Annotated in this window: 105 protein-coding genes (2 of these 105 only partly in view); 42 read left to right on the forward strand and 63 right to left on the reverse strand. The window is 60.7% G+C overall.

Going from position 1 to position 112,926, the window contains the following annotated elements:
- A protein-coding gene (flgK, locus tag BUC24_RS02530; protein ID WP_073212503.1) for a flagellar hook-associated protein FlgK crosses the window boundary here: on the forward strand, positions 1 to 898 show its final stretch. Its footprint begins 1,064 nt before the window's first position; only the last 898 of its 1,962 coding nucleotides appear in the window; the start codon falls outside the window, past its left edge; it ends in the stop codon at positions 896 to 898.
- Between the two features lie 21 nt (positions 899 to 919).
- Positions 920 to 2,146, forward strand: coding sequence for a flagellar hook-associated protein FlgL (flgL, locus tag BUC24_RS02535; RefSeq protein ID WP_073212504.1), 1,227 nt, complete (start codon positions 920 to 922; stop codon positions 2,144 to 2,146).
- Positions 2,147 to 2,449: 303 nt separating this feature from the next.
- Here flgL and BUC24_RS02540 read toward each other — a convergent pair whose 3' ends face one another.
- The 15 genes from BUC24_RS02540 to fliF form a co-directional block, all read right to left on the reverse strand.
- Complete coding sequence (locus tag BUC24_RS02540) at positions 2,450 to 2,737, reverse strand: hypothetical protein (protein WP_073212505.1); 288 nt, start codon at positions 2,735 to 2,737, stop codon at positions 2,450 to 2,452.
- A 1-nt stretch (position 2,738) separates the two neighbouring features.
- Positions 2,739 to 7,403 carry an RHS repeat-associated core domain-containing protein gene (locus BUC24_RS26260; protein WP_083598653.1) on the reverse strand — a complete coding sequence of 1,555 codons (4,665 nt, stop codon included), beginning with the start codon at positions 7,401 to 7,403 and terminating at the stop codon, positions 2,739 to 2,741.
- A gap of 196 nt (positions 7,404 to 7,599) precedes the next feature.
- Complete coding sequence (fliR, locus tag BUC24_RS02550) at positions 7,600 to 8,430, reverse strand: flagellar biosynthetic protein FliR (protein WP_073212507.1); 831 nt, start codon at positions 8,428 to 8,430, stop codon at positions 7,600 to 7,602.
- An 18-nt stretch (positions 8,431 to 8,448) separates the two neighbouring features.
- On the reverse strand, positions 8,449 to 8,718 hold the full coding sequence (gene fliQ, locus BUC24_RS02555; protein WP_073212508.1) for a flagellar biosynthesis protein FliQ: 270 nt from the start codon (positions 8,716 to 8,718) through the stop codon (positions 8,449 to 8,451).
- 9 nt (positions 8,719 to 8,727) lie between these two features.
- Positions 8,728 to 9,492 carry a flagellar type III secretion system pore protein FliP gene (gene fliP, locus BUC24_RS02560; protein ID WP_073212509.1) on the reverse strand — a complete coding sequence of 255 codons (765 nt, stop codon included), beginning with the start codon at positions 9,490 to 9,492 and terminating at the stop codon, positions 8,728 to 8,730.
- A complete protein-coding gene (gene fliO, locus BUC24_RS27165; protein ID WP_073212510.1) occupies positions 9,482 to 10,069 on the reverse strand; it encodes a flagellar biosynthetic protein FliO in 588 nt (195 codons plus the stop codon). Before fliO ends, fliP begins: the two co-directional genes overlap by 11 nt.
- Positions 10,066 to 10,482 (reverse strand): flagellar motor switch protein FliN, encoded by a 417-nt coding sequence (fliN, locus tag BUC24_RS02570; protein ID WP_073214673.1) that lies wholly within the window; start codon positions 10,480 to 10,482, stop codon positions 10,066 to 10,068. The genes fliO and fliN overlap by 4 nt, the downstream gene beginning before the upstream one ends.
- 11 nt (positions 10,483 to 10,493) lie before the next feature.
- Positions 10,494 to 11,471, reverse strand: a complete 978-nt coding sequence (gene fliM, locus BUC24_RS02575) for a flagellar motor switch protein FliM (protein ID WP_073212511.1) — start codon at positions 11,469 to 11,471, stop codon at positions 10,494 to 10,496.
- A gap of 6 nt (positions 11,472 to 11,477) precedes the next feature.
- Positions 11,478 to 11,969: a flagellar basal body-associated protein FliL gene (gene fliL / locus BUC24_RS02580; RefSeq protein WP_073212512.1), complete on the reverse strand. Its 492-nt coding sequence runs from the start codon at positions 11,967 to 11,969 to the stop codon at positions 11,478 to 11,480.
- A gap of 189 nt (positions 11,970 to 12,158) precedes the next feature.
- The gene (locus BUC24_RS02585) at positions 12,159 to 13,412 is read right to left on the reverse strand and encodes a flagellar hook-length control protein FliK (RefSeq protein WP_229447974.1); all 1,254 of its coding nucleotides are present in this window, start codon (positions 13,410 to 13,412) and stop codon (positions 12,159 to 12,161) included.
- Between the two features lie 19 nt (positions 13,413 to 13,431).
- Positions 13,432 to 13,872 carry a flagellar export protein FliJ gene (fliJ, locus tag BUC24_RS02590; RefSeq protein WP_073212514.1) on the reverse strand — a complete coding sequence of 147 codons (441 nt, stop codon included), beginning with the start codon at positions 13,870 to 13,872 and terminating at the stop codon, positions 13,432 to 13,434.
- A gap of 32 nt (positions 13,873 to 13,904) precedes the next feature.
- Positions 13,905 to 15,302: a flagellar protein export ATPase FliI gene (fliI, locus tag BUC24_RS02595; RefSeq protein WP_073212515.1), complete on the reverse strand. Its 1,398-nt coding sequence runs from the start codon at positions 15,300 to 15,302 to the stop codon at positions 13,905 to 13,907.
- 1 nt (position 15,303) lies between these two features.
- A complete protein-coding gene (locus BUC24_RS02600; RefSeq protein WP_073214676.1) occupies positions 15,304 to 15,903 on the reverse strand; it encodes a flagellar assembly protein FliH in 600 nt (199 codons plus the stop codon).
- A gap of 40 nt (positions 15,904 to 15,943) precedes the next feature.
- Complete coding sequence (gene fliG / locus BUC24_RS02605) at positions 15,944 to 16,939, reverse strand: flagellar motor switch protein FliG (RefSeq protein WP_073212516.1); 996 nt, start codon at positions 16,937 to 16,939, stop codon at positions 15,944 to 15,946.
- Positions 16,932 to 18,605: a flagellar basal-body MS-ring/collar protein FliF gene (gene fliF, locus BUC24_RS02610; protein WP_073212517.1), complete on the reverse strand. Its 1,674-nt coding sequence runs from the start codon at positions 18,603 to 18,605 to the stop codon at positions 16,932 to 16,934. Before fliF ends, fliG begins: the two co-directional genes overlap by 8 nt.
- A gap of 236 nt (positions 18,606 to 18,841) precedes the next feature.
- Here fliF and fliE point away from each other — a divergent pair, with 236 nt between their 5' ends.
- Positions 18,842 to 19,192, forward strand: a complete 351-nt coding sequence (fliE, locus tag BUC24_RS02615) for a flagellar hook-basal body complex protein FliE (RefSeq protein ID WP_073212518.1) — start codon at positions 18,842 to 18,844, stop codon at positions 19,190 to 19,192.
- Between the two features lie 10 nt (positions 19,193 to 19,202).
- Here fliE and BUC24_RS02620 read toward each other — a convergent pair whose 3' ends face one another.
- The 9 genes from BUC24_RS02620 to BUC24_RS02660 all read right to left on the reverse strand — a co-directional run bounded on the left by BUC24_RS02620 (position 19,203) and on the right by BUC24_RS02660 (position 30,250).
- Positions 19,203 to 19,937 carry a flagellar brake protein gene (locus tag BUC24_RS02620; RefSeq protein ID WP_073212519.1) on the reverse strand — a complete coding sequence of 245 codons (735 nt, stop codon included), beginning with the start codon at positions 19,935 to 19,937 and terminating at the stop codon, positions 19,203 to 19,205.
- 35 nt (positions 19,938 to 19,972) lie between these two features.
- Positions 19,973 to 20,302, reverse strand: a complete 330-nt coding sequence (locus tag BUC24_RS02625) for an EscU/YscU/HrcU family type III secretion system export apparatus switch protein (RefSeq protein ID WP_073212520.1) — start codon at positions 20,300 to 20,302, stop codon at positions 19,973 to 19,975.
- A complete protein-coding gene (locus BUC24_RS02630; protein WP_073212521.1) occupies positions 20,295 to 21,449 on the reverse strand; it encodes a flagellar hook-length control protein FliK in 1,155 nt (384 codons plus the stop codon). Before BUC24_RS02630 ends, BUC24_RS02625 begins: the two co-directional genes overlap by 8 nt.
- Positions 21,450 to 21,458: 9 nt before the next feature.
- Positions 21,459 to 21,785, reverse strand: coding sequence for a flagellar protein FliT (locus BUC24_RS02635; RefSeq protein WP_073212522.1), 327 nt, complete (start codon positions 21,783 to 21,785; stop codon positions 21,459 to 21,461).
- Positions 21,786 to 22,247, reverse strand: a complete 462-nt coding sequence (gene fliS / locus BUC24_RS02640; protein WP_073212523.1) for a flagellar export chaperone FliS — start codon at positions 22,245 to 22,247, stop codon at positions 21,786 to 21,788. It abuts the gene before it with no gap.
- Positions 22,248 to 22,264: 17 nt separating this feature from the next.
- Complete coding sequence (gene fliD, locus BUC24_RS27440) at positions 22,265 to 24,901, reverse strand: flagellar filament capping protein FliD (RefSeq protein WP_073212524.1); 2,637 nt, start codon at positions 24,899 to 24,901, stop codon at positions 22,265 to 22,267.
- A 170-nt stretch (positions 24,902 to 25,071) separates the two neighbouring features.
- A complete protein-coding gene (locus BUC24_RS02650) occupies positions 25,072 to 26,586 on the reverse strand; it encodes a flagellin N-terminal helical domain-containing protein (RefSeq protein WP_073212525.1) in 1,515 nt (504 codons plus the stop codon).
- A gap of 319 nt (positions 26,587 to 26,905) precedes the next feature.
- Positions 26,906 to 28,423, reverse strand: coding sequence for a flagellin N-terminal helical domain-containing protein (locus BUC24_RS02655; RefSeq protein WP_073214679.1), 1,518 nt, complete (start codon positions 28,421 to 28,423; stop codon positions 26,906 to 26,908).
- 309 nt (positions 28,424 to 28,732) lie between these two features.
- The gene (locus BUC24_RS02660) at positions 28,733 to 30,250 is read right to left on the reverse strand and encodes a flagellin N-terminal helical domain-containing protein (protein ID WP_073212526.1); all 1,518 of its coding nucleotides are present in this window, start codon (positions 30,248 to 30,250) and stop codon (positions 28,733 to 28,735) included.
- Positions 30,251 to 30,805: 555 nt separating this feature from the next.
- Here BUC24_RS02660 and BUC24_RS02665 point away from each other — a divergent pair.
- On the forward strand, positions 30,806 to 31,210 hold the full coding sequence (locus BUC24_RS02665) for a hypothetical protein (protein ID WP_143167363.1): 405 nt from the start codon (positions 30,806 to 30,808) through the stop codon (positions 31,208 to 31,210).
- 7 nt (positions 31,211 to 31,217) lie between these two features.
- On the opposite strand, the gene BUC24_RS02670 is transcribed toward BUC24_RS02665, so the two are convergent.
- Positions 31,218 to 31,595: a YajD family HNH nuclease gene (locus BUC24_RS02670; protein ID WP_073212528.1), complete on the reverse strand. Its 378-nt coding sequence runs from the start codon at positions 31,593 to 31,595 to the stop codon at positions 31,218 to 31,220.
- Between the two features lie 254 nt (positions 31,596 to 31,849).
- Here BUC24_RS02670 and BUC24_RS02675 point away from each other — a divergent pair, with 254 nt between their 5' ends.
- The 5 genes from BUC24_RS02675 (at position 31,850) to BUC24_RS02695 (ending at position 35,058) form a co-directional block, all read left to right on the forward strand.
- On the forward strand, positions 31,850 to 32,344 hold the full coding sequence (locus BUC24_RS02675; protein ID WP_073212529.1) for a hypothetical protein: 495 nt from the start codon (positions 31,850 to 31,852) through the stop codon (positions 32,342 to 32,344).
- Positions 32,316 to 33,185 (forward strand): hypothetical protein, encoded by an 870-nt coding sequence (locus BUC24_RS02680; RefSeq protein WP_073212530.1) that lies wholly within the window; start codon positions 32,316 to 32,318, stop codon positions 33,183 to 33,185. Before BUC24_RS02675 ends, BUC24_RS02680 begins: the two co-directional genes overlap by 29 nt.
- Before the next feature lie 133 nt (positions 33,186 to 33,318).
- Positions 33,319 to 33,699 (forward strand): hypothetical protein, encoded by a 381-nt coding sequence (locus BUC24_RS26525; RefSeq protein WP_143167364.1) that lies wholly within the window; start codon positions 33,319 to 33,321, stop codon positions 33,697 to 33,699.
- Between the two features lie 349 nt (positions 33,700 to 34,048).
- Positions 34,049 to 34,468: a hypothetical protein gene (locus BUC24_RS02690; RefSeq protein ID WP_073212532.1), complete on the forward strand. Its 420-nt coding sequence runs from the start codon at positions 34,049 to 34,051 to the stop codon at positions 34,466 to 34,468.
- Positions 34,469 to 34,482: 14 nt separating this feature from the next.
- Entirely contained in the window at positions 34,483 to 35,058 is a 576-nt protein-coding gene (locus BUC24_RS02695) for a TMEM175 family protein (RefSeq protein ID WP_073214682.1), read from the forward strand.
- Positions 35,059 to 35,162: 104 nt separating this feature from the next.
- On the opposite strand, the gene BUC24_RS02700 is transcribed toward BUC24_RS02695, so the two are convergent.
- From BUC24_RS02700 to BUC24_RS02710, 3 genes are all read right to left on the reverse strand, one after another.
- Positions 35,163 to 36,764 (reverse strand): GGDEF domain-containing protein, encoded by a 1,602-nt coding sequence (locus tag BUC24_RS02700; protein ID WP_073212533.1) that lies wholly within the window; start codon positions 36,762 to 36,764, stop codon positions 35,163 to 35,165.
- A 131-nt stretch (positions 36,765 to 36,895) separates the two neighbouring features.
- The gene (locus BUC24_RS02705) at positions 36,896 to 37,543 is read right to left on the reverse strand and encodes a response regulator (protein WP_073212534.1); all 648 of its coding nucleotides are present in this window, start codon (positions 37,541 to 37,543) and stop codon (positions 36,896 to 36,898) included.
- A complete protein-coding gene (locus tag BUC24_RS02710; RefSeq protein ID WP_073212535.1) occupies positions 37,540 to 38,667 on the reverse strand; it encodes a sensor histidine kinase in 1,128 nt (375 codons plus the stop codon). Before BUC24_RS02710 ends, BUC24_RS02705 begins: the two co-directional genes overlap by 4 nt.
- 95 nt (positions 38,668 to 38,762) lie before the next feature.
- On the opposite strand from BUC24_RS02710, the gene BUC24_RS02715 reads away from it, so the two are divergent.
- The 6 genes from BUC24_RS02715 to BUC24_RS02740 all read left to right on the forward strand — a co-directional run bounded on the left by BUC24_RS02715 (position 38,763) and on the right by BUC24_RS02740 (position 45,945).
- On the forward strand, positions 38,763 to 39,476 hold the full coding sequence (locus BUC24_RS02715; protein ID WP_073212536.1) for a phosphodiester glycosidase family protein: 714 nt from the start codon (positions 38,763 to 38,765) through the stop codon (positions 39,474 to 39,476).
- A gap of 73 nt (positions 39,477 to 39,549) precedes the next feature.
- Positions 39,550 to 40,116: a transcription elongation factor GreB gene (gene greB / locus BUC24_RS02720; RefSeq protein WP_073212537.1), complete on the forward strand. Its 567-nt coding sequence runs from the start codon at positions 39,550 to 39,552 to the stop codon at positions 40,114 to 40,116.
- A 24-nt stretch (positions 40,117 to 40,140) separates the two neighbouring features.
- Positions 40,141 to 41,463 carry a DUF3422 family protein gene (locus BUC24_RS02725; protein ID WP_073212538.1) on the forward strand — a complete coding sequence of 441 codons (1,323 nt, stop codon included), beginning with the start codon at positions 40,141 to 40,143 and terminating at the stop codon, positions 41,461 to 41,463.
- 73 nt (positions 41,464 to 41,536) lie between these two features.
- On the forward strand, positions 41,537 to 43,546 hold the full coding sequence (locus BUC24_RS02730) for a TonB-dependent receptor (RefSeq protein ID WP_083598659.1): 2,010 nt from the start codon (positions 41,537 to 41,539) through the stop codon (positions 43,544 to 43,546).
- A gap of 185 nt (positions 43,547 to 43,731) precedes the next feature.
- Positions 43,732 to 44,307, forward strand: coding sequence for a biliverdin-producing heme oxygenase (locus tag BUC24_RS02735; protein ID WP_229447975.1), 576 nt, complete (start codon positions 43,732 to 43,734; stop codon positions 44,305 to 44,307).
- Between the two features lie 165 nt (positions 44,308 to 44,472).
- Positions 44,473 to 45,945, forward strand: a complete 1,473-nt coding sequence (locus BUC24_RS02740) for a GGDEF domain-containing protein (RefSeq protein ID WP_143167365.1) — start codon at positions 44,473 to 44,475, stop codon at positions 45,943 to 45,945.
- Between the two features lie 26 nt (positions 45,946 to 45,971).
- Here BUC24_RS02740 and BUC24_RS02745 read toward each other — a convergent pair whose 3' ends face one another.
- The 4 genes from BUC24_RS02745 to BUC24_RS02760 form a co-directional block, all read right to left on the reverse strand.
- Positions 45,972 to 48,209, reverse strand: a complete 2,238-nt coding sequence (locus BUC24_RS02745; protein WP_073212540.1) for a RelA/SpoT family protein — start codon at positions 48,207 to 48,209, stop codon at positions 45,972 to 45,974.
- 51 nt (positions 48,210 to 48,260) lie between these two features.
- Complete coding sequence (gene rpoZ, locus BUC24_RS02750) at positions 48,261 to 48,464, reverse strand: DNA-directed RNA polymerase subunit omega (protein ID WP_026172382.1); 204 nt, start codon at positions 48,462 to 48,464, stop codon at positions 48,261 to 48,263.
- Between the two features lie 32 nt (positions 48,465 to 48,496).
- Positions 48,497 to 49,141: a guanylate kinase gene (gene gmk / locus BUC24_RS02755; protein ID WP_018059866.1), complete on the reverse strand. Its 645-nt coding sequence runs from the start codon at positions 49,139 to 49,141 to the stop codon at positions 48,497 to 48,499.
- Positions 49,142 to 49,285: 144 nt separating this feature from the next.
- Positions 49,286 to 50,173 carry a YicC/YloC family endoribonuclease gene (locus tag BUC24_RS02760; RefSeq protein WP_073212541.1) on the reverse strand — a complete coding sequence of 296 codons (888 nt, stop codon included), beginning with the start codon at positions 50,171 to 50,173 and terminating at the stop codon, positions 49,286 to 49,288.
- 93 nt (positions 50,174 to 50,266) lie between these two features.
- Here BUC24_RS02760 and BUC24_RS02765 point away from each other — a divergent pair, with 93 nt between their 5' ends.
- The 4 genes from BUC24_RS02765 (at position 50,267) to BUC24_RS02780 (ending at position 53,475) form a co-directional block, all read left to right on the forward strand.
- Complete coding sequence (locus BUC24_RS02765; protein WP_073212542.1) at positions 50,267 to 51,253, forward strand: serine/threonine protein kinase; 987 nt, start codon at positions 50,267 to 50,269, stop codon at positions 51,251 to 51,253.
- Positions 51,254 to 51,277: 24 nt separating this feature from the next.
- The gene (locus BUC24_RS02770) at positions 51,278 to 52,228 is read left to right on the forward strand and encodes a PP2C family protein-serine/threonine phosphatase (RefSeq protein ID WP_073212543.1); all 951 of its coding nucleotides are present in this window, start codon (positions 51,278 to 51,280) and stop codon (positions 52,226 to 52,228) included.
- 8 nt (positions 52,229 to 52,236) lie between these two features.
- Complete coding sequence (gene rph, locus BUC24_RS02775) at positions 52,237 to 52,965, forward strand: ribonuclease PH (protein WP_018059870.1); 729 nt, start codon at positions 52,237 to 52,239, stop codon at positions 52,963 to 52,965.
- 117 nt (positions 52,966 to 53,082) lie between these two features.
- On the forward strand, positions 53,083 to 53,475 hold the full coding sequence (locus BUC24_RS02780; protein WP_073212544.1) for an SMI1/KNR4 family protein: 393 nt from the start codon (positions 53,083 to 53,085) through the stop codon (positions 53,473 to 53,475).
- A gap of 21 nt (positions 53,476 to 53,496) precedes the next feature.
- Here BUC24_RS02780 and BUC24_RS02785 read toward each other — a convergent pair whose 3' ends face one another.
- A complete protein-coding gene (locus BUC24_RS02785) occupies positions 53,497 to 53,727 on the reverse strand; it encodes a hypothetical protein (protein ID WP_143167366.1) in 231 nt (76 codons plus the stop codon).
- 345 nt (positions 53,728 to 54,072) lie between these two features.
- Between BUC24_RS02785 and BUC24_RS02790 the strand changes: the two genes are divergently transcribed.
- The gene (locus BUC24_RS02790; RefSeq protein WP_083598661.1) at positions 54,073 to 54,954 is read left to right on the forward strand and encodes a toll/interleukin-1 receptor domain-containing protein; all 882 of its coding nucleotides are present in this window, start codon (positions 54,073 to 54,075) and stop codon (positions 54,952 to 54,954) included.
- Positions 54,955 to 55,453: 499 nt separating this feature from the next.
- On the opposite strand, the gene BUC24_RS02795 is transcribed toward BUC24_RS02790, so the two are convergent.
- Both BUC24_RS02795 and BUC24_RS02800 read right to left on the reverse strand, forming a co-directional pair.
- The gene (locus BUC24_RS02795; protein WP_073212547.1) at positions 55,454 to 55,681 is read right to left on the reverse strand and encodes a CopG family ribbon-helix-helix protein; all 228 of its coding nucleotides are present in this window, start codon (positions 55,679 to 55,681) and stop codon (positions 55,454 to 55,456) included.
- Between the two features lie 107 nt (positions 55,682 to 55,788).
- Entirely contained in the window at positions 55,789 to 56,262 is a 474-nt protein-coding gene (locus BUC24_RS02800) for a hypothetical protein (protein WP_073212548.1), read from the reverse strand.
- Between the two features lie 113 nt (positions 56,263 to 56,375).
- Between BUC24_RS02800 and rdgB the strand changes: the two genes are divergently transcribed.
- The 5 genes from rdgB (at position 56,376) to BUC24_RS02825 (ending at position 60,242) form a co-directional block, all read left to right on the forward strand.
- The gene (gene rdgB / locus BUC24_RS02805) at positions 56,376 to 56,960 is read left to right on the forward strand and encodes an RdgB/HAM1 family non-canonical purine NTP pyrophosphatase (protein WP_073212549.1); all 585 of its coding nucleotides are present in this window, start codon (positions 56,376 to 56,378) and stop codon (positions 56,958 to 56,960) included.
- Entirely contained in the window at positions 56,957 to 58,195 is a 1,239-nt protein-coding gene (gene hemW / locus BUC24_RS02810) for a radical SAM family heme chaperone HemW (RefSeq protein ID WP_073212550.1), read from the forward strand. The genes rdgB and hemW overlap by 4 nt, the downstream gene beginning before the upstream one ends.
- 146 nt (positions 58,196 to 58,341) lie before the next feature.
- Positions 58,342 to 59,205 (forward strand): DUF3034 family protein, encoded by an 864-nt coding sequence (locus BUC24_RS02815; protein WP_073214692.1) that lies wholly within the window; start codon positions 58,342 to 58,344, stop codon positions 59,203 to 59,205.
- Between the two features lie 26 nt (positions 59,206 to 59,231).
- Positions 59,232 to 59,666 (forward strand): group I truncated hemoglobin, encoded by a 435-nt coding sequence (locus BUC24_RS02820; protein ID WP_073212551.1) that lies wholly within the window; start codon positions 59,232 to 59,234, stop codon positions 59,664 to 59,666.
- A 24-nt stretch (positions 59,667 to 59,690) separates the two neighbouring features.
- Entirely contained in the window at positions 59,691 to 60,242 is a 552-nt protein-coding gene (locus tag BUC24_RS02825; protein ID WP_073212552.1) for a peroxiredoxin family protein, read from the forward strand.
- Between the two features lie 61 nt (positions 60,243 to 60,303).
- Here BUC24_RS02825 and BUC24_RS02830 read toward each other — a convergent pair whose 3' ends face one another.
- The 3 genes from BUC24_RS02830 to BUC24_RS02840 are packed head-to-tail and all read right to left on the reverse strand — an operon-like array spanning position 60,304 to position 66,070.
- Positions 60,304 to 61,698, reverse strand: a complete 1,395-nt coding sequence (locus BUC24_RS02830) for an efflux transporter outer membrane subunit (RefSeq protein ID WP_073212553.1) — start codon at positions 61,696 to 61,698, stop codon at positions 60,304 to 60,306.
- Positions 61,691 to 64,852 (reverse strand): efflux RND transporter permease subunit, encoded by a 3,162-nt coding sequence (locus BUC24_RS02835; protein ID WP_073212554.1) that lies wholly within the window; start codon positions 64,850 to 64,852, stop codon positions 61,691 to 61,693. Before BUC24_RS02835 ends, BUC24_RS02830 begins: the two co-directional genes overlap by 8 nt.
- A 21-nt stretch (positions 64,853 to 64,873) precedes the next feature.
- Entirely contained in the window at positions 64,874 to 66,070 is a 1,197-nt protein-coding gene (locus BUC24_RS02840; RefSeq protein ID WP_073212555.1) for an efflux RND transporter periplasmic adaptor subunit, read from the reverse strand.
- Between the two features lie 157 nt (positions 66,071 to 66,227).
- On the opposite strand from BUC24_RS02840, the gene BUC24_RS02845 reads away from it, so the two are divergent.
- A complete protein-coding gene (locus BUC24_RS02845; RefSeq protein WP_073212556.1) occupies positions 66,228 to 66,839 on the forward strand; it encodes a TetR family transcriptional regulator in 612 nt (203 codons plus the stop codon).
- A 91-nt stretch (positions 66,840 to 66,930) separates the two neighbouring features.
- Complete coding sequence (locus BUC24_RS02850; protein WP_143167367.1) at positions 66,931 to 68,034, forward strand: NHL repeat-containing protein; 1,104 nt, start codon at positions 66,931 to 66,933, stop codon at positions 68,032 to 68,034.
- 72 nt (positions 68,035 to 68,106) lie between these two features.
- On the opposite strand, the gene tal is transcribed toward BUC24_RS02850, so the two are convergent.
- The 7 genes from tal to BUC24_RS02890 all read right to left on the reverse strand — a co-directional run bounded on the left by tal (position 68,107) and on the right by BUC24_RS02890 (position 77,358).
- The gene (gene tal / locus BUC24_RS02855) at positions 68,107 to 69,039 is read right to left on the reverse strand and encodes a transaldolase (protein WP_073212558.1); all 933 of its coding nucleotides are present in this window, start codon (positions 69,037 to 69,039) and stop codon (positions 68,107 to 68,109) included.
- A gap of 48 nt (positions 69,040 to 69,087) precedes the next feature.
- Positions 69,088 to 69,942 (reverse strand): SIS domain-containing protein, encoded by an 855-nt coding sequence (locus tag BUC24_RS02860; protein ID WP_073212559.1) that lies wholly within the window; start codon positions 69,940 to 69,942, stop codon positions 69,088 to 69,090.
- A gap of 215 nt (positions 69,943 to 70,157) precedes the next feature.
- Positions 70,158 to 70,511, reverse strand: coding sequence for a hypothetical protein (locus BUC24_RS02870; RefSeq protein ID WP_073212561.1), 354 nt, complete (start codon positions 70,509 to 70,511; stop codon positions 70,158 to 70,160).
- A 184-nt stretch (positions 70,512 to 70,695) separates the two neighbouring features.
- Positions 70,696 to 72,162, reverse strand: a complete 1,467-nt coding sequence (zwf, locus tag BUC24_RS02875) for a glucose-6-phosphate dehydrogenase (protein ID WP_073212562.1) — start codon at positions 72,160 to 72,162, stop codon at positions 70,696 to 70,698.
- Between the two features lie 227 nt (positions 72,163 to 72,389).
- Positions 72,390 to 73,613 (reverse strand): sensor histidine kinase, encoded by a 1,224-nt coding sequence (locus tag BUC24_RS02880; RefSeq protein WP_073212564.1) that lies wholly within the window; start codon positions 73,611 to 73,613, stop codon positions 72,390 to 72,392.
- Complete coding sequence (locus BUC24_RS02885) at positions 73,610 to 75,172, reverse strand: ATPase domain-containing protein (RefSeq protein WP_073212566.1); 1,563 nt, start codon at positions 75,170 to 75,172, stop codon at positions 73,610 to 73,612. The genes BUC24_RS02880 and BUC24_RS02885 overlap by 4 nt, the downstream gene beginning before the upstream one ends.
- Positions 75,173 to 75,267: 95 nt before the next feature.
- Positions 75,268 to 77,358: a putative bifunctional diguanylate cyclase/phosphodiesterase gene (locus BUC24_RS02890; protein ID WP_073212568.1), complete on the reverse strand. Its 2,091-nt coding sequence runs from the start codon at positions 77,356 to 77,358 to the stop codon at positions 75,268 to 75,270.
- 126 nt (positions 77,359 to 77,484) lie between these two features.
- Here BUC24_RS02890 and BUC24_RS02895 point away from each other — a divergent pair, with 126 nt between their 5' ends.
- The gene (locus BUC24_RS02895) at positions 77,485 to 78,240 is read left to right on the forward strand and encodes an AAA family ATPase (protein ID WP_073212570.1); all 756 of its coding nucleotides are present in this window, start codon (positions 77,485 to 77,487) and stop codon (positions 78,238 to 78,240) included.
- Between the two features lie 3 nt (positions 78,241 to 78,243).
- Positions 78,244 to 78,678 (forward strand): hypothetical protein, encoded by a 435-nt coding sequence (locus BUC24_RS02900; RefSeq protein WP_143167368.1) that lies wholly within the window; start codon positions 78,244 to 78,246, stop codon positions 78,676 to 78,678.
- Between the two features lie 14 nt (positions 78,679 to 78,692).
- Here BUC24_RS02900 and BUC24_RS02905 read toward each other — a convergent pair whose 3' ends face one another.
- Together BUC24_RS02905 and pgi are read right to left on the reverse strand one after the other, a co-directional pair.
- On the reverse strand, positions 78,693 to 79,589 hold the full coding sequence (locus tag BUC24_RS02905; RefSeq protein WP_073212573.1) for an SMP-30/gluconolactonase/LRE family protein: 897 nt from the start codon (positions 79,587 to 79,589) through the stop codon (positions 78,693 to 78,695).
- 3 nt (positions 79,590 to 79,592) lie between these two features.
- Positions 79,593 to 81,236 (reverse strand): glucose-6-phosphate isomerase, encoded by a 1,644-nt coding sequence (gene pgi, locus BUC24_RS02910; protein WP_073212575.1) that lies wholly within the window; start codon positions 81,234 to 81,236, stop codon positions 79,593 to 79,595.
- Positions 81,237 to 81,478: 242 nt separating this feature from the next.
- Here pgi and edd point away from each other — a divergent pair, with 242 nt between their 5' ends.
- From edd to BUC24_RS02925, 3 genes are read left to right on the forward strand one after another with little or no spacing between them, the layout of a single operon-like run.
- The gene (edd, locus tag BUC24_RS02915; RefSeq protein WP_073212577.1) at positions 81,479 to 83,395 is read left to right on the forward strand and encodes a phosphogluconate dehydratase; all 1,917 of its coding nucleotides are present in this window, start codon (positions 81,479 to 81,481) and stop codon (positions 83,393 to 83,395) included.
- Positions 83,392 to 84,018: a bifunctional 4-hydroxy-2-oxoglutarate aldolase/2-dehydro-3-deoxy-phosphogluconate aldolase gene (eda, locus tag BUC24_RS02920; RefSeq protein ID WP_073212579.1), complete on the forward strand. Its 627-nt coding sequence runs from the start codon at positions 83,392 to 83,394 to the stop codon at positions 84,016 to 84,018. Before edd ends, eda begins: the two co-directional genes overlap by 4 nt.
- The gene (locus tag BUC24_RS02925) at positions 83,954 to 84,583 is read left to right on the forward strand and encodes a Rhs element Vgr protein (protein ID WP_229447976.1); all 630 of its coding nucleotides are present in this window, start codon (positions 83,954 to 83,956) and stop codon (positions 84,581 to 84,583) included. The genes eda and BUC24_RS02925 overlap by 65 nt, the downstream gene beginning before the upstream one ends.
- Before the next feature lie 45 nt (positions 84,584 to 84,628).
- Here the strand turns inward: BUC24_RS02925 and BUC24_RS02930 are convergent, their stop codons facing one another.
- Positions 84,629 to 85,237, reverse strand: coding sequence for a hypothetical protein (locus BUC24_RS02930; RefSeq protein WP_073212581.1), 609 nt, complete (start codon positions 85,235 to 85,237; stop codon positions 84,629 to 84,631).
- A gap of 112 nt (positions 85,238 to 85,349) precedes the next feature.
- Here BUC24_RS02930 and BUC24_RS02935 point away from each other — a divergent pair, with 112 nt between their 5' ends.
- A complete protein-coding gene (locus BUC24_RS02935) occupies positions 85,350 to 85,898 on the forward strand; it encodes an HD domain-containing protein (protein ID WP_073212583.1) in 549 nt (182 codons plus the stop codon).
- Between the two features lie 85 nt (positions 85,899 to 85,983).
- Here the strand turns inward: BUC24_RS02935 and BUC24_RS02940 are convergent, their stop codons facing one another.
- From BUC24_RS02940 to BUC24_RS02950, 3 genes are all read right to left on the reverse strand, one after another.
- Positions 85,984 to 86,880 (reverse strand): tetratricopeptide repeat protein, encoded by an 897-nt coding sequence (locus tag BUC24_RS02940; RefSeq protein WP_073212584.1) that lies wholly within the window; start codon positions 86,878 to 86,880, stop codon positions 85,984 to 85,986.
- 243 nt (positions 86,881 to 87,123) lie between these two features.
- Positions 87,124 to 87,735 (reverse strand): PEP-CTERM sorting domain-containing protein, encoded by a 612-nt coding sequence (locus BUC24_RS27180; protein ID WP_229448000.1) that lies wholly within the window; start codon positions 87,733 to 87,735, stop codon positions 87,124 to 87,126.
- 82 nt (positions 87,736 to 87,817) lie between these two features.
- Positions 87,818 to 88,090 carry a hypothetical protein gene (locus tag BUC24_RS02950; RefSeq protein ID WP_073212588.1) on the reverse strand — a complete coding sequence of 91 codons (273 nt, stop codon included), beginning with the start codon at positions 88,088 to 88,090 and terminating at the stop codon, positions 87,818 to 87,820.
- Between the two features lie 127 nt (positions 88,091 to 88,217).
- On the opposite strand from BUC24_RS02950, the gene BUC24_RS02955 reads away from it, so the two are divergent.
- Positions 88,218 to 88,685 carry an Lrp/AsnC family transcriptional regulator gene (locus BUC24_RS02955; RefSeq protein ID WP_073214697.1) on the forward strand — a complete coding sequence of 156 codons (468 nt, stop codon included), beginning with the start codon at positions 88,218 to 88,220 and terminating at the stop codon, positions 88,683 to 88,685.
- Between the two features lie 133 nt (positions 88,686 to 88,818).
- Here BUC24_RS02955 and BUC24_RS02960 read toward each other — a convergent pair whose 3' ends face one another.
- Genes BUC24_RS02960 through BUC24_RS02970 form a run of 3 tightly spaced genes read right to left on the reverse strand, consistent with a single transcriptional unit; the run spans position 88,819 to position 90,776 of the window.
- Complete coding sequence (locus BUC24_RS02960) at positions 88,819 to 89,781, reverse strand: sensor domain-containing diguanylate cyclase (RefSeq protein WP_073212589.1); 963 nt, start codon at positions 89,779 to 89,781, stop codon at positions 88,819 to 88,821.
- A 1-nt stretch (position 89,782) separates the two neighbouring features.
- Positions 89,783 to 90,403 carry a chemotaxis protein CheC gene (locus BUC24_RS02965; RefSeq protein ID WP_073212591.1) on the reverse strand — a complete coding sequence of 207 codons (621 nt, stop codon included), beginning with the start codon at positions 90,401 to 90,403 and terminating at the stop codon, positions 89,783 to 89,785.
- Position 90,404: 1 nt separating this feature from the next.
- Positions 90,405 to 90,776 (reverse strand): response regulator, encoded by a 372-nt coding sequence (locus tag BUC24_RS02970; protein WP_073212592.1) that lies wholly within the window; start codon positions 90,774 to 90,776, stop codon positions 90,405 to 90,407.
- 151 nt (positions 90,777 to 90,927) lie between these two features.
- Between BUC24_RS02970 and rpiA the strand changes: the two genes are divergently transcribed.
- Both rpiA and BUC24_RS26840 read left to right on the forward strand, forming a co-directional pair.
- The gene (gene rpiA / locus BUC24_RS02975; RefSeq protein ID WP_073214700.1) at positions 90,928 to 91,608 is read left to right on the forward strand and encodes a ribose-5-phosphate isomerase RpiA; all 681 of its coding nucleotides are present in this window, start codon (positions 90,928 to 90,930) and stop codon (positions 91,606 to 91,608) included.
- A 34-nt stretch (positions 91,609 to 91,642) separates the two neighbouring features.
- Positions 91,643 to 92,482, forward strand: a complete 840-nt coding sequence (locus BUC24_RS26840) for a hypothetical protein (protein WP_073212593.1) — start codon at positions 91,643 to 91,645, stop codon at positions 92,480 to 92,482.
- 99 nt (positions 92,483 to 92,581) lie between these two features.
- Here the strand turns inward: BUC24_RS26840 and BUC24_RS02985 are convergent, their stop codons facing one another.
- Positions 92,582 to 92,854: an oxidative damage protection protein gene (locus tag BUC24_RS02985; RefSeq protein WP_073212595.1), complete on the reverse strand. Its 273-nt coding sequence runs from the start codon at positions 92,852 to 92,854 to the stop codon at positions 92,582 to 92,584.
- Between the two features lie 35 nt (positions 92,855 to 92,889).
- Complete coding sequence (gene argA, locus BUC24_RS02990; RefSeq protein WP_073212597.1) at positions 92,890 to 94,200, reverse strand: amino-acid N-acetyltransferase; 1,311 nt, start codon at positions 94,198 to 94,200, stop codon at positions 92,890 to 92,892.
- Positions 94,201 to 94,254: 54 nt separating this feature from the next.
- Between argA and hrpA the strand changes: the two genes are divergently transcribed.
- The gene (hrpA, locus tag BUC24_RS02995; protein ID WP_178372469.1) at positions 94,255 to 98,481 is read left to right on the forward strand and encodes an ATP-dependent RNA helicase HrpA; all 4,227 of its coding nucleotides are present in this window, start codon (positions 94,255 to 94,257) and stop codon (positions 98,479 to 98,481) included.
- 7 nt (positions 98,482 to 98,488) lie between these two features.
- Here the strand turns inward: hrpA and BUC24_RS03000 are convergent, their stop codons facing one another.
- Positions 98,489 to 98,971 (reverse strand): PRC-barrel domain-containing protein, encoded by a 483-nt coding sequence (locus BUC24_RS03000; protein WP_073212599.1) that lies wholly within the window; start codon positions 98,969 to 98,971, stop codon positions 98,489 to 98,491.
- Positions 98,972 to 99,301: 330 nt separating this feature from the next.
- Here BUC24_RS03000 and BUC24_RS03005 point away from each other — a divergent pair, with 330 nt between their 5' ends.
- The 3 genes from BUC24_RS03005 (at position 99,302) to BUC24_RS03015 (ending at position 103,476) form a co-directional block, all read left to right on the forward strand.
- Positions 99,302 to 100,429: an extracellular catalytic domain type 1 short-chain-length polyhydroxyalkanoate depolymerase gene (locus BUC24_RS03005; RefSeq protein WP_073212601.1), complete on the forward strand. Its 1,128-nt coding sequence runs from the start codon at positions 99,302 to 99,304 to the stop codon at positions 100,427 to 100,429.
- 80 nt (positions 100,430 to 100,509) lie between these two features.
- Positions 100,510 to 101,175 (forward strand): carboxypeptidase-like regulatory domain-containing protein, encoded by a 666-nt coding sequence (locus BUC24_RS03010; RefSeq protein WP_073212603.1) that lies wholly within the window; start codon positions 100,510 to 100,512, stop codon positions 101,173 to 101,175.
- Between the two features lie 105 nt (positions 101,176 to 101,280).
- Entirely contained in the window at positions 101,281 to 103,476 is a 2,196-nt protein-coding gene (locus tag BUC24_RS03015; RefSeq protein ID WP_083598671.1) for a hypothetical protein, read from the forward strand.
- Between the two features lie 5 nt (positions 103,477 to 103,481).
- Here the strand turns inward: BUC24_RS03015 and BUC24_RS03020 are convergent, their stop codons facing one another.
- Positions 103,482 to 103,874, reverse strand: coding sequence for a hypothetical protein (locus BUC24_RS03020; protein ID WP_083598674.1), 393 nt, complete (start codon positions 103,872 to 103,874; stop codon positions 103,482 to 103,484).
- A gap of 216 nt (positions 103,875 to 104,090) precedes the next feature.
- Here BUC24_RS03020 and BUC24_RS03025 point away from each other — a divergent pair, with 216 nt between their 5' ends.
- On the forward strand, positions 104,091 to 106,223 hold the full coding sequence (locus BUC24_RS03025) for a hypothetical protein (protein ID WP_073212604.1): 2,133 nt from the start codon (positions 104,091 to 104,093) through the stop codon (positions 106,221 to 106,223).
- Positions 106,224 to 106,516: 293 nt separating this feature from the next.
- Positions 106,517 to 106,927 carry a hypothetical protein gene (locus tag BUC24_RS03030; RefSeq protein ID WP_143167369.1) on the forward strand — a complete coding sequence of 137 codons (411 nt, stop codon included), beginning with the start codon at positions 106,517 to 106,519 and terminating at the stop codon, positions 106,925 to 106,927.
- Between the two features lie 12 nt (positions 106,928 to 106,939).
- Here the strand turns inward: BUC24_RS03030 and BUC24_RS03035 are convergent, their stop codons facing one another.
- A complete protein-coding gene (locus tag BUC24_RS03035; RefSeq protein WP_073212608.1) occupies positions 106,940 to 108,088 on the reverse strand; it encodes a VWA domain-containing protein in 1,149 nt (382 codons plus the stop codon).
- The gene (locus tag BUC24_RS03040; protein WP_073212610.1) at positions 108,085 to 110,322 is read right to left on the reverse strand and encodes a DUF5682 family protein; all 2,238 of its coding nucleotides are present in this window, start codon (positions 110,320 to 110,322) and stop codon (positions 108,085 to 108,087) included. Before BUC24_RS03040 ends, BUC24_RS03035 begins: the two co-directional genes overlap by 4 nt.
- A gap of 4 nt (positions 110,323 to 110,326) precedes the next feature.
- The gene (locus BUC24_RS03045) at positions 110,327 to 111,415 is read right to left on the reverse strand and encodes an ATP-binding protein (protein WP_073212612.1); all 1,089 of its coding nucleotides are present in this window, start codon (positions 111,413 to 111,415) and stop codon (positions 110,327 to 110,329) included.
- Complete coding sequence (locus tag BUC24_RS03050) at positions 111,412 to 112,926, reverse strand: DUF5691 domain-containing protein (RefSeq protein ID WP_073212613.1); 1,515 nt, start codon at positions 112,924 to 112,926, stop codon at positions 111,412 to 111,414. Before BUC24_RS03050 ends, BUC24_RS03045 begins: the two co-directional genes overlap by 4 nt.
- Positions 112,923 to 112,926, reverse strand: the end of a protein-coding gene (locus BUC24_RS03055; protein WP_073212614.1) for a hypothetical protein. Its footprint extends 1,349 nt past the window's final position; only the last 4 of its 1,353 coding nucleotides appear in the window; its start codon lies beyond the right edge, outside the window; the stop codon is at positions 112,923 to 112,925. Before BUC24_RS03055 ends, BUC24_RS03050 begins: the two co-directional genes overlap by 4 nt.

Genomic DNA, 112,926 nt, shown 5'->3' on the forward strand with positions numbered 1-112,926 from the left:
CAAGCTGACCACCAGCGACTACAAGATTAATTTCAACGGCACGAACTATACCGTGACGCGCCAGTCGGACAATCAGCAGACCATCATCAACCCGTATCCGCAGACGGTGCCGCAAACCATCGACGGCGTCGACTTCGCCATCAATGGCGTGTCCACCACCAACGACAATTTCCTGGTGCGCCCGACCATCAATGGTGCTGGCCAATTCGGCGTCGCGCTGAATGACCGTTCCAAGATTGCAGCTGCCTCCCCGATCGTGACGGCCACGCCCATCACCAACAAGGGTAGCGCCAAGCTGAGCGAGGGCAGTGTCGACGCGGCTTACCTGGCGCCAGGCAACGCCTTGGCCGCACCCGTGACGCTGACCTACACGTCGCCTGGCGGCTTGTCGGGCTTCCCGGCAGGGCAGGCCGTTACGGTGACGAACAATGGCGCCAGTACCGTGTATCCCGCTGGCACCACACCAATTCCGTTTACCGCGGGCGCAACTTACAACTTTGGCGGCGTGAACCTCAGCTTTACCGGCGCGCCTGCCACGACAGATACGTTCACTGTGGGCCCCAACACCAATGGTGTGGGCGACAACCGCAACGCGCGCCTGCTGGGCCTGCTGCAAACGACCAATACCATGGACGGCGGCAAGGCCACCTACCAATCGTCGTACGCCGAGATGGTCAGTTTTGTCGGCAACAAGACGCGCGAAGTGCAAGTCAATGGCGCGGCCGGCGGCAAGTTGCTGGACCAAGCGCGCAGTGCCCAGCAAAGCGTGTCCGGCGTGAATCTGGATGAAGAAGCGAGCAATCTGCTGCGCTATCAGCAAGCCTACCAGGCGGCCGGCAAAGTGATGCAAGTGGCCAGTACCCTGTTCGACACCCTGCTCACGCTGGGCGGCCGCTAAAAGTTATTGGAAGGTTTTATCATGCGTATCAGCACCAACATGATTTTCGAGCAGGGCACCACGCAGTTGGGCACCCTGAACAGCAACATCGCCAAGACGCAGATGCAGCTGTCGACCAACCGCCGCGTGCTGACCGCCGCCGACGATCCAATCGCTGCGGCGCGAGCGCTGGAAGTGACGCAGTCGCAATCGGTCAACACGCAATATGGCGTGAACCGCCAGAATGCGCGCGGTTCGCTGTCGCTGGAAGAGCAGACCCTGGCTGGTACCACCTCGCTGATTCAGGACGTGCAAACGCTGGTCGTCAACGCCGGTAACGGCACCTTGTCGGACACTGACCGGAAATCGCTGGCCATCGAACTGCAAGGGCGTCTGGACGATTTGTTCGGGCTGGCCAATACGGCTGACGGTGTGGGCGGTTATCTGTTCTCGGGCTTTAAATCGAGCACGCTGCCATTTACCAAAACCGCCACTGGCGCCCAGTACAACGGCGACCAGGGTTCGCGCACGCTGCAAATCAGCTCGGCGCGCCAGGTTGGCATCAGTGATTCCGGCAGCGAGATTTTTGAAAACAACGTGACTGGCAATGGCAAGTTCGTGACTGCTGCCAGCGCTGCCAACACCGGCGCGGGGATTGTTTCGAGCGGCTCGGTGGTGAATGCCGCTGCGGCGACTGGCCACAATTATCAGATCAGCTTTGCCGTATCAGGAACGCCGGCTGTGACCACGTATTCGGTACTGGACCAGACCACCGGCTTGCCGCCACCAACCTTGCCAGCACCAGTGCCTTACGTGAGCGGCGAGCAGATTGCCTTTGATGGCGTGGCATTCGATATCAAGGGAATTCCCGCGAATGGCGATACATTCAGCGTGGCGCCGAGCCAGAAGCAATCGATTTTCCAGACCCTGACCAATTTGATTGGCGTGCTCAATTCGGCCGGCAGCGGTCCGGTGGGACAGGCCTCGCTGACCAACGGCTTGAACAAGGCACATGAGAATCTGGCGTCTTCGCTCGATAATGTGCTCAGCGTGCGGGCTTCAGTTGGCGCGCGCATGAAGGAGCTGGATACGCTGGACAGCGCTGGTGACGATTTGAATTTGCAGTACGCAGCAACGCTGTCGGATCTGGTGGACCTGGATCAGGTGGCGGCCATTTCCCAGTTCACGCAGCAGCAGTTTGCGCTGGAAGCGGCGCAGAAGTCGTTTAAGACTTTGTCGGGGCTGTCGCTGTTTAATTTTATTAGTTAAGCATCGGTAACTGCGCGTTTTGACTTGGCGCATACTAACGGGGATCCCAGTTACGCCGGTTGTCAATTCGCGATCTTTGCGTGCAGGAATAGTGCTTGGTTTTTGTGGATCAATATGACCACGCCGCCTTGCGTTAACTCGGTCAACACCTATTTCATCCCTGCGACCGCTGTTGGTCTACCAGCACTGCCTCAAGCGTTCTGAGTACAGGAAACAGTTAGCAGCGGCTCATGTATCCACCTGCCAGTGCCTCCTCAGTGGGTACCTCAACCTGTCTGTGTGCTTTGCGCCGTTGCTTTGCTTTTAAAAATCATCGTATGCGACGCAGAATAGCCCGACTTCATCCTCCAATCGTTTTCCCATATGTTCTGCCGCATGTCGAGAGAAGCAAACAACATCTTCAAGCCCGACCAAAAGTTGGCCTTCAACCCCGTCCACACTCAACACAGAGGTGACTTTCAGGGTCAAATTATCAAGCAGCCTTATCTTCGCGCCAAGTTCAGGAGAGTCAGCAAATTCCAAGTCGCCAGTAACATTGCCATATGCGTGGGTAGGTGCATCAAAAATCGAAAAATCTATTGTGTATTTCATACTATCCTCTAGGAGCGCCAGGTGTATGAACAGTCAGCGCAGCGACCGTCTCGGCAGACATGTCACATCCCATTTTTCTTCCTAACGTTATCATGGCCCAAATGTTACTTGTTCGACCGTTTAGGTCATCACTGTGACCCGTCCATGTTGTATTGGTTCCCGTCACATCGGGGTTTGGCGTTGAGTAAGCGTTTGTGAAAAGCGTGTTGTCGTTGTACATGTTCTCCATTTTCTCGCGGGCCCCTGCAATTGCGGTCATAACTGCTTTCTTGATAGCGCGGCATGGGTCATCCGAGTTAGCACAATTGCGGTCGAAGTGTCTTTCCTCCATTCTAGTCATGTCGCTGGGGCGTGAGGGTCTACTAGTAGCAGGCATTGCTGCGGCTGCATCCGCGTTGCCTGAATTGGCGATCGGCTGATGGGTGATGCCCCACCAAACACTCCCGATAGTCGCAACGCCAGCAGCACCTGCCCAATAGATGAGTGGGATGGCCATGAAGAATTGGCCAGATGGATCTACTCGACTGATTGGATTGCCGCCGACGTAACCATAGGTGTTGATGCCACCTTTCAGTCCAATCGGATCGCTTTGGATATATCGTCCCGATTGCGGATCATAGTCGCGATAGTAGTTGTAGTGATTATTAGTCTCTTTGTCAAACCACTGGCCGGGAAAACGTCCGTTGTATTCAAACCGCGCAAGTCCCTCCGGTCTTTCGTCTGGATTTTGAATTCCGAAAGGGTCTGCATCTATCCAACGCCATACCATTCGGTTGTCGCTGAACCTAGCGATAGCTCTTGGTGTGCGGAGATGATCCACGTAAACGTAGGAAATTTCATTTGTCTGTAGCGTTGCCTTGTGAAGAGTTTTCTCACTCGGCTTGACGATAGCTATCGGAGCTCCGGCTAGGTATACCGTTTCCTGAATTGGCGCACCACTACTGTCATATTCGCCCAGCATTTGGCCATCATTGTCGTAGAAATAGTATGTCGTATAGCCACTGTCCTCAATTTTCGCAACGCGTTCACCTTGCCCGTTGTGCAGGTAATTTGTTGTGCTCGTTCCCTTTCTTGCGGTGCGAAGCCGCCCCAAAACGTTGTACTCGTAATCAAAGATTCCGTCGCTGATAAGATGGCCTGCGTTGTCATAAACATTTTTCTTTGATGGGCTAGGGCCAGTTGTCGAGTTAAGCCGGTTGGCGCTAGTACTAAAAAAATTGTCGAAAGTTGTTCCTCCAAATCCTGCCCTCGTTCGGTTTCCGTTTAGGTCGTACTCGAATCGTTGGCTCATGGATCCGCCTTCAACTTTAGTGAGGCGGTCGGATCCGTCGTAAGTAAATTGTTGGTCAAGGCGGTTCGCGTTAGCGATCCCAGTGTGGGTGTACGAGATAATCCGGTCAGCACCGTCGTACTGGAGTTGGCGCATGACACCTTGATGCGCGTGATGTCCAAGTGGATAGCTCTTTATTCGTCCTAATGGATCAAAAGTTTTTTCATACCAATTCGGTTCATCTGCGTTACTGTTTCCCCACTTCCACTTATAGGCGGCTGCGAACGGTGTATAGCTAAGTTCCGAGAGCAGTGTGGTAGCTACTCCGTTATTCCCATGCAAAGTCATTTCCGCCGGTCGGCCCGCGATGTCGTAACTAATTTCAATGCGATTCCCGCTAGGGTACGTTATCGACCTCAAAAGCCCTTTGCTCGTGCCACGATCGCCATACTCGTACGCGAGCGAGAGTTCATGTTTTGCTTTTCCAATGGCAACCGTTTGGTTTTTTTTGCTCATACGACCAAACGTGTCGTAGGAATATGTAGTGCTCCCGGACTCGTCGCTCATTGTCACGACTTGGCCGGATTCGCCGGTACCGTTCGTACCATATCTAAAACGGGCGCCACCGAAATGTATGAGTCGTCCCGCTCCATCATACTCTTGCAGCACCGTTGCCCCCCGAGCATCCCGAGTACTCATCAGCGCACCGGCGCTATCGTAAAAATACTTCGTGGTTCCGCTGTCGGGACTGCTCAGTTCGATTCGCTGTCCGTGCCCATCGACTTCGTATTCCGTCTTGAGCTTGCGGGGGTCAGTAACGCTTAAGAGCGAGTCTTTGAGATCGTAGCGATACTCGAATTCCGGTGGCGGTGTCCCCGGAGCAGCACTCGGTAGAAGTTCAGACGAAAGGCGATTAAATTTGTCGTAATTCATTAAAGTACGTCTACCGAGCAAGTCACTTAGCCGCTTCAAATTTCCGCTTTTGTCATATTCGTAGCTTGCATCAGTTGTCTGCGCACCGCGATTCGCACTCTGAAGTCGCCCAAGAGCGTCGTAAGAATTAGTGACCTCAAATACACGTTCGCCAGCCGCATTGAATACTTCAGACTTAGTTACGTTACCGATTTGATCGAGCGTCAGGCGTTGCTCGTTTCCTGCTGAGTCGACAAAACCTAATAACCGATGGGCAGGGTCGTACTTGAACTCGGTTGTAGTTCCGTTGGGGGCGGTCATCTTCAGAATCTGGCCCGCCGTATCGTACTGGTAAGTTATCGTTTCAGCGCGGCCGTTACCGTCGGTCAAGATAGACTTGATGAGTTTCCCGCGGGGAGCATAGTTCAGTGTCTGGGTGAGTCCATTCGACTGAAGAATGCGTGTTGGAACTCCGCTCTTCGCGTATTCGTGGAACTCACTGACTTGACCCGAACTATCTTTAACCGAAGCGAGATCACCCTTTGAATGGGTTGATGTTGAGTCTGCATAGTATTCATACTCGGTCGAAAACTGATCTGCGGAATCGTCTGTAGGTTCCGACGTGCGCGTCACTTGCCCGTGCTGGTTATAGAAATAACGCCAAGTTCGAGGCTGTAATATCGGTTTGGCACCGAAACCTTTAACGCCGCTGCTGTCATTTGTTGGCTGAACTGTCTTTTCACATACGACTGCTATGGGTTTTCCGTTAGGTAGTAAAGTATCGTTTTCGACGCAACGTACAATGGCCCCGTCGAACCGAGGTTGGCCGTTATAAACGTAAGTAGTGGTTTGATCAGGTCCTGCGAGTGCAACCGCAACGTTAAAGTCAGAATGCCACTTTGTGCTGATGCGTCGGCTCCCGATTGGAATGGCAGCCGACGACGAGGCCGGGCAGGAAAACGTTGCCGTTACGCCTTCCACCCGGCTGGTCTCCAAACCTCGTGATGCATCGTTGAGATAGCAGGTCTTCGTTTCGCTAAAATCTGTACTCGAGTTCAACGATCCTAGTGAATCGTAGGTCGTTTTGCTTACGGACGCGTCGCATCCGGAACCTGCGGGCTGACTTTGGCTTTTTACCCGCCCAGGAAAATTGCGTCCCGTGTAGACGATCTCGAAGTCGCGCTGTGTTTTCAGCGGGTCTGTAACGATCCGCTTCCCCTCGGCGGGATAAGCGAAAGTGTAGCGGTTTGCGCCGCCTGCGTGTTCAGAAAGAATGGCTTGTCCCGCGTCGTTGTATGCGTAGGTCGCGAACCGTACCCCGTTTTCATCTGTCACTCCCGTCAAGAGATGACGTTGACCATCGTGCTCGTAGTGATAGCGTCGCGTTCCGACAGTTATGCCATCGCGGTCGAGAAAAGTGACTTTGATAAGTCGGGATGATCCGGAAAACTCGGTGCCGTCTCTGTTCTGCAATCTGTCGTACTGGTAGCTCACCCCTTCTTCTCCGCTATGAATCGATGCCACAACGTCGCCATTCCATTGAACGCTAAAGGCGCGGCCGAAGTCGTCGGTGATTGAGATCACGCGATTGTTGCTGTCATATTCGAGATAAACTGCGGTCCCCTCCTTACTGTGTGTGCTTACCAATAGGAAGTTGCCCGAAACGCTTTTGAAGCGATCGATTTCGCCGTCTGCGGTAGTGAAAGCCCAATCTGAAAAATCTGCGTTCAGACTCTGCAGAGTCTCGCGTCGTTCGTATTTCGAAACATAGTTCTTGTGGTCCTGTCGATTGGAGAATTCAGAATAGCTACCGTCGCCACGGACGATTTTTACTTCAGTAGGCGCCGCAACGCTATCCTTTACGTTGACGGAAAATGCGCGGTCAAAGGAAAAGGACCAGCCAGATCCTGCCGATTGGGCTAACCCGGTGTCACGCAGCGATCGATATGTTCGCCAGACAGTAAGAGCGCCCTTAAGGCCACTTTGCAAATCCGTCTCACTCTGAACTTTCGCTCCGCTCGAAATGACGACGGGGTTTGCCTTAACATAGGCCGGATCTGTAGAACGACATGAAATCGGTCGCGAAACCTCTGGTTTTTTTACGCACACACCGGGCCACCGCGGCTCATATGGATAGGCGCATGCTAGATACGTATGTCCATAGTCCAAAATCCTTCCACCGATCGGGTTCTGGTAAATGCAGTGGTACTTTGGGCTCTGCGAGTTCACGGGTGTCATCGAAAGCAGCCCAACACTCCAATGATTCTGAGCGGTTTGACTACATGCTACGCCTGGGTCATCGACATATCCGGTTGGCTCCAACAAGTCGCCCGTGTAATAGCTCCATCCAATCATTCCCCCGCTCTTCCCCGTCGAACTTTTAGTGTCATTGGCGACCGATGGGATTGCTAAAGCAGCCAAAAGTAGGACGATCGTCGTGCGGATGATGCCTGTGCATACCAATTTCCGAGTCCGAGACATCATTTCCCCTTTGTTGAGCGCGTGACTTGAGGATACGGGTGCGGAAAGGAATATTATTGCGCTGCTTCAAACAGTTGCTTATAAGAAGGAAATATCCACCCGGGCCAGACTTTCATCCGGCGGCATCGTGAAATTGGGCGCGAGGCGTCCCCCGCGTTGGATTTGAGGGATGTATAGTCGATGTGCGCTAGTAGGCGGTTCAGCCTGGCGGCGCTGGCACTGGCGTGGGGGCCGTCGGCGCACTGCGCTCGCCAGCACTGCGCGGCACCTTGCGCGCCGCTTCAATGCCCTGATTGAACAAGTTCTGCAAAGGCACACTCAGGTAGGGTAGTGCCATGCTGATTACCAGAATGCCCACTCCCAGCGAAATTGGGAACCCAATGCCGAAGATGTTCAGTTGCGGCGCCGCGCGCGTCAGAATCCCCAGCGCGACGTTGGTGATCAGCAGTGCGGCTACGATCGGCAAGCACAGCTGCAAGCCGACATTGAAAATCACGGCAGCCCATTTCACCAGTTCGTAAGGGGCGGCGGCCGATACCGGCGTTGCAGACACCGGCAGCGTAATGAAGCTTTCAGCCAGCACCTCCAGCAGCACCAGGTGTCCGTTCACGGAGAGAAACGCCATGGTCGCCACCAGCGCCAGAAACTGGCTCACCGCCGACGAGCGGCCCCGCGTTTGCGGATCGAACACACTGGCGAAACCCAGGCCCATGGTCAGGCTGGCGACCTCGCCCGCCATTTCGACGGCAGCAAACACGATGCGCACCGAAAAGCCGATGGCTGCGCCAATCAACAGTTCCTGAATCAGAATCAACAAGCCTGCCAGCGACATGGGGTCCGCCGCCGGTAGTGCGGGAATTGCCGGCGCAATGATCAGCGCCAGCAACACGCCGAGGATGATCTTGCTGCTCATGGGCACGCTGTTGTTGCCGTAAAGAGGGGCGGCGGCGATCATGCCGAGAATCCGGGTCAGCGGCCACAACAGGGCCGCGATCCAGGTATTCATTTCGATACTGGTTAGTGTCAGCATGACGCGGGCCGCAGGGCCTTAGCCGATCAGGCCTGGAATGCCGGTGAACACCTGGCGCATGTAGTCAAGCATCACCGCCAGCATCCAGGGGCCGGCGACGACCAGGGCGACGAAGATGCCAACCAGTTTCGGGATAAAGGAGAGGGTTGCTTCGTTAATCTGGGTGGCGGCCTGGAAGATCGAGACGATCAGGCCCACAATCAGGGCCACCAGCAACAGCGGCGCCGATACCATGAGAGTGACCTCCATGGCATTGCGGCCGATTGTCATAACGGTTTCCGGAGTCATTCAGCGCCCCTAATAGAAACTTTGCGACAGCGAGCCCAGAATCAGCTGCCAGCCGTCCACCAGCACAAACAGCATCAGCTTGAAGGGCAGCGAAATCACGGCGGGCGACATCATCATCATCCCCATGGACATGAGCACACTGGCCACTACCATGTCGATGATCAGGAAGGGAATGAAGATGGCAAAACCGATCTGGAACGCGGTCTTCAATTCGCTGGTGATAAAGGCGGGAATGAGCACCCGCAGTGGAATATCGTCCGGCCCTTGCAGGGCAGGCGAGCGCGAAATCTTGACGAACAGGGCCAGGTCGGCCTGGCGCGTCTGGCGCGTCATGAAGTCCTTGAGCGGCTTGACCCCGCGGTCCATCGCTTCGCCCATCTGAATCTTGTTTTCCTGCAGCGGCTGGTAAGCGTCCACGTAAATCTTGTCAAACACCGGTCCCATCACGAACAGTGTGAGGAACAGCGCCAGTCCCACCAGCACCTGGTTGGGCGGCGACGATTGCGCACCCAGCGCCTGGCGCAGCAGCGACAGCACGATGATGATGCGGGTAAAACTGGTCATCATGAGCAGCGCCGCCGGCAGGAAGCTCAGCGACGTCATCAAGAGCAGGGTCTGGACCGGCAGCGAGTAGGCAGTGCCGCCGCCTGGTGCAGGCTGGCTGGTGAAAGCCGGGATGCCGTCGGCGGCGCCCGCCAGCACTGGCAGCAGCAAGGCCCCGGCCACCAGTGCCAGGCGGCCCGCGCGCGCGCTCATGAAGAACTTATTTTGCATTGCGTTGGTCTATCGTTTGTTTGAGCCAGGCGGCAAAGCTGCTGGCTGGCACTTGCGTGTCGCCCGACAGTGGCGCGGGCACGGTTTCCTGGCGCGGCATCGTAGCCAGGGCATTGACGCGGCCAGGCGAAGCGCCGACGACGATCCATTGGTCGCCCACTTCCACCAGCACGATGCGTTCACGTCCGCCCAGGTTCAGGCCGCCAACGATGCGCAAGCCACCAGCGCCAGCCTGGGCCTTGGGACCGAAGCGTTTCATGCCCCAGGCAAACAAGGCCAGCGCGCCCAGCACCAGTAGCAGGCCAGTGATGGTCTGGACCAGGTTGCCGGCCGAGGTGGCCACAGGCGGCTGCGCAGGCTGTGGCAGCGCGGGCGCGGTTTGCAGGGCAGGGCGGGCAGGGAGAGTGGCGTTCGTGGCAGCAGGCGCGGTCGTCGTGGCAGGTACGGACGCGACAGCAGATGGTGCAGCAGGTGCGGGCGGTACGGTACTGGATGGAACAGCAGGCTCAACTGCGCCCGCCTGGGCGCTGGCGAGCAGGGCGCCCAGCAAGATTGCGCGCAGGCGGCCCCGGGTCATTTGTTGAGTTTTCGAATCCGTTCGGACGGGGTAATGATGTCCGTCAGGCGAATACCGAATTTATCGTTCACCACCACCACTTCGCCCTGGGCGATCAGGCAGCCGTTGACCAGCACGTCCATCGGTTCGCCGGCCATGCCGTCCAGTTCCACCACGGAGCCTTGCGCCAGTTGCAGCAGGTTCTTGATGGCGATCTTGGTGCGGCCCAGTTCAACCGTCAGCTGGACCGGGATGTCGAGGATGAAGTCGATATCGTTGGGCGTGTCGGGCTTGCTGCCCTTGTTGGAAAAATCCTTGAACACGGCGGCACTGGCGGCCTGGCTTTGCAGCGCGTCGGCTTCCGCCTTGGCCTGCTCGGCAATGGCGGCGCCCCAGTCGTCGTCCATGCTCGTGTCTTCTTGATTATCGGACATCATGCACTCCCTTATTTAACTTCCGCATTCGCGAGTAATTTTTCCACTTTTAGCGCATATTGGCCGTTCAGTACGCCATATGTGCAATCCATGACCGGCACGCCATCCACCGTGGCCTGGATCTGCTCGGGTACGGCGAGGGGAATCACGTCGCCGACTTTCATGTTCAGGATTTCGTCGAAGGTGGCGCGGCCCGTTCCCAGGGTGGCAACCAGCTCGACTTCGGCAATCTGGATCTGCTGCGTCATCAGGCGGATCCAGCGTTTGTCCACTTCCAGTGCCTCGCCTTGCAGGCTGGAGGTAAGCGTGTCGCGGATCGGCTCGATCATCGAATACGGCAGGCAGAAGTGAATCTGGCCCGATACCGCGCCCAGCTCCACCGTAAACGTGGACGACACCACCACTTCATTCGGGGTGGCGATGTTGGCAAACTGGGTGTTCATTTCGGAACGGATGTACTCGAACTCCACCGGGTACACCGGCTCCCACGACTTGGTGTAGGCCTCAAACACGATGTCCAGAATGCGCAAAATGATGCGCTGCTCGGTCTGGGTAAAGTCGCGCCCTTCGACGCGGGTATGGAAGCGCCCGTCGCCACCAAACAGGTTATCCACCAGCAGGAACACCAGGCCCGGATCAAACACCATCAGGGCGGTGCCGCGCAGCGGCTTCATGTGCACCAGATTCAGGTTGGTCGGCACCACCAGGTTGCGGATGAATTCGCTGTACTTGGAAACGCGCACCGAGCCGACCGAGACTTCGGCACTGCGCCGGATAAAGTTAAACAGGCCCACGCGCAGCAGGCGCGCAAAACGTTCGTTGATGATTTCCAGCGTCGGCATGCGGCCGCGCACGATCCGTTCCTGGGTGGCCAGGTTGTAGGTGCGTACGCCCGACGTATCCTCAGGCGCGGCGGCGTCGTCCTGATCGCCGTTGACGCCCTTGAGCAGGGCATCAACTTCTTCCTGGGATAGAAAATTATCGGCCATGACAGGTCACTGGATAATGAAATTGGTAAACAACACGTCGGTCACTTCCTGCGGTTGCCCTTTTTCGGCAAACGGTTGGTTGATGGCCGTAATAATTTCTTTGGACAGCGCGCCCTTGCCTTCGGTGGTGTTCAGTTCGGACGACTTCTTGGCCGACAGCAGCAGCAAGACGCGGCTGCGCACGCGCGCCATGTTGGTCTTGACCAGCTCGGCCTGTTCCGGCCCGGCCACCTGCAGCGTAAATTGAATCTGCAGATATTGGTCCTGCAAGCCTTCTTCGGGGGCCAGATTGACCGTGAACGGTTCGATCACAACAAACTCGGGCTTGGCCGCTGGCTTCACCTCTGCCTTGTGTTCTTTCTTGTCGCCACTGCCCTTGGTAAAGAACCAGGCTGCGCCACCGCCAACGGCGAGCATCACCACTGCCAGGATGATGATCAGCATTTTCTTCGATTTTGCCGGTGCCGCTTCTGGCGTTGCCTTCGGGTCAGCCTTCATGGATGGTTTCGCTTTCAAGTTTCCTCAGTACGGCAATAGGTGGAACGTGCACATCATTATGTCATTATCGGGAATTTCGGGGCGATTGGATGTGTTGAAAAGAGGGAAGAACCCCAGCCAACTCGTGGCTTGGGGAACACATTCATTTCAAACATGCATGGACCCGGCTTGGCCGGAGGCAAAAAGCGCTCAGGCAAAGGTGTCAACCAGACCCTGCTGACCGCCGCCACGGCGTGGTGCCGGGGCCACCGTGGTTTCGCCGCTGCTGCTCACCCCACCGGTGCCGCCATTGCGGCCACCGCTGCGGCCTGCCTCACGGGCATCGGCCTGGGCTTGTTGCTGCGCTGCGCCATCGTTGACGCTGGCGTTGCCCAGCGCGATGCCGCTTTCGCTCATCATTTCACGCAGCTTGGGCAGGGCATCTTCCAGGGCTTGACGGACCTCCGGCTGGGCGGCGGAGAAGGTGACCGTGGCCTGGTCATTGTTCACGCTCAGCACCACTTGCATTGGGCCCATGTCGGGCGGGTTCAGCGTCAGTGAGGCGCTTTGTTCCTTGCCTGCGACCATCCAGATGACCTTTTGCCCGACTTGCTGGTCCCAGCCGTCGCTGCCCACGCGGGCGGCGATCTTGTCGGTGGCCACGCCTATAGCAGCTTGCGCCAGGGCCAGCGAGGCTTGCTGGACCGGTGCAGCCGCAGGGCCGGTGACGGCCAGATCCTTGATGCCGGCCGCCTCGGGCGCTGCTTCGCGGTTGCGCAGAATCGCCGAGAATTGGGCAGCGTCGGCCAGGCCCTTGGGCTGACCAGTGGCTGCTTCGATTTTGGCTGCAACTGGTTTTGCGTCGGACACCAGACGCTCAACCGGCTGACCGAGCGGGTTGCCTTCGTCGCTCACTTGCGGCTTGACGCCGTCGAGCGCACTGCCGTCAAGCTTGGCCATCATGTTCTTGCCCGCGCCCGCGCCCGGTGCCAGCACGGCAGCGCCGGTCAGGGCCGGGTTGGTTTCCACGGCCGAGGCGGCGCTGGCGCCGGGCAACACGGTCGCGGCGACAGGCGCCGGCGTGGCGGCGCCAGGCAGATTCAGGCTGGCCATCAGCGCGGCCATGTCGAGCGCACTGTTGCCGTCGGCCGCTACCTCGGGCTGCGACTCGACGCTTTCAGCTGCTGCGTCTTTCGGGCCGGCGCTGCTGGGTGTCGTACTGTCCGCTTCGGCCGGTTTGGCCGCTGCCGGCTTGTCTGCCTGTTGGGCCTGGGCCGGCTTGGCGGGGCCGTTGGGTTTGGTCGGTGCGGTTTGCGGTGCGGCGCCTTGCTGGCGCTGGCTTACTTCGCGCGACAGGGCCGCGCTGAACTGGGCATCGCCGCCGCTGTTCTGGTTGGGGCGCGGGCCATTCTTGGCCGGGGCCGGATTGGCGTTGATCTGGATCGGAAGGTTCGGAGTTTGCATGGTCGCGGTCAATCGTGGTTCAGCGTTTGTAATAAGCCTGGCGGGCGGCGTGTTCGTCCATCTGCTTCTGGTCGCGCTTGTTTTCCTTGTGCAGCGCTTCGGCGGCGGCGCGCTCGTTGAGCGTGCGGTAGGACAGGCGCTTGCGCTCGCTTGCCTGCCACGTCGCTTTCTCTACACCGGCCTTGTACTGCGCATGCTTGATGACGTCGCGCTGGCCGTTGATGGCAATGTCAAGCTTGTCCATGAAGGCGACAAAGTTGCGGTACGCCATCGGGGTGATGCCCGCCACCTGGGCCGCGTCCAGACGCAATGCGTAGTCTTCGCGGTAACCCAGCAGCATGGCCAGCTTCTGTTCACTCTCGTCGACCGCCTTCAGGGCGGCGCCCAGCCGCTTGGCAGCGTCGTCGGTTTCGCGCTGCGCCAGCTCGATCAAGGTGTCCAGGGCGGATTGTTTGGCCATGATTCATTATAGGACTGGCCAGTTGCTTCCAATCAGGAGAATAAGGAGGTCAATTGCCCCAAACTCTCGAGCATGGGCACTTTGTCGGTAATTTCCTGGCGCAGGAATTGCTCAATTCTTTCATGTTTGGCAATTGCTTCATCCAGCACCGGGTCGCTGCCCGGGGCGTAGGCGCCCACGCTGATCAGGTCGCGCGAGCGTTCGTAGCGGGAATACAACTGTTTCAGGCGCCGGGCCGCATGCTGGTGGGCCGTGCTGGTAATTGAATGCATGGCGCGCGAAATCGATTGTTCGATGTCGATGGCCGGGTAGTGGCCCGCTTCGGCCAGGCGCCGGTTCAGCACGATGTGCCCGTCCAGAATCGCGCGCGCCGAGTCGGCAATCGGATCCTGCTGGTCGTCGCCCTCGGTCAGCACGGTATAGAAGGCGGTAATCGAGCCGCCGCCTTCCAGGCCGTTGCCGGCCCGTTCTACTAGAATTGGCAATTTGGCAAATACCGACGGCGGATAGCCCTTGGTGGCGGGCGGTTCGCCAATGGCCAGCGCAATTTCGCGCTGCGCCATGGCATAACGTGTCAGCGAATCCATGATCATCAGGACATTCTTGCCCTGGTCGCGGAAGTGTTCGGCAATGGTGGTGGTGTAGGCGGCGCCCTGCAGACGCATCAGGGGCGGGGTGTCGGCCGGGGCTGCCACCACGACCGAGCGCGCCAGGCCTTCCGGCCCCAGAATTTGTTCGATGAATTCCTTGACCTCGCGGCCCCGTTCGCCGATCAGGCCGACCACAATCACGTCGGCCGTGGTGTAGCGCGCCATCATGCCCAGCAGCACCGATTTACCGACGCCGGAACCTGCGAACAGGCCCAGGCGCTGGCCGCGGCCCACGGTCAGCATGGCGTTGATGGCGCGAATGCCCACGTCCAGTGTTTCCACAATCGGTGCGCGGTCCAGCGGGTTGGCGGGGCGCACGTTGATGGGGGCGCTGTCGTCGGTGTCCAGCGGGCCCAGGCCGTCGAGCGGGCGGCCAGCGCCGTCCAGCACGCGTCCCAGCAGGCCAAAGCCAACCGGCAAATGGCGGGCGCGGTCGCTGGGGCGGCGGCGCGGGTGCATCACGGAGCCGGGGCGCGGCACTTGCGCTTCCACGGGGAATACACGGGTGCCAGGCACAATGCCTTCCACGTCCGATTGCGGCATCAGGAACAGGCGGTCGCCGTCGAAGCCGACGACTTCGGCTTCGACCCGGGCGCCATTGGGCATGGGGATGGTGCAGGCGCTGCCGACCGCAAGGCGCAGGCCGACGCATTCCATGACCAGGCCGGCCACGCGGGTGACCCGGCCCGACACTTGCATCGGTTCGACAAAGCTGGTCAGTGCGGTGCAGTCGCGCAGATACGAGGTCCAACGCGTGGTGTGGCGGTCGGGGGCGCCCATGTCAGGCCAGCCATTCCACGTTGTTCTTGCCCAGGGCAGCGGCCAGGCGCTGCCAGCGCGAGGAAGCCTGGGCATCAATCTGGTTGCTGGCAGTTTCGATGCGGCAGCCGCCACGCTCGATCTGGGCGTCTTCCGAGACGCGCCAGCCGCCCTTGCTTAATTCTTCGCCGATGCTTTCGCGCACGATGGTTGCGTCGGCAGGATTGAGCAGCAAAATGGCGGGCTGCTGCAGTACCGGCAGGTAGCCGACAGCTTCGCGCACCAGGGGAATGATCAGTTCGGGTTTGACTTCCAGTGCAGCGCGCAGCATGCCTTTGGCCAGTTGCAACGCCAGCTCCAGCACTTCGTTGGCAATGTTTTCGTCAGCGCCGGACAGGGCGTTGCCAAAGGTGACGGCGATGGTTTGCAGGTGTTCAAGTTCTTTGGCGGCTTCGGTGCGGCCAATGGCCAGACCGTCGGCGTACCCGGCCGCGTGGCCTTCGTCGTAGCCGATCAGGCGCGCTTCGTCGCGAATGGCGTTGAGTTCGTCTTCGGACGGCAGCACCGGCTCGGGCGGGCGCTGGACGACCGCGCTCGGGCGCTCGTCGCCAAACGAGTTCATCTCCCAGCGCTGGTATGCGGACTGCAATTCTTTTGGGGTATCAGACAAACGAATCTTCTCCTTTTCCGCCTAGCACGATCTGGCCTTCGTCCGAGAGGCGGCGCACGATCTGCAAAATCTGCTTTTGCTGCGCTTCGACTTCGGACAGGCGTACCGGGCCCTTGGAATCGAGGTCTTCGCGCATCATTTCGGCCGCGCGCTGCGACATGTTCTTGAAGATCTTTTCGCGCAAGTCCTGCGAGGCGCCTTTCAGCGCAATGATCAGCATTTCCGATTGTACTTCGCGCAGCAGCAACTGGATGCCACGATCGTCGATATCGATCACATTGTCGAACACGAACATTTCGTCCATGATCTTTTGGGCCATGTCGTTGTCGTAGTTCTTGATGTTGTCCATCACCGAACCTTCTTGCTCGCCACTCATGAAGTTCAAAATCTCGGCAGCGGCGCGCACGCCGCCCAGCGACGATTTCTTGATGTTTTCATTGCCCGACAAAAGCTTGGTCAGCACATCGTTCAGTTCGCGCAGCGCGGCTGGCTGCACCCCGTCCAGGGTGGCGATGCGCAGCACCACGTCGTTGCGCAGGCGGTCAGTAAAGTTGGCCAGAATCTCGCAGGCCTGGTCGCGTTCCAGGTGAACCAGAATGGTGGCAATGATCTGCGGGTGTTCGTTGCGGATCAGCTCGGAAACCGAGGATGCATCCATCCACTTCAAGCTTTCGATGCCCGAGGCGTCCTTTCCACCCAGAATGCGCGACAGCAGCACCGATGCCTTGTCGTCGCCCAGCGCCTTGGTCAGCACCTGGCGGATGTATTCGTCCGAATCCAGACCCACGGTCGAGTTCATTTCGGTCTGGTGGCGGAACGCTTCGAGCACCGATACCACCTGCTCGTGCTGGACCGCCTTCATGGTGGCCATCGCTGCGCCCAGTTTCAACACCTCGCGCGGACCCAGGAAGCGCATCACTTCCGCCGCCTCTGCTTCGCCCAGCGCCAGCATCAGGATCGCTGCTTTTTGGATACCGTTATCATTCATTTGCGCCTACCCATGCCTTAACCACGTTTGCCACGACCCGCGGGTCATCCTTCGCCAGTGCCTTGGCCATCTGCAAGTTCTCGCGGTAGCCCTGGTTCTGGGTCGATTCCAGTTCCTGCAAGGCGGTGCGCGGCTCGCCATCTGCACCTTCGCCTGCGGCCGCTTCAGGCGGCGCCGGCAGGGGCGGCACTTCGGTAATTTCGTCGAGCTTGCGCATGACCGGGCGCAGCATCGGGCGCAGCACGCGGAAGAACAGGAAAGCCAGAATCGCAAAGAAGAACAGGCCGCGCGCTGCCGTCCACAGCATGCGCTGAATTTCGGCATCTTTCCACCATGGCAGCGTTTCGGGTGGCGCGGCCGGCTTGTCGACGCCATCGAAGGGCGCGTTCTTGACGGTCATGGTGTCGCCGCGGTCTTTCGAGTAGCCCATGGCTTCACGCACCAGTTCTTCAATCTGCGCCACTTCGGCCGCGGTCAACGCTTTTACCGTGACCTTGCCAGTCTTTTCGTCAACGATGCGGCGGTAGTTGACCAGCACGCCCACGGTCAGGCGCTTGATGCCGCCCATCGGTTTTTGCTCGTAGCGAATGGTCTTGTCGACTTCGTAATTGGTGGTGGCATCCTTGCGCATGTTGCCGCCCCCGGCTGGGGCGCCAGCCACAGGCGTGCCGCCGGCGATCGGTGCGGTGGCGGCGCCAGGCGGCTGGTTCGACAAGGCGCCCGGCACGCCAGCGGCCGGTGCCGGCGGGCTGCCTGCTTCCGAGGTGGTCTGGCTGCGGATGGACGACGGTTCCGGTGGCGAATTTGGCTTGTACTGTTCGGCAGCGGTGTCGACCTGGGCAAAATCAATGTCGGCCGACGCCTCGGCGCGCACATTGCCACGACCGACCAGCGGCGTGATTAGCGATTCCACCTGGCGGATGATGCCTTCCTGGATCTGAGCCACATACTTGAGCTGATTCGGATCGAGCTGTTTCGGTCCGCCTTGCTTGCTGGTATCCGACAGTAGATTGCCGTTCTGGTCCACCACCGTCACGTTCGAGGCTGGCAGTTCCGGCACGCTGGAAGCGACCAGGTGCACGATGGCGCTGACCTGGCCCTGGTCCAGGGTACGACCGGTTTGCAGGTTCAGCAGGACAGAGGCGGTGGGTTTTTGCTGTTCGCGCACGAACACCGAAGGCTTGGGCAAGGCCAGGTGCACACGTGCCGTACCAACGGCGGCGAGGGACTGGATCGAGCGCGCCAGCTCGCCTTCAAGCGAGCGCTGGTAATTGACCTGTTCGTGGAACTGGGACACGCCCAGCTTCTGGTTTTCCATCAGTTCGAAGCCGACGTTGCCGCCCTTGGGCAAGCCCTGGGCCGCCAGCTTCAGGCGCGCGTCGTGCACGCGGTCGGCTGCAACCATGATGGCGCCGCCGCCTTCGGAGAATTTGTAGGGTATGGCCATCTGGTCCAGCTGGGCCGTGATGGCACCGCCATCCTGGTCGCTGACGTTGGCAAACAGAACACGGTATTCCGGTTTCTGGCTCCACATGAAGACCCCGGCCATGATGGCCAGCACCACGGCAATGCCCACGCCCAGCACGATATTCTTGCCGAACTGGGTTTCCAGGAACGAGGGCCTGGCGTTGATGTCGACGAGGTCTTCAGCGGTAGCTGCTGCCATGATTGGTCTTCCGGAGGCGATGCGCCCAACGAGTCATTCTTCCTGCATCTGCCAAACAACACGGACGGACGCAGGGCTCAAGACGCCATTATGGGTGCGGGCACAACAGTGCAATCCCCTGAATAGCGACGCCTTTTGCCCCTTGCTTCAACGAAATTGTGGCGTGCGCGCTGGTATTCTGGGAGCCTGACTCAAGGTGTGTACAGATTGTACCCGCCAGCAACGGGAGAATGCAGATGAACGTAGGAGCGATCGACAGCGGCCGGATCGAAGCGATGATGGCGCAGCTGAAGGCGGCGGCAGCCAAGCCGACCGGCCCCACCCTGGCGCCGGGTGCGGTGGCGCCGGAAAAAGGCGCGGCCAAGGTGGACTTTGCCGATGCCTTGAAGAACAGTATTGCCGAAGTAAGCGACGCGCAGAACAAGGCCGGCGAGCTGGGCAAGGCGTTTACGATGGGGGACGACCGGGTCAGCCTGTCGGACGTGATGGTATCAATGCAAAAAGCCAGTATTGGCTTCCAGGCGACCGTGCAAGTACGCAACAAGATGGTGTCGGCGTATCACGAAATCATGAACATGCAGGTGTAAGGCGGCGCTGTCAGCCCAGGCCGGCAGCGCGGGCATTGCGCTCGCGCTCAAGATGGGTGATGTAACGTTGCACGCTGGACAAGCCGGCGCGCGACATGCTGGCAAACTGGCAACCGAGGCGGCGGTTGGTCTTGCTGTTGAGCAGGGTCAGGTCGATCGAGTTGCGGATCTGCAGAGTGCAGGTCACCACGCCCACGTCCGGCAAATCGAGCCGGCAATTCGGGTATTCCACACCAATCGTGTTACCAAGCTGCAGCTTGTTATCAAGAATCGAAATGCCCCCCACGCTAATGTCCGCAATCGGGAAGCTGGCGCTGCCGCCACCTTGCTCAAGCGGCAAGGGAATGCTGACCTTGACGGGGTTGCTGACCGGGGTGGCCATGCGGTAATACTCGCGCCGCTGCAGGCGAATCAGCGATTCGGGCAGGGCAGCCAGGAAAGCCGGGCCGCCTTCAAAGTCCACTTCTTCCAGACCTTCGGTATTGAACAGGATGCGAATCTTGTCGAGCGTGGTCTCGTAGCCCAGCTTGGGGGCGGTGAGAGCGCGCCGGTTTTGCGCAGGGTCGGGCGAGCGGTCCAGCACGATGGTGCCGTTGTCGGCGTCGACATCGAGCAGGGTGGTCACGCAGACATCGGCTTCGCCTTTGACCAGCATGCGGATCAATTGTTTTTTGGCTTGGATCTGACGCAGGAGGACAACGATTTCGCGACGCGACTCAACCCGGTAGTCATGCCAGTTGTCCATACTCGCATCGCTCGCTTGCATTGAATGCCGTTGTCTTAGGGGGCAATTAGCAGGGCCGAGTCCGGCGGGGCTGGCAGCGCTTGCCCTGAACGTTGCGCTGCTTCAATATGATATAGCCAGGCCAGCAGTTCCGCAATGGCCCGGTACAGGGCGGGCGGGATCTGCTGGTCCAGGTCCACATCCATGAGCATGGCGACCAGTTCCTTGGACTCGTGCACGAACACGCCAGCCTCTTTGGCGCGTTCAATAATTTGATCGGCAACCAGACCCTTGCCCTTGGCCACCACCTTGGGCGCGGCTTCGCCGCTGCGGTAGGCCAGGGCCACGGCCGACTGACGCCGGCCCGGTGGCGCGGGGTTACTCATGGCTGTCCGCCGCGCTGCGGGGCGTGCCAATGGTCAATGAGGACAGCGGCGTGCCGGCGGCCTGCATGGCCGCTTCCAGGCGCGCCGCGTGGGTGCGCAGCAAGGGGCCGGCGTCGCCCGCCGCGTCAAGCTGCAGCTGGAGCTGGTCGCCGCGCAACACGAGGCGCGCGCCGATTTCGCCCAGCATGGGAAAGCGTAGCTTGAGTGCGCTGTGCCAGCCCGGCTCGGGCGCTTCCTCGCCACCGTGTTTATTGCCGCCTTCGGATTCGTCACGCTGGATTTCCCAGTGCATGTCCTGCCCTGGCCAGACCTGGCCTTGCCATGCGACACGGGCGTGCTCCTGGGTTTGCAACTGCAGATTGATGAGCTGGGCCGAGGCCGGATCGGTGGCGGCGCCCGGGCGCTGCATTTGCGGCTCCTGGCCCAGGTCGGCCAGCGAACGTTGCCCGTTGGACCATTCCGCTACATGCGATTCATAGAACAGGCCGCTTTTGCCGACCGCATCCTGCAGGGCCGCAGCCAGCTGGGCGGGCGGGGCGCCTGCATGGGTGCTGAGCGCGGTTTTGGCCACGATGGTGTCGCCTTGCGACTGCGCCATGGCCAGGCTCAGCACGTTCGACAGCACGCGCGCGGTTTCGCTCAGGGTGACGGGGGCAGCGGCAGCGCCAGGCACTTGCGGGGCGGCTGCAGCCAGCTCGGCGCTGGACGGGGCCACGGCGCGGGTCTGGGCAAGCCCTGCGCCGCCCTGGGTGCGGGCCGCGAGTGCGCCTTCATCGGCGCCATCGAGATAGGGGGCGGCCGCGCCGGCAGGCGGGGCTTCGGCTTCGAACTGGGCCATCTGGCCCGGCTGGCCTTGTACTTCAACTTGAAAAGTGGGGCGCGGCGTCAGGGTCAGCAGCGTCATGGGGACGCTTTTGCCCGCTTCAGCGCCAGGCGGCAGCTGCATGCGGGCAGCTGTGTCGCCCACCTTGACCAGGAAACTGCCATCTTTCAGGCGCGCAAGAATGGCACCCTGTAATTGGGTGCCGACCATGCTGGAGAGGGAGCGGGCAAAGGCTTCCTGGCGCGGATCGGCTACCGGCGCCAGGCGCGCCGCACCGTCGAGCCGTCCGACCGGCGTGACGCTGATGTCGGACCGGGGCAACATCAGGCGACCTTAACCGCCGTAGGCGTGCGAGACGCGGCGCTGGTTGCCGCTGTTGCTGATGAGGGCAGACAACTGGGCCATCCACGGCATGGTGAGGTCGCGAATGCGGCGGTCATCGTCGAGCATTTGACGAATCGCGCGCACTTTGCGTTCGCGGTTGTCGCCAGCCAGCGCCAGCGTCGGTTCACTTGCCTTCAGTTGCCGGGTGTACGCGGCGCACGCTTGCTCGAGCTCGACCAGGCGATCCCAGTCGCTGCTTTCGGCGGCCTGCACCATTTGTTCGGTAATGCCCACCATCGCTTCGTATACCGTTACCACTTCCTGACTAGTCATCATTCAAGCGCTCGCGTAAGTAAGAGGGGAGGAAACTGCCGCGCCGCGCGCAGCCTGGGCCGGCTGCACGGCCGGCGAGGTACCAATCGCATTCCAGGCGCTGCGCAGGTCGCCCAACAGGCGCTGCACTTCTTCCAGAATGGTGACATCGTTTTTCAGGTTCGCTTCCAGCAGGCGCGTTCCCATGTATTCGTAGAGCGAATCCAGGCTTTCGGCGATGCTGCCGCCAGCGTTTTTATCGAGCGAGGCGCGCAGGCCGCTGTCGATGATCAGGATGGCCTTGGAAATCGCTTCGCCCTTGGCGGCAATATTGTTGGCTTTCATGTTGACGATGGCCGCGCCCAGCGCCTTCATGGCGCCGTCGAACAGCATCACGATCAACTGGTGCGGACTGGCCGAACTGACCCCGGTCTCGACGCCCACTTTGGCGTAGGCGTTGACGCCGAATTGCTTGGATCCGAACATAGTGAGGTGCTCCTTGTTTATTTCGTTTGCGCCGACAGGGCCGCCAGCTGCTGGGTCAGGAAAGATGAGGTCTGGCTCATGCTCGAGATCGAGACGTCCAGTGCTGTGTATTGTGCGCGGTAACGTTTTTCAATGTCGCCCAGGCGCAAGCCGAAGTCTTCCTTCTGCTTGGTGATCGCCTTCACGCTGGCGGCAATGCCATCGGTGCGGCCGGCAATCAGGCCTTTGGCGCCGAGGAAGCCATTGGTCAGATTGGTCAGCTGGTAAGCATAGCCTTGCGAGAAGCCGACGGTGCCGCGTGCGCCCAGGGCGCCGCCGGTGATTTCCACTTTCAGGCCCGAGGCGTCGGAACCGGAACCGGTCAGAATCTGGCCCGAACCGGCGGCAGCCTGGCCGCCAATGGTGCCGGCCACGTCCACACCCTTGGTCGGGGTGGCGCTGCCAAAGATATCGGCAAAGCTGGTGCCCGAGCTGGAACTGAGCTTGATGTTCGAGATCGAACCGTATTTGGCCGACACGACCTGCAGCTTGCCATCGTCGCCAATGCTGGCGTTGACGGCCAGTTCGTTGCCGGCAAAGCTGCCTGCGCCATTAATGGCCGACTGGAACAGCGTGGCCAGCTGGGCCGGCGTGTAGGTACCGGCGGCCAGGGTAAAGCTGGCGGTGCGGTTGGCCGTAACAGGGTCGGTTTCGTTGAGCGTCACGCTCCAGGTGGTGTTGGCGGCAATGGTGGTCGTTGCCGGCGGCACGCTGTCAGCCACGATCTTGCCCTGGCTGGCCAGCGCGGTAATGTTGATGCCGTATTCGCCCGGCTTGGTGGCCGCGGTCGAACTCTGGAACTGCACCAGGCTGTCGGACGCTTTGCCGACGGCCGCAAACACGCCTGCCACATCCTTGAAATTGGTCTTGATTGCCTTGTCGAGCTTGGCATTGTCCAGCGCCAGCGTGCCATCTTTCTGGAAGCTGATGCCCACTTGCGAGAGCGACTTGAAGTCGCCCGTCAAGCCCGTGATGCCTTGCGTCAGTTGCTTGCGCAACTGGGTCTGCAGGGTCTGCACGGTGGAGTCGCCCAGAAGCGCGCCGCCTTTTTTGGTCTCGGCGTTGTAGCTGGTGACGTCCTTGATCGATTTATTCAGGTCGTTGTAGGCCTTGACGAACGCCGCTACGCCGGATTTGACCGAGGCAGTATCCTGCGACACCACCAGGTTGGCCTTGCCGACGGTGCCAATGGTCAGGGTGATGCCCTCGATGGCGTCAGGCACATTGGTTGTTTCGCTGGTGATGGCAATGCCATTCACGTTCAGCTTGGTGCTTTGCGCGGCCGCGCTCTGGGTCAGGCTCTGGGTGCCGCCCGGGTCGTGGCTGAGCAGGGCAGCAATGTCGGCTTCGGCCACGCCGCCATTGGTGCCGCTGACGCTGATCTTCATGCTCGACGCTTCGCCCGTCTTGGTCGAGGTCAGCACCAGGTGGTTCGGGGTGGCACTGCCGTCCGAGACGATCGTGGCGGTCACGCCCACGTTGGCCTTGTTGATGGCGTCGCGAATGCCCTGCAGCGAATTGTTGCTGCTGTCGATGACGACGGTGCCGCTGATCTGGCTGGCGTTCTGGGTAAATGTGGCGCCCATATAACTGCCGCCAGTGCCGGCGGTCAAGCCTGCGCTGGCGGCATTGCTGCCGGCGACGGTGATCGGGGCGGCCGTTGCCGACAGCAGGCGAATGTTGCTGGTGGCCGTCAGGCTGGAGCCGCCGTTGGCGGTGAGGGCGGGCTTGCCAATGCCGCCGGTGACGGTGCCGGTCACGGCTTCGGCAATGACGATGTTGGAACCATCGGCAGCGGTAAATTTCAGGTCGCCTGCGGCCGCGGTGCCGGTAAAGGTAATGCCGGCGGCAGCCAGGGCGGTGGTGGTCGGGGTCGAGCCGGACAGGGCAGCGTCAATCGAGGCTGCCGTCACGTCGCCGGAACCAAGTTCCACGCCGCCGGCCGACAGCGCATAGGTGCCGTTGGTGGCGCTCACATTGCCAAAGCCGGCAAACAGGGTGGCGCTGGTGCTGGTCGGCTGGGCGCTGGCAGTCACGCCGGTGGTGGCGCTTTTGGCATTGATGGCCTCGGCCAGGGCCTTGGCGCTGCGGGTGGCGGAATCGGTGGCAATCGCAGTGCCGTTGATCGACAGGGAGCCGTTGGCAATCCCGCCGCTGGCCACGCCTGCGCCCAAATTACTGCCGGCAACGCCAAAGCTGCCGCCGGTGGTGGTGCCGAGCTGGAAGGAAATGGTGGTGCTGGAGCCGGCGCCGATGGCTGCGGTGGTACTGGTGCGCCCTGCGGACGACAACGTTTGAGCGGAGGCAATCTGGGTCACGTCGACCTTGTAAGTACCGGCCACGGCTTTGCTGGTGGCGGCGCCCACCATCACGTCGGTATTGGTCGACACCGCGGTATTGGACAGGAAGCTGGAAATGGACGTCAGGCTCGACAGGGAGCCCTGGAAGCCGCTGACGGCACCCGTGATCGAGCCCAGCGCGGTCAGCTTGGCATTGAATGCTGCGACTTTCTTGTCAAAGCTGGCAAGCGGCGCTGCTTCGACGGCCATCAACTTCGAGATGATGCCCTCGACGTCGATCAGGCCGGAGCCAATGCCAAGTGATGAGATGCCCACGTTTTTCTCCAGTAGAAAGCAACAGTATGTGCTGTTAACGGCAGTTTCGAAGCCGACTTGAGAGCCCGTTTTACCCCGTACTTCGAGAAATGATGGATGAAAAGAAACGAAAAAACCCTGGCTGGAAGGCTCCAGCCAGGGTTTCGATACTACACCTAATCAGGAATCGATTAGCCGCGCAGCAGAGCCAGCACGCCGTTTGGCAGCGAGTTGGCCTGGGCCAGCATCGCGGTACCAGCTTGTTGCAGGATCTGGCCGCGGGTCAGGTTGGCCGTTTCCGAAGCGAAGTCGGTGTCCTGGATGCGGCTACGAGCTGCCGACAGGTTTTCCGAGGTCGTTTGCAGGTTGCTGATGGTCGAAGCGAAACGGTTCTGGATCGCACCGAGCGACGCACGGCTGTTGTTGATCGCGGTCAGAGCGGCATCGACCACGGCCAGCGCGTTGTTGGCGCCTTCGGTGGTGCTGATGTCGATGTTCGAGACCGACGACAGTGCCGATGCCTGTGGCGTGGCAGCTGCAGCGAACAGATCAGTACCAGCGCTGGTCGAGGCGGTGTAGCCACTGGCCGAACCGAACTTGATCTGACCGCCAACCGTCGAACTGGAGGTGGCGGCAGCCGCGCCAATGACAACAGCAGCGCCGTTCGCTGGCGAGGTTGAAGCGGTCGAGAACGCATCGGCACCGGTCAGCGTGATGGTTCCGGTTGCACCAGCCGTGTTGGCAAAGTCGGCGATCTTGATATCTTCGCCTTCTTCGTTGCGCAGCGTGATGCTGGCGCCGCTGCCTACTGCCGTGATACCGGTCGCTGCCGTTTGGGCATTGATCGCGGTGGTCAGGGCCGACAGGTCGGAGGTCGAAGCAATGGTCGCACCAATGCTGACGGCGCTCGAGTTCGAACCCTTGAGGTTGAACGTCACGGTGCCGGCAGCGCCCAGTGCGCTCAGGGTCGCTTCGGTCGCGCCCTGGGCGGTCACACCCGTGGTCGACGAGGTGGCGTTGACCGCTGCTGCGATCTTCTTGGCCGAGTCACCGGCAGTAACGTTCGCCGTGGCGCTGGTGCCGTTACCGGAGATGGTCAGGACTTGGGTGGTAACACGGTTGTTGGCAAAAGCGGCCGCGGCGGTGGTGGCTGCGCCGCTGGTGGCGTTGCCGGTAACGCTTTGCAGCGTGTTGTTACCGATGTCCGAACCCTTGGCGCTGGCAACACCGACCGTGATGGTCTGGTTGGCATTGGCGCCGACCTGGAACTGGGCTGCCGACAGGCTGCCGTCGAGCACGTTCTGGCCGTTGAACTGGGTCGTGTTAGCAACGCGGCTCAGTTCTTGTTTCAGTTGCGATACTTCGTTGTTCAGTGCAGCGCGGTCCGACGACGAGTTGGTGCCGTTTGCCGATTGTACCGACAGTTCACGTACACGTTGCAGCAAGTCGCCTGCGGTCTGCAAGCCACCTTCAGCCGTTTGCGCCAGGGAGATACCATCACTGGCGTTACGAACTGCCTGGTTCAAACCTTTGATCTGCGACGTGAAACGCTCGGAAATTGCCAGACCTGCGGCGTCATCTTTTGCGCTGTTGATACGCAGGCCGGACGACAGGCGCTGCAGGGAAGTTGCCAAAGCGCCTTGCGACGAATTCAGGTTGCGCTGGGAATTGAGCGATGCGACGTTGGTATTGATGCTTGCAGCCATTTTGATTCTCCTAACATATTTACTACTTGGGTGGACGACTTGTCCTTGTTCACTTTGGTCTGTCTCTGTGTTCTGAAACAATCACACCGCAGTTGAATCTGGTAACGGAGGACATGCACAAAAGTTGATGGTGAGAATCAAGAATAAAACGTGAAAAAACCCCTCATCTCCAAAGATCAAACGCCGTCTGACGACGGCGTTTTTGTTTTCTTTAGCCCAAAATAATTTTTATTTTCAAAAAATTGCCTTGGCAGGAAGTCAATAACGGCGGGCTGAAACCTTGCCAGAGCGGCTAGTAGTTGTCAGTCCGCCAGCGTTTTTACTGACGCAGCAGGGCCAGCACGCCGTTTGGCAACTGGTTGGCCTGGGCCAACATGGCGGTCCCGGCTTGCTGCAGGATCTGGCCGCGGGTCAGGTTGGCCGTTTCCGCAGCAAAGTCGGTGTCCTGGATACGGCTGCGCGCAGCTGACAGGTTTTCCGAGGTCGTGTTCAGGTTGTTGATGGTGGCAGCGAAGCGATTCTGCAAAGCACCGAGCGAGGCGCGGCTGTTATTAATGGTGGTCAGCGCAGCGTCGACAACGGCCAGGGCGTTGTTGGCGCCTTCGGTGGTGCTGACGTCAATCGTCGACACGGCCGACAGTTGCGATGCGTTTGGCGTGGTGGCGGCGAACAGGCTGCCGGCCACGCTGGTGCTGACGGTGTAGCCGCTGCTGCTGCCGAACTTGACCTGGCCTCCGACGGTCGAGCTGTCATTGCCGGCCGGGACCAGGGTGGCTGCCGCACCCACCGCTGGCGTGGTGCTCAGCGAGGAGAAAGCGTCACGTCCGGTCAGGTCGATGGTGCCGGTGGCGCCGGCGGTATTGTTGAAGTTGGCGATCTGGATGTCTTCACCTTGCTCATTGCGCAAGGTGATGCTGGCGCCGCTGCCGATGGCGAAGATGCCGGTGTTGGCGGACTGCGCATTGATCGCGGTGGTGATCGCCGACAAGTCAGTCACGCTGGACACCGTGGCGCCGATGGCGACCGGGGTGCCGTTGGAACCCTTCAATTCGAAGGTGATGGTGCCGGCAGCAGCCAGGCCCGACAAGGTTGCCTCGGTAGCGCCCTGGGCGGTCACGCCTGTGGTGGACGAGGTAGCGTTGATGGCCGTGGCGACCTTCAGGGCGGAATCACCGTTGCCGATGGTGGCGGTGGCGCTGGTGCCGTTGCCAGCCACCGTAATGACCTGGGCCACCACGCGGTTGACGGCAAAGCCGGTTCCTGCGCCCGTGGCGACGCCACTCGAGGTGGTGTCTGCAAGTGCTGCCTGCGATTGCAGGTTGTTGCTGCCGATGTCAGAGCCCTTGGCGCTGGCAATGCTGATGGTGATGGTCTGGTTGGCATTTGCGCCGACCTGGAACTGGGCTGCTGCCAGCGTGCCGTCGAGCACATTCTGGCCGTTGAACTGGGTGGTATTGGCAACGCGGCTCAGTTCCTGTTTGAGCTGGGCAACTTCGTTTTGCAGCGAAGCGCGGTCGGATGCGGAATTGGTGCCGTTGGCAGCTTGTACGGCCAGCTCGCGGACACGCTGCAACAGGTCGCCGGACGTCTGCAGGCCGCCTTCTGCGGTCTGGGCCAGCGAGATACCGTCGTTGGCGTTGCGTGATGCCTGGTTCAGACCGCGGATCTGCGACGTGAAACGCTCCGAAATTGCCAGTCCTGCGGCGTCGTCTTTCGCGCTGTTGATGCGCAGGCCGGACGAGAGGCGTTGCAGGGAAGTCGACAAGGCGCCTTGCGACTGGTTCAGATTGCGCTGGGAATTGAGGGAAGCGATGTTGGTGTTGATCGATGCGGCCATGATGAATTCTCCTTGGGTACTGCGGGTCTTGCTGGGTGGGCTGCTTTGCCCCTTGTTCACCTTGGTCTGCCTCTTGCGTTCCGAGACAATCAAACCGTAGTTGAATCTGGTTACGGAGCTTCAGCGCGAAGCTTGACACTGCCTTTCTGACATCAAATGACAAAAAAGCATCGCTAAAACTGCCTGGCGGGCAGCTCTAGACGACGCTTTTTTCTGCTTCTTGAATGAGAATAGAGGGGTATATACCCCTCTGTTCTTGGTTTAAAAACAAGAAAATAATGACGCCACCGGCAAGGCGCCGCCGGCTTTTTAGCCGCGCAGCAGGGCCAGCACGCCGTTTGGCAACTGGTTGGCCTGGGCCAGCATGGCAGTGCCAGCCTGCTGCAGGATCTGGCCGCGCGTCAGATTCGCCGTTTCCGTCGCAAAGTCGGTGTCCTGGATACGGCTGCGCGCAGCTGACAGGTTTTCCGAGGTCGTGTTCAGGTTGTTGATGGTGGCAGCGAAGCGATTCTGCAAAGCACCGAGCGAGGCGCGGCTGTTATTAATGGTGGTCAGCGCAGCGTCGACAACGGCCAGGGCGTTGTTGGCGCCTTCGGTGGTGCTGACGTCAATCGTCGACACGGCCGACAGTTGCGATGCGTTTGGCGTGGTGGCGGCGAACAGGCTGCCGGCCACGCTGGTGCTGACGGTGTAGCCGCTGCTGCTGCCGAACTTGACCTGGCCCCCGACGGTCGAGCTGTCATTGCCGGCCGGGACCAGGGTGGCTGCCGCACCCACTGCTGGCGTGGTGCTCAGCGAGGAGAAAGCGTCACGTCCGGTCAGGTCGATGGTGCCGGTGGCGCCGGCGGTATTGTTGAAGTTGGCGATCTGGATGTCTTCACCTTGCTCATTGCGCAAGGTGATGCTGGCGCCGCTGCCGATGGCGAAGATGCCGGTGTTGGCGGACTGCGCATTGATCGCGGTGGTGATCGCCGACAAGTCAGTCACGCTGGACACCGTGGCGCCGATGGCGACCGGGGTGCCGTTGGAACCCTTCAATTCGAAGGTGATGGTGCCGGCAGCAGCCAGGCCCGACAAGGTTGCCTCGGTAGCGCCCTGGGCGGTCACGCCTGTGGTGGACGAGGTAGCGTTGATGGCCGTGGCGACCTTCAGGGCGGAATCACCGTTGCCGATGGTGGCGGTGGCGCTGGTGCCGTTGCCAGCCACCGTAATGACCTGGGCCACCACGCGGTTGACGGCAAAGCCGGTTCCTGCGCCCGTGGCGACGCCACTCGAGGTGGTGTCTGCAAGTGCTGCCTGCGATTGCAGGTTGTTGCTGCCGATGTCAGAGCCCTTGGCGCTGGCAATGCTGATGGTGATGGTCTGGTTGGCATTTGCGCCGACCTGGAACTGGGCTGCTGCCAGCGTGCCGTCGAGCACATTCTGGCCGTTGAACTGGGTGGTATTGGCAACGCGGCTCAGTTCCTGTTTGAGCTGGGCAACTTCGTTTTGCAGCGAAGCGCGGTCGGATGCGGAATTGGTGCCGTTGGCAGCTTGTACGGCCAGCTCGCGGACACGCTGCAACAGGTCGCCGGACGTCTGCAGGCCGCCTTCTGCGGTCTGGGCCAGCGAGATACCGTCGTTGGCGTTGCGTGATGCCTGGTTCAGACCGCGGATCTGCGACGTGAAACGCTCCGAAATTGCCAGTCCTGCGGCGTCGTCTTTCGCGCTGTTGATGCGCAGGCCGGACGAGAGGCGTTGCAGGGAAGTCGACAAGGCGCCTTGCGACTGGTTCAGATTGCGCTGGGAATTGAGGGAAGCGATGTTGGTGTTGATCGATGCGGCCATTTTAAATCTCCTGACGGGGTATTACCGGGTGGGCTACCTTGCCCTTGCTGACCTTGGTCTGCCTCTTGCGTTCCGAGACAATCAAACCGTGGTTGTTTCTGGTAACGGAGGCACGTCGGAAAAAATGAGCGCACAAAATCAGGCGAAATGGGCGGAGTAGCCATTTCGGCATGCCGAAAACGCGGTCCTTGACGACCGATCTTCAGCTTTCATTACCGAGAATAGAGGGGTAATTGCCCCTCTGTTCTTCGTTTAAATAGTTGGGGCCGAGCGCTGCCGCAGCCCAAAAAAGGCCTCCATCGCCCTCGCACAGGGCCGAAGCCTAGACAAAAGCACATCGCGTGCATTTGCCTGCCCATGCGGCAGCCACGCCCATCCGGGCGTGCATTTTTCGCAGCGCAGCAAGCTGCGGCTGCGGGGATTGCCGCATTCGATTTCATAACGGCGTAAATGGCAAAGCGCTGAAGGGAAGGCTGCACTTATTTTTGCCATGCAACTTCCACGCGCTGCCGACTGCTATGATCCGTCGCTGCGGACGATTGATCAGGAGATGCAATGAGTTGTGTAATGCGGGTGTGGGGTGTGGACCTGGATGTGCATGCGATGCTGACAGAGATCACTTTGCCCGTTGATCGCGTGTGGACCAAAGGCGAGCTACGGTTTGGTACGAAGCTGCATGACGATGCCGGCGCGACCGTGATTGTCAGTGATGCTGAATTCGAGGAGTTCGACTTGCAGGCAGAAGATGCACAGGCATTCCTGCATGCGAATCATGCTGCGCTGGTGAAGCTGGCTATGTATTCAGGCGTTGAAGGCGTCGTGTTCGATTTTGGCGTTACCACTCCAGAGGGAAAAATGACGCAATCTTCTTACCTGTCGCCCACGTTGATGCAGCTGGCATCCAGTGCGGGAGTCGGCATCACGATTTCTCATTATCCGTGCAGCGACGACGAAGATTAATGCCCTGTTAGGCGCCGTCCTTCTTTTTGATCAGGCCAGCCAGCGCGGCGAACGGATTATGGGTTGCGGCTTGCACCGGTGCCGATTGCAGCCCCTGGCCACGGTCTGCTTCCAAGTAACGAGAATGCTCGTTATCGTGGCAATACAGGCATAGCAACTCCCAGTTGCTGCCGTCGGGCGGATTGTTGTTATGGTTGTGGTCGCGATGATGCACGGTGAGTTGCGAGACATTGGCATGCGTGAACTCGCGCATGCAGCGCCCGCAAATCCAGGGGTACATTTTGAGCGAGCGCTCACGGTAGCCTTGTTCACGCGTGTCGGCGGCGCGGCGTGCGTCGGCCACGATTTTGTCAAGTCGGGCGGCGTCCGGTTTTTTTGTCTGCATGGGGTCGGGCAATTCTGCTATGTTATCTCGTGGAAGATTTCAGGCGATTCGCCCTGTTTGCATCATAGCAGAGGCACACGCGGTGCAATCCGGCGCACTTCGCGCCGGAGGCGCCAATTTCTACGGATCGAGCCATTTTGAAGACCTTACGCTTGCACGTATTCTGGTGCTTGACCGCCAGCCTGTCTTGCCTTGCCCAGGCTGAACCGAGGCATACGTGCTTTCTGGAATAGAAGCCCCTTATGAACTCTGGCATGCCAAAACTGACTCCTGATGCGTTTCGTATAGCGCTACGGCAAGGCCGCGGTTCAGCTCTGATGCACGTCATGGACCATGGACTGGAGGGCGTTGAAGAACTCGTCCTTAAGGCATGCCTTGAAGAACAAGCGTATGACGCGCAATGTGAGGGTCACAGGGCACAGTGGCTTTACCGAATGTTCAAGAGTGCGTCGGAATTCGAATTTTTGCGCCGGCGGATCATCACCGAATTGGGCAACATGTCAGAGGACAGTAGTGCGGAGCAGTTGTGTGAGTTAGCGTGTTTGATGGCACAGGACGGAGATCATGAGGCTGGGGTGGCTTTACGTTCGTTTGTGTGGGCACAAGACTTCAAAGGCGAAGGCTTGGGCTCCCCAGTATTCGGCTGTCATGCAGTCGTGTCGATTGACGGGGTTGCTGCGCTGAGCGAGATAGCGCGCCGATATGGGCGGGTTCTGCTCAATGAACCAAGCGCATTCCTGTTCACTTGACGAGCTCACTGACGATGTGGACGCATACAAGCTGGCATTCAGCCACCTGACGCGCCTGGCCGCAACCGATTCTGCGATTGCTGCGTATGTTCAGCGCGAACAGCAGGATATCGACCAGCGCCTTGCAATTGCTCAGGAAGGCGCTGCCGAAAAGGCGGCGCGTCAGGACCGGACCCGTGCAGAGATTCAAGCCCAGTTTTCAGTTGATCAGGTGCTCGCTGCAGCAAAAAGGCGTGAAGGGTCGAAAGGAATATACGTTCGGTTCGGACGGTGGTGTAGCGATGAGTCGCTCGCCATTGTGCTTGAACAGTTGACGATCGAAGTAGATATCGAAGCATGCCTCCGGCTGCTCTGGGTTTTTCGTCGTGCGGCGCTCCCGACTGTTCCAGAACGTCTTTGGGTTTTGGCTACGGACGATGATGCACGAATACGCGATGCCGCTCTGACGGCATTGGCGCAAGCGGACGATCCCGTGGTGGGGGAGTTCGGTCGAACTTATTTAGCAAAACGCACGTTCGTTGTTGACGACGCAGCGGCAATCGAATTGTTTTCCAAGCATTACAAGGCTGGTGACGAGCGGCTGATCATGGATGCCCTGAACAGCCTGTCCCCGGATGAAGCAGAAGCCCACGACGTTGGCATGAGTATCCGTGCTTTCGCTAAACACAATAAGTCGACATCGGTCGCAGGTATCCTGGATTGGCTTTACCGCACTAACCCATGTACGATTTGCAGGGCTGATGCCGTTCGAATACTGCTCGAGATGAATAGCCTTTCTGCGGCCGCGGCACTGGAATGCCGATTTGACGCCAGCAGTGAGACCCAGGCCCTGGTGGAGTAGGCGACCGAATCATGCGCAGCGGCCAGGTGCGCTGTTGAATGGCAGCTGGGCAGAGGCAGTTGGCTTTTATTTAAATTAACGCCAGAATGCTACTTTTACTTCCTCTTCGGTTCTGCGACCAAGCGCCCGATCCATGAATCGCACCAATATGAACCGATATTTTTTTGCATGCGCCCTAATTGTCCTGAGTTCCAATGCATGGGCCGACCAACCGCCGTCCTGGCAGCCTTTCTCGGTCAAGTCGGAAAACGCGAAGTTTGTGGCAACGGTGGCGCCTCAAGACGAGGAAAAGCCAGCGCTGCCATGGGAAAGCGCATACCGGATCGAAGTGCGTTCGGTCGAAGGTGATCAGCCCGGCCCCGCGGTCTGGAACCGCCGCTACGCCTTCAGTGGCTATGAAGGCGGCCTTCTTTCGAACGACGGCGTTTTTTGTGTATGTCGATTATTGGTATCGTCACAGCGCTGCGGCGGTCGTCATTTACTCAAAGGCCGGGTCTTGTTACCTGACCGGTGAGCAGCTCGGGCTGAAAGAGCGCAGTCTCCAAAAAACGGCGTCGCATCGCTTGTGGCTAAATGGCGAATCCAAGTTCGTCGAATTACAAGGCAAGACTGTGGCGTTGCTCGTGCCGACGGTTCAAGGCGAAAAAACGATTACGCTTGCACCAACAGTCTCATTTAACGGGGCAGCGTGCGTTGCCACCCGTGGTTCTAAATGAAAAGGCATAAATCGAGGAATAGATCTTTGTGAACAAACAGGGGCTGTCTGCTGGAGGATGTGAAGTACCTGACATCGCGGGCACTGCTGTCAAAGACACGTGCTCCACCGAGTCAGTAAGCACACTGCGTCCGATGAGGCAAAGTTGATGAAGGGCCCAAAAGCTGGCGAAGAAGCGTTCTTGTCCCGGCCGCCCCTGGCGGCTACTTTGTTCTGTCTGCTCGCTTTGGCGATGGCGGTGACAGTCTTCGCTTTCGGGAATTTTTCAAGCCTCGCCGTGTTACCCAACTCTGAAATTCGCATCCTCAACAATACGAACTCCGCTCTTTACAAAATCGTCGTCAATGGTCAAGCCTACGGTGATCTTCAGCCAGGAAAGGCAAGTGGGTATCATAATATTCAGCCAGCCTATCGGTTTGCCAATATTAGTCTGATTGCGGGCGCCAGAAAAATCCAGCTAACGCCCGACGACTATGTCGGAGAGGCGCCTCTTGGACATGGGAAGTTTAGTTATGTGATCAAGGCTGTCGGCGAAGACCACATTGACGTTATACTTGCGATCGACTAAGACAGAGGGTAATGATGGGCAAAAGCCGATTGGAAGCATTCAGCGATGGCGTTATCGCGATCATCATCACCATCATGGTCCTCGAGCTCAAGGTGCCGCATGGCGACACGTTCGACACTCTATGGCCACTGGCGCCGGTGCTGCTCAGCTATGTGCTCAGCTTCATCTATGTCGGGATCTATTGGAATAACCACCACCACCTGATGCACGCTGTGAATCACATCAGCGGCGGCGTCCTGTGGGCTAATCTGCACTTGCTGTTCTGGCTATCGCTAATTCCCTTTGTCACGGGCTGGATGGGGGAAAACCATTTTGCGACCATGCCGGTGGCGGCCTATGGCGTGGTGCTGTTCATGTGCGCGGTGGCGTACTGGCTGCTGGTGCACTGTCTGACCGGTGCGGGCAGCGGCAACAAGGCACTGGCGCAGGCCATTGGCGGAGATAGAAAAGGGGTGCTGTCGCTGCTGTTTTATCCGACCGGGGTGGGGCTGGCTTTTGTACATCCGTGGCTGGGGTTTGCGGTTTATATTCTGGTGGCGGTGATCTGGTTTATTCCGGACCGGCGCATTGAAAGTAGCCTGTCTAAATAAGCGCTGCCGGCTGACGGCAAGCGTTTGGCTGCGCAGCCGTGGGATGGCCCCCCGCCTGCGCGAGGGCGATGTGGGGGCTGCTCAGAGGGCGATGTGGGGGCTGCTCAGCTCGCCACGACGACCCGGTTTTTGCCCGTCTTCTTGGCCTCATACATCGCCTTGTCCGCGCGTTTGACCAGCGCCCCCTGATCCTCGTTCGGCTGGCGTAGCGCCACCCCGGCGGAGAAGGTGATCAGCACTTTCTCGTTATCATGCAAGAAGAAGTGCTTGGTCAGTTCACGCTGCAAGCGCGTCATCGTCTGCGAGGCTGCGTCCACGGTGGTTTCCGGCAGCAGGATCAGGAATTCCTCGCCGCCGTAGCGGGCAATCACATCCATCGAGCGCAGTGTTTCCTTGACGATTTTGACCAGGTGCTTGAGTGCCGCGTCACCCGCCTGGTGGCCATACGTATCGTTCAGGCGCTTGAAGTCGTCCAGGTCAAGCAGGGCGATGCACAGAGGCGTGCCGCGCCGGTCCGAGCGCGCGGTTTCGCGTTCGAACACATCGTCCAGACCACGGCGGTTGAGGCTGCCCGTCAACTGGTCTTCGCGCACCAGTTCGCTCATGTGCTGCAGCTTCGCTTCCAGCGCGTGAATGCGCTGTTCGGCTTCCTGCACTTCCTGGCGCGCCAGGATCATGCGGTCGCGCGACTGCAAGGCTTCAGTCTGAATGTTGCGCGTTTCGCGCAGCAATTCATCCATAATTTCGTTGAGCTCGGTAATGTCCTTGGCGTGACCAATGCGCTCGGACAGGCCGCCAATCTTCTCGTGGTAGTCGCCCGTGGAGGTAGCCACCGAACCGAGCCGGTCGATGAAGGTCATCATCATGTTCTTGACCGTGACCTTCACGTCCGACAGGCTGTGCTTGAGCTGGCCCTGCTTGTAGATCACTTCCTTCAGGCTGCGCGTGGCTTCTTCCAGCGCGCGCGGATCGATCGGGCCGGAGATCAGTTCTTGCACAACGTCGACCTGGCCGCGCAGCCAGCTGTCTTCATCGAGCAGTTCCGAGACGTTTTCAAGCAGGAGCTTGAACAGGCGCATCAGCAGCTCCTGTTGCTCTGCCAGGTCGCCCGTTTTGATTTCAATCCGGTAGCACAATTGTTTGAGACGTGCCGACACATCGGCCAGCGACGCTTCGTCCTGGATGACTTTGAGTTCGGAGCCAAGCGCCTCGGCCTCGGCCACCAGTTCCGGTGAACCTTCGAGCAGGGAGGCCACCGCAAAGTTCAGGCTGCGCGCCAGCATTTCACGCAGTTGCTTGGTGTCGGGCGCTTCGGCTGGCGCCGCCAGTTCAATCGTGTTCGTCTTGCGGAAATGCTTCTCGACGAACTGGTTGAGATTGCGGGCGTAGCCTTCCCAGTCGGCAGCCTTGGCGGCGCGCTGGAAGCGGCGGCCATATTCGGCCAGTTCGCCCGGTTGTTCGATGAGCTTGGCGGCGAAGTCGGCGAGCAAGGTTGTGGCGCCATCATCGACCGGAGCGGACGCTTCGGCCGGCTCGGCAGCGACCGGCGCAGGCACAGGCTCCTCGATGCCAGCGATCTGGTTGTAGATGATGGTGTAGTTTTGCGGCGTCGGTGCGATCCGCTGGACGGCCAGGCGCTTGAATGCCTCGCGTGCGATCTCTGCCGGATTTTCCGGCGGCGAACCGGGCGCTTTGGTGGTGGACATGGGGACCGATAACCTTGTTCAAATTACGCTAGTGCCACCATCATAAGCCAACATTCAGCGCAGCATTCATTGAATAAAAGCATTAAAAAAGACTTACCTTTAAGCATTAACTAACATGCTGCGCCTTGTGGTCATTCAATCAACTGGTTCTTGATGGCGTAGTGAGTCAATTCGGCACTGTTTTTCAGTTTCATCTTCACCAGCAAGCGGGCGCGGTACTCGCTGATTGTCTTTACCGAGAGTGATAACTCTTCGGCAATAGCGCTCACGGTCTTGCCGGAGGCGATCATGGTGAGGGTCTGGTATTCGCGGTCGGACAGGCTGTCGTGCAGCGGCTTTTCGCGGTCGTCGCCCAGGGCGCTGGCCAGTTCCTGCGCCAATGCTGCGCTCACATATTTTTGTCCGGTGGCCACCTGGCGGATCGCGGTCACCAGTTCGCGCGGTGCGCTCTGCTTAGTCAGGTAGCCGGATGCGCCTGCTTTGAGCGAGCGGATGGCATATTGGTCTTCACGATGCATGGACAACATCAAGACAGCAATCTCCGGATGTTCCTTCTTCACTTGCTTGAGCACGTCAATACCGCTGCGGTCAGGCATCGAAATATCGAGCAGCATCACGTGGCACTTGGACTTCGGGAACAACTTGATCGCATCGAGCCCGTTTTCCGCCTCGCCGGCGACGATGATGTCGCGCGATTCGGCCAGGATCTGTTTCAAGCCCTCGCGCACGATCGCGTGGTCGTCGGCGATGAATACTCGGATGGTTGCTTTTTCGCTCATTGGTGCTGCTTGCTCGGTTCGGTTACGGCATCCATTATCGTCCCTCTTGGTGCCGCCAGCCTAATTTTGATGGTGACCCGTGTGCCGCCGTGGGCACCGTCGGACAGCACCATGGTCCCGCCCAAGGCCCGCGCGCGTTCGTTCATGCCGCGCAGCCCAAATGATTGCGGCTTGGTGCGGTCGCTTTGAATGATGCCAACGCCATTGTCTTCAATCGTCAGCGTCACGTGCTGGCCCGAGCGGGTCAATCCCACCTGCACCGCGCTCGCGTGCGCGTGCTTGGCGATATTCGTCAGCGCTTCCTGGAAGATACGGAACAGCGCAGTCGCGTGATCCAGACTGAGTTCGATTTCCTTTTCGCTGGAAAGGAAGGTGCAGCTGATGCCGTTCTGCTTTTCAAATTCGCGGCTCTGCCACTCCAGTGCTGCAACCAAGCCCAGGTCCAGCATGGACGGACGCAGGTCGAGCGAGATGCGGTGAATGGCCTCAATGGTGCGGTCGACCAGCGCGTCAACATAGTCGGCCCGTTCGCGCAGCTGGGGCTGGTCTGGCGGCAAGCGCTTGGTCAGCATCATCAGGGCCATCTTGATGGCAGTCAGGTTGCCGCCCAGATCGTCGTGAATCTCACGCGCGATGCGGGTGCGTTCCTGTTCCTTGACTTGTTCGATGTGGGCCGTCAGTTCGGCCAGGCGGGCGCGCGAGCGGATCGTTTCCAGCTGCTCGAGTTTGCTCGCGGTGATATTCGACATGATCCCTTCCCAGTACACCGTGCCCGGTGGTTCGGGCAGGGCGCGCGGGGTCGAGCGCAGGTTGATCCATTTCTGGTCGTTGTATTCCTCGCTCCAGATGCGGCCTTCCCAGTTCCAGCTGCTCAGCGCGGCGGCGGAGGCGCGCATGGAATCGAGATAGCCTTTGCGGTCGTCCGGCATGATCAGTTCGAGGAAGCGGTGCGGGTGGCGCTGCAGTTCACGCGCCGTCAAGCCCAGCAGGGCAGAGCAGCCTTCGCTCAGGTAGGGAAAGTCGACGCTGCCGTCCGCGTACATGATGAACTGGTACACCAGTCCCGGCGTGTTGCTGACAATGGCCTGGGGAACGTCGGCGAAAGAGGAGGGCGCAGTGCTCATCGGATGTCGGCAAGGGGACGATGTTTTGAATCATACGGGAAAAACGTGCCGCTCGGCAGCGCTGTTGCGCGCACTCGACAAGGTACACTGGCGGGATGAAAAAACTGTTCCTTTCCTTTTTGCTCCTGCTGGCGCTGCCCATGGCTGGCCGCGCTGCCGATCCACGCTTTACCGTCGTTACAGTCGATCCGGCGCAGCAGCAATTACAACTGTTTCTCAATGACGAGGCTGGCGCGCCATTCAAGGGTTTTGCGCGCCTGGACGCATGGCTGCAGGGGCGCGGCCAGCAGCTGGAGATTGCGTTCAATGCCGGCATGTACCACGCGGACTTCACGCCCGTGGGCTTGCTCGTGCAGGACGGAAAACAAATGGCGCCGCTCAATCAGGACGACGGCAAAGGCAATTTCTTCCTCAAGCCCAACGGGGTATTCCTGCTGGATGCGAAAGGCGCGCAAGTGATGACCACGGCTGCTTATGCGCGCGGGGTGAAAAATGTGCGCCTGGCAACGCAGTCCGGGCCGATGCTGGTTATTGACGGCGAAATCCACCCTGCATTCAATCCAGAGTCTATTTCGCGCTATGTGCGCAATGGCGTTGGCGTGGCGGACGGCAAGGTGATGTTTGTGATCAGCAACCACCCGGTCACGTTCTACGAGCTGGCCGCCTACTTCCGCGATACGCTGCATTGCAAGAATGCCCTGTATTTTGATGGCTCGATTTCCAGCATGTATTCACGGACACTGAATCGGGCTGACGCCGGGGCACCGCTGGGGCCTATCATCGGCGTGGTTCGCGATCAGGGGAAATGATACGCGCCCGTGCGTATCGAAGTCACAACGGTATCGCCCGGACAGGACGCCTGCGCGCCGTTACAATGAAGGCATGAATAAAGCATTTGTCAAAGAGTCGGACAACGATGACGACGAGGAAGCCACCGCCCTCGCGCAGGCGATTCCTGCCGGCGCGAAAAATTACATCACCCCGGCCGGCTACCAGCGCATCAAGGACGAGCTGCTGCACCTGATCGATGTCGAGCGGCCCGAAATCGTCAAGGTCGTGCACTGGGCCGCCTCAAATGGCGACCGCTCCGAAAACGGCGACTACATCTATGGCAAGCGCCGCCTGCGCCAGATCGACGGACGCATCCGCTTTCTGACCAAGCGCATGGATTCGGCCGCTGTGGTCGATCCCAGCGTTCACTTTGGCAATGACCAGATTTTCTTTGGGGCGACTGTAAGTTACAGCAACGCGGCAGGCGAAGAGCATACCGTGACCATTGTCGGCATCGACGAACTCGATCCCCTCAAGGGCAAGATCAGCTGGGTTTCGCCCGTGGCGCGCGCGCTCACCAAGGCGCGCGAAGGTGATCTGATCACGCTGCAAACGCCGCTCGGGCCCGAAGAACTGGAAGTGTTGAGCGTGAGCTATCCGCCGCCGTCCGGGGACTGATTTCAAACTTCAAGCGAGTTGCCGATGTCGATTGCCCATAGCAGTCTGAATCACTTCCTGCGCGTTCCCCTTGCTGCCGAGGTACATTCGCGCCCGTCGCTGCGTCTGCACAGCGCAGAAACCCTGACCCATCTTGCCGTGTATCAGCGCAGCGATCTGGGCGTGCAGGGCGCCCACGCGCCATTCCAGCACGTACTGCTGACCGCGTTGTGCCAGCACTTTGGTGTGGCCGGTCCCCATCTTGACGCCAAATATTTTTTCCATGACTTCGGCGCCTTCCGCCTGCAATGGGAAGCGCACACCGAGTTTGCCACCTACACGTTTGCCGAGCAACGCAGCGTGGCGCCGCCCCTGGCGCGCGCCTTCGACCAGGTGCCGCTGCGCCACATCCCGGAAAAGTGGCTGCATGGCTTGAACGGCACCGTGATGGCGGCCACCCATCTGACCTTGCTGCAAGACGAGGCGCCGCTGGAAGACATGCGCGAACTGTTTGGCGGCAATTTGCTGGTGGGCACGGACAGCCAGAGTTTTGCCCGCGTCTGGACCGATTTTGCGATTGCGCCCGACGGTTTCGGGCGCGTGGTGGTGCAGGATCTGGGCATGCTGTACCAGCAGGCCGGCCGCCTGGTTCAACGCGTGCTGGAAATTGAAACGTACCGCATGATGGCGCTGCTGGGCCTGCCGCACGCGCAGCAGGCGGCGCCCGTGCTGAACGCCATCGAAACCGAACTTGCGCGTCTATCGCTTGGCATGAACGACACCAAGGCGGCTGGCATGCCCGACGGCCCGGACGATGAAAGCGCGCTGCTGCAGGAAATTACCTCGCTGGCCGCGCGCATGGAGAAGCTGGCGCTGGAGAACAGTTACCGCTTCGCGGCCTCGAAAGCGTATTACGCGCTGGTGCAGGCGCGCATCGACGAGCTGCGTGAAACGCGCATCCCCGGGGTGCCGACCATTCGTGAATTCATGGACCGGCGCCTGGCCCCGGCCATGAACACCTGCGAATCGATGGTACGGCGCCAGCAGGCGCTGGCCGAACGGATCGGGCGCACCAATGACTTGCTGCGCACCCGTGTGGGCATCGTGCAGGAGCAGCAGAACCGGCGCATTCTGGAGTCGCTCAACACGCGCGCAGCGCAGCAGCTGCGCCTGCAGCAGGCGGTGGAAGGCTTGTCGGTGGTGGCAATCTCGTATTATTCTATTGGGCTGGTCAGCTATGCCGGCAAGGCGCTCAAGGCAGCCGGCGTGCCACTCAATCCCGATGTACTCACGGGGGTGATGATTCCCGTGCTGGTGGTGGCAGTGTGGCTTGGGCTGCGGCGCATGCACCGGCAGGTACACAGCTGACCGAAACATGACTTGAATCCGTCAGGCGCAGGGCGCCGTATACAGGTCGAGACCACTAATTTACCGAGACCTTATGCCGCGCCTGTTGCCCATTGTGCTGTGCCTCGTACTGCCCCTGGCGTGTGCCGAAGGCGGCGAACGGCTGCCATCGGTGGTCGTCAGCGCGTCGCGCACCAGCGGCATTGGCGTGAGCGACTCGGCCAGTGCCGGTGTGGTCACGCTGCAGCAGCTTGAAGCGCGCACCGTCTACCGGCCGGCCGAACTGCTGGAAGTGACGCCCGGTCTGATCGTCAGTCAGCATAGCGGCGAGGGCAAGGCCAATCAATTCTATCTGCGTGGTTTCAATCTTGATCATGGTACCGACTTGCGCACCACGGTTGATGGCATGCTGGTCAACCAGCGCAGCCACGGGCATGGCCAGGGCTGGACCGACCTGAATTTCATGATCCCCGAACTGGCCGAGCGGCTCGACTATCGCAAGGGACCATACCGTGCCGACCAGGGTGACTTTGCCGCCGCAGGCGCGGTGGCGGTGCAGTATGCCGATGAACTGGGCGAGGGTCTGGCCAGTGTTGGCGTGGGCCAGAACGGTTTTCGACGCGCGCTGCTGGCCAATTCACCGCACATGGGCGCGGGCCACCTGCTGTACGCGCTTGAGCTGTTTCACAATGATGGCCCCTACACCCGGGGCGACGATTTCAACAAGGTCAACGGCGTGCTGCGCTACAGCCAGGGCGATGCCGTCAATGGTTTCAACATCACGGGCATGGCTTACAAGGCCAGCTGGAATGCGACCGATCAGATTCCGTTACGGGCCGTGGGCGATGGGCGTCTGGGCCGCTTCGACGGGGTCGATGGCACCGATGGCGGCAAGTCGAGCCGCTACAGCGTGTCCGGCGGCTGGCACGGCAAGAGTGCCGCAGGCGCGTCGAAGGTGGAAGCGTCGCTGGTGGCGAGCCGGCTCGACCTTTATTCCAACTTTACCTACTTCCTGGATGATCCGGTCAATGGTGACCAATTCAGCCAGCCCGACCGGCGCGTGACGGCTGCCCTCAATGCTGAACACCGCTGGGGCGAGCAGCGCATCGGCCTGCAGGTTCAGAACGACGATATTCACAATGGCCTTTACAACACGGTGGCGCGGCGGCGCTTGTCGACCACGCGCGAGGATCATATTGTCGAAACCAGCGCTGCCCTGTTTTACGAACGCGAGTCACGCTGGACACCGTATTTGCGTTCGGTGGCCGGCGTGCGCGCCGATGCTTACCGCTTTGATGTAGACAGCAACCTGGCGGCAAATTCAGGTACCCGCAACGCGAGCCGGGTCAGTCCGACGCTAAGCGTGATTCTGGGGCCGTGGCAAAAGACCGAGCTGTATCTGAATGCCGGGCGCGGCTTTCACAGCAACGATGCGCGTGGCACGACCTTGCGCATCGATCCGAAAAGCGGCGAGGCGGCCGATACCGTCACGCCGCTGGCGCGGGCCACCGGCCTGGAACTGGGCATGCGCACCGAAGCGCTGCGTGGGCTGCAAAGCACACTCTCTCTGTATCGCCTGGACGTCGATTCGGAGCTGGTCTTCGTGGGTGACGCCGGTACTACCGAAGCGGGGCGGCCGAGCCGTCGTACTGGTGTCGAGTTTTCCAACTACTACAAGCCTAACCGCTGGATGACCATCGACGCCGACCTGGCGTTCGCGCGCGCGCGTTTTCGCGACAGCGATCTGGCCGGCAATCGGATTCCGGGGGCGGTCGAGGGCGTCGGTTCAGTGGCGCTGGCCGTTGACCATATTGGCCCCTGGTTTGGCGCGCTGCAGTGGCGCTATTTTGGTCCGCGACCGCTGATTGAGGACAACGCGGTCCGTTCTGGGGCCACTTCGACCATCAATGGGCGTATTGGTTACCGGCTCAGCGGGACGCTGCGGCTGGAACTGGAGGGCTTCAACCTGGCCAACCGGCGTGCTGCCGCCATCGACTACTTCTACACTTCGCGCCTGGCTGGCGAGGCCGCTCCGGTGGAAGACATCCATTTCCACCCCATCGAATCACGCTCGTTCCGTCTGACGCTCAGCTCCACCTTCTAACGCGCCCCCACATCGTCCTCGCGAAGGCGGGGACCCATTCCACGCTACCGAAGTTGTTCAGTGTGCTATAGGTCCCCGCCTGCGCGAGGACGATGAATCGTGCGCCCGGTCACTGCTGCTAAACTATTGGCAACTTTTATCGGAGCACGACCATCCTTTCCCCGTCCGAACCCGCCCATGCCGATGTGCTGGCCGCCCTGCGTCAGGCCACGGCCGAACGCCATGCCTTGCTCGACAGCAGTCTGGCGATTGGTAGCGAGGGCGCCACGCTGGCACATTACCGCGAACATCTATGCATGCTGCATGCCTGGCTGCTGCCGCTTGAGCGTTGGCAGGGCGCCTTTGCCGATGGCCCGCAAGGTGCGCGAACGCTGCCATCCCGCCGCTTGAGCGAACGCATCGAAGCCGACCTGACAGACCCCGCCATGCCGTCCGGGAGCCTTTGCGAGGGGCGCCAGAATCCGTGGCCAGCAAACGCCAGCCCGGCCTACCGCTGGGGCGTAAGCTACGTCATCGAAGGATCGCAGCTGGGCGGCGCCGTGCTATACCAACGCCTGGCGGCCAGACTGGCACCGCACCCCTTGCGTTATTTGCGCGGTGAAGTGCAGGGGCCAGGGCCGCGCTGGCGCAGTTTCATGCAGGAATTGCGCGGCGCTGTACATACGCCGGGGGAGATTGCACAAGCATGCGCGGGGGCCTGCGATGCCTTCGATCGCATTCTTGCCCTGCGCGAACAAGCTGCAACGCCCGCGCCTGATTGAATGAATAGTGTTTGACAGTGAAATGGCGCTTGGGGATACTGCTTCTGCGCTGTTCAATAACTTTTGTGCACTATCTCCCCAGGGACTCATGCCGACCACGTCGCCACCGCCGTCTTGCGCCCACCAGACTCGGTCTGGGGCTGCGCGCGCGCCCAAGGTGGACCGATGACCAACGCATCCGCGCCAAACCTGCTCGCGCGGATGCGTGCTTCAGCGCTGGTGCATGCGATCGAGCGCTCGGCCGTGCTGCGCAATGGCGCACTGGTGGCCTTGTGGGTACTGGTCTGGCAACTGGGGCGTCTGGTTGAATACACTGAACATGCCAGTGTCTGGTTTCCCGTCGCCGGGCTGACCTTTTCCGTGATCCTTCTCGATGGCTGGCGCAGCGCGCCTGGCCCTGCCATCGGCTGCGTGCTGGTGACGCTGTGGGTCTGCGAACGGTACGCGGTGCCGCTCAGTCAGGGGCAGCGGCTGGTAGCGGGGCTGCTGTTTGCAGCTGCCCATGTGGGCACCTACGCACTGGGCGCATTTCTGCTGCGCGCGATTGCCCGGCGCGGCAATGACGGCTTGCCCAGCCTGGTGCTGGCCTTCCTGCTGATCGCTGCACTGACCTCGCTCATCTCCATGGGGCTGGGCATGTGGGTGCTGGTCTCGACCGGCATGATGGCTGCCCACGATGTCGAACGCGCATGGCTGGCCTACTGGATTGGCGACATGGCTGGCGTGATGGTGATGGCGCCGTTTTTTGCGGCGATTCTGGGCGCGCTGTTCCCGCGCGCCGCAGCGCGTTTCAGCAGCAACTACAATCTGCGCTACCAGAACGCGACCTCCCGCTTCAAATACAAGCTGCTGCTGAACGTGGTGCTGCTGTCAGCCTCGATGCTGCTGGCCTATTCCACGCGCTCGTACAACAGCGCCTTTGCGATCTTCTTCCTGGTGCTGCCGTATATGTGGATCGCCTGCACCGAGCCGGCCTTTTACAATGTGCTGGCGGTGGCGCTGGGCAGCTTTGTGATTGCCTTGCTGGTGCACCTGCTCGGACTGAAAGACGTGGTGATGGTGTACCAGTTTGCGATCAACGTGATTGCTGCCAACGCCCTGTTCGGGCTTGCCTTGCCCAGCCTGATCGCAGACAACGACAAGCTGCGCCGCGTGGCCGAAACCGACAGCCTGACCGGCGCCGCATCGCGCGCCGCGCTGGAACGCCAGGCACGCCATGAAATCGAGCGCTGCCGCCGCGTGCGCGAGCCGCTGGCGCTGGTGGTATTCGATATCGACTACTTCAAGAAGATAAATGACCTGTTCGGCCACGCCATGGGCGACCGCGCACTGCGCCAGGTGTGCGCCATCGCGCAGCGCAATCTGCGTCCGTCGGACATGCTGGGCCGAGTTGGCGGCGACGAATTCGTCGCGCTACTGCCGGGCATAGGCGCGGAAGCGGCGCTGGCGATTGCCGAGCGCATCCGAGCCCAGGTGCATACGAATGAACTGGAAAGCGCGCTCTTGATGACCGCCAGTTTCGGCGTGGCGGAGCTGCGCGACGATGACCACTACCAGGATATTTTTGAACGGGCCGACCGCGCCTTGTACGTGGCCAAGCAGCAGGGACGCAACCGGGCGGCGATGCTGGCAGCTTAAGTCGTGGGCGACGCCGCTAGCGGTTTCTAGTTCCGTTCGCGTTCGACGCGGGTGACACCAGCCACGCCACGCAGATTGCGGATCAGGTGGGCCAGATGCACGCGGTCCTTGACCTGAATGGTAAAGCGCAGCTGCGTCATGACGTGTTCGTCGTCCTCGTCCATGCCCACGTACGAGATGTTGGCATCGGACTCGCCTATTTCGGCGGCCACGCGCGCCAGAATGCCTTTTTCGTTGTTGATCAGAAGACGAATGCGGCAATCGAAGCGGCGGTTGACTTCCTGGCCCCACTGCACCGGGATCCAGCGGTCCGGTTCCTTGGCGCGGGTGCGTTTGGCAGCCACGCAATCGTGGGTGTGCACGATCAGACCCTGGTCGCGGCGCAGCTGGCCAATGACCTGGTCGCCCGGAATCGGCAGGCAGCATGGCGCCAGTTGCACGGCCACGCCTTCTGCGCCATAGATAGTGACCGGATCGAGTTCGCCGGGACTGGCGTGCTGGGTCGACGGTACTGACACCAGCTCGTCGTCGATCAGCCCGAAAATGTGGCGCGCCACCAGCGCTGCCATGCGCTTGCCGATACCGATGTCCGCATACAGTTCGTCCATGGTGTTGGCGGACGATTCGTTGAGCAGCTTTTCGATGGTCGGCGCGGGCAAATCGGGGCGGATGTTGAGCGCCGTGAGTGCCTGCGCCAGCAGTTCCTGGCCCAGTTCAACCGACTCGTTCAGGTTGATGGTGCGCAGATGATGGCGGATCGCCGAACGGGCCTTCCCGGTGCGGACAAATGCCAGCCAGGTCGGGCTGGGGCGCGAATTCGGATCGGTGACGATTTCAATGATGTCGCCGTTGCGCAGTTCGGTGCGTAACGTCGCCGCCTCGTGGTTGATCTTGACCGCCACAGTATGGTCGCCAATGCCGGTGTGGATTGTGTACGCAAAGTCGAGCGCCGTGGCGCCGCGCGGCAGCGCGATGATCTTGGACTTGGGCGTGAACACGTACACCGAGTCGGGGAACAGGTCGACCTTGACGTGTTCGAGGAATTCGGCCGAGTCGCCCGTCTGCTGCTGAATGTCGAGCAGCGACTGCAGCCAGGCGTGGGTACGCTGCTGCAGGTCGGACAGATTGGAGTCGCCGTTTTTATACAGCCAGTGCGCGGCCACGCCCGATTCGGCCGTGCGGTGCATTTCCTGGGTGCGGATCTGGAATTCAACCGGGGTGCCGTACGGGCCAATCAGCGTGGTATGCAGCGACTGGTAACCATTGAGCTTGCGGATGGCGATGTAATCCTTGAATTTGCCCGGCATCGGTTTGTACAGACCGTGCAGGGTGCCCAAGGCCACATAGCAGTTGGCGAAATTGTCGACGACAACGCGAAAACCGTACACGTCCAGCACCTGCGAGAACGACAGGCGCTTGCTGCGCATTTTTTTGTAGATGCCGTACAAGGTCTTTTCGCGGCCATACACCTCGGCTTCGAGGCCGGCGTTGGCCAGCGTGCCCTTGACCGATTCAAGAATTTTTTTCACCACTTCGCGGCGGTTGCCGCGCGCCGCCTTGACGGCCTTGGCCAGCGTGCGATAGCGCACCGGGTACAGGTGCGAGAAGGCCAGGTCCTGCAGTTCGCGATAAATATTGTTCAGGCCGAGACGGTGCGCGATCGGCACGTACACTTCCATGGTCTCGGAGGCGATGCGGCGCTTTTTGGCGTCCGTCATGTGCTCGAGCGTGCGCATATTGTGCAGACGGTCGGCTAGCTTGATCAGGATGACGCGCACGTCCGAGGCCATGGCCAGCAGCATTTTGCGGAAGTTTTCCGCCTGCGCCTCGATCAGGCTTTGGAATTCGATTTTTTCCAGCTTGGACAGGCCGTCAACCAGGGTGGCGACCTGGGCGCCGAAGCGCTCGATCAGCTCGTCCTTTTTGACGTCCTGGTCTTCCATCACATCGTGCAGCAGCGCGGCCATGATGGCCTGGGCGTCCAGCTTCCAGTCGGCGCAGATTTCAGCGACGGCGATGGGATGGGAAATGTAGGGTTCACCCGACTTGCGGACCTGGCCCAGATGCATCTCGTCCGAAAAACGATATGCTTCCTTGACCTTTTTCAGTTCCGTGGGGCTGAGGTATTCGGCCAGTTTGGCCGTGAGCTGCGTGACCGACGCCACGCCGGGTGCAATGGCGGGCGTGGCATCCGGCTTGGACGCGCGGGGAGTGCGCGTCTTGGGCGTGCCTGGGAGTGTCGTATCCGGAGTGGTCAGGTTCATACTTTAAGGCTACCAGAAATACGGCGAAACACTCATAGGCGCAACAACAACTTACATCGGGACCTTTTTGAGCATCTCGATACCGACCTTGCCAGCGGCGATTTCACGCAGGGCGACGACGGTTGGCTTGTCCTTGGCTTCGACTTTAGGAGTGTGGCCTTGGAGCAACTGACGTGCGCGATAGGTGGCCGCCAGGGTCAGTTGGAAGCGGTTAGGGATACTTTTCAAGCAATCTTCAATAGTGATGCGGGCCATTCTGACTCCTAAATAGACAATAGTGTGAGACGTTACGATTGTTGCGCATGGATACCCAACTGGGCAAAAAGCGAGGCGTTGCGCGCAGCCTGCTGTGCAAATCGGCTGCGTGTCGCTCTGACAATCGCGCTCATCTCGGACAAGGCGACGTTGAACTCTTCATTGATAATAACATAGTCGAACTCCGGAGCGTGAGAGATCTCACCCCCGGCAGCCAGCAGGCGGCGCTCGATAATGTGCGGTTCGTCCTGGCCGCGCTTGTGCAAACGTTCCGAAAGAGCCGCAATCGAGGGTGGCAAAATAAAGATGCCAGCCGCAGCCGGGAACTGCTTTTTTACCTGGCGCGCGCCTTGCCAGTCGATTTCCAGCAGGATGTCGGTACCTGCTTTCATTTCCTTTTCGACCATCAAACGCGAAGTGCCGTAGTAATTGCCATGGACTTCAGCCCACTCGATGAATTCGCCGCGGCCAGCGCGGGCGACGAAGTCTTCGGCGGTGGTGAAATGGTATTCCTTGCCATCGGTTTCACCCGGCCGCGGTGCCCGCGTGGTGGTCGAGATCGACAGCTTGATGGCCGGTTCCTGGGCCAGCAAGGCATTGACCAGGGTCGACTTGCCAGCGCCGGACGGGGCGGCGACGATGAACAGGCTGCCGGAAAAGCCGGGAGTAGTGGGCATGGTGGTTCCTTGATAGCTTTATATTAAGTGCGAGAATAACTGCATCGCCCTCGCGAAGGCGGGGGCCTATATCACTTCTGAGCAGAGGTGCTATGGGCCCCCGCCTGCGCGAGGGCGACGGGGGTAACGTTCAGTGTAGCGGTTTTATTCCAGGTTTTGCACCTGTTCGCGCATCTGTTCGATCAGCAGTTTCAGTTCCATCGAGGCGTCGGCCAATTCCTTGACCGAGGCTTTGGCGCCCAGCGTGTTCGCTTCGCGGTTCAACTCCTGCATCATGAAGTCGAGCCGCTTGCCGACCTGGCCGCCTTTTTTCAGGATGTGGCGCGTTTCGGTCAGGTGCGCGGTCAGGCGCGACAGCTCTTCGGAGACGTCAATACGAATCCCGTACAGCGTCACTTCCTGGCGAATCCGCTCAAATGCTTCCTGGCGCGTGAGGGTGGACGGCGTACCGTGACCGGCCAGGCCTAATGCATCTTGCATACGTTCGACCGCTTTTTGCTGGAACTGGGCGATCACCTGGGGAATCAGCGGCGTGATGCGCTTGACGATGACGTCCATCGCATCGATGCGCGACACCAGCATGGCTTCGAGGGCAGCGCCTTCGCGGCGGCGGCTGTCGACAAAGGCAGCCACGGTCTTGGCGGTGAGGGCCGCCACGTCCGCCTGGAGCGACTCCTGGCCGACCTGCGCTTCTTCAATCACACCGGGCCAGCGCAGCAGTTCTGCCACCGTCATGAGGGGTGCGGAGACGAAGTGCTTGGTCACTTCGGTTTGCAAACGGGCGAGGTCGGCCAGCAGCGATTCGTTCAGTGCCTGCGAGCCGCCAGCGACTTTGCGGCCGAAACTCAACCTTGCCTCTACCTTACCGCGCGTGATTGCGGCCATAATAGCGGCTCGCAAATCGGGCTCCAGTGCGCGCAGTTCGTCATTGATACGAAACTGCAGATCCAGAAAACGTGAGTTGACACTCTTGATTTCGATTGTAAGGGTGCCTGCAGCGCCTTCGCTGGTAGCAACCGCGTAACCTGTCATGCTAGAAATGCTCAATGGAGTCCCCGGTTTTTATCTTTTCTTTACAAAGCACAGATTTATCCACACAATCGCCGTGTTAAGCAAGGAACCCTCATGGCTGCACAAAATAACGCTCCCTTGCCCGATGGGCTTGAAATTGCCGGATATCGCATTGTAAAGAAAATTGCGTCCGGTGGGTTCAGTATTGTATATCTGGCGTACGACGCCGATGGCATTGCGGTAGCGATCAAAGAATACCTCCCAAGCGCGCTGGCTTTACGCCAGCCGGGCGAGCTCGTCCCTGTTATCTCCAAGCCCAATCTGGCGGTGTTCCGGATTGGCTTGAAATGCTTCTTCGAAGAAGGCAGGGCACTTGCCAAAATTTCGCATCCGAACGTTGTCCGGGTATTAAATTTCTTCCGTGGCAACGAAACCGTGTACATGGTGATGGCATATGAATCAGGCCACTCATTGCAGGAACAGATTGCGCGGCTCGGCCAAAAAGGCAGCCGGCTGAACGAAGCGTTCATCCGACAGATATTTATTGGCGTTTGCGCGGGTTTGCGCGAGGTCCATACGAGCAAGTTGTTGCATCTTGACCTCAAACCAGCAAATATTTATTTGCGTACAGACGGCACCCCGATCGTGCTGGACTTCGGCGCGGCCCGTCAGACCTTCAATGCCGACGTGCCAAAACTGACGCCTATGTATACACCGGGCTTTGCACCGCCGGACCTGTATTCAAAAACGGCAGCGCTGGGACCGTGGTCGGATATTTACAGCCTGGGCGCCTCGATGTTTGCCTGCATGGCCGCCTCGCCACCGCAGGCTGCTGACCAGCGCAAGATCGAAGACAAGATGCCGCTCTATTACAGCAAGCTGGAAGCGAACTATTCGCCCGAGCTGATCAAGCTGGTGCAATGGTGCCTGGAGATGGATCCGCTGGCCCGTCCGCAAAGCCTGTTCACGCTGCAGAAGGAACTGGCTTCCACGCGCAAGAAGACCAAGGCAGCGCCCGTCGGTACCGAAAAGCTGACCGGACGCTGGCGCGAGCTGGCCGACAAGATCGGCATCGGGCGCAAAAAAGCTGTCAATAAATAAAAACACCTGATCAGAAAGTACATCATGCAATTCTCCGTTTATCAGGAAAGCCAGATCGGTGGCCGCAAGGTCAACCAGGACCGCATGGGCTACAGCTTTACGCGTGATGCACTGCTGCTGGTGCTGGCCGACGGCATGGGTGGCCACTTGCGCGGCGAGGTCGCGGCCTCGATCTTCATGCAGACCATGTCGACCCTGTTCCAGCAAAACGCGCAGCCATACGTGAAAAAGCCCGAGCGCTTCCTGGAAGAGGCCTTCATGCAGGCCCACGAAGAAATTCACCGCTACCGCGCGACCAATAACTTGCCGGACACGCCGCGGACCACCGCCGTGGCCTGCCTGATTCAACACAATATCGCCACCTGGGCCCATTGCGGCGATTCGCGCCTGTACTGGATGCGCCGGGGGCAGATTTTGGGCCGCACGCGCGACCACTCGCACATTGAACACCTGATCGACAAAGGCCTCGCCGATCCGTCGGAGCGCGCCACCCACCCGGACCGCAACAAGCTGTATAACTGCATTGGCGCCTCGTCGCTGCCGCGCGTGGACGTAGCGCGGCCTGCCGGCCTGCAGTCGGGTGACATTCTGATGTTGTGTTCGGACGGCCTGTGGTCGATGCTGTCGGACGAAGACCTGGTGCACCGCCTGACGACCCAGACCATCGTGCGCGCGATCCCTGAAATGATCAGCACCGCCACCGCCATTGCCGGCGAAAAGGGCGACAACGCCACCGCGCTGGCCATCATGTGGCAAGGTTCGCCGGACGTCGAAGCCCCGTCCGCCGAAGGCGTGGACATGGCCACCGTGATCTCGACCATGATGCTGCCCGATAACCTGGTCAGCACCACCATCACCGCTAACACCGAGCCGGAAAACCCGAGCGAAGTGGACGCATTCAACGACGATGAAATTGAAAAAGCGATTGCGGAGATCCGCGGCGCCATCGAAAAATCGTCCCAGATCATCAAATAAGGCAGCACATGACTTTTGAAGCACGCCCGAGCGGCCGCGCCGTTGACCAGTTGCGCGATATTCGCTTGACCCGCCAGTACACCAAGCATGCCGAGGGATCGGTCCTGATCGAGTGCGGCGACACCAAGGTCATTTGCACCGCCAGTATTGAAGACAAGGTGCCGGGCTTCCTGAAAGGGAAGGGGCAGGGCTGGATGACGGCGGAATATGGCATGCTGCCGCGTTCGACGCATACGCGCATGGACCGGGAAGCGGCGCGCGGCAAACAGTCTGGCCGCACCCAGGAGATTCAGCGTCTGATTGGCCGTTCGCTGCGTGCGGCGTTTGATCTGAATGCTTTTGGCGAGCGCACCTTGCAGATCGATTGCGACGTGCTGCAGGCCGACGGCGGCACGCGTACCGCATCGATTACCGGCGCCATGGTGGCCGCGTATGACGCGTTCAATCAGCTGGTGGCCAAGGGCGCCATTGGCGCGGTGCCGGTGAAGAGTTTTGTGGCGGCCATTTCGGTGGGCGTGTATCAAGGCATGCCGGTGCTCGATCTCGATTACATCGAGGACTCAGGCTGCGATACCGACATGAACGTGGTGATGACCGATGCTGGCCACTTCATCGAAGTGCAGGGCACCGCAGAGGGCGCGGCCTTCGACCGCGCTGGTATGAACCGCCTGCTCGATCTGGCGCAGGGCGGCATCGCCGACCTGATCAAAATGCAGAAGCAAGCACTCGGCATCTAACTACCACATAGGGCTGGCGCATGCGCCAGCCCTACACCATCTCAGAGCAACTTCCTGGTTCTTTTTCCGGCCAAGGTCCGACTCTGCCTTTATCCGTATTCCGGTACGCGCCAGCTAATGAAAATCAATCATCTCACTGCACTTGAGCAGATAAACTCGCCGGCCTCAGCACAACTGATCGCCGCTTTGGAAACGGAACTCAAGAGACCGCTTCCTATCCAATATCGGCAGCTTCTTCTGACCGCAAACGGAATGATTTTCGAAAATGGGCTCGTACTTTATTCAACCGACGACGTCGTAGAGCGGAACGAAACGTTCGAGGTCGGTACATACGCCCCGGGCTATCTCGCCGTTGGTGATGACAGCGGCGGGAAAGCCGTGATGATCGCGATCGAAACGCAAGGCGTATTCATGGTTGGCATGGGCAGTATGGATCCAGATGACATGATTCAAATTAGCGATTGCTTAGAATCTTGGGTAACTGATGGATTCCCAATGCCCGAGCAGTGAGTCACGTTCTGCAGCCACCGCTTATTCGGGTGTTGTCGAATCCCCGTCCGCACCAGGATGCGCCAATGCCTGCTGCTCCAGCTCTGCGTCGGAAACCACCGGCGCGCCATCGACCGCAACTTCGGGCACAAATGGCGCCCCAGTCTTGCTGTCCTGTTCGTGCGGCGGATTGGCCAGGTCGAGTACCGATTCAATAGCGTGCTCGATCTGCTCGCCCAAGTCTTCTTCGTGCGGGGTGGTGTTGGTAGTCATGATGTCGCCTTTGATTGAGGTTGTCATTTGACTATGCACCAATTTCGGAATTGATGGCAACACTGGAGCTTATCGGGATTCCTAAGAGCGTTTCCTGAGAGCTGCGCTTGGAACGCTGATCTATCGTACCAAAGCTCAATCAGCTCGTTATGGTTCGTAACCGGATGACGGATTGACCAAATCGAAATAATCTCTCCGATCCGTTCTTCAGTTTTACTGACCGGCTTCTACAAAGGTAGCAGAACTTTGCCGTGAATTCCCCAACATAAAACTCCCGGATGCGTCTCTTGTGGAGCGACATATTGTACACTTGGGAGCTCAAATAAATAGATACTGGGGTGCTCCATGAAGGTGTTTATGAGCTGGTCTGGCAACAGGAGCCACGCGACAGCACAGTTGTTAGCATGGTGGGCTAAATGTGTGATTCAAGCGTCACGGCCTTGGATTTCGAGCGAGGACCTGGATCGGGGATCACTTTGGTTCAGTGAGATCAACAACAACTTAAGCGATACGTCTGTAGGGATTGTATGCCTGACCGACGAGAATAAAGATCGCCCCTGGATTCTTTTTGAGGCAGGTGCCTTGGCTAAAGGGCTGTCAAACAGTCGTGTTTGTACTTTCCTCGTTGATTTAGAGCCGAAAAACATCACAGATCCCCTCGCGCAGTTCAATCACACCAAGCCACTTGAAGATGATATGAAGAAATTGGCGCGCACGTTAAACGCTGCCTTAGGACCAAATGCCCTGGATCCTAACGTGTTGAATGACGTTTGTGATGTTTCCTGGCCCAAATTCAAGGAGCGATTCGACCAGCTATTAAGCGATAACCCACCGGCTGGGCCAAGGGTTGAACGCGACAGCAACGATGTGCTTGGTGAAATCCTTGATAGCGTTCGTGGAATGAATCAGCGTGTCCGACAATTAGAGAACAAATCAGCTATCACTTCGTGGACGGGCTCTGCGTTTCCAGGTTTGGACGCGACAATGGGAAATGTAAAAAAGTGGATATTAACGTCGCTTGCTGACGGTTACACGATCAATGACCTTATCAACGACGTTGAAAGCAATTCGTCACTTAGCCCCAAGCTGCGCAAGCAGCTAACAATGATGGTCATTGAAGCGGGCCGGACCCAGAACCCCGAGACGAAAGGATACTCTGATATTCTGCGGCCAACTAGCTTCGTGGGTGCCGGAGGGATATTAGATACATCATCCAATAGCGAGTGAGCCCATTTTATGACCCTCTCTCGATGTTCCGACCTGCGCGGGCCTTTCGATAATCAGAACGGCAAATCAAACCCGTGCGGACGACGCGCCGAAGCAGTTCGGCTACATCGCTAACGGTCATGCATCTAATGCGAGTGAGAGGACGATGGTTTTATTCCCCTCAATCGAAATATAGCGAAAAAGCCTGAAACACCTTAGTTTTCGTTGTCAGCAATCGCGATTGTTTGCAGGCATATCTTAGCGAAGGTGATTAAGCAGTCCGGCGTGAACTCGACGAATTGGTTCCGTAAATAAATACAGTGGAGATAACAAGGTAAACAGTTGTGCTCGATTTCGTTGCTGGAAAGAGCATTCATAGGCCACTCAACACCACGAGACGTGCGAGTATGTATCATGTATCGCCTGTCTTACTTCCTCGACGGCTAAAACTCTTGAATGAAAGTTTGGGCATTCTGGAATTATTGTCGGGAGCTGGCGCAAAGTTTTCCCGGATACGCTGTCAGTAGTGGCGCATGTCGCCCCACGGAATGGTTTTGCCCGATTCCACGATTTTTGCGAAGCGGGCGTCGGCCTCGGCGTCAAAGCCGGCACGCTGTTCTTCCAGCTCTGCCTTTTCGGTAATAGCCTCAAGGATGAAACTATGGGTGGTTTTGCCAGCGCGCTCGGCGGCGCTGGCAATTCGTGCCTTCAATTCTTCGGGCAAACGAATTGTCGTGGTGGTTGCCATTGCGGTCTCCCTTGGTACATCCAAATGTAGCATAACTGTGCTAACTTCCGGATCCGTGAGCTGTTCGCATGGTTCACTGTAATTCCTTATCAGCCCGTTCGTCCACGCTAGGGACTGGCATTTTTTAGCGCCTGGATCGCAGCTGCGGCCTCAGTGGCATGCTCGGTGGTCAGATAAACCGGCACCCCGCGCATGCCCGAGCGATTCAAAAACAGAATCAGCGCTTTGACATCGTCGCCCGGCGGAGCGATCTCGGCGCGTTCGATTTCTTGCCAGGTGAAGTGCGCGATTCTGTCAGCCGGACCGTTGCCTTGGATGTGATGAACGCCAGTTTGATCCAGCCACAGGTAAGGGAAGTAGCGTACTTTTTCTGCGCGGCGGAGAAGATGGATGTATGCGAGGACGCCGATCACAATCAAAGCAATGCCGCCTACCATCAAGCCACGGGTTGTGCCGAGCCAGAACACCACGATACCTACTGCCAGGGTAATACCGGCGAACAGGTAGGCTGCGTCGGCTTTTGCGCTGTTCGTGCTGTCTATTTTTTCGAATGAATGCGCGGTCAGTTTGGATTGATCCATGTTCTCAATAAATCTGCTGTCTGTGGACGCTAGCATGCCATGGGCCCCCGCCTGCGCGAGGGCGATGTGGGGGAAGGGGTAAAATACGGGCTTCCGACTTTATGCAGCCTATTATGACCCAACGCCTCATCCTCGCCTCCAATAACGCAGGCAAACTCCGTGAGTTTTCCGAAATCCTGGGGCCGATCGGTTTCACCCTGCATCCGCAAGGCGAATTCAATGTGCCCGAGGCGGAAGAGCCGCACGCAACCTTCGTCGAAAACGCACTGGAAAAAGCGCGCCATGCCGCCCGCCTGACCGGCCTGCCGGCGCTGGCCGACGACTCGGGCGTGTGCGTCAATGCTTTTGGCGGCAAGCCTGGTGTGTACTCCGCACGCTTTGCAGGCGAACCAAAATCGGATGCGCGCAACAACGAGAAGATGATCGCCGACCTGGCCGCCCATGCCGACAAATCGGCCTATTACTACTGCGTGCTGGTGTATGTGCGCCACGCTGATGACCCGCAGCCTGTCATTGCCGACGGCCGCTGGGATGGCGAAATTACGCCAACGGCGCGCGGCAGCAACGGTTTTGGCTACGACCCGCACTTCTTCATTCCATCCCTGGGCAAGTGCGTCGCTGAACTCACGCCGCTGGAAAAGAACGGTCTGTCGCACCGCGGCCAGGCCCTGCGCGCGCTGGTGGAAAAACTGAAATGATCCCGATTAAGGTTGTCAGCGGCGACGCCAAACCAGAGCCACGTTCGCCCGCGGCCAGCGCGCTGCAGTACCTGCAGCCCGGTGCATTGAACCTGACGGCGCTGCCGCCGCTGTCGCTGTACATTCATTTTCCGTGGTGCGTGCGCAAGTGCCCCTACTGCGACTTCAATTCGCACGAAGCGAAGGGCGACTTCCCGGAAGAAGAATATCTCGATGCGGTGCGCCTGGACCTGGAACAATCGCTGCCCCTGATATGGGGCCGCAAGATCTACACGATCTTCATTGGCGGCGGCACGCCCAGCCTGATGTCGGCCAAGGGACTGGACCGGCTAATGTCGGACGTGCGCACGCTGCTGCCGCTCGACAGCAATTGTGAAGTGACGATGGAAGCCAACCCGGGCACCTTCGAGGCGGAGAAATTCAAGTCGTTCCGGGCCAGCGGCATCAACCGCCTGTCAATCGGCATCCAAAGTTTTAACCCGCGCCATCTGCAGGCCCTGGGCCGCATCCATGATGACAACGAGGCGCGCCGCGCGGTCGAGATCGCGCACGCCAACTTTGACAACTTCAATCTGGACCTGATGTACGCGCTGCCGTCGCAGACTCTGGGCGAAGCGAAGAAGGATCTGGAAACGGCACTGTCGTTCTCACCGCCGCATCTGTCGCTGTATCACCTGACGATGGAGCCGAACACGCTGTTTGCCAAGTATCCGCCGACGCTGCCCGACGACGACGCCAGCGCCGACATGCAGGACATGATCGCCAGCGAAACGCGGGTGGCTGGCTTCGAACAATACGAGGTTTCCGCTTACGCGCAGCCCGGCCGGCGCGCGCGCCACAATCTCAATTACTGGGAGTTTGGCGATTACCTGGGCATCGGCGCCGGTGCCCATTCCAAGATCTCGTTCCCGCACCGGATTTTGCGTCAGGCGCGCTTCAAGCAGCCCAAGGCCTTCATGGAAGCGGCACGCGCCGGCAACCCGGTGCAGGAAGAGCGCGAGATCGGACGCGACGAGATGGGTTTCGAGTTCATGCTCAACACGCTGCGCCTGACGGGCGGCTTTGCGCCCAACCTGTTTGCCGAACGCACTGGCCTGGCCATCACGGCCATCGACAAGATGCTCAATGAGGCGGAAGCGAAGGGATTGCTGTATCGTGATCATCTGATCATCCGCCCCACCGAACTGGGCCAACGTTTTTTGAACGACCTGCAGCAGTTATTCCTGACTGAGTAAATACGCTCCAGCATCTGATTAATGTCTTTCGAGACATACAAGTTTCTATTTTGAATCCGATTTCGATGGATTTGCGTAGATGAATGCGTTACGCACACATCGACCAAAACCAGGAGAGTAAATTGGCGAAATTACAACTGAAACAGATGCTGGCGCTTGCGGCCTGCATCGCGGCCACGCACGGCGCGCACGCGCAAGACATGGGCAAGCTGCTTGCCACCGGCGGCGTCAGCCAGGTGGAAGGGGCGGGCGGCGGTGGTCTCACCCCGTGGGCCCTGATTACCGGTTACGGCACCCGTGACAGCTTCGGTGCCAATGCCCACGTCACCCAGATCAACACCAGCGATTACGCACTGTCCAGCTATGGCGTGGCCGTCGGCATTGCAGACCGCGTTGAGCTGTCGTACGCCAATCAGGACTTCAAAGGCGATCTGGCGCCGCTCGATGAATTGCGCATCAAGCAGGACATCTTTGGGGTCAAGGTCCGCGTGGCCGGTGACGCGCTGTATGACCAGTTCTCGTACATGCCGCAAATTGCGGTTGGCCTCCAATACAAGCGCAACAAGGGCATCGGCGGTCTGGGCGCCCTGGGCGTGACCAGCGTGACGCAGCTTGGCGCCAAGAAGGATAGCGGCGTCGACCTGTACGCCTCGGCCACCAAAGTTTATCTGGCCCAGAGCCTGCTCCTGAACGGCACCCTGCGCTTCACCAAGGCCAATCAGATGGGCATCCTGGGCTTTGGCGGCGACCTGAAGGACAGCTACCAGCCGATGGTGGAACTGTCGGCCGCATACCTGATCACCCGCAAGCTGGTGGCTGGCGTCGAATATCGCATGAAGCCGCATAACCTTGCGGTCGACAACGAGCGCGATTACAAGGATGTGTTCCTCGCTTATTTCCCGAACCGGAATCTGTCGCTGACGGCGGCGTATGTGGACCTCGGTGACATCACCATTTTCAATCCCAAGAAGCAGCGCGGCTGGTATCTGTCGGCCCAGGCTGGTTTCTGATTCCCTTCCAATAAAGCGAGAACAACATGACTATTTTTGAGCGCGCCACCATCGTTTTGGCCTCCCTGACCCTGGGTTTCGGCCTGTGCCTGCCTGCCCAGGCTGCCGAGCCGACCTTGTTCGATGATCTGGGCGGCAAGCCCGGCATTGAAAAAATCGTCGCCGATTTCCTGCCGATTCTGCAGGCCGATCCCCGCATCAACACCTTCTTTGCCAAGACCGACATGAAGCAACTGGGTGTTTTGCTGAGCGAGCAGTTTTGCCAGCTGGCGGGCGGACCCTGCACCTACAGCGGGCGCGACATGGTCGCCTCCCACGATGGCATGGGCGTGAAGTCGGCGCACTTCAATGCGCTGGCGGAGGACCTGCAAATCGCGATGGAAAACAACAAGGTGCCCAGCTCGGTGGCAAATCGCCTGGTGGCGAAACTGGCACCGATGAAACATGCTATCGTGCGATAACGATATTATTTCTGGAGGCCAAGCGTGAAAAGACGCGATTTTCTGCATACTGTTGCCGCCGGCGGCATGGGTTTGATGCTGCCGGGGCTGGTCCTGGCGCAAGACAAGAAGGCGCCTGCGCCTGCGGCCGCTGCCAAGCCGGTGAAGCCGCCGACCGAATACACATTGAAAGGTTTTGATGTGTACGGCAAGGCGATCAATCTGCAGGACTATCGCGGCAAGGCGGTGCTGGTCAGCTTCTTTACCGCCGAATGTATTCCATGCACCAACGACTTACGCTTGATGCGCGAGTTTTTCGGTGCGAATCGCTCGCGCAATTACGTCAACATTGCGGTGAACATGGATGCGGATCGCCAGGCCATTGCCGAGTACATGGATCTGGTGAAGAAGACGATTCCGGCGGAGCAGCACTTCCCGATTGCCTGGCGCAATGCGAAGGGGCATAGCGATAATTTCGGTGCGATCACGTCCGAGCCCACCCACTTTGTGCTGGATAAAGCCCACCAGCTGGTCACACGCCGCAATGGGGTTTTCAAAGCCGGTGACTGGGACGATCTGTGGACCAATCTTGAATGATGGTTCCTGCTTGTTAACGTAAAAAAAGCCGGCGTTTGCCGGCTTTTTTTATTGCACACGCTTACTGCGGACTGGTCCAGCCTCCGCCCAGCACGCGATACAAGGTCACCTGATTCTGCAGCCGCGCCAGGTTGGCCTGCACCGCGCCTTGCTGTGCCTGGAACAGCGAACGCTGCGCGTCCAGCAGATCGAGATAGCTCGACGCGCCGCTGCGGTAACGCAGGTCCGACAGCTTGAAGCGTTCGGCTTCCGCATCGGCCACTGCACGCTGGGCGCGCAGCTGCTCGGTGTAGGTTGCCTGTCCGGCCAGCGCGTCGGCCACTTCGCGGAAGGCCGACTGGATCGACTTCTCGTATTGGGCCACGGCGATGTCGCGCCCAGCCGTGGCACTGCCCAGATTGGCCTTGTTGCGGCCATAGTCAAAGATCGGCAGCACCAGTTGCGGTGCAAAGGTCCAGCCGAACGAGCCGCTCTTGAACAAGCCCGACAGCTCGCTGCTGGCGCTGCCGGCACTGCCGGTGAGCGTGATGCGCGGGAAGAAATTGGCACGCGCAGCACCGATGTTCGCGTTGGCCGCAATCAGTTGCTGCTCGGCCGAGCGAATGTCCGGTCGCACTGCCAGCAAGTCCGACGGCAAGCCGCCTGGGAGTTCGCTCAGTTCGGTCAGCGCCAGGGCGCCCGGGCTGGCTGCTTCGCCTGGCAGGGGCTGGCCTACCAGCAAGGTGAGCAGATTCAGGTCCTGCGCGCGCTGGCGCTGGGTTTGCGCCAGCGTCACGCGCGCGCTGTCGACCAGTGACAAACCCTGCTGCAGATCGAGCTTGGAGACGGCGCCATTGTCGTACTTGAGCTGCGTGAGCTTGAGCGATTCGACGCGCGCGTCCAGCGTTTGCTGGGTCAGCGCCAGCAGTTCGGCATCTGCCAGGGTGGCCAGGTAAGCGTTGGCGACCGACGCGATCAGGCTGATCTGGGTGGCCTTGCGCGCTTCTTCGGTGGCCAGGTATTGCGCCAGGCCGGCGTTGGACAGGCTGCGCACGCGCCCGAACAAATCAAGCTCGAACCCACTGACCACCAGACCGCCCGAGTAGGTGCTGTTGATGCTGTCGTTCGGGCCCGGCGTGCGGCTGCCGCTCACGCCCAGTCCCACGGTGGGCAGCAGGTCGGCACGGCGGATTTGATACTGCGCGCGCGCCTGCTCGATGTTCAGAATGGCCACACGCAGGTCGCGGTTGTTTTTTAGCGCCAGCTCGATCAGTTCTTTCAGGCGCGCGTCCGCGAAGAAACGCTGCCATTCAATCTTGGATGCCGCTTCGTTGGCGGCCGTCGCGCTGGACGCATCGGGGAAGGCTGCCGCCACGGGTGCGGCGGGACGCTCGTATTTTGGTGCGAGCGACATGCAGCCCGACAGGCTCAGGGCCAGCGCCACAGGCGCCAGAATCAGTTTGCTTTTATTAGTCATGTTTTACCTCGACTGCTGGTGCGCCGCCATCTTCGTGCGCGTACTTCTGGCGCTGGCGTTCGCTTCCCTTGAAAAACTTACGTACCACGACGAAGAACACTGGCACAAAAATCACACCCAGTGCAGTCGCCGTGATCATCCCGCCCATCACGCCGGTACCAATGGCGCGCTGGCTGGCCGAACCGGCGCCGCTGGCAATCACCAGTGGTAGCACGCCCAGAATGAAGGCCAGGGAGGTCATCAGAATCGGACGGAAGCGCAGGTGGCACGCTTCAATCGCCGCTTCCACCAGGGTGCGGCCCTGGGCCTGCAGGTCCTTGGCAAATTCGATGATCAGCACCGCGTTCTTGGCGCCCAGGCCAATGATGGTGATCAGGCCGACTTTGAAGTACACGTCGTTCGGATAGCCGCGCGCCAGCGCTGCCAGAAGCGCGCCGAACACGCCGAAGGGCACCACCAGCAGCACGGCGACCGGGATGGACCAGCTCTCATACAGCGCTGCCAGCGACAGGAACACCGCCAGCAGGGCAAAGCCCAGCAGCACGAATACGGTCGAGCCGGACAGCTTTTCTTCGCGCGACTGGCCGGTCCATTCAAACGCGAAGCCAGGTGGCAGCTGGGCTGCCAGTCGTTCCATTTCGTCCAGCGCCTGGCCGGTACTGTGGCCAGGGGCGGCATCACCAGCCAGACGCATGGTGGAGTAGCCGTTGTAGCGCACCGTCTGCATTGGGCCGGTGATCCAGCGCGTGGTGGCGAAGGCCGACAGTGGCACCGCCTGGCCCTTGTTGTTTTGCGCGGTCAGCTTGAGCAGATCGCCCGGCTGCATACGCGCCGGCGCATCAGCCTGGACCACCACGCGCTGCAGACGGCCAGCGTTGGGGAAGTCGTTGATATAGGCCGAACCAAGCGAGGTCGAGATGGCAGCATTGATCGCGTCAAAGGTCACGCCCAGGGCGTTGGCCTTGTCGCGGTCGATGTCGAGCTGGACCTGCGGTGCATCTTCCAGCCCTTCCGGGCGCACGCCCGCCAGAATGGGGCTCTGGGACGCCAGCCCCATCAGCTGATTGCGCGCATTGAGCAGCGCTTCGCGGCCCTGGTCGCCCCGGTCCTGCAGGCGGAACGAGAAGCCGGTGCCGCGCCCGAGTTCGGGAATCGGTGGCGGGCTGATGGCAAAGATGAAGGCGTCGCGCACGGCCGCCATGCGCCCGCTGATGCGGTTGGCCACGTCGGTGGCGCTGTGGCCTTCGCCTTTGCGCTCTTTCCAGTCTTTCAGGGTAATGAAGCCGAGCGCCATGTTCTGGCCCTGGCCCGAGAAGCTGAAGCCTTGGACTCCCACCATACTCGCCACTTCTGGCTGCTTGAGAATGAATTCTTCCGCTTCGCGCAGCGCCAGGCCGGTGCGTTCCAGCGTGGCGCCCGGCGGCAGCTGGAAGTTGGCAATGATGTAGCCCTGGTCTTCGTTAGGCAGGAAGGAATTGGGCATGCGCATGAAGATGAACCCGACCACCACAATCACCACGGCAAACACGGCCAGCGCGCGGCCGGTGTGGCGCAGCACGCGGGCGACAAAGCCTTCATAATTTTTGGCCGTTTTGGTGAAGCTGCGGTTGAACCAGCCGAAGAAGCCGGTCTTGGCGTGATGGTGACCCGCTTCCACCGGCTTGAGCAGGTGAGCGCACAGGGCCGGGGTGAGCGACAGCGCCATGAAGGCCGAGAAGGCAATGGCACTGACCATCACCGCCGAGAACTGGCGGTAAATATTGCCGACCGCGCCTGCAAAGAAGGCCAGCGGCACAAACACGGAAATCAGCACCACCGTCACGCCGATGATGGCCCCGGAAATCTGGCCCATTGCCTTGCGCGTTGCTTCCAGCGGCGACAAGCCTTCTTCACTCATGATGCGTTCGACGTTTTCGACCACCACAATCGCATCATCGACCACGATACCGATGACCAGCACCATGCCGAACATGGTCAGCACGTTGATCGAGTAACCAAGCGCCAGCAGCGATGCGAGCGAGCCGAGCAGGGCGACCGGCACCACGATGGTCGGGATGATGGTGTAGCGGAAGTTTTGCAGGAACACGTACATCACCAGGAACACCAGCAGCACGGCTTCGATCAGGGTTTCGACCACTTGCTTGATGGAGATGTCGACGAAGGCCGAGCTGTCAAACGGCACCGCGTATTTCATTCCGGGCGGGAAGTACTTCGACAATTCGTTCATGCGCTGGCGCACCAGCTTGGCCGTTTCCAGCGCATTGCCGGTAGGCGAGAGCTGGATGCCGATGCCGGTCGACGGCTTGCCGTTCAGGCGTGCCGAGGTGGAATAGCTCTGGCCGCCGATTTCAATCCGGGCCACGTCCTTCAGGCGCACGGTCGAGCCGTCCGGGTTAGCGCGCAGCACAATCTTGCCGAATTCTTCGACGGACGTCAGCTGACCGGTCACCACCACGGTGGCCGTGGTGGCCTGGCCGCCGATATTGGGCAGGTCACCGATGGTGCCGGATGCGACCTGGGCATTCTGGGTGCGGATGGCGTTGTTGACGTCGGTGGGCGACAGGTTAAAGCCGACCAGCTTGGCCGGATCGATCCAGATCCGCATGGCTTTTTCGGTACCGAACAGCTGGGCCTGGCCAACACCGGGTACGCGTTGAATTTCCGGCAGCACGGTGCGCGAGGCGTAGTCGCCCAGCGCGATCGGATCCCATTTCGGATCGTCCGACGACAAGATGGTGAACATCAGGAAGTTGGCACGCGCCTTGTCCACGCGCACGCCTTGCTGAATCACCGCCTGCGGCAGGCGCGGGGTGGCGCGGCCCAGCCGGTTTTGTACGTCCACCTGGGCCAGGTCGGCGTCGGTGCCGGTTTCAAAGCTGAGGGTGATGGTGCCGGTGCCGTTGGCCTGGCTGATCGACTCCATGTAGATGAGGCCAGGCGAGCCATTCATTTCGCGTTCAATCACGCTGATGACGGCGTCTTCCAGAGTCTGGGCCGAGGCGCCAGGGTAGGCGGCGGTGACCACGATGGACGGGGGAGCGACCGCCGGGTATTGCGCGATCGGTAGCTGAGTGATGGCAACACCGCCCACCACCATGATGAATAAAGCGATCACCCACGCAAAAATGGGGCGGTCAATAAAGAAACGAGCCATGAGGAAATCCTGTCAGTGTTCTTATTTAGCGGCAGCGGCTTTGGCAGGCGCTGCTGGTGCGACGGCAGGCTGCTTCGGCGTCCACGGCACCGGCTTGACTGGCGCGCCTGGGGCCTGCATTTTCTGGAAGCCGTCGACCACGACTTGCTCGCCTTCTTTCAGGCCCTCCAGCACCACCCAGTTGCCACCGACTTGCGAGCCGATCTTGACCGGGCGCGGGCCGGGTTTGCCGTCGGCGCCGACCACGATCACGGTATCGCCCTGGTTGCTGCGGGTAACTGCCTGCTGAGGAATCAGCATGCCTGCCGGCAGTTCTGCCTGCGACACGCGAACGCGCACGTACTGGCCAGGCAACAGGGCGTTGTCGGCATTGGGCACTTCGGCGCGCAAGGTCACCTGGCCCGAGGTGGGGTCGACGGTCACGTCGGAGAACAGCAGCTTGCCTTTTTGCGTCAGCTCGGTGCCGTCGTCGAGCACGATGGTGACAGGGGCGCTGCCGTTGGCCAGCTTGACGCCGGCATTGCGGCGCAGCGTCTGCAGCTCAGTGGCGGACTGGGTAAAGTTGACGTAGACAGTATTGGTCTGCTGAATCAGGGCCAGCTGGGTGGCTTCGGTTGCACTAACAAGCGCACCCTCGGTGACCAGGGCACGGCCAATGCGGCCGGCAATCGGCGCCGTGACGTTGGCGTAGCCCGAATTAATCTGGGCAATTTGCAGCGCGGCTTTGCTGGCGGCGACGTCCGCTTCGGCCTGCTTGGCGGCTGCAACCACGTTCAAGTATTCCTGCTTGCTGACAGCATTGGCTTCGACCAGTGGCTTGTAGCGCTCGGCCTGGGCTGCTGCCTGCGTCTGGTTTGCTTCTGACTTGCCCAGCGCAGCGCGCGCGCTGTTGAGTGCAGCCTGGTAAGGGGCTGGGTCGATCTGGTACAGGACCTGGCCGGCCTTGACCTCGCTACCTTCGGTAAACAAGCGCTTGAGCACCACCCCATTCACGCGGGCCCGCACTTGCGCGACGCGCACCGGCTCCACCCGGCCCGGCAATTCTGTCTGCAGCGCAACGGGCTGGAATTTAGCGCTGATGACACCGACTTCCGGTGGTGGCCGCTGGCCACCAGCGCCGGCGGCAGCGGGATCTTTTTTATCGCAGGCGGAGAGCAGGAACAGCGTGGCCAGGCTGATTGCGGCGAGCGGCAGGGCGAGAGGGCGGGACGGATGCATTGCTTGGACTTCCTTTTTTTTAGGGCGTCGCGTTGTATTTACCGGACACTTGCTGCCGCCGGTATTGTTGGCTGACGCGGTCGAATCGATTTCGAATATACTATCACGAATGTATGTTTAATGTTTTAGCGCTTATTTTTTTGATCTGGAGAAAGCAATGGTGCGTAAAACCAAGGAAGACGCTTTGGTCACCCGTAACAGCATTCTCGACGCTGCATCGGCCTTGTTCGCGGAGAATGGTGTTTCTGGCACTACCCTCCAGCATATCGCAACTGCGGCCGGTGTGACACGCGGTGCCATATATTGGCATTTCATCGACAAGGGCGCCTTGTTCGACGCCATGATGGAGCGGGCGAAAATGCCGTTCGAATCGGCCATGGCCTTGCTCGACAAGCAGGATGGCGACGATCCGCTGGGCGATATCCGCGCCTACGCGACGACCGTGTTCCGCATCACCATGGAAGATGAAAACGCGCGCCGCGCTTTTGAAATTGCAACCCTGAAAATCGAATACACCGGCGAGATGGCCGTGCTGCGCGAGCGCCGCGCACAAAGCCAGGCCGACTGGTTGCTGCGGGTGGAGGGCAAGGTCAGAACCGGCATTCGGGTCGGACAGATCAAGGCGGGCATCAAGCCCAAAGTCGTCGCGCTGGGCTTGTGGGTGATGGTCGAGGGCTTGATCCGCACTTGGGTCATGGGACACGATTTCAATCTGATGAAAATGGGCGCGGACATCGTGGACACCCATCTGGAGGCCCTGCGGGCATAGCGGCAAGGAGACCGTGCGTGGCATAATGTGCAACTTCGGCCGCCACTCGAGCGCGGCCCTCTCCACTATTGAAAGCTTTACGATGCGCCCATTGCATGACTCTACGCACCACGCCGGCGCCGCACGCCTGTCCATCTTCAAACGCGTGATCGGTGGTGGTTTGCTGCTCGCATTGATGGCAGGCTGTGGCGGGGGCGGGAGCGCGCCTGCAGCGCCCTCGCCAGCGCCCGCGCCTTCGCCATCGCCCGCGCCTTCGCCATCGCCTGTGACCTCCGATAACATGACGGTGCTGGCCGGCGCCATCTACGAGTCCGGCAGCGTGAACGGCCCCGTTGCCAACGCCCGCTTTACCAGCGCAAGCGCGCTGGCACTCGATGCTGGCGGCAATTTGTTTGTCGCTGACGATGCGCTGCTGCGCAAGATCAGCACGACGGGGACGGTATCGACGGTGGCTGGTGGCGGCGTGGTCACCGATCTCAATGAAACGGCACCGGACAAGGTGCAAATCCAGCCAACTGCGCTCACGTTTGACGCGGCAGGTAATCTGTATATGGCAGACGCGCAAAACATTCGGCGCCTGAGCCCGCAGGGTGTCTTGTCGACCATGTTCACAATTGCCAGGGGACCGCGCGACTCACGTGCCGCCGGCGCCTACATCTTGTCTTCGGTCGGCGTCGATGGCAACGGCAATGTGTATGCCAGCGATAATCTTGGCACCCGCAAGGTCAGCCCGACCGGCACCACCAGCATGCTCGAAGGCGTGGCAGACATGGCCCTGTCTGGCACCCAGACCTCGGCGCCGCGCGGCATGGCGGTGTCAGCGGCCGGGCAATTGTGGGTGTTTTCTCTGGAATCGACCATTGCCCACTTCGATGCGAACGGCAGCCGCAGCACCTTTGTGGGCCAGGTGAATACGCCCGGCTATGTCGACGGCACCGGTCTGGCAGCCCAGGTTGGCAACGGCCACATGGCCAGGGACGCGACAGGCAATCTTTACTTTGCTCAAGGGAGTTCGGTGAGGAAAATCACATCCGCCGGCGTGGTCACGACCATTGCGAAGACGCCGGCAGCGACAGTCGATTCTGTGTGGGGCGCAGCGGGCGAGCGGCCGCGGATTGCCGGCATTGCAGCCAGTGCAGGCGGCGTCGTGTACGTCAGCACCGCACGCGCCGTGTTGAAAGTCACGCAGCCCTGACAGCGGCAGACGCCCGCGCTGCGCGCGGGCCAAGGCCGATCAAACAACAGCGCCGCCCGCAGGCGGCGTGGATTATCGCATTGCAGTGACGATCTGTTTCAGCTTGCCCGAATCGGCGCAGAAGGCACGAATGCCTTCGGCCAGCTTTTCGGTCGCCATGGCATCTTCATTCATCATGAAACGGAAGGTCTTTTCATCGAGCGCAACTTTCTCGATCGATACCGAACTCGTTTCCGCACCCAGCTTGCGCTCCACCGCGCCCTCGGTCTCGGCCAGCTTTTGCAGCAGGTCAGGGCTGATGGTCAGCAGGTCGCAGCCGGCCAGTTCCAGGATCTGCGAGGTATTGCGGAAACTCGCGCCCATCACTTCGGTCTTGTAGCCAAACTTGCGGTAGTAGTTGTAGATGCGCTTGACCGACTGCACGCCCGGATCTTCGGCGCCGGTGTAATCGATGCCGGTGGTCTTTTTGAAGTAATCGTAAATGCGCCCGACAAACGGCGAAATCAATTGCGCGCCCGCTTCGGCGCAGGCGATCGCCTGCGGCAGCGCGAACAGCAGCGTCATGTTGCAGCGGATGCCTTCCTTCTGCAAAATCTCGGCGGCGCGGATGCCTTCCCAGGTCGAGGCAATCTTGATCAGCACGCGTTCGCGGCCGGCACCGGCCTCTTCGTACAGCGCGATCAGCTCGCGGCCCTTGGCCACCGTGGCGGCAGTGTCGAACGACAAGGCAGCGTCCACCTCGGTCGAGACACGGCCGGGAATGATCTTCAGAATTTCCATGCCGAACGCGACCAGCACGCGGTCAATGATGTCGCCCGTGGACAGATTTGGATGGTCCTTGATGGCCTTTTCCAGCAGCGGCTTGTACTCGGGCTTTTGCACCGCCTTCAGGATCAGCGACGGATTGGTCGTCGCGTCCTGCGGGGTGAATTGTTTGATGGACTGGAAGTCGCCCGTGTCGGCAACGACGGTCGTGAATTGCTTGAGTTGTTCGAGTTGATTCATTTCGGCAATATTGTTCAGTAGGTTAGAAACCTATTGTACAACCAGCCGCTAGCCAATGAATGAATCGAATTGCATGTCAAATTCCTGCAGGGCTTTTTGCGCATTCTGCATCTTTTTGCGGAACTCCGGACCACGCTGCAATGCGAGTCCAACGGCCAGCACATCAATCACCACCAGGTAAGCCAGGCGCGCCGAAATCGGCGTGTAGGGGTCGGTGTTGAAGACCAGGTCGATCGGAATCAGCACGGTGGCCAGGTCGGCCAGTGGCGTGCCCGACGGCGCCAGCACAATCACATCGGCGCCGCCGCGGCGCGCCAGCTTGACCGAGCGCACCAGGGCGGGGCTGTTGCCGCGCTGCGAGATGGCCACCACCGCGTCGCCGCTGTGCAGCAGGGCCGCGGCAATGCTGTGGATGTTCGGATCGGCATAGGCCACGGTGGGCACGCCGGAGCGGAAGAATTTGTGCTGGGCGTCAGTGGCCACTATGCCGGATGTGCCCTGGCCATAGAACTCGATCTTGCTGGCGCGCGAGAGGATATCGAGCGCGCGCTGAATCGCTTCCGGGTTCAGGTTGTTGCGCAAGTCGAGCAGGGTGTTGATCGAGCGGCTGCAGATTTTGTTGACCAGGTCGGAGGCCAGATCGTCCTGGGCCGGCTGTTCATTCACGCCCGGCATGGCCAGGGCCAGTCCCTGGGCCAGTTTCAGCTTGAATTCGTGCCAGCCGTCGTAGCCGAGGGTGCGGCAGAAACGCACCACGGTTGGTTCGGACACCTGCGCGCTTTTGGCCAGCGCGGTGATGTTCTGGCTGACCGTGGCGGCCGGGTGTTCAAGCACGGCAAGCGCGACTTTTCGCTCCGATTTGGAGAGGGAGTCAAGCTGGGTGCGGATGGAGTCAAGAAGCATCGAGGTGTCTGAATAAAGTTACATCGTCCTCGCGAAGGCGGGGACCCATTCCACGCTGCCGAAGTTGATCAGCGTGCTATGGGCACCCGCCTTCGCGAGTGCGATGTGGTGCGCTGCAGTCTTCCTGCAGCCAAGCGCGACTTTTCGCTCCGATTTGGAGAGCGAGTCAAGCTGGGTGCGAATGGAGTCAAGAAGCATGGGGTATTTAATATTCGTTACATCGTCCTCGCGAAGGCGGGGACCCATTCCACGCTACCGAAGTTGATCAGCGTGCTATGGGCACCCGCCTTCGCGAGTGCGATGTGGTGCGCTGCAATCTTCCTGCAGCCAAGCGCGACTTTTCGCTCCGATTTGGAGAGCGAGTCAAGCTGGGTGCGGATGGAGTCAAGAAGCATGGGGTATTTAATATTCGTTACATCGTCCACGCAGCCGAAGTTGATCAGCGTGCTATGGGCACCCGCCTTCGCGAGTGCGATGTGGTGCGCTGCAATCTTCCTGCAGCCAAGCGCGACTTTTCGCTCCGATTTGGAGAGCGAGTCAAGCTGGGTGCGGATGGAGTCAAGAAGCATCGAGGTGTCTGAATAAAGTTACATCGTCCTCGCGAAGGCGGGGACCCATTCCACCTGACCGAAGTCGTTCAGCGTGGAATAGGCACCGAGTCGTCGGACCGCCGCCTTCACGAGTGCGATGTGGTGGTGCGCTGGAGTCTTCCTCCAGCGCCTGTTCGCGCCATTGCAAACCATTGTGGTGTGTTTAGTCCTCGGGCAGCGCTTCTTCGCGCCACTGCAGGCCGTCACGGCCGATCAGGGCGCTCGCGGCGGCCGGGCCCCAGGTGCCGGCGCTGTATGGAATCGGCACGCTGTCATCTTCTTCCCAGTAATCGAGAATCGGTTCCACCCATTCCCACGCCGCTTCCAGTTCGTCGCCGCGCATGAACAGGGTCAACTGGCCGCGCAGCACATCGAGCAGCAGGCGCTCGTAAGCATCCATACGCGGGGTCTTGAACTGTTCGCGGAAGTCGAGTTCGAGCTCGGCCTGCTTGAGGCGCATGCTGTCGCCCGGGGTCTTGGCCATCAGGTTCATCGACAAGCCTTCGTCCGGCTGCAGGCGAATCACCAGGCTGTTGGGCTGGAAGCTGCTGGTCGGCTGGTTGAAAATCGAATGCGGGATCTGCTTGAAGCGCACCACGATTTCGGCCAGGCTGTCTGCCATGCGCTTGCCGGTGCGCAGATAGAAGGGCACGCCGGCCCAGCGCCAGGTGTCGATTTCCGCTTTGATGGCCACAAAGGTTTCAGTGCTCGACTGTTGCGGCGCATCCGGTTCGTCGCGATAGCTTGGCACGGCCTTGCCGTCGACATGGCCGGCGCGGTACTGGCCGCGTACGATATTTTGCGACAGCGTGGTTTGCGTAAAGCGCTTGAGCGAACGCAGCACCTGCAGCTTGGCGTCGCGCACGGCGTCCGGGGCGATCGAGGTGGGCGGTTCCATGGCGACGATGCACAGCAGCTGCAGCAAGTGATTTTGCAGCATGTCGCGCAGCGCGCCCGAGGTGTCGTAGTAACCCATGCGGTTGCCCACACCAAGCTTTTCGGCAATGGTGATCTGGACGTCGGAAATCCATTCGCGGCGCCACAGCGGCTCGAACAGCACGTTACCAAAGCGCAGCGCCAGCAGGTTCTGTACGGTCTCTTTGCCGAGGTAGTGGTCGATCCGGTAGATCTGCGATTCGGCGAACACCTTGCCGACTTCAAAGTTGATCTGCTTGGCCGATTCCAGGTCGCGCCCGAGCGGCTTTTCCAGCACCACGCGCGAGTTGGGCGTGGCCAGGCCGACTTCGGCCAGGTTGTCGCAGATTTGCGCAAACAGGTGCGGCGGCGTGGCCAGATAGTAGACGCGGGTGAGCTTGTCGTCGCTGCGCATGGCCGCCGTCAGCGGCGCGTAGGTGGACGCGTCGGTCGCGTTGAGCGACACGTAGACGATGCGCTTGATGAATTTGTCCCATGCGGCCTGGGCCGGGTTTTTGACGTGCGGCCTGGAGGTGCTTTCGACGGTGGCAACGAATTCTTCTTGCGACCATTCGTGGCGGCCGACGCAAATGATGCGGGCCGTGGCCGGCAGGTCGTTGGCGACGTCGCGCGCGTACATTGCGGGCAGCAGCTTGCGCATTGCCAGATCGCCGCTGCCGCCAAAGAGAACGAGGTCAAAATCGGTAAGTGCCATAGTGTATGTTCGCAGTAAGTGGGTGCCGTGATGATGATGCCGCCATCGTGCCATTGGGGGCGCACGCGAAGCGCGGAGTCGCGCTGCAGCTGGTCATGTAAATTTACTACATAAAATCACGATTTGCAAGAAATTTTACTACGAAACTGTGGGAGATTTTGGTCCGCATGGCAAGATGCGCCGAGTCGTCGGACCCCGCCGACGCGAGGGCGATGCGGTGGTGCCGATTATGCCAGGGGCAGGCGGACGGTGAAGGTGCTGCCCATGTCGCGGCCGGCGCTGGTCACTGTCAGCGAACCGCCGTGCAGCTCGACGATGCGGCGCGCGATGTACAGACCCAGGCCCAGACCCGTGGCGTTGGCCTGGGTTTGCAAGGTGAAGGCGCCAAACACGTGCGGCAGATCGGCTGCGGCAATGCCCTGACCATTATCCGTCACTTCGATCTCGAGGTGTGAGCTTCCTTGTGCGATGCCGATTTGAATCGCGCCCGCATCGGGCGTGAACTTGATGGCGTTCAGCAGCAGATTCCACAGCACTTGCTGCAGGCGCCGCCCGTCGGCCTGCAGCACGATGCCGTCACCATGGTCGGGTGGGAATACCGACAGCGCAATCGATTTGGCGTGGGCCTGTTCTTCGATGGTAGAGACGGCGTCGCGCAGCACCCGTCCCAGGTCGGTCGGCACCAGTGCGATTGACATCTGCCCGGTCAGGGTGCGGGCGGCGTCGATCAGGTCTTCGACCATGCCCGCTTCCTGGCGCACATGCACGCGCATGGCTTGCAGACCGCTTTCCACCTGGGGCGGCAAGTCCTTCACGGTACGCAGCAGCACTTCCACCCGCAGCGACAAAGCCGCCAGCGGCGTGCGCATCTCGTGCGACACGGTGGCCAGAAACAGGTCGCGTGTCTTGTTGACGCGGGTGAGTTCTTCAATCGTCTCGCGCTGGCGGTCGATGGTGCTGACCAGCGTTCCAAGCAGCGCCGTGTAGGTGTCCATGCGCGCGTTCGACACGGGTGTCGTGAGCCGCACCTCGTTCCACAGTGCCTGCGACGAGACGCCCGTCAGGCGCGCAATCTTTTCGCATTCGAGCGGCGAGCTGAAATCGGAAAATGCCCAGCCATACACCAGCACCCCGTACACCTGGCCGAACTGCTGCAGCGGCGTGGCGCATACGCGCATGCCGTGCAGGCTGTCGCACTGGGCACCGTCGCTGGCCAGCACGCCCACCACCAGGCGCCGCTCGAGCGCGGTCCCGGCGCCGTCGTCGTGCCACAGGCTCGAGCCGCTCAGCAGACGCGCCGTGCCCGACGCCAGCAGCGGTCCCACCTGGCGCACACATTGAATGTCGTAGGCGGCCACCGCCAGGCCGGTGGCCTGGCTGAATTGACGCAGAGGCGTGCGCCAGCTGTCCCAGTCAGTCAGCGCGTCATCCGGCAGGGCGATGTTGATCACGTTGCAGCTTCAGGCGGCAGTTCGACCGATTCCGGCATTTTTGTGCCTTGCGCGATTGCGTCTTCAATCACGGGACTCTGGCGCGACGGCGAACGTGACAGCAAGCCGTAGTAGGACGAGAACGGCAGCTGCGGCACCACGCCATTCGGGTCGACGTTGTTGCCGGTTTCATCCAGCAGCACCAGGCCGCCTTCGGCGATGACATATTCGCGCGTGATCTGCTGGTTGCGGCTGCCGCGCACCTTGGGAATGGCAATCGCGCGCCGCAGGACGGTGGAGATTTCAACGTAGTTGAGCAGGATGATGTTATCGACCAGGTGCGAGCCCTTGAGCTCTTCGCTGATCTGCGACAGTCCCAGCAGCTCGGGGCTTTCGTAGTTGAAGAAGATGGTGGCCAGGCGGTCTTTGAAGAAGGTGGCCAGCGCATACAGGTAGTCGGCCACTTCGTCGGGACTGGTCATCTCGTAGACGGCCACCGAATCGAACACGACCACGTCGATGCCTTCCTTCTCGACCATGCTGATGATGCGTTCGAAGTGCACATCGAGTTCCAGCTCCAGCGGTGATTCGTAGTGGACGAACAGTTCGCCCCGGTCGACCATGCCGTCCAGATCGAAGCCGAGCGAACTGGCATTGCGCGCCAGTTGACGGGGATGCTCGTCCAGGCTGACCAGCAGCGTCTTGTGGCCGGCCGCGATGGCCGAGCTGAGGAACTGCACCGACAGCACCGTTTTGCCGGTGCCGGAAATGCCGCTGACCATGCTGACCGAACCCTTGTACAGGCCACCGTCAAGCATGTCATCGATGGCTTTGGAACCGATCGACAGGCGTTCCTGAGAGGTGGGCTGGTCATGCATATTGTGCGGGCGCGATTGTGCGCGCCGGTACACGTGCACGCCCTGATTGGGTTCGATGCGCATGGTGTGGCTGCCAGCGATGAAGTCCTGGCCGCGCGACTTGAGCACGGTCAGGCGGCGCTGCACGCGCCGCTTGACCTCGGCCCGTGTGAGCGAGATGACGGTGTCGAAAACGAAACGTTCGTGCGCTGGTACGGCGCCCATCGATTCATCGCGTTCGGCGGTGACCAGGGTGGTCACGCCGAGCCGGTTCAGGCCTTCGATGAGCAGGTATAGATCCTCGCGGAAGGGCATGTCGTGCATGTCGGCGTACAGGCGCATGGGCGTCAGGCCGTCGATGAGCAGGCGCTTGGCGCCCATGCTGCGCAAGGTTTCGGCAAAGGCGCCGTCCGGATTGCGAAATTCGCTCAGCAGCACAGCAGGACTGGTCTGGATGATCTTGATGTTACCGGCGCCAATCAATTCTTCCAGGTGCCAGTTGAAGCCGGCTGCGTCGCGCATCAGTTTGGCGGCGTCGAGCTCAAAAGAGACGATGGCCCCTGGCTCGCCATACAGGGCGGCGCCAGCGTAGATGAAACCCAGGCCCATGGTGGTTTTGCCGGCACCGGGCGCCCCTTCGACCATCAAATTATTCTGGCGCGGCAAGCCGCCATGGAGCACCTCATCGAGTCCGGCGATGCCGGTCCTGACCAAATCGTTCACGCTGTCCTCATTGCTATTAGTAGAAATATATTTCCAGTCTACCATTTGGTTTTGTTCGCTTGCGCACGTAAGGAATTGCCATACCGCCTGACAGGCTAAGGGGGCAGGGTGAGTGCTTGCTGCGATTCTGTTGCTGCCTGGATAAATTGCACCAAGGCGGCTTCGGTCAGTGGCCGGCTGTACAGATAGCCCTGGTATTCGCCGCATCCGGCGTGGGCGATGAAGGCATGCTGCTCGGCTGTTTCGACACCCTCGGCCAGTACACTGAGCTTGAGGGCCTTGCCCAACGCGAGGATGGTGTGGGCAATGGCGGCACCCTGCTGGCCGCCGAGTGCATCGCGCACGAAGCTTTTGTCGATCTTCAGCTGGCTGAGCGGCAGGCGGTGCAGATACGACAGGGACGAATAGCCGGTGCCAAAGTCGTCCAGCGAAAAGCGCACGCCAATGGCGTTCAGCTGGGCCATTTTCGCAATTGTGCCTTCCACGTCGTTGACCAGCAGGCTTTCAGTCAGTTCCAGCTTCAGGCGCTGGGGCGGCGCGCCGGTGGCGGCCAGTACGCTTTGCACCTGGGCCACAAAGTCGGTCCGGTGCAACTGGTGCGCGCTGACGTTGACAGCCATGGTCAGCTGCGCCGTGGCGCTCTGCTGGGCCCAGCGCGCCAGCAATTCGCAGGCGGTGTGCATGACCCATTGGCCCAGTGGCAGAATCAGTCCGCTTTCTTCTGCCAGCGGAATAAAGTCGTTGGGCGGCACCAGGCCGCGCGTGGGGTGGTTCCAGCGTACCAGCGCTTCGACCCCGGTCATGCTGCCATCGACCCTGGCCAGGGGCTGGTAGTGCAGCACAAAGTGGCCCAGCGCGAGCGCCTGGCGCAGATCGGTTTCGAGCGCGACGCGGTCAGCCAGGCGGGCCTGCATGTCGGGCGTGAACAAGGCGTAGGTGTTGCGCCCGGCTGCCTTGGCATGGTACATGGCCAGGTCGGCCCGCTTGAGCAGCTCGTCGGGGCTGACCACTTCGCCGTCAAACAGGGTCAGGCCGATGCTGGCGCTGGTGAATTCTGGCAGGCCGGCAATGGCAAAGCTCGGTGCCAGACTGTCGACAATGCGCAAGGCGGTAGCGCGCGCCGCTTGCTCGGCAGCGGCGCCATCGTTGCCCAGGTCATGCAGCAGGATGACGAATTCGTCGCCGCCAAAGCGCGCCAGAATGTCGCGCGTGTCGATCTGCTCGCGCAGGCGCGCCGCCACCAGAAGCAGCAGTTCGTCGCCCTTGTCGTGACCGCGGGTATCGTTGATGATCTTGAAGTTGTCCAGGTCGATGATCAGCAGGGCGCGGTAATGCCCGTCGCGGCGGTTGGCCCGTACGCCTTCCAGCACATAGTCGAGCAGCATTTCGCGGTTGGGCAGGCCGGTCAGCTTGTCGAAATAGGCGAGCGTGTTGATTTTTTCTTCGGCCGACTTGCGTTCGCTGATGTCGAGAAAGTAAATGGCCAGCCCGTCTTCGGACGGATACGCGCGTATTTCGGTCCACAGGTCAAGCGGGGCGTAGTAATCCTCGAACCAGACCGAGACATTGTCGCGCATGGCGCGGTGGTATTCGCGGTAATAGCGCCCGCCAATGGCATCGGGAAAGCGGTCCCACAGGACGGTGCCGATCACGTCTTCGCGTTTGCATTGCAGCAGGCGCTCGGCGTAGCTGTTGAGGTAGCAAAAGCGCCAGCCGCGGTCGACCATCAGCACGGCGTCGGTGATGCTTTCCATCATGGTGGCCAGGCGATGATCGAGCACGTTGCGGTGGTGTTCGCTCTGCTTGGCGGCGCTGATGTCCTGGAAGGCGCCTTGCGCGCGCACGATTTCGCCGTGCGCCCCGTAGACGGCCTCGGCAATTACGCGCACCCATTTGCGCTTGCCATCGGCACTGATGATTTGCAGCTCTGCATCGACAGGGGTGCCGTTTTGCACGCAGCCATCGAACAGCTGCTGGGCCCAGGGACGCCACTCTGGCGGGTAAAACGCGATGGCCTCGGCAATGGTGGGCGAGGTGCCGTGCGGCACGCCGTGAATGTCGCACACTTCCTTGGACCAGAAGGCATGGCCGCTGGCGGGCTCGGCGATCCAGCCACCGATGTGCGCGATCCGGCCAGCGATGTCGACCAGTGTTTCGTCCGGAAGGCGCGGATTGGCGGCGTTCATGCGAGTGCTCGTTTGCTCATATGTTCATCCCGATGCCCTGAACCTGTACTGACATTGTATACTTGATCGGGCAATAATGCCTTTTTGCACACCTATAAAAGAACCGACCTGCGCTGCAGCACCTTTATGATTTCACGACAATATGTGAGTGCGGTTTCGCTGCGGCGCGACATGATTGACTCTTTCGAGCGATTCCCTTTTTGTCTGCCATCGGTGCGCGCGCTGGACAATCTGCCGCTGCACCCCAAGGTCACGTACTTCATTGGCGAAAATGGCTCGGGCAAATCGACCCTGCTGGAAGCGATTGCCGTGTCGCTGGGCTTCAATGCCGAAGGCGGCGGCAAGAATTTCAGCTTCGGCACCCGGCGCTCGCATTCGGTGCTGCATGAATACCTGCGCGTAGCAAAAGGATTCAGGCGCGCGCGCGATGGCTACTTTCTGCGCGCGGAAAGCTTTTTCAATGTCGCGACCGAAATTGAAAACCTGGACAAGGAGCCGTTTGGCGGGCCGCCGATCATCAATCATTACGGCGGCCTGTCCTTGCACGAGCAGTCGCATGGCGAATCGTTCATGGCGCTGCTGACCAAGCGATTCGGCGGCCAGGGCTTGTACCTGCTGGACGAACCGGAAGCGGCCTTGTCGCCGCAGCGCCAGCTGGCTGCGCTGGCGCGCATTCACACGCTGGTCGAGGATGACTCGCAATTCATCATCGCCACGCACTCGCCGATCCTGATGGCCTACCCGGACGCACGCATCTATCAGTTCGGCGAAGACGGCATCACGGAACTGCAGTATCGCGACACCGAACACTATCAAGTGACCCGCGCATTCCTCGCCAACCCGGAAGGCATGATCCGTACGCTGTTCGACGACAAGGACTAAGCAATGACGAGAAAAAAACGCCGCGCACCAATGAGTAAAGCGCCTGCTCCGATACGCATCGCGCACGAACCAGGACGCCTGGTGCGCCTGCTGGACTGGGTGCAACGGCATCCTGTGACGGCCTTGTTATCGGGCGGGGCTATCCTTGGGGGGATTTTGCTGTTGACCAGGGCGTCCTTTCTGGTGACGTCTGCCAGGGCATTCTTCCTGTATTTTGCTTGCGCCTGGCTGTTCGGGACCTTCTTGCTGATTGCCGTGATCACCGAGAGCGAGCGCAAATACGCGCGCTCAGGCGGCACCATTCGCGCCGTCTGCGGCGCCGTGACGGGCGCTGCCATTGCCGCGCTGCTTGGTGCGCCAATCGATGGGGTGCTGCTTGCTGCCATTGGCGGGGCGCTGCTGGGCAGTGTGGCGCGCTACTGGATACGGGGACTGTAGGACCTGTAGCCGGTTCAGGCCAGGTAGGGCGGTTCTTCGCGTCCTGCCACATCCACGTTCAAGGACAGCACGCAGCCGCTTAGCGGATAACGCTCACGTTCCTGCGCGGAGCGGCCATGGCTGGCGCTGGTGATATACAGGGTGCGCAGATCCTCGCCGCCAAAGGCCAGCATGGTCGGGCAGCGCAGGGGCAGGGCGATTTCGCGCAGCAGTTCGCCCGTTGGCGCAAAGCGCAGCAGGCGTGCGCCTTCAAACATCGCACACCAGTACGCGCCTTCGCTGTCGACGGCGGCGCCGTCCGGCCGGCCGCCATAGTCGGCAGCCGTTTTGTCGGATGCGAATTGCTGGAATACCTGCGGATGCGACGCGGTGCCGCTCTCGGCGGCGAAATCGTAGCGGTTGATCCGGTGCGCCGCCGTGTCGGCGTGGTACATGCTGTGCCCGTCCGGCGCGAAACCGAGACCGTTCGAATTCATCATTCCGCCTGACCATTTCAGGCTCAGCGTCCCTTTTTCGAGGCAGTACATTTCGGCGGACTGGCGGTCGCGCGGTTCGAAGATGGTGCCAATCCAGAAGCGGCCCGCCGGGTCGACCCGCCCATCGTTGAAGCGGGTAGTGGCGGTATCGTACGGTGCCGGGGCGATGGGCGTGATGGCGCCACTGGCCGTGTCCAGATGCACCACACCGGCGCGCGTGGCCACCACCAGCCCGCCGTGGGTATGCATGGCCAGCGCCGATGGCTCGCTGGGCATGGACCACTGGCGGTGTTCGCCGGTCAGTGGATGGACGCGGTGTACCGCCATGCCACCGATATCGACCCAGTAGATATTACGCTCGGCCGCATGCCATAGCGGGCATTCGCCCACTTGCATGGGCTCGGGGTGGACGACATTGAAGTGGGCGCTGTCCATGGCTTACACCGCTGCCTTGGCCATGGCGATCAGGCCATTGGTGGAGCAGTCGTGGCGTTCCGGCACCGAGGCGCCGGTCAGCTCGGCCTCGATCGACTTGGCCAGTACCTTGCCCAGTTCCACGCCCCACTGGTCGAAGCTGTTGACGTCCCAGATCACGCCTTGGACAAAGGTTTTGTGTTCATACAGCGCGATCAGCGCGCCGAGCGTGTACGGGGTCAGATATTCCATCAGGATGGTGTTGCTGGGGCGGTTGCCGGGGAAGGTCTTGTGCGGCGCCAGGCGCTCGATCTCGGCCAGCGACAAGCCCTGCGCCTGCAGGTCCACGCGCACTTCATCGATGGTTTTGCCGCGCATGAACGCTTCCGACTGGGCGAAGCAGTTGGCCAGCAGCGCCGCGTGTTGGTTGGTATATTCGTGCGCCGGACGCAGGGCGGCAATGAAGTCGATGGGCGTGACGTCCGTGCCCTGGTGCAGCAGCTGGAAGTAGGCGTGCTGGCCGTTGGTGCCGCAGTCGCCCCAGATCACGGGGCAGGTCAGGGTATCGACCGGCTGGCCGCCTTTGGTGACCCGCTTGCCATTGCTCTCCATGTCGAGCTGCTGCAGGTAAGCCGGGAAGCGGTTCAGGTCCTGGTGGTAGGGGGCAATCGAGAGCGAGGCGCAGCCCAGGAAGTGGCGGTTCCAGAAACCGATCATGCCCAGCAGGACCGGCATGTTCTTTTCCAGCGGCGCTTCCTTGAAGTGCACGTCCATCGCGTGGGCGCCGGCCAGCAGGTCGCTGAAATAGCCAAAGCCGACCGACAGCGCCACCGACAGGCCAATGGCCGACCAGACCGAATAGCGCCCGCCCACCCAATCCCAGAACGGGAACATATTGGCCGGGTCAATCCCGAACGCCTTGATGGCTTCGGTATTGGTGGAGACGGCGACAAAATGCTTGGCCAGCGCTTCGCTGGGCGCGCTTTGCAGGAACCAGGCGCGCGCGGTCTGCGCGTTCATCATGGTTTCGGTGGTGGTGAAGGTCTTGGAGGCGACGATGAAGAGCGTGGTTTCCGGATTGACCTTGGTCAGCGCGGCATCCATGTCGTGGCCATCGACATTGGAGACAAAGTGCATGCGCAGGCGCGGATGAGCATACTGGCGCAATGCCAGGCACACCATTTTCGGGCCCAGGTCGGAGCCGCCGATGCCGATGTTGACGATGTCGGTAATGGGTTTGCCGCTGTGGCCAAGCCAGGTACCGCTACGGACGGCGTCGGAGAAAATCCGCACCCGGTCGAGCACGGCGTGCACGTCGGCGTTGACGTCCTGGCCGTCGACGGTCAGGGCGGTGCCGCGCGGTGCGCGCAGGGCGGTGTGCAACACGGCGCGCTGCTCGGTCAGATTGATGCGCTCGCCGGCAAACATGGCGTCGCGCTGGGTGTCAACGCCACGCTCGCGCGCCAGCTCGGTCAGCAGTTCAAGCGTGCGCGCATCGATGCGGTTTTTTGAATAGTCTAGGAACAGGCCGGCCGCGTCCACGGTCATATCCGGGAAGCGCGTGTCGCTGGCGGCAAACAGGCTGCGCAATTGCCAGTCTTCGGCTTCAATGGCGTGGGTTTCAAGCGCCTGGTAGCTGGCGGTGGAAGTGAGTGCAGGCTGGAGCATAGGTAGGCTAGGAGGTTGGTTGGGCTGGATTGTCGAATAATACAGGAAAAATTCGTAAATTCACTACAAAAAATCCCGGCCCGGCCTGCGCGTTTAACCAGCAAGGGTAGCGGCCTCGGCGCTTGAATGCCGTTCAAGAACTTGCCTTTTTGCTGCAGCAGGTGCAAGATCGGGCACGGATTTGTTCAGTTCGTATCGATTTTGTAGTAAAATTTCAGGAAATAAATTTATAAGGAACGACCATGGCGTTGCATCCCGTAGTTGAAACGGTGACCAATCGGATCATCTCGCGCAGCAAAGCGTCGCGCGCGGCTTACCTGGCGCACCTCGATGCGGCGCGGATTCAGGGCGTACAGCGCGGCGCCCTGTCGTGTACCAATCTGGCGCACGGCTTTGCCGCCTTTCCCGCCAACGACAAGCTCAAGCTGCGCGAGGCCAAAAAGCCGTCGGTCGCGATTGTTTCGTCGTACAACGACATGCTGTCGGCGCACCAGCCGTTCGAGACTTTCCCAGCCGTCATTAAAGATGCTGTGCGCAACGTGGGCGCCGTGGCGCAGTTCGCCGGCGGGGTACCCGCCATGTGCGATGGCGTGACCCAGGGCCAGCCGGGCATGGAACTGTCGCTGTTCTCGCGCGACACGATTGCCATGTCGACCGCCGTGGCGCTGTCGCACAATATGTTCGATTCCGCCTTGTACCTGGGCGTGTGCGACAAGATCGTGCCTGGCCTGCTGATCGGCGCGCTGCACTTCGGCCATCTGCCGGCCGTGTTCGTGCCGGCCGGGCCAATGACGTCGGGCTTGTCGAACAAGGAAAAAGCGCGCGTGCGCCAGCTCTATGCGCAGGGCAAGGCCACGCGCGAAGAGCTGCTCGAATGCGAGTCGCAGTCCTACCACGGTGCCGGCACCTGCACCTTCTACGGCACGGCCAACAGCAACCAGATGCTGATGGAAATCATGGGTCTGCACTTGCCAGGCGCCGCATTTGTCACGCCAGGCACGCCATTGCGCGATGCGCTCACGGCCAGCGCTGCCGTGCGTTCGGTTGAAATTTCGCAGCAGGGCAGCCGCTATACGCCGGTTGGCCACATCGTTGACGAGAAATGCATCGTCAACGCCGTGGTCGGTTTGCTGGCCACGGGCGGCTCCACCAATCACACCCTGCACCTGGTGGCCATGGCCAAGGCGGCTGGCATCGTGATTGACTGGGACGACTTCAACGAGCTGTCGGCCGTGGTGCCGATGCTGACCCGCATTTACCCGAACGGCGACGCCGACGTGAACCATTTCAATGCGGCTGGCGGCCCGGGCTTCGTGATTCGTGAACTGCTCGACATCGGCATGCTGCACGACGACGTCAACACCATTCTGGGCCATGGCTTGCGCGCGCACGCCAAAGAGCCTTTCCTCGATGGCGACAAGGTGTTCTGGAAAGATGCGCCGGCCGTCACCGGCGACGACAGCGTGCTGCGTCCGGCCAGCAATCCGTTTGCCAAAGATGGCGGCATGATTCTGGTCAAAGGCAATCTGGGCCGCGCCGTGATGAAGATTTCTGCCGTCAAGGAAGAGCACCGCGTGGTGGAAGCGCCCGCGCTGACCTTCAATTCGCAGGAAGACTTCATGCATGCCTATAAGGCCGGCAAGCTTGACCGCGACTTTGTGGCAGTGATCCGCTTCCAGGGCCCGCGCGCCAACGGCATGCCGGAACTGCATGCCCTGACCCCGGCCCTGGCCAACTTGCAGGATGCCGGCCGCCACGTGGCGCTGGTGACCGACGGGCGCATGTCTGGCGCATCGGGCAAGGTACCGGCGGCCATCCACGTGTCGCCCGAAATTCTCGCTGGCGGCCCGCTGGGGCTGGTGCGCGACGGCGACATCATTCGTCTGGATGCCACCACCGGCACGCTCGAAGCGCTGGTGCCGGCCGATGTCTGGGCCGCGCGCAAACTGGCCACGGCCGACCTGAGCTCCAGCCATATCGGCATGGGACGCGAACTGTATGCCGTGTTCCGCAACACCATCAGCGAAGCGGAGGCCGGCGCCACCACCTTCCCGCTGCCATCCCCGATTCACACCACCGTGCCGCTGCACGCGACCGCCGATATTGGCGACACCGTGCCAGGCTCCGACGAAGACTTCCTGATCAAGAACCCAAAATGACCATGACCCTCCTTGACATCATGCGCTCGGCGAGCGTGATCCCTGTTATCGCCATTGATGATCCCGAGCACGCGGTACCTTTGGCGCGCGCCCTGGTTGCGGGCGGCATCTGCGTACTCGAGGTGACCCTGCGCACCAAGCATGGTCTGGACGCGATCCGCGCCATGTCCGAGGTGCCGGGCGCCATCGTTGGCGTCGGCACGCTGACCCAACCCGAAGAATTTGCTGCCTCGCGCGATGCAGGCGCCGTGTTCGGCGTCTCGCCTGGTCTGACCGCCAGCCTGATTGAAGCAGGCCGCAAGAGCGGCTTGCCGCTGCTGCCAGGCGTGATGACGCCGTCCGAAGTGATGGCTGCGCGCGAAGCGGGCTTCCGTCAGCTCAAGCTGTTCCCGGCGGTGCCGGCCGGTGGCGTGGGGATGCTCAATGCAATTGGCGGCCCGCTGCCGGACGTGACGTTCTGCCCGACCGGCGGGATCTCCATTGAGACCGCGCCCAAGTTCCTCGCTTGTAAAAACGTGGCGTGCGTGGGTGGCTCGTGGCTGACCCCGAAAGAGGCGATTGCCGCTGGCGATTGGGCGCATATTACGGAACTGGCACGCGCTGCGGCGGCACTGCGCGTCTGAGCGATTGAAAGCGCGGCACGGACGGCAGCGCTTTCGCGCGCTGACCGAAGGTGAGGTGGCGATGGCGGCGCAGCTGTTTGGCGACGCCATCGACTATCGCAAAGTGCGCATCTACAACCGGCGCTATCTGCCTTTTGGCCTGCAGCCGCGCAACTGCGCCATGAGTCCGAATGGCGCCATCTACTTCCATCATTCTTGTTGTCTGGTCGATTTTTCCACTGGCACCGAAGGGGCGCGCCACTGGTTCATGCATGAGATGGTGCACGTCTGGCAGCACCAGCTGGGGTATCCGGTGCGCTTGCGCGGGGCAGTGCGCATCGGCCTGAGTTATCGCTACGTACTTGCGCCTGGCAAGACGCTCGCGGACTACAACATGGAAGCCCAGGGCGATTTGCTGGCGGACTACTTTGCGCTGAAGTATATGGGGTCGGCTGCCAGCATGCGTCAGCCGCGCCATGCGACACAACTGGCGCTCTTCGAGCATGTTCTCGATCGTTTTATCCAAGCGCCTGGCGATCGCGGCAACCTGCCAAGAATGCGATTGCGTCTTTTACCGTCCACATAGCCGCGCATCCTTTTTTTGAAACGCGAGGCGGCTCGGCGCATTCGTTTATTCTTCGTCAATCCAAGCGTACTGCATTGGCGCGACAGACCACGTGCGCTGGTCGCGCTGGCGCCAGGTGAGCAGACCAAGCAGCTCGCCTTCGCCGTCGCAGACAAGAATGTCCGCCGGCGAATACTCTCCCGGACCCGGCGAATTGTATGGTCCGATATGGGATGCACTTGGTTCTATCACGCCAAAGTCGCATTCGACATGTCGAAACAGCGGCTGCGCCACGTCGAGGAATTGAAAATTGACGCCGCCACAGCACAATATTCTGGCGGATCGGCGCCGCTGCATGCGCCATCGCAAAAATGCTTCGGCTTCTGGAATGACGGTGTCGGGCGTCATGCATTCCGAAGCAATTGGGTATTCGATTGGTTTTCCTGTCCGCGCTGCGCCATAAGCAGCTTCAAAGGCGCGCAGGGGGGCGATATCTTCGGCGATGCAAATACCGCCGCAGTCCTTGCACCAGGCTGGTCGGACGGGCATATTGAATAAATCGGCATCGCGCACTGAACCGCCAAGCGAATCACCGCCGAAGTAATAGCAAGCTTCCCGAAACTTGAAATTGAATTCTTCTTTACAGCCGGTACACGAATAGGATCGCGGGAGCATGACTTGCCTTGGTGTTGGATGCGTCCGCCCTGCTTGGGCCCGCAGCATGGCAGGGTACAATTGTTCTATTCTTCTAGCAAGTTCAAACGCAACAGCCTCTGAAGGGAAGCACGTGAAATCAGGTATCGATGCCTACGCTGATGCGTGGGAATTTGTCACCGCACGCCATGCAGGCCAGACCTATGGCGGGCGCGGGCAGGGCGAGAAGGTCCCATATATCAATCACCTGGCCAGTGTCGCCGCGGAAGTTGCATGGGGTATTGCGGGAGCCGCAGGATGGGACCTCGACCTTGCTGTGCAGTGCGCGCTTTTGCACGATGTGATGGAGGATACCCATACCACCGTTGACGAGGTGAGCGAGCGTTTCGGTCCGGCCGTGGCGGCTGGTGTTCTTGCCTTGACCAAGAACATGGCGCTGCCCACTGGGGAAGAAAAAATGCGCGATACGCTGGCGCGCATCCGGCAGCAGCCGAAAGAAGTGTGGGCGGTGAAGCTCGCTGACCGCATCAGCAATTTGTATCATCCGCCGTTTTACTGGACAAGTGAAAAGAAGCGCCAGTACACCGTTGAGGCGCAGGTGATCCTTGATGCGCTGGGTGCGGCGAACAGCAAGCTGGCCGAGCGACTTGCGGCGAAGATCGCGACGTATCCGGTTGACTGACCTCGTGTGAGTGCGTCCGCCAGGTTCTCTGTAATGATTGGCGGGTTGAGTGTGCAGGGTACAGCGTATCAGGCGGTGGGTTGACTTAGCCCTTCAAGACCCTCAACTGTTCTTCGGAATCGTTCTTCATATTCGGCGGCAAGTCGGCCTTGAACGACAGTGCCTTTTCATATTCTGCCTTTGCTCTTGCTTTCTCACCCAAGGCCTGCAGCGACTTGGCAATGCGGTAGTGAACGTGCGAGCGGTCATCCTTGGCTAGTGCCGCTTCCAGAATGGCCAGCGCTTCGCGGTGCTTGCCTTGTTCCTGGAACACACGGGCCTGCCCATAGGCCACGTCGTCGCTGTCCGGGAAGCGCTTGGCCGCATCATTGAAGATGCGCTCGGCCTCGCCCACGCGTTTCTGGCTCAAGTGCTTGAAGGCGACCGCAGCGAGCACGCCCAGTTGTTGCTCTGCCAGTTCATCGTCGCTGCTGGCGCGCACGCTCAGTGCGGTCGCTTCTGCCTTGGCCAGACGGTCACCTGCAATGTCGATGCGCGCCTGCATCAGCTTGGCCGCTTCCGGATAAATGGTGACGGTCTGGGCCGCCAGATTTTCGGCCTTGCCGGTGCCACCGCCCACAATGCCAGGCGCCATCAGGTAATACTGCAGCAGCGAAAAGCGCGCGTCCAGATTGCGTGGATCGAGATCGACGGCTTTCTTGAAGGCGTTGCGAATGTCGCTGGCATAGCCCATGGCCGACAACATGCCGCCATTCATTGCCTTCGCGCCCAGCGCCTTGCCCAGCGCCAGCTGGCAGCGCGCGTCAGCGGCCTTGGCATTGACGCATTGCTGTGCTTGTTTGATAGCTTCTTCAATGCGGGCCGAGCGCCCACTCGCCAGAATGGCATCGGTACGGTTGGCCATGGCTTCTGCATTGCCTGGATCCTGCGCCAGTACGGCGGCAGCCGCTTTTTCTGCGTCGGCGTATTTTTTTGCCTTCATCAGCGCATCGTGATCGCTTGCTGCACAAGCTTGGGTGGCGACCAGCAGACCGCATAGCGCGAGGGGGAGGGATAAATATTTGTTCATCGGTCTGCGTCAATAGTGATTGATGTAGTGCAATATCTCCAGTGTCGGATATTTTTGAGGAATTGGCAACCTTGACGAGATTGCCGTGCGGCGATTGCCATTGCGGTGGGCAAAAAAAAGCCCGCGCGAGGCGGGCTGGTGCGGAAGCGCGCTGGTTCAGGCGCGCCGCTTGCGGCTCAGTGCCAGGCCCAGCAGGCCAAGGCCGAGCAGGGCGATCGAATCCGGTTCCGGTACGTCCACGGGCGGTGCACGGCGGGCGCGGGTGACGTTGTCGAGAATGAGGTAGTCGGCGCTGGTGGAGATTTGCACCGAGGTGATCGGGTCGGTCGAGGTCCAGCCGTAGAAGCTCAGCTCGGGCCGCAGGCTGGTACTGATCACGGTGGCAATGCCGTTGATGGTGACGGTGACGTTGTTGGCCTGCCCGAGAATGGTGCCGAAGTCGGCGGCAAAGGCGGTGCTGGCGCCGAAGGTCAGCGTGGCTGGGCTGTCAATCAGCAGCACTGCGCCAGAGTTCCACTGATACAGGGTAGGCGAGTAGCCAGGGTCGACCAGATAGGTGTCACTGCTGTAGCCAATGCCGTTGTAGGTGGTGTTGCTAATTTCGGTGAACGAATTAAGCGGCGCGGTGTATGGCTCGACGACCGTGCCTGTGGTGGCGGCGTCGAACGCGGCGCGATCGGTGTAGAGAATAAGCGCGGCTTGGGCGCTGGTGGCGGAAAACAGCGCGGCCAGCGCGCCTGCCTGAATGAACGTGCGAACAAGTTTCATGACCTGGTCCAATGCGTTAGTGGGAATGACAAGACTAATGCAATTTTTATACCACTTCGGACCAGGCTTTGATATCAATCACTTAGCAAAGTGCCAGTGTTTCCTGCGGCGAGAATGTAAAGGATTCCGACAACCGTATGTCATAGATTCCAATCACGTTGTGCAGGCGCGCGCTGAACAGGCTAAGCAGGTCGGGATCGTCCGCCCCGAGTTCCATGGCGACCTCGGTGCGCTCGACCTGCAACCTCGTCAGATGCACATTCCCGCGCCGGGCAATGGCGAGGATGGCTTCGAGGGTGTCGAGCGGATGATCGCGGTCGAGCGAAAAAACAAGTGGCAAGCGGTTCGGATTCATTCAAGAAGGATAGCTGGCCGCACGGAAAATAGGCTTTCGAAATTGCCGCGTAAATCTAAAAATTTAGAAGAATCATCTCGGAATGGATTAAGATTCACATTAATCTTCTTTTGGATTGGAAATTACGGTGAATCCTGCTGAACTTGACGATATAGACCGCAAAATCTTGCGCGAACTGCGCCTCGACGGCCGCATCTCGAATGCCAATCTGGCAGAAAAAATTGGGCTGTCGGCCTCGCCGTGCTGGAATCGCGTACGCCAGATGGAAGAGCAGGGTGTGATTGAGGGTTATACGGTGCTGCTAAATCAGAAGGCGCTTGGTGTGCCCGATACGGTGATGATCGAGGTGACGCTGGACCGGCATGACGACGATACCTTCGAGCGTTTCGGGCAGGCATTGGCCGATATGCCGGAAGTGCTGGAAGCGTATTTGCTGACCGGTGAATACGATTACCTGATCAAGGTGGCGGTGGCGGGCACGGCAGGATACGAGGAGTTTTTAAGGCGCAAGCTGTACAAATTGCCGGGGTTGCGGCATAGCCGGTCTACTTTTGTGTTGCGGATGCTGAAGCGGGTGCATTCGCCGCAGCCTTGATGGGATGGGGGGCGTTGTAGGCGGCCTGTTGTGTTGCGAGTTTTTGGGGCTGCGGGGGCGTGGTATGGGCCCCCGCCTACGCGAGGGCGATGTAGTGGGATGCGTCCGTCGTGGCGATGTGGGGGGGCGCGGGCTAGTCGGTGTGGGCGACGACGCAGTTGCGGCCGGCGCGTTTGGCCGTGTACAGGGCGCGGTCGGCGGCGCCGAGCAGGTCGGCAATGGTGGACTGGCTGCCGTTGCTCAATGTGGCCAGGCCAATGCTGATGGTCACGCGGTCGGCGTGGCCCGCTTTTTCGTGGGGGATGTTCAGTGCCGCCACGGTCAGGCGCATGGCTTCGGCCATCTTCATGCTTTGTGCCGCATCCATGTCGGGCAGCACTGCCGCAAATTCTTCGCCACCGTAACGGGCAATCAGATCAGCCGGACGCTGCAGCATTCTGGCCAATGCGGTCGCCACCTTGATCAAGGCATCGTCGCCGATCTGGTGGCCATAATGGTCGTTAAAGGGCTTAAAGGCGTCAATATCGATCATCATCAGCGTCAGCGGACTGCCTGAGCGCTTGGCGCGCCGCAGTTCCTTTTCCATCGTGACATCGAAATGGCGCCGGTTGGCAATGCCGGTCAGCCCATCGGAGAAGGTCTGGGAGCGCAATTCCAACGCTTGCTCGCGCAGCAGGCGTTCGCGATTGACTGCCACGCTGACATCGGCAATCTGGATCAGGCAGTGCCGCTCGCCGCCCGCAACCGTGAGCGGGGTCACAGCCACCGCCTGCTGCATGCGTTCGTTGGCAGCGCGCGCGGCCGGGTTGGCAAACAGGGCAAAGGGCGCCTTGTGCAGGGTTTGCGATAAGACGGAGGGAAAGTTGTCACGCAGTGCTTGCTGGACGGCGCTGTCGAGGCGCTTGCCCTTCAGATCGGGAAACACGCCAAACAAATCCTGGCCCAGCACATCCTTGCCGGCATGTCCTGAATACTGGCCCATCCAGCCATTCCACAGCACCACCTGGCGCGCCTGGTCCAGCACCACGACGCCCATGTTCAGGGCGCCAAGCACCTCTTCAAGCATGCCCAGCCGGCCTGTTGCAGTGTGCATCATGTCAGGGTGAACCCATCACTTTGGCAAGGTAGCGGTCCACTTGCTCGCGCAAATCGTGCAGTGCGGACAGATCCAGGATGAAGGCGACGTAGCCGTGGATCTGGTGCTTTTCGAGAATGAAATCGATATGCAGCATGAGCACGATGCTGTCGGCCAGCCCGCCCGAGGCAGTCAGAATCTGCTCGCTGGTGCCCACGTGATAGACCGGCAGCGAGCCGCTCAATTCCTGGGAAAAGATATTGGCCAGGGTGCCGACGCAGGAATTGAGAATGATGTTGCCAATCTCGCTCATCGCCTCCTGTTCCATTTCGGTCAATTCCTGTAGGGGCACCGACTCGCCCACCATCAGGCGCACGATATCGAGGCTTTTATCCTCCGGAAACATCAGGATGGCTTCGGTGGAGAATGCCCCTTCGTAGTGCTGGCTGACGCCGCACACGCGCGATCCTTCCTTGTTGCCGAGCATGGAACCGGCGTCGGCGCGGTTGAGGAAGGTAATCAGGGGTACCGACATCGTCACTTCTTCGTTGACGATGTCACTCATGGCCCGGGCCGCGTGACCCACACCGATATTAAAGATTTCGACGAGCGCGTCGTGCTGCAGGTCGGTGAGATTGAACATGCTAGGCCAGCGCGAGGGCGTTGATCAGGCCATGCAGCTTGGTTTCGGTGATTGGTTTTTCCATGAAACCAATGCCGAGTTCGTTGGCGCGATTGCGGGTGGCGTTCTGCACGTTGGCGGTGACCAGCGCAATGTGGGCTTTTGGACACAGCCGGCGCAGCTGCTCGGCCGCAGCCAGACCGCCAATGCCGGGCATGTTCACGTCGATCAAAATCAGGGCTGGATCGGCCGTGCCGGCCTTGTCCAGCGCTTCTTCGCCGGTGGCGCATTCTTCCACGGACCAGCCGGGGCGGGCGCTAAGGATGAACTGGCGCGCCATCATGCGCGACACGCGGCTGTCATCGACGATCAGAACCGTTGTGGTTTCGCTCATTTCTGGATTCCTGGCTGTGCTTTGGGCATGTCACATTTTCGCATACATTGCTGGAGGGATTCACAAAAACGCGACACCTTTTGCCTGCAAAAGATGATTGGTGGGTAGTCTATCCGCTAGAATGATGCCATTACTCATTATTTCCGAGATCATGACCCAAGACGAACTGAAGCAGGCTGTCGCGCGCGCGGCTATCGACTATGTGGTCGATGGCGAAACTATCGGCGTCGGCACCGGCTCCACCGCCAATTTCTTCATTGACGAGCTGGCCCGCATCAAAGACCGTATCAAGGGCACCGTGGCATCGTCGGAAGCGACCGCGGCGCGCCTGCGCGGGCATGGCATTGCGGTGTTCGATCTGAACGACGTGACCGAGATTGCAGTCTATATCGACGGGGCCGATGAAATCACGGCCAGCGGCGCGATGATCAAGGGCGGCGGCGCGGCGCTCACGCGCGAAAAAATCGTTGCCTCGGTATCGCGCCAGTTCGTGTGCATTGCCGATGGTTCGAAACTGGTCGAGGTCATGGGCAAGTTTGCCCTGCCGGTCGAAGTGCTGCCGATGGCCCGCGCGGCCGTCATGCGCCAGCTTGCGGCACTGGGTGGCCAGCCGCGTTTGCGCCTGAAGCCAGGCACCGATCAAGCATTTATTACCGACAACGGCGGCGAGATTATCGACGTTGCGGGACTGCATATCACCGACCCGCAAGGGCTGGAACAAGGAATCAACCAGATCGTCGGCGTCATCGCTGTCGGCCTGTTTGCACGGCGCGGCGCCGATGTGTGCCTGCTGGGAACCAGCGAAGGCGTCAAAACGCTGACGTTCGCCTGAGAACTTTGGCGTAATTTAACAACAAGGAAAAATGATGAAGCGATTGATTGTATTGATGGCATGTGCGGCTGTACTGGGTGGCTGCGCATCGAAACGCGCGCCGATGCCTGCCTGGACGCCTGTGGCTGCTGCCGAACCCGCCGCCGAGACGCAGACCGCGGCTGTCGCGGCGCCTGTCGCCGCGCCTGGCACAGATACTGCCGCTCAGCCAGTCGAATACATTCCTTTCCGCGCCGGGGTGTCCTCCACCACGGTCGAGAACATGGCCAAGCAAGTCGGTTGCGTCGGTGGTGTGGGTGCCGGCCTGACCTCGCCACCTGGCCCGGTCGAAACGTATCGCATGGTTTGCCCGAACCGCGCGCTGTACACCGCCAAATGTGAATTCCGTCAATGTGTGGCCACCTCGGTCGTGCCGCAGGGCGGTTACGCGCTGCCAGCAGGCGCCATGGTGCAGCAAGGCGAGACCGCTGACGGCCAGCCTGTGATGGTCGCAGCCGAGGGCGGCGTGCTGGGCGCGCGTGAAGTGCCAAAGCTCAACGTGGTTTGGGCCTGTGGCAACTGCAGCCAGAACTTCAAGGTGGCCGGCCTGATTCAGCAAGCTTACGCCGGCGCTGCCGCTGCGCGTGGCTACAGGGTATCGGCTGTTGAAACGGCAAAAGTGTCGATCACCGACTACCGCCAGCGTCCGCCTGCAGTGCGCGTCATGTTCGGCCTCATGGCCGGCAAGGACCGTCTGGCTGTGAAAACCGAATACCGCGGCCGTGTCACCACCTTCAAGGATTCGAACTTCAGCGCCTGGGTTGGCATGAACAGCCTGGCCGACCAAGTTGGCAAGGAAACCTTCGCGCAGCTGGTTGTACCGGCAACGCAATAAAATTGGGTCTGCCATCGACGCTGTGACGGCGATGGCAGATGCTGGGACGTAAAAAAACCGGGCGTGCCCGGTTTTTTTACGTCTGCCTGCGCTGCAAAGTCAGTCTGCCGGCGGAACGTAACCGGCGGCCGCGTCCGCGCCTTCGCCGAAGAAATGCTTTTCCATTTGCGCCGCCAGGTACTTGCGCGCGCGCTGATCGGCCAGGTTCAGGCGGTTTTCGTTGACCAGCATGGTCTGGTGCTTGAGCCAGGCGGCCCAGGCTTCCTTCGAGACCGATTCCCAGATCTTTTTGCCCAGTTCGCCTGGGTAAGGCGGGAAGTCGAGGCCTTCGGCTTCTTTGTTCAGTTTGATGCAATGGACGGTGCGCGCCATGTGGTGCTCCTAAAGCGGTGTCGGTAAAAGCGTGATTATAAAGGTTTGATCAACACCTGGGATTTGCGCTGCCAGTTGTACATATGCTGGCGGTCTTTTGGCAGGGCATCGACGGTGGCGGGCACAAAGCCGCGTTTCTTGAACCAGTGCGAGGTGCGGGTGGTCAATACGAACAATTGCTTGATACCCAAAGAACGCGCGCGGTTTTCCATGTGCTTTAAAATACGCTCGCCGTCGCCTTGCGCCTGCACTTCGGGGTTCACGGTCAGGCAAGCCATCTCGGCCATTTTTTCTGCCGGGAAGGGGTACAGTGCGGCACAGCCGAAAATGACGCCATCGTGCTCGATGACGCTGAAGTTGTCGATTTCGCGCTCGATCAGCTCGCGGCCCCGTTTGACCAGGGTGCCGTCCGCTTCCAGCGGTTCAATCAGTTTAATGATGCCGCCCACGTCTTCAATCGTGGCCTGGCGCAAGCTTTCCAGGTTTTCGTGGCTGATCATGGTACCCACGCCATCGTGGGTGAACAGCTCGAGCAGGGTGGAGCCGTCCATTTCAAACGGCAGAATGTGCGCGCGCGGCACGCCATTGTTGCACGCCTTGATGGAGTGCTGGAGGTAGAAAGCGGCATCGGTGGGCAAAAAGCCCGCTTGCAAAACGGCTTCAGCCTGATGCGATGACAATTCGCGAATCTCGACCTCGGCTTCATCTTTCATCATCATGGTTTCGGTGATGAAGATGATCTTGTCGGCGTGCAGGGCGATGGCGGCGGAGACGGCCACGTCTTCCATGGTCAGGTTGAAGACTTCGCCGGTGGGCGAGAAGCCCAGCGGCGAGAGCAGCACCACCGAATCGGTGGCCAGAATGGCGTGAATGGTTTCGGCCGCGATCTTGCGGGTCATGCCGGTCAGTTCGAGGTCGACGCCGTCGATCACGCCGAGCGGGCGTGCGGTGACGAAGTTACCCGAGATGATGCGGATGGCTGCATGCGCCATTGGCGTGTTGGGCAAGCCCTGGCTGAAGGCAGCTTCGATATCGAGGCGCAGTTCGCCGGCCGCCTCTTTGGCGCATTCGAGGGCGGCGGTGTCGGTGATGCGCACGCCGTTGTGGAAGCGGCCTTCGACGTTACGCAGTGCCAGCTGTTCGGCCACCTGCGGACGCGAGCCGTGGACCACCACCACGCGGATGCCGAGCGCCACCAGCAGCGACAGATCCTGGGCCAGCACGGGCAGGGCGCCAGCCGTGACAAGTTCACCTGGGAAGGCGACCACGAAGGTCTTGCCACGGAAGGCGTGGACGTAGGGCGCGACGGAGCGCAGCCATTGGACGAATTGGTTAAAGGTTTCCATTTGCCGCATTATAATTCGCTGCGCGACTTGCGCACCAAAACAGTGTAAAAAACAATGTCAGATCAGAGCAAGAAGCCCTCCGCGCCCCGTAACGCCCCGCGTGAAGGCCAGCCAGGTGAACGCAGCGCAGGCCAGGCGCCGCGCAATGAAGCACGCCCGCCCCGCGCCCCGCGCGACCAGGCCGCGCGCAATGAAGCACGCCCGGACCGCACCCCGCGCGACCAGCCGCCGCGTAACGATGCACGCCCGGACCGCGCCCCGCGCGACCAGCCGCCGCGTAACAACATCGTCCTCGCGCAGGCGGGGACCCATGGCACCGCCAATCAGTCGCCACGCCCCGCGCAGCCCCGCGCGCGCCGCGACGGCCAGACCGACCGCACCCCGCGCCCGCCGCGCGAAGCCACCCCTGAACGCGCGCCGCGCGAACAACTCCGCACGCCCCTGCCACCGATCACCTTCCCCGAAGACCTGCCCGTCTCAGGCCGCCGCGGCGACATCGCCAAGGCACTGCTGGAAAACCAGGTCATCATTGTCTCCGGCGAAACCGGTTCCGGCAAAACCACCCAGCTCCCCAAGATCTGCCTTGAGCTTGGGCGCGGTGTCAAAGGCCTGATCGGCCACACCCAGCCGCGCCGGATCGCGGCCTCCTCCACCGCCAAGCGCATCGCGCAGGAGCTGGGCACGCCGCTGGGCGAGCATGTAGGCTTCAAGGTGCGCTTTACCGACACCCTCAAGCCGGGCGCCTACGTCAAACTGATGACCGACGGGATTCTGCTGGCCGAAACCCAGACCGACCCGCTGCTGCGCAATTACGACACCATCATCATCGATGAAGCGCACGAGCGCAGCTTGAACATCGACTTCCTGCTTGGCTACCTCAAGCAGCTGCTGCCGCGCCGCCCTGATCTGAAAGTGATCATCACCTCGGCCACGATTGACGCCGACCGCTTCGCGCGCCATTTCGGCACGCCCGACATGCCGGCGCCGGTGATCGAAGTATCTGGCCGCCTGTACAAGGTGGAAGTGCGCTATCGCCCGGTCGACCGTGATCCGGTCAATGTGCCGGTCCCGGAGGGCAAGCCAGTGCCCAAGGCGCAGGCCGCGCGCGAGAAGCGCGATCTGATGGACGCCGTGGTCGAAGGCGTGGATGAACTGTGCCGCCTGGGCTCGGGCGACGTGCTGGTGTTCCTGCCGGGCGAGCGTGAAATTCGCGACTGTGCCGAAGCCCTGCGCAAGCACCATCCGCCGCATGTGGAAATCCTGCCACTGTTTGCCCGCCTGTCGGTGGAAGAGCAGGAGAAGGTCTTCAAGATCACCAACGCGCGCCGCATCGTGTTGGCAACCAACGTGGCCGAGACTTCGCTGACGGTGCCAGGCATCCGCTACGTGGTCGACGCCGGGCTGGCGCGGGTGAAGCGCTACAGCTTCCGCAACAAGGTCGAGCAGCTGCAAGTGGAACCGATTGCCCAATCGGCTGCCAACCAGCGTGCCGGCCGTTGCGGCCGCGTTGCCGACGGCGTCTGCATCCGCCTGTACGAAGAGGACGACTTCAATCAGCGTCCCAAATTTACCGAACCCGAAATCCTGCGCTCTTCGCTGGCGGCCGTTATTTTGCGGATGAAGTCTTTGCATCTGACCGATGTGGAGACCTTCCCCTTCATTGAGCCACCACAGGGCCGCGCCATCGCCGACGGTTACCAGCTGCTGCAGGAAGTGGGGGCCGTTGACGATACCAACAACTTGACCCCGCTGGGCCACAAGCTGGCCAAGCTGCCGCTCGATCCGCGCGTGGGCCGCATGATTCTGGCCGCGCTGGACAACGCCTGCCTGACCGAGATGCTGATTGTCGCCTCGGCCCTGTCGGTGCAGGATCCGCGCGACCGGCCAATGGAGTACCAGCAGGCGGCCGATGAGGCGCACAAGAAGTTCGCGGACGAGAAGTCCGAGTTCCTCACTTATATCAAGATCTGGAAGTGGTTCGAAGACGCCATCGAACACAAAAAGACCAACCGCCAGCTGCAGGAAACCTGCCGCAGCAACTTCCTGTCCCAGGTGCGCTTGCGCGAATGGCGCGATGTGCATTCGCAGCTGCTGACCATCGTCAAGGAGCAGGGCTGGCGCATGAACGAGCTGGCCGCCACTTACGAAAACCTGCACACGGCGCTGCTCACTGGCCTGCTGGGGAACATTGGCTTCAAGGCCGAGGACGAACCGGGCGCGGGCTACTTGGGCGCGCGCGGGATCAAGTTCCACATCTGGCCCGGTTCGTCGCTGCTGAAAAAGCCCGGCAAGTGGATCATGGCGGCTGAACTGGTGGAAACCACGCGCTTGTACGCGCGCTGCGTGGCGCAGATTCAGCCCGAATGGATCGAACGGGTGGGCGCACACCTGCTGAAAAAATCGTGGGGCGAGCCGCGCTGGGAAAAACGCGCTGCCCAGGTGACGGCTTCGGAACGCGCGACCTTGCATGGCATTGTGATTTACAGCCAGCGGCGCATCAATTATGGTCAGTTCAACCCCTTCGAGGCGCGCGAGATCTTCATTCGCGACGCGCTGGTGCAGGGCGACTACGATACGCGCGCGCCGTTCTTCGCGCACAATCACAAGCTCATTAAAGAGATTGAAAACCTCGAGCACAAATCGCGCCGCCTGGATGTGCTGGTGGACGACCACTTGATCGCGGCCTTCTACGACAAGCTGATCCCGAACGATGTCGTCAACGGCGCCGGTTTCGAGAAGTGGCACAAGGACGCCACGCAGAAAGAACCCAAGCTGCTGTTCCTGAACCGTGAAGAGTTGATGCGCCACGAGGCCGCTGGTGTGACGACCGAGCTGTTCCCGAAAACCATGTCGGTGACCGGCATTGAAATGCAGCTGACCTATCACTTTGAACCGGGCAGCCTGCGCGACGGCGTGACGCTGTCGGTACCGCTGTTTGCGCTGAACCAGATGCCGCGCGAGCGCGTCGAGTGGCTGGTGCCCGGCATGCTGAAAGAGAAAGTGCACCTGCTGCTGAAATCGCTGCCGCAAAAGCTGCGCCGTCACTGCGTGCCGCTGCCGGACTACGCGGCGCGTTTCTGCGAGCGCGTGCACGAGGCAGGCGTGTTTGGCCGGGGCGACCTGATCGACGCCATCATTGCCGACATTCGCGCGCAAACCAGTTTGTCGGTGCTGACCAGCGACTTCAAGGCCGAGACGCTGCCAGCCCACCACTTCATGAACTTCAAGGTCATTGACGAACACGGCCGCCAGCTGGATATGGGCCGCAATCTGGCGACCCTGCAAGCGGAATTTGGCGGCCAGGCGCGTCAGAGTTTCCAGAAGCTGGCGGAAGTATCGGTGCCGGCCAAGGGCGTGGTGGCGACAGCCCAGCCTGCCAAGGGCGCGCCGCAAGGCGCCGCACCAAAGGCTGCCGCACCGGTAGTCAGCCAGCATACGGGCCTCACCAACTGGACGTTTGGCGAACTGCCGGAGTTGCTGGAAATCGTGCAGGGCAAGCTGACCCTGATTGGCTTCCCGGCACTGGTGGACAAAGGCACGCACTGCGACCTGGAAGTGTTTGACGACCCGACCGTGGCCGCGCGCACGCATCGGATTGGCCTGCGCCGCCTGTTTGCGCTGCAGTTCAAGGAGCAGCTCAAGTTTGTTGAAAAAAACATTCCGGGCTTGCAGCAAATGGGCATGCAATTCATGGCCATGGGCTCGCAGGAAGAATTGCGCGACCAGATCATTCAAAAGGCGATCGACATTGCCTGCTTGCAGGACCCGCTGCCGACCGACGCGGCCTCGTTCAACAAGCGCAAGGATGAAGGCAAATCACGCCTGACTCTGCTGGTGAACGAGATCGCGCGTCTGGTATCGCAAGTGCTGACCGAGTTCCACGGCTTGCCCAAGAAGCTGCAAAGCGTGAACCCGCAGGCGGCCGCCGACATCACCACCCAGCTGCAGGGCCTGGTGCACAAGCGCTTCCTGATCGACAATGACTACGCGCAGCTGGCGCATTTTCCACGCTATTTGAAGGCCATCAACGTGCGCATCGAAAAACTGCGTGCCGACCCAAGCCGCGACGCCAAGCTGATGGCGGAATGGACGCAGTCGGCCAGCCACTTCATGCGCGCAGCAAAAGATCGTCTGGCCGGCAAGAATACCGACCCCAAAATGGTGGAATTCCGCTGGATGCTGGAAGAGTTGCGCGTCTCCTTGTTTGCGCAGGAATTGAGGACACCAATGCCAGTGTCCTCGAAGCGCCTGCAAAAAGTATGGGAATCGATGCAGCGCTAAGCCTGCCTTAGTGGGCGGTGCCCGGGCTGGTCTGGGTGCCGCCAGCGCCGCCGACCATGCCGCTGGCAGCCACGCCGCCACTGCCGATATTGCCAGCCTCGGTGCCGTAGAAGGTGTGGATCTGGCTGGCCCAGCCCATGTCGCTCATGTCGGGCCAGGCATCGGGATCGAAACCGGGTGCGTTTTTCAGATGCTCTTTGTCGACATTGAGCACAAAGCGCTTGTTGACGGTATCGAGCTGCAAGGCTTGCCAGGGGACGGCAAACAGCTTTTCGCCCATACCCAAAAAGCCGCCGAACGACAGCACTGCGTAGGCCACCTGGCCGGTCCGCATGTCGAGCATGATTTCCTTGATGTCGCCCAGGTTTTCGTCCTGGCCATTGACGACGTTGTCGCCGATTAGCGTGTCTGCCCCCATCAGCGATGGGCCGGGGCCTGCACTGCCGCTGGATTTGTACATGCCGTAGCGGTCGCGGTCTGCATAACTCATCTTGTTCTCCTGTGACGTGTCTATTAGGTGAGTCGGTTTGCTCACCTGACCAGCCTAGGTTCTGGGCCGTGCCCCTGTTTGATCTCGATCAATCGTCTCCTATGCGTTGCAAATGCGGCGAGGGTGTTGCTTTATTGTTGAGTTCGCCACGTTATGCGGGATAGCGCACAGAGCGGACGTTTCCAGTTGGATATTCTTGTCAAAACCCTGGAGATTTCACATGATGTTCGTCACTTCCCGCTGCAACAACGCCGGCCCGCTGGGCAAGCCCATCCCAACCCGCTCGTTCGTGGCGTCGCTGCTGTCGCGTCTGACCGTGACCAGGCTTCGATGGTAAAAAAGTCTGCCAATCCCTGGCTGCGCACGCTGGTGCGGGCAGGGAAGAAGCAGCAGCGCACGGTGTCACGTGCGCTCACCGCATTATTGCTACCCAAGCCCGCCCCGAAACCGAGAGCCAGGCCGACGCCCAAACCAAAGCCGCCTCCCAAGGCCGGTGCGGGACCCGGTCCGCGCAGCACGCCGCGTAAGCTTGCTGCGACCGCCCCAGCGGCGCCAGCATCGGGCAAGTGGCTGGCCTCGCGCCACGCCGGGCTGACAGGCGAAGGCAACGGCGCCATGCGCCAAATGCGGTATTGGCTATACCTGCCCGATCAGGCGCCGGGGCCTTTGCCGCTTTTGGTCATGCTGCATGGCTGCGACCAGAGCGCGACCCAGTTTGCCGAAGGCACCCGCATGAACCAGGCGGCCGACAAGCGTGGCTTTGCCGTGCTCTACCCGCAGCAGTCAGTAAGCGCTCACCCGCACCGCTGCTGGAAATGGTATGACCGGGCCACCCAGCAGGGCGGCGGCGATGTCGGGCTGATTGTCGGCATCGTGCGCAAGGTCATGGGGCAATATCCGATCGATCCCACCCGTATTTATATTGCCGGCATTTCGGCCGGGGCCGGCATGGCCAACATTGTCGCGCTTAACCATCCTGATCTGTTTGCCGCGCTGGGTCTGCATTCCGGCCCCATGTTCGGTGCCGGCCACAGCCAGTTTGGCGCGCTGGGCGTCATGCGGCACGGCGCCACGCAGCGGGTCGACAGCGCGATTGACGAAGTCTTGCTCAAGCATCCTGCGTTCCCGGCCATGCCCACCATGCTGATCCAGGGTGAAGACGATGACGTGGTCCGGCCCGTCAACCAGGCCCACCTGACGCGCCAGGCAATGCAAGTGAACCGCTTGCACCACGGCACCCCCGTGAAAGTCACCACCAAAGCTGGCAACAGGAATGTGCGTGCCCATCGCCTGCATGACGTCTACAGTGGCCGCAAGCTGGTGCTGCGGGTGGCACAGATTGCCGCGCTCAAGCATGCCTGGAGCGGCGGGGACGCGCGCCTACCCTACAATGCCAGCGAAGGGCCGGATGCCAGCAAGATGCTGCTGGACTTTTTTGCGAAGCATCGGCGCAAGTAGGCTGTCTCGCAGTTCCGCGGTATGATGCCGACACGAATTTTTCGGCCCGCTCGTCCTGCAATCAACCAACTTGAATCCGAATGAGTGCACTTGATATTTTTCGATGGCAGCGCCGCCCGGTCATGGCCGTGCTGGGGTTTCTGATCCTGCTGGCATTCTGGATTGCTTACCTGTTTATTCCGAAACCGTGGTCGTCGGCCAGACTTAGCGCCCAGGTGACAGGGTGGGACGGTCAGCCCGTGCCGGGGGCGCTTGTGGTGGTTTCCTGGAATGCAGTCAGTATGTGGTTCAGCTCTGATTTGGGAACGGTGCACGCAGCAGAGGCCGTGACTGATGCAGCGGGGCGATTCGTCATTCCGGCATGGGGCGGAACGTATATTGAAGGTGGCGCACTCGGGTCGAATCAACCTCGCATCTATGTCTACAAAGAAGGCATCACACCCTTGGTGATCAGCCGTCAATGGCGAAGTTCGTTTTCGATCAGCGAGCATGCGACGGTGACTGAATTGATAGGCGGCAAACTGCGCATGGCGCCTCGGGACGATGGCGAGTACAGGGATGACTATTTGACTGAAGATCAAGCGGAAACCTCGTTCATCAAGGCCGCCGCGGATCTTGATGGCTGGCCCTTACCTCGTATGAAAATGGCACTGAAGGAATTGGAAATCGCGCGCGCTACGCGGCTTCCGGTCATTCGCAGCGGCCCGCCAAATGTGGCGCCTACCCCTTCGACTTGCGATCCCTAAGATCCGGAAAGTAATTGTCCCTCGGCTTGCGAGCCTTGATCCCGCATAAGCAGCCTCAGCAATGGCTGGTCCAAACTGATCCATCCCATTCACCGAGGAGCGATCATGGACAATGAACAAGACAGCGGCGCGGGCGCGACGCCAGCGCGACAGGCGCAAGTGCCACCCGAGCGCAGCAAGTTCCGCGCATTGGTGCTGGCCAATCCCAACTACTTTGGCAACGTCGAAGCCAGCCCCTTCCCGCCAGTGCTTCAGATCCAGCTGAACCGCACCTACGAAGAAATCGGCTGCGTCGGGTTCCAGCCCCAGTTCAACCGCCTTGACGCGGTTATCTACATCAACCAGCCCAGCGGCTACGGCGGCGGCATCTGCGCCCAGGGTACCCCTGAATACGTGCGCTTCTACACGTCCAGCGACAACGGCGCCAGCTGGCAAGACGCGGGGCTGACCAGTTTCCGCGCCTGGGATATTCCTTCCGGTACCGCCGGCCCGCGCCGCCTTGAATACGCAGTGTCGCTGAACATCAATCCAGCCAAGCGATTCTGCTTCATTCAGAACGTGGTGCTGGTGCGCGCCATTTTGTCGTGGAATGTGCCGCCGCCACCGAATGTGCCCAATTTTGTACCTGTCTGGGGCGATATTCACAACACCCACATTCAAATTGACCCGCGCACGATCATCCTCGTCAACGATATTTTGCAGCAGGCGCAGATCAAGCTGCCGCCGCAGCTGGCCGACATTCTCGACCTCGAATCGGCGGTGGCGGTCAAGCCGCCCAAGCTGCTCAGCGCACCAGAATTGGCCGAGCTGTACAAGGGACAGGATATCGAACCGCACCGTTTCGCCCTGGCCGAATTACAGCAACTGCTGACCCAGCCAACAATGGTCGAAGAGTTGATGGCGCCCGGCTTTGCTGGCGTGCTGGCCAACACCGGCATCGATCTGGCCAAGCTGGCCGAGGTGCTGTTCCCCGTCGATGGCAGTACCCGCTACGAGGAACTTGCATGCATCGGCCTCAATCCAAATCAGGACACGCTGGTGGGCGTGATTCGCGTCAAGCTTTCCAGCGGCTACTCGGGCGGACTGTGCACGCCCGGCAGCCGCGAGTACGTTGCCTTTTGGGCCGACTTCGACCGCAACGGCAGCTTTGAAACCTATCTGGGCACCACCTCGGTGAATGTGCACGACATCAATCCGGTGCCGCGCGAAGGGCTGGAATATTCAGTGGCGCTGCCGCTGCAGCTGGACCGCTACCGCCGTCTGTGCCAGCAGGGCGCGGTGGTGGTGCCGATTCGCGCCATCCTGTCGTGGCAGGTGGCCCCGCCGCCCGGCAACCCCAACTTTGTGCCGGTGTGGGGCAACCGCGAACACACGCTCATCCACATCCGCCCAGGTCAGCGTCCGCAAGGCCATCCACCCATCATTGAAACCGTGGGCAGCATGGCTGTGGTGGATATCAACGGCGCCGGCTACGCCAATGGCCCGGCCCAGCTGGCCGGCTTCAGCGCCAGGCAAAGTCCTTTTGGCGGCGAGGTCATCATCACCGGCCACCTGGCCAATCCCACCGACATCAGTGCCGGCGCCGCAGCCTTGCGCTACCGCGTGATCGTCAACGATGGCAGCGTCGACCAGATCCTTACCAACCCGTTCAACATTGCGCGCACGCAGTTGCTCGATGGCGTGTGGAGCTTCCTGCCCGGGATCACGCAAATGCCGGACGCCGAAGGCTATTACACCTACCGCGAAGACTTGAGCGCGGGGCCGGGCAATGCGCAGATCTTTGTAGCTGGCAACGTATTGGGACGCTGGCAGACGGCTGGCAAGACGGGCACCTGGCATATTCGCATTGAAGTCAAGGACGCGGCCGATGTGGTGTACGTGGGCAGCGCCGTCACCGTGCGGATAGACAATGCCGCGCCGCAGATTCCAGTGGGCAGCTTCAAGATCACTTCCGGCGGCGGCAGCTGCGCCGACTTTGTGATTGGCGACATCATCGAGGGAACTTACCAGGTCACGGACGAGCACTTCGGCGCACTATCGCTGTCGGTCCTCCCGTCACTGGGCGGTACTTTTACGGCACCAGTGCCCTTGCCACGCACCTATCCCACCGTGTCCACCCTGGGCGAAGCGGGCGTCTGGCGGCTGGACACCACCGGCATGCCCAAGTGCGGCTATGTGGTACGCCTGAGCGCCACCGACCGCACCATCGTCAACAGCGGCTATGTTGGCTTCTACAACGAAGACAGCGTGGGTCTGTGCCTGAAAGTGGCAGGCACGGCGCAGGCCTGTTCCAACCCGTAGTTGCCTCAGCCCGGGCGCACGCGCAGATGACTGATGCGTGCGCCCTTACCGAAGTTAATTTCCACCAGTAAAGGCTTGCCCCCACAGGGGGCGCGGTACTGATACTGCCGCTCCTCGCCCTTCGTCGTGCGTGCAAGCAATTCAAGTGCGCCCATATTGGCGCAGTCGCGCAGCAGGGTGCGCATTGCTTCCATCTGCGGCGCATCAAGCGCCGCGCGCGCGTTCTCGGTCAATGGCTCGGCGGTCAGCGTGCCCTGGGCCGCCTGATTCAACACAGCAGCCACGCGCTCGGTGACATCCGGTTCCGTGTCTGCAATTGCAGCCACTTGCGGCGCTTGCGCTTGAGCGCAGGCCGTCACTGACAAGGCTGCAAGCAGCCCGATGCATGCAATGCGCATGATATTTCCTCTGGCGTAAAAGAAAAAAATCATGCTACCGCAATGCTTCTCGTGCCCGGTTGAAATGTCTTAAATAAGACATCGGTCGCGCGAATGTCCAAATTAATCAGTTTTAAAAATGGCACGATTTTCGTGTTTATACTTGTCTTTACGCGAGCACGAATGTGCTCGCTCCTCATTTAAAACATCGGTTTTCCATCTAAAGGGAGTTTCCGCATGCCTAATTTTTCCCGCACCGTTCTTGCCTCCATGCTTGTACTGGCCTACGCCGCGCCGGCGTTTGCCGGCAGCACCGTGGTCGAGAATCTGACTGTCTACAGCAATACCAGCGTGCGCTCGCCTGAGCAAGCGCTGCGCGCTAACGCGGCGCGTTTCGGCCTGTCGCCCAAGCTCGACAATCTGGTGCAAACCAAGGTGCAGGAATCGCTGACGGCAACCCACTATACCTACCAGCAAATGCTGCGTGGCTTGCCCGTCGACCGTGCTGAAATTATCGTGTCGATCAGCAAGACTGGGCAGCTGCAAAAAATCTTTAATGAAACGCGCTACATTTCTCCCGCCATCGACGCGAAGGCCGTCAACCAGCTGTACAACCAGCATCAACTGACCGAAGACCAGGCACTGGACCGCGGCTGGTCCAACATGAAGGTCCAGCACAAGCTGGTGGCCGTGCCAAAAGGCGAGCTGGTCTGGGTACCCACCAAGGATGGCGTGCAACTGGCGCGCAAAGTGACGATCCAGGCTGAAATGCCGACCGGCGGTTTTGTGCAATACCTGAATGCGCATGACGGCACATTGATCGATTCCTACTCGCTGTCGCTGCCGCGCACCAACAAGGGTGGCGAGCGCAGCCTGGCCGCACGCGCGCAATTGCTGGCCGCGCCGCTGGACCGCATTGCTGCCACCGAAGAAGCCAAGAAGCAAGTCAAGCCACCGAAACCAATGGCGGCCGACGCCTTGCTGGTGCCATCGGGCATTAACGGCACTGGCCTGGTGTTTGATCCGGACCCACGCACCAAGCTCAATAATGAGTCGCTGACCGATACCTCGCCCGCCTCGGCCTTTGATGCTGCTTATGAAACCAAGACCCTGCCAGACCTGACCGTCACGGGCGGCGTCTACAGTTTGAGCGGACCGTTCGTCAACCTGAAAAACATTGAATCGCCAGCCACCGGGCCCAGCACCACCACCAACGGGGTGTGGACGGCCAAGCGCGGCAACAATGCGTTTGATGATACCAACGTCTACTTCCATCTGGACCAGAACCAGCGCTACATTCAGTCGCTCGGCTTTACCGGAAGCAAGTCGATCATCAACCGTCCGCTGGACGTCGACACCGATGGCGTCAACGGCGACGACAATTCGCACTACAGCCGCGGCGCTACCGACTACCTGGCCTTTGGCCACGGCTGCGTGAACGACAGCGAAGACGCGGACGTCATCCTGCACGAGTACGGCCACGCCATTCAGGCCAACATCAATTCCAACTGGTCGGGCGGCGACACCGGCGCCATGGGCGAAGGCTTTGGCGACTACTGGGCTGGTTCCTATTCCTACAGCCGGCCCAATGGCGCGACCTTCCATCCGGAATGGATCTTCAGCTGGGACGGACATAACGGTTGCTGGGGTGGGCGTATGCTGAACCGCACCGACGCCTGGTACAACAGCAGCAAATCGTACAGCGCGCACTCGTCGGTGACGGAAAACGGCGTGACGTTCCAGTCCGACGAACTGTGGTCGGCGCCGCTGTTTGAATCGATGAAGGCCCTGATCGCTGCCGGCAAGCCGCGCGCCAATATTGACAAGATCATTCTGGAAGCGCACTTCGGTCTGGGCAGCGCCGTCAAGATGCCAGTCATGGCCACCTCGATCGTGAACGCCGCCAAGGCGCTGTTCCCCGGCGACCTGACGTACGCCAACACCTTCCAGGCCAAGTTCGAAGCGCAGAAAATTCTGAGCACGATCGTGGTGGGCCCGTCCATCAATGAAACCGAGGTCAACAACACGAAAGAGACCGCCAATGCCATCGCCACGTCCGGCACCACGGTCAACGGCAACATGGCCGTGAGCCGGGTTGCCACGGGTGACGTTGATTTCTTCAAGGTGGTACTGCCAGCGGGTAAAACCCTGACGGCAGCCTTGACGCCAAACGCCAGTTCCGACTATGACCTGGAACTGCAAAACAGCGCGGGCACCAAGCTGTCGAACAGCATCAAGGGCACTGGGCAGACCGACACCGTGACCCGTACTGCGGGCGCGGCAGCGGAAACGCTGTATCTGAAAGTGTACTTCTACAGCGGCGGCAATGGGCCGACCAACGGCAAGTACACGCTCAAGGCCAGCTGGTAACAGCGCGCTGGCACAAAGAGACCCTGGCTTGCCAGGGTCTTTTTTTTGCCGCAGGCACGCAAATACGGATGGCTTGCCAGCAAGGCCGTACCACCGCATACTCGATGCTCCGTCTTCCTGCCCGCTTTCAAACAATGAATTCCAACGACAAATTCCCGTATCGCGCACCGGCGTCCCAATTTGTCGCACTTGACCATGATGGCTTGCCCGGTGCGGCGGGGTATCCCATCCGCTTTGCGACGCAGCGTGCTGACGCTGCGCGCTGAGCGCCTTCTTCATCACCAGAAATAGCGATGGCAGAACAACACCCTTATGCACCGCCCCGGGCGGACATGCTCGACACCGGCGCTGCAGGTCAGGCCGGCCCGACCGCACGATTGTTCACACCATGCGTCTTGCTGCTCGCAGCGAGCTGGTTCGGATGGTGGGGCTTATCGTATGACTTGCCGATGTGGACTGCGTGCGCGGCCGGTCTTCTATTGCTTGCAGCAGGACTGGTGTTGCGGGCGCGCTGGGCTAAGTATATTTTGTATCTATTGACGGCTGGCGTCAGCTTGCTACTAGCCCGCGTCATCGTCTCGGCCGCACTGGACGGCGCGCTGGACGGCTCTGCACTGGAGGGTTATTTGTCGCTGCTTCCCGCGCTGCTGTTGATGCTCGTATGCGCTGGATGTGCATTTAGCACCAGACGCACCTTCGCCTGAGCGCCTTAACAACTATCCCGCAACCGCGATATCGTGCTGCGCTGCCCACGCGCCCATGTCCTGTTTTTTGATGGCAGCGGCCATCAGGTCGGGGAACTTGTCCGGCGTGCAGGCAAAGCAGGGGATGCCAAGCTTGGCGAAATGGGCGGCATGGCGATGGTCGTAACTAGGTGCGCCGTGATCGTCAAGGGCGAGCAGGGCGATCATCTGCATGCCGCTCTCGACCATGGCCTGGGCGCGCGCCAGCATCTGCCCGGCGTTGCCGCCTTCGTATAAATCGCTGATGAGAACAAAAATGGTTTCCTGCGGGCGCTTGACCAGACCCTGACAGTAGGCCAGCGCCAGGTTGATGTCGGTACCGCCACCGAGCTGGGTACCAAACAGGACGTCGACCGGATCGGCCAGCAGCGGCGTCAGATCCACCACGGCAGTGTCGAACACGACCACCTGGGTACTGACCGCCTTGATGCTGGCCAGGACTGCGGCAAACACGCTGGCGTACACCACCGACGGCGCCATCGATCCGCTCTGGTCCACGCACAGCACGATGTCGCGCAGGCTCTGGCTTTTGCGCGCAAAGCCGACCCGGCGCTCGGGAATGATGGTCTGGTAGTCGGCCTGGTAGTGGCGCAGGTTGGCGCGGATGGTGCGCAGCCAGTCGATTTCGTTGTGGCGCGGGCGGTGGTTGCGGGCCGCCCGGTTCAAGCTGCCCGAGACGGCCTGGCGCAGCGGGTTGCTGAGCTTGCGCTCGAGTTCCTCGACCACGGTGCGCACCACCTGGCGCGCGGTGTCCTTGGTCTTGCTGGGCATCAGACGATTCAAGGACAGCAGCGTGGCCACCAGATGCACATCGGGCTGCACGCTGCGCAGCATTTCCGGTTCCAGCAGCATTTGCTGCAGACCGAGCCGCTCCATCGCGTCTTTCTGCATCACGTGCACAATGCTCGACGGGAAGTACTCGCGAATGTCGCCCAGCCAGCGCGCCACGCTGGGCGCCGAGCTGCCCAGACCGCCGCGGCCTTCCTTGCTGTCGTACAGTGCGCCCAGCGTGCGTTCCAAAGCGATATCGCCTGGCGGCAGGGGCAAATGGTCGGCTTCGCTGCCCAGAATCAGGCGCCAGCGCCGCTCCAGGGCGGCTTGATCGATCGGGGGAGTGGTCATGCGCTGGCCTCGCCTAGCAAAAGTGTGAGCATCGGCAGGATTTGTGCTGCGCGTGCCTCGTCGACGGCAGCGCTGCTGCCCGGCTGGGCCAGCACCACGCTGCCGTGGGCAACCCGCTCGCCCAGCTGGCGCCGTTCGGCCGGCTCGAAGCTGGCGAAAGTACGGCGCAGCAGCGGCAGCAGTTCGATGAATGCGCTGTCGGGCAAGCTGCGCACCCAATTGTTCAGAATGTGCCAGAGCGGGTCGTTGACGATCAGGAGCAAGCCGCTGCCGCGCAAGAAGCCTTCCAGCCATGCGGCAGTGGCCAGCGGATCGATCGGATTGCTGCACGCGAGCGACAGCGCCTGGGCACAGCGTTCCACGCTCCAGTGCTCCTGCTCGAACAGAATGCGCACGGCGCGCCCGGCGATCAGCGCATGGGCCTGGCTGTGCACGCACTGTTCCAGTGCGCCGCGCCAGGCGTCCTGATGGTCGCGTTTTTGCAGCAAGGCGATGGCCTGGTCGGCTTGCAGCAGCTGGCCAAGCAGCACCTGGGCTGCGTCTTCGTTGATGCCGCGTGCGGCAAGCGGCAGGGCAATGCTGGCGCGCTGCACCAGGCCGTCCATGACCTCGGCCACGCTGGCCGTGTCGGTGCCGCGCACATTGCCGTAGCGCTGGACGTTGGCCAGCGGGGCCAGTGCGGCCAGCAGGCCGCCGGCGTCGTGGGTGCCAGCGGCCAGCGCTTGCATGCGCGCCATCAGCACCGGCACGGCCGGACGCACGTCGGCCAGCAGCATGCGTTCGACCAGCGCGGTCAGGGCAGGCAGCTGCTGCACTTGCTGCGACTGGTGGCACAGCCAAGCGTAGCTGGCCACTTCCAGGGTCGCGCCCCAGACGTTCGCTTCCAGCAGCCGCAGTTCAAATTCGGGCTCCCACACGAGCAGCCAGCGCTCGTGGAAGCTGCCGCTCTTGCCATGCACATGGCGCGTTTTGCCCCACTCGATTCCCAGCATGCTCAGGCGGTGCAGGAAGATACTCTTTTCCAGGTGCGCGCTCTGGCGCAAGTCCAGATCGAGCTCGGTCTGGTCGGCCCGCACCGCCATCCGGAAGCGCTTTTGCAGCTGCTTGACGTCGGCCGGCAGCGGCAGGGTCGGGGTCTCGGGCGGCACGGCGCCAAGGCGGTCGTTGACCAGCAATTCGCGTTCGATCAGGCGCAGTGGCGCATCGGACTCGCCAAAGAGCACGCTTTGCAGCGCTTCGAGCAGTTCGCCCAGGCCGGCACGCGAGCGCTCGCGCAGACTGGCCAGCGTTTCGGACAGGCGCAGGGCTTCAATCACGTGGGCCGACGAGGCATCCAGGCCATGCTTGCGTAGCAGGCGCACGGCATCGGTCAGCCAGTAGCTGGCAGCCTTGTGCGGCGTATTCCACAAGTGGTGGTACCAGCCGGGCGCCTGCACGCCGGCGCCATAGCCGCTGCTGAAACTCAGGCGCCCGTAGGTCCAGGGCGTCCAGGTGGCAGCCACCTTGGTCTTGGGCAGGTCGGACAGCAAGTCCTTGTCGTGTTTGATGCTGGGCATGTCGCGCAGCGCCGGCACGTGCCACGCGCCGCAGACCACGGCGATGGTCTGGTGGCCCTGCTTGACCCCCAGCCGGATCATCTGGCGCATGTGGGCTTCGCGCCGTGCTTCGTCAAGTTCCAGCGGTTCGTCCAGTGCGGCGCGCGCCACCGTCATCATTTCTTCGATGGCGGTAAACAGTTCCAGGCTGTCCTGGCGCTGTTCCACCAGGTGGTCCCACCAGGTTTCGGTGTCGCTGAAGCCGGCCGCCTGGGCCAGCCCGGCCAGGTGGTCGCCGCGCCGGGTGGGCGCCGGGACCGCATCCGTCTGTTCGGGCGGCGCCGATTCAGGCACCTGGGCTGGCTCGTCCACCGTCATGTCCTGCGCCAGCGTGTGCGCGCGCGGCAGGTCGATGAAGCGGGTCGGCACCTGGTGCGCCTGGCCGTAGCGGATGGCTTGCCATTCGGGCGAAAATTCGGCGAACGGGTAGTAGACCGCGTGGCGCGGCATGGCCGGTGCGTACACCAGCAGGGCCACGGGCGGACGCATGGCGTCGCTAGCGGCCAGCGCAAGCAATTCGTCGGCCTCGGGCGGGCCTTCGATCAGGATCAGATCCGGACGCAGCTGCGCCAGCGCCAGCGCCAGGCTGCGTGCGCAGCCCGGGCCATGGTGACGGACGCCGAAAAAATGCAGTGCCACGTTGTCAGAGCACGGCGTGGCAGGCGCGGTAAAGGTCTTTCCAGCCTTCGCGTTCCTTGACCACGGTTTCCAGATACTCGAGCATGACCAGGCGGTCCTGCACCGGATCCTTGACGATTGCGCCCACCACGGACGACGCCAGATCGGCGCCGCGCAAGGTGCCGTCGCCGAAATGGGCCGCGAGCGACATGCCATTGGTGACCACCGAAATGGCCTCGGCCGTGCTCATGCTCGCCGAAGGCGACTTGAGCTTGATCTTGCCGTCGTCGGTCTGGCCGGCGCGCAGTTCGCGGAAGATGGTCACGATCCGGCGGATCTCCTGCAGCGCCGGTTTTTCGATCGGCAGTTCAAGCGCCCGCCCCAGACTGGCCACGCGGGTTTCGACAATCGTTACTTCTTCGTCGGCGCTGTCGGGCAGTGGCAGCACCACCGTGTTGAAGCGGCGTTTCAGCGCGCTTGACAATTCATTGACGCCGCGGTCACGGTCATTGGCGGTGGCGATGACGTTGAATCCCTTGGCCGCCTGGACATACGCGTCCAGTTCGGGAATCGGCAGAATTTTCTCCGACAGCAGGCTGATGAAACTGTCCTGGACTTCAGCGGGAATGCGGGTCAATTCCTCGATCCGTACCAGCTTGCCGCTGCGCATGGCGCGCATGACGGGGCTCGGCACCACCGCTTCCATGCTGGGCCCTTTGGCCAGCAGCTGCGCGTAATTCCAGCCATAGCGTATGGTCTCTTCGGCCGTGCCGGCGGTGCCTTGCACGACCAGGGTCGAATTGCCGCTGATGGCCGCGGCCAGATGTTCCGACACCCAGGACTTGGCGGTGCCGGGTACACCCAGCAGCAGCAAGGCGCGGTCGGTGGCCAGGGTGGCCACGGCAATTTCGATGATGCGGCGCTTGCCAATGTATTTGGGCGTGATTTCAACCCCGTTGTCGAGCGTGCCGCCCAGCAGATAGGTGGCCACGGCCCAGGGTGACAATTCCCAGTTGGGCGGGCGCTGGCGCTGGTCGAGCTCCTTGAGGGCTGCCAGTTCGGCGGCGTACTGCTGCTCGGCGTGCTGCCGCATGACGTTGTTGTTCGTGCTCATGGCTTGCTCTCCAAAAAACTGCGTTGCATCGTGTGCCGGAACTGCAGCGTGTCCATCATTTCGTCCACCACCTCGCGGTAGTGGGGCCAGGCCGGCCAGTCGCTGGCGGGCCAGCCCGCCGTGGCATAGGCAGTGTCGTCGGCATCGAGGACGCTGCCCAGTGCTTTCAAGTTGGCGCGCATGCTGTAGTCATGGGTGGTCAAGGCCGCCATGTCGCGCTGCACGGCAGCGAGCAAACTGCGCGACAGAGGCGCCGACAGCGCCTCGCTGCGGGTGGCGGCCCAGTTGACTGCATGGCCCCAGGCGCGCTGCGCAATCCATTGGGCCAGGATCTGGTCTTGCTGTTCGGGTGGCAGGCAGGCCAGCTGCGGCGTCAAGAGATGCACCGTGTGCACTTGCGTACGCGCCGGATCGTCCTGCAGGATCAGGGTCATGAACCAGTCGCGCGCATCGGCGCTGGTGTCGTGCCCGATCATGCGCGCGGCAGCGCGTGTCAGGCCGGTCAGCATGGCGGTCTTGAATTCGCTCGCGGCCATCAGCGCGATCACCTGCGCCGGCGTGGCTTGCCATTGGGCGCTCCAGTGGCGTGGCGTGACTTGCTGCACCATGTCGAGCAGCCAGCCCGCCTTTTCGCCCATGCCATGGTGCTTTTCCATGCCGATGCCGTCGCGCTGCATGGCGCCGTCGCGCGTGTCCGGCAGCGTGATGTGCAGCGTCCCTGCGTCCACCCGCAAAGCCGCATGCAGCCGGGCCAGCGCGCGCTGTTCGAAGCCAGTGCCGGGCAGGGCTGCGAGCAATTGCTGGGCGCTCTGGCGCACTTCCTTGCGCTTGTCGTCGAGGGCGCGTTCGAGGAAGGCTTCGTCGTCCAGCGACAGCGCCGTGGCCAGGCAAGGCAGCAGGGCAATGCGGTTGTCCGCCGGCTCCTGCACCCATTCCTGCACCAGGGCTGCCAGCGCCGCAGCGGGATCGGCGCGGCGCATATCCACCAGCGCCTTGCAGCGCTGCGCCAGCGCGCCCGTTTGCCATAGGGCGGCGCTGGATTGCTCGGGTGCGCTGCACAGGGTGGCCCAGGCCGGGTTTTGCGCCGCCAGCCAGTGACCGCGCTTGCCCATCAGGGCCGCCACCTGCGCCTGCAGCGCGTGGCGCGGCGTGACCTTTTCAAGCAGCGGCACCAGACTGGCATGCGGCAGCCGGTAGCCCATGCGCGCCGCCGTGGCCAGCCATTGGTCGAGCTGCTCGGGATGGATGCCGCGCAAAATCAGGTGCAACACTTGTTCGGCGGCGCGCGGGCAGGTCGCTTCCGGCTCGCATGACGCCTGTGGGGCGGTCTGTGCCGGGCTCTGGCCGGCGCGCTGCCACAGGTCGGTGGCGGCCACACTGTGCCAGATCAGCATCTCGGGCGGGGCGCAGGCCAGCACGGTTTGTAAGGCGGCGCCGACGCTGTCGGTGGCCACCGGCGCGCGCGCTGTACCGGCCAGCAGGGTCTTGAGAAGGGCAGGCGGCAGGTTCAT

Source organism: Massilia sp. CF038, assembly GCF_900129765.1.
Taxonomy (GTDB): Bacteria; Pseudomonadota; Gammaproteobacteria; order Burkholderiales; family Burkholderiaceae_D; genus Telluria_A.

What these genes read in the sequence shown, in the direction of transcription:
- flgL (WP_073212504.1), top strand. Translation starts at nt 920, where the DNA reads ATGCGTATCAGCACCAACATGATTTTCGAGCAGGGCACCACGCAGTTG.
- BUC24_RS02540 (WP_073212505.1), bottom strand. Translation starts at nt 2,737, where the DNA reads ATGAAATACACAATAGATTTTTCGATTTTTGATGCACCTACCCACGCA.
- BUC24_RS26260 (WP_083598653.1), bottom strand. Translation starts at nt 7,403, where the DNA reads ATGATGTCTCGGACTCGGAAATTGGTATGCACAGGCATCATCCGCACG.
- fliR (WP_073212507.1), bottom strand. Translation starts at nt 8,430, where the DNA reads ATGCTGACACTAACCAGTATCGAAATGAATACCTGGATCGCGGCCCTG.
- fliQ (WP_073212508.1), bottom strand. Translation starts at nt 8,718, where the DNA reads ATGACTCCGGAAACCGTTATGACAATCGGCCGCAATGCCATGGAGGTC.
- fliP (WP_073212509.1), bottom strand. Translation starts at nt 9,492, where the DNA reads ATGCAAAATAAGTTCTTCATGAGCGCGCGCGCGGGCCGCCTGGCACTG.
- fliO (WP_073212510.1), bottom strand. Translation starts at nt 10,069, where the DNA reads ATGACCCGGGGCCGCCTGCGCGCAATCTTGCTGGGCGCCCTGCTCGCC.
- fliN (WP_073214673.1), bottom strand. Translation starts at nt 10,482, where the DNA reads ATGTCCGATAATCAAGAAGACACGAGCATGGACGACGACTGGGGCGCC.
- fliM (WP_073212511.1), bottom strand. Translation starts at nt 11,471, where the DNA reads ATGGCCGATAATTTTCTATCCCAGGAAGAAGTTGATGCCCTGCTCAAG.
- fliL (WP_073212512.1), bottom strand. Translation starts at nt 11,969, where the DNA reads ATGAAGGCTGACCCGAAGGCAACGCCAGAAGCGGCACCGGCAAAATCG.
- BUC24_RS02585 (WP_229447974.1), bottom strand. Translation starts at nt 13,412, where the DNA reads ATGCAAACTCCGAACCTTCCGATCCAGATCAACGCCAATCCGGCCCCG.
- fliJ (WP_073212514.1), bottom strand. Translation starts at nt 13,872, where the DNA reads ATGGCCAAACAATCCGCCCTGGACACCTTGATCGAGCTGGCGCAGCGC.
- fliI (WP_073212515.1), bottom strand. Translation starts at nt 15,302, where the DNA reads ATGGGCGCCCCCGACCGCCACACCACGCGTTGGACCTCGTATCTGCGC.
- BUC24_RS02600 (WP_073214676.1), bottom strand. Translation starts at nt 15,903, where the DNA reads ATGAACTCGTTTGGCGACGAGCGCCCGAGCGCGGTCGTCCAGCGCCCG.
- fliG (WP_073212516.1), bottom strand. Translation starts at nt 16,939, where the DNA reads ATGAATGATAACGGTATCCAAAAAGCAGCGATCCTGATGCTGGCGCTG.
- fliF (WP_073212517.1), bottom strand. Translation starts at nt 18,605, where the DNA reads ATGGCAGCAGCTACCGCTGAAGACCTCGTCGACATCAACGCCAGGCCC.
- fliE (WP_073212518.1), top strand. Translation starts at nt 18,842, where the DNA reads ATGAACGTAGGAGCGATCGACAGCGGCCGGATCGAAGCGATGATGGCG.
- BUC24_RS02620 (WP_073212519.1), bottom strand. Translation starts at nt 19,937, where the DNA reads ATGGACAACTGGCATGACTACCGGGTTGAGTCGCGTCGCGAAATCGTT.
- BUC24_RS02625 (WP_073212520.1), bottom strand. Translation starts at nt 20,302, where the DNA reads ATGAGTAACCCCGCGCCACCGGGCCGGCGTCAGTCGGCCGTGGCCCTG.
- BUC24_RS02630 (WP_073212521.1), bottom strand. Translation starts at nt 21,449, where the DNA reads ATGTTGCCCCGGTCCGACATCAGCGTCACGCCGGTCGGACGGCTCGAC.
- BUC24_RS02635 (WP_073212522.1), bottom strand. Translation starts at nt 21,785, where the DNA reads ATGATGACTAGTCAGGAAGTGGTAACGGTATACGAAGCGATGGTGGGC.
- fliS (WP_073212523.1), bottom strand. Translation starts at nt 22,247, where the DNA reads ATGTTCGGATCCAAGCAATTCGGCGTCAACGCCTACGCCAAAGTGGGC.
- BUC24_RS02650 (WP_073212525.1), bottom strand. Translation starts at nt 26,586, where the DNA reads ATGGCTGCAAGCATCAATACCAACGTCGCATCGCTCAATTCCCAGCGC.
- BUC24_RS02655 (WP_073214679.1), bottom strand. Translation starts at nt 28,423, where the DNA reads ATGGCCGCATCGATCAACACCAACATCGCTTCCCTCAATTCCCAGCGC.
- BUC24_RS02660 (WP_073212526.1), bottom strand. Translation starts at nt 30,250, where the DNA reads ATGGCCGCATCGATCAACACCAACATCGCTTCCCTCAATTCCCAGCGC.
- BUC24_RS02665 (WP_143167363.1), top strand. Translation starts at nt 30,806, where the DNA reads ATGAGTTGTGTAATGCGGGTGTGGGGTGTGGACCTGGATGTGCATGCG.
- BUC24_RS02670 (WP_073212528.1), bottom strand. Translation starts at nt 31,595, where the DNA reads ATGCAGACAAAAAAACCGGACGCCGCCCGACTTGACAAAATCGTGGCC.
- BUC24_RS02675 (WP_073212529.1), top strand. Translation starts at nt 31,850, where the DNA reads ATGCCAAAACTGACTCCTGATGCGTTTCGTATAGCGCTACGGCAAGGC.
- BUC24_RS02680 (WP_073212530.1), top strand. Translation starts at nt 32,316, where the DNA reads ATGAACCAAGCGCATTCCTGTTCACTTGACGAGCTCACTGACGATGTG.
- BUC24_RS26525 (WP_143167364.1), top strand. Translation starts at nt 33,319, where the DNA reads ATGAATCGCACCAATATGAACCGATATTTTTTTGCATGCGCCCTAATT.
- BUC24_RS02690 (WP_073212532.1), top strand. Translation starts at nt 34,049, where the DNA reads ATGAAGGGCCCAAAAGCTGGCGAAGAAGCGTTCTTGTCCCGGCCGCCC.
- BUC24_RS02695 (WP_073214682.1), top strand. Translation starts at nt 34,483, where the DNA reads ATGGGCAAAAGCCGATTGGAAGCATTCAGCGATGGCGTTATCGCGATC.
- BUC24_RS02700 (WP_073212533.1), bottom strand. Translation starts at nt 36,764, where the DNA reads ATGTCCACCACCAAAGCGCCCGGTTCGCCGCCGGAAAATCCGGCAGAG.
- BUC24_RS02705 (WP_073212534.1), bottom strand. Translation starts at nt 37,543, where the DNA reads ATGAGCGAAAAAGCAACCATCCGAGTATTCATCGCCGACGACCACGCG.
- BUC24_RS02710 (WP_073212535.1), bottom strand. Translation starts at nt 38,667, where the DNA reads ATGAGCACTGCGCCCTCCTCTTTCGCCGACGTTCCCCAGGCCATTGTC.
- BUC24_RS02715 (WP_073212536.1), top strand. Translation starts at nt 38,763, where the DNA reads ATGAAAAAACTGTTCCTTTCCTTTTTGCTCCTGCTGGCGCTGCCCATG.
- greB (WP_073212537.1), top strand. Translation starts at nt 39,550, where the DNA reads ATGAATAAAGCATTTGTCAAAGAGTCGGACAACGATGACGACGAGGAA.
- BUC24_RS02725 (WP_073212538.1), top strand. Translation starts at nt 40,141, where the DNA reads ATGTCGATTGCCCATAGCAGTCTGAATCACTTCCTGCGCGTTCCCCTT.
- BUC24_RS02730 (WP_083598659.1), top strand. Translation starts at nt 41,537, where the DNA reads ATGCCGCGCCTGTTGCCCATTGTGCTGTGCCTCGTACTGCCCCTGGCG.
- BUC24_RS02740 (WP_143167365.1), top strand. Translation starts at nt 44,473, where the DNA reads ATGACCAACGCATCCGCGCCAAACCTGCTCGCGCGGATGCGTGCTTCA.
- BUC24_RS02745 (WP_073212540.1), bottom strand. Translation starts at nt 48,209, where the DNA reads ATGAACCTGACCACTCCGGATACGACACTCCCAGGCACGCCCAAGACG.
- rpoZ (WP_026172382.1), bottom strand. Translation starts at nt 48,464, where the DNA reads ATGGCCCGCATCACTATTGAAGATTGCTTGAAAAGTATCCCTAACCGC.
- gmk (WP_018059866.1), bottom strand. Translation starts at nt 49,141, where the DNA reads ATGCCCACTACTCCCGGCTTTTCCGGCAGCCTGTTCATCGTCGCCGCC.
- BUC24_RS02760 (WP_073212541.1), bottom strand. Translation starts at nt 50,173, where the DNA reads ATGACAGGTTACGCGGTTGCTACCAGCGAAGGCGCTGCAGGCACCCTT.
- BUC24_RS02765 (WP_073212542.1), top strand. Translation starts at nt 50,267, where the DNA reads ATGGCTGCACAAAATAACGCTCCCTTGCCCGATGGGCTTGAAATTGCC.
- BUC24_RS02770 (WP_073212543.1), top strand. Translation starts at nt 51,278, where the DNA reads ATGCAATTCTCCGTTTATCAGGAAAGCCAGATCGGTGGCCGCAAGGTC.
- rph (WP_018059870.1), top strand. Translation starts at nt 52,237, where the DNA reads ATGACTTTTGAAGCACGCCCGAGCGGCCGCGCCGTTGACCAGTTGCGC.
- BUC24_RS02780 (WP_073212544.1), top strand. Translation starts at nt 53,083, where the DNA reads ATGAAAATCAATCATCTCACTGCACTTGAGCAGATAAACTCGCCGGCC.
- BUC24_RS02785 (WP_143167366.1), bottom strand. Translation starts at nt 53,727, where the DNA reads ATGACTACCAACACCACCCCGCACGAAGAAGACTTGGGCGAGCAGATC.
- BUC24_RS02790 (WP_083598661.1), top strand. Translation starts at nt 54,073, where the DNA reads ATGAAGGTGTTTATGAGCTGGTCTGGCAACAGGAGCCACGCGACAGCA.
- BUC24_RS02795 (WP_073212547.1), bottom strand. Translation starts at nt 55,681, where the DNA reads ATGGCAACCACCACGACAATTCGTTTGCCCGAAGAATTGAAGGCACGA.
- BUC24_RS02800 (WP_073212548.1), bottom strand. Translation starts at nt 56,262, where the DNA reads ATGGATCAATCCAAACTGACCGCGCATTCATTCGAAAAAATAGACAGC.
- rdgB (WP_073212549.1), top strand. Translation starts at nt 56,376, where the DNA reads ATGACCCAACGCCTCATCCTCGCCTCCAATAACGCAGGCAAACTCCGT.
- hemW (WP_073212550.1), top strand. Translation starts at nt 56,957, where the DNA reads ATGATCCCGATTAAGGTTGTCAGCGGCGACGCCAAACCAGAGCCACGT.
- BUC24_RS02815 (WP_073214692.1), top strand. Translation starts at nt 58,342, where the DNA reads ATGCTGGCGCTTGCGGCCTGCATCGCGGCCACGCACGGCGCGCACGCG.
- BUC24_RS02820 (WP_073212551.1), top strand. Translation starts at nt 59,232, where the DNA reads ATGACTATTTTTGAGCGCGCCACCATCGTTTTGGCCTCCCTGACCCTG.
- BUC24_RS02830 (WP_073212553.1), bottom strand. Translation starts at nt 61,698, where the DNA reads ATGACTAATAAAAGCAAACTGATTCTGGCGCCTGTGGCGCTGGCCCTG.
- BUC24_RS02835 (WP_073212554.1), bottom strand. Translation starts at nt 64,852, where the DNA reads ATGGCTCGTTTCTTTATTGACCGCCCCATTTTTGCGTGGGTGATCGCT.
- BUC24_RS02840 (WP_073212555.1), bottom strand. Translation starts at nt 66,070, where the DNA reads ATGCATCCGTCCCGCCCTCTCGCCCTGCCGCTCGCCGCAATCAGCCTG.
- BUC24_RS02845 (WP_073212556.1), top strand. Translation starts at nt 66,228, where the DNA reads ATGGTGCGTAAAACCAAGGAAGACGCTTTGGTCACCCGTAACAGCATT.
- tal (WP_073212558.1), bottom strand. Translation starts at nt 69,039, where the DNA reads ATGAATCAACTCGAACAACTCAAGCAATTCACGACCGTCGTTGCCGAC.
- BUC24_RS02860 (WP_073212559.1), bottom strand. Translation starts at nt 69,942, where the DNA reads ATGCTTCTTGACTCCATCCGCACCCAGCTTGACTCCCTCTCCAAATCG.
- BUC24_RS02870 (WP_073212561.1), bottom strand. Translation starts at nt 70,511, where the DNA reads ATGCTTCTTGACTCCATCCGCACCCAGCTTGACTCGCTCTCCAAATCG.
- zwf (WP_073212562.1), bottom strand. Translation starts at nt 72,162, where the DNA reads ATGGCACTTACCGATTTTGACCTCGTTCTCTTTGGCGGCAGCGGCGAT.
- BUC24_RS02890 (WP_073212568.1), bottom strand. Translation starts at nt 77,358, where the DNA reads ATGAACGCCGCCAATCCGCGCCTTCCGGACGAAACACTGGTCGACATC.
- BUC24_RS02895 (WP_073212570.1), top strand. Translation starts at nt 77,485, where the DNA reads ATGATTTCACGACAATATGTGAGTGCGGTTTCGCTGCGGCGCGACATG.
- BUC24_RS02900 (WP_143167368.1), top strand. Translation starts at nt 78,244, where the DNA reads ATGACGAGAAAAAAACGCCGCGCACCAATGAGTAAAGCGCCTGCTCCG.
- BUC24_RS02905 (WP_073212573.1), bottom strand. Translation starts at nt 79,589, where the DNA reads ATGGACAGCGCCCACTTCAATGTCGTCCACCCCGAGCCCATGCAAGTG.
- pgi (WP_073212575.1), bottom strand. Translation starts at nt 81,236, where the DNA reads ATGCTCCAGCCTGCACTCACTTCCACCGCCAGCTACCAGGCGCTTGAA.
- edd (WP_073212577.1), top strand. Translation starts at nt 81,479, where the DNA reads ATGGCGTTGCATCCCGTAGTTGAAACGGTGACCAATCGGATCATCTCG.
- eda (WP_073212579.1), top strand. Translation starts at nt 83,392, where the DNA reads ATGACCATGACCCTCCTTGACATCATGCGCTCGGCGAGCGTGATCCCT.
- BUC24_RS02930 (WP_073212581.1), bottom strand. Translation starts at nt 85,237, where the DNA reads ATGCTCCCGCGATCCTATTCGTGTACCGGCTGTAAAGAAGAATTCAAT.
- BUC24_RS02940 (WP_073212584.1), bottom strand. Translation starts at nt 86,880, where the DNA reads ATGAAGGCAAAAAAATACGCCGACGCAGAAAAAGCGGCTGCCGCCGTA.
- BUC24_RS27180 (WP_229448000.1), bottom strand. Translation starts at nt 87,735, where the DNA reads ATGAAACTTGTTCGCACGTTCATTCAGGCAGGCGCGCTGGCCGCGCTG.
- BUC24_RS02950 (WP_073212588.1), bottom strand. Translation starts at nt 88,090, where the DNA reads ATGAATCCGAACCGCTTGCCACTTGTTTTTTCGCTCGACCGCGATCAT.
- BUC24_RS02960 (WP_073212589.1), bottom strand. Translation starts at nt 89,781, where the DNA reads ATGATGCACACTGCAACAGGCCGGCTGGGCATGCTTGAAGAGGTGCTT.
- BUC24_RS02965 (WP_073212591.1), bottom strand. Translation starts at nt 90,403, where the DNA reads ATGTTCAATCTCACCGACCTGCAGCACGACGCGCTCGTCGAAATCTTT.
- BUC24_RS02970 (WP_073212592.1), bottom strand. Translation starts at nt 90,776, where the DNA reads ATGAGCGAAACCACAACGGTTCTGATCGTCGATGACAGCCGCGTGTCG.
- rpiA (WP_073214700.1), top strand. Translation starts at nt 90,928, where the DNA reads ATGACCCAAGACGAACTGAAGCAGGCTGTCGCGCGCGCGGCTATCGAC.
- BUC24_RS26840 (WP_073212593.1), top strand. Translation starts at nt 91,643, where the DNA reads ATGAAGCGATTGATTGTATTGATGGCATGTGCGGCTGTACTGGGTGGC.
- BUC24_RS02985 (WP_073212595.1), bottom strand. Translation starts at nt 92,854, where the DNA reads ATGGCGCGCACCGTCCATTGCATCAAACTGAACAAAGAAGCCGAAGGC.
- argA (WP_073212597.1), bottom strand. Translation starts at nt 94,200, where the DNA reads ATGGAAACCTTTAACCAATTCGTCCAATGGCTGCGCTCCGTCGCGCCC.
- hrpA (WP_178372469.1), top strand. Translation starts at nt 94,255, where the DNA reads ATGTCAGATCAGAGCAAGAAGCCCTCCGCGCCCCGTAACGCCCCGCGT.
- BUC24_RS03000 (WP_073212599.1), bottom strand. Translation starts at nt 98,971, where the DNA reads ATGAGTTATGCAGACCGCGACCGCTACGGCATGTACAAATCCAGCGGC.
- BUC24_RS03005 (WP_073212601.1), top strand. Translation starts at nt 99,302, where the DNA reads ATGGTAAAAAAGTCTGCCAATCCCTGGCTGCGCACGCTGGTGCGGGCA.
- BUC24_RS03010 (WP_073212603.1), top strand. Translation starts at nt 100,510, where the DNA reads ATGAGTGCACTTGATATTTTTCGATGGCAGCGCCGCCCGGTCATGGCC.
- BUC24_RS03015 (WP_083598671.1), top strand. Translation starts at nt 101,281, where the DNA reads ATGGACAATGAACAAGACAGCGGCGCGGGCGCGACGCCAGCGCGACAG.
- BUC24_RS03020 (WP_083598674.1), bottom strand. Translation starts at nt 103,874, where the DNA reads ATGCGCATTGCATGCATCGGGCTGCTTGCAGCCTTGTCAGTGACGGCC.
- BUC24_RS03025 (WP_073212604.1), top strand. Translation starts at nt 104,091, where the DNA reads ATGCCTAATTTTTCCCGCACCGTTCTTGCCTCCATGCTTGTACTGGCC.
- BUC24_RS03030 (WP_143167369.1), top strand. Translation starts at nt 106,517, where the DNA reads ATGGCAGAACAACACCCTTATGCACCGCCCCGGGCGGACATGCTCGAC.
- BUC24_RS03035 (WP_073212608.1), bottom strand. Translation starts at nt 108,088, where the DNA reads ATGACCACTCCCCCGATCGATCAAGCCGCCCTGGAGCGGCGCTGGCGC.
- BUC24_RS03045 (WP_073212612.1), bottom strand. Translation starts at nt 111,415, where the DNA reads ATGAGCACGAACAACAACGTCATGCGGCAGCACGCCGAGCAGCAGTAC.
- BUC24_RS03050 (WP_073212613.1), bottom strand. Translation starts at nt 112,926, where the DNA reads ATGAACCTGCCGCCTGCCCTTCTCAAGACCCTGCTGGCCGGTACAGCG.